This is a genomic window from Candidatus Marimicrobium litorale (assembly GCF_026262645.1).
Lineage (GTDB): Bacteria > Pseudomonadota > Gammaproteobacteria > Pseudomonadales > Halieaceae > Marimicrobium > Marimicrobium litorale.
In genome coordinates, this window is the sequence record NZ_SHNO01000001.1 from 3,338,607 (window position 1) to 3,453,949 (window position 115,343).

Annotated in this window: 86 protein-coding genes (1 of these 86 only partly in view); 52 read left to right on the forward strand and 34 right to left on the reverse strand. The window is 51.1% G+C overall.

What is annotated here, in order from left to right:
- Positions 1 to 28: 28 nt before the first annotated feature.
- The 3 genes from EYC82_RS15065 to EYC82_RS15075 form a co-directional block, all read right to left on the reverse strand.
- The gene (locus EYC82_RS15065) at positions 29 to 1,948 is read right to left on the reverse strand and encodes an acyltransferase family protein (protein WP_279250368.1); all 1,920 of its coding nucleotides are present in this window, start codon (positions 1,946 to 1,948) and stop codon (positions 29 to 31) included.
- A gap of 742 nt (positions 1,949 to 2,690) precedes the next feature.
- Positions 2,691 to 2,909 carry a hypothetical protein gene (locus EYC82_RS15070; RefSeq protein ID WP_279250369.1) on the reverse strand — a complete coding sequence of 73 codons (219 nt, stop codon included), beginning with the start codon at positions 2,907 to 2,909 and terminating at the stop codon, positions 2,691 to 2,693.
- Positions 2,894 to 3,682, reverse strand: coding sequence for a class I SAM-dependent methyltransferase (locus EYC82_RS15075; protein ID WP_279250370.1), 789 nt, complete (start codon positions 3,680 to 3,682; stop codon positions 2,894 to 2,896). Before EYC82_RS15075 ends, EYC82_RS15070 begins: the two co-directional genes overlap by 16 nt.
- Before the next feature lie 944 nt (positions 3,683 to 4,626).
- Here EYC82_RS15075 and EYC82_RS15080 point away from each other — a divergent pair.
- The 6 genes from EYC82_RS15080 to EYC82_RS15105 all read left to right on the forward strand — a co-directional run bounded on the left by EYC82_RS15080 (position 4,627) and on the right by EYC82_RS15105 (position 13,203).
- Entirely contained in the window at positions 4,627 to 6,123 is a 1,497-nt protein-coding gene (locus EYC82_RS15080; protein ID WP_279250371.1) for an alpha/beta hydrolase domain-containing protein, read from the forward strand.
- 48 nt (positions 6,124 to 6,171) lie between these two features.
- On the forward strand, positions 6,172 to 7,221 hold the full coding sequence (locus tag EYC82_RS15085) for a sterol desaturase family protein (protein ID WP_279250372.1): 1,050 nt from the start codon (positions 6,172 to 6,174) through the stop codon (positions 7,219 to 7,221).
- Positions 7,222 to 7,497: 276 nt separating this feature from the next.
- Positions 7,498 to 8,661: a pyridoxal phosphate-dependent aminotransferase gene (locus tag EYC82_RS15090; RefSeq protein WP_279250373.1), complete on the forward strand. Its 1,164-nt coding sequence runs from the start codon at positions 7,498 to 7,500 to the stop codon at positions 8,659 to 8,661.
- Between the two features lie 506 nt (positions 8,662 to 9,167).
- Entirely contained in the window at positions 9,168 to 10,274 is a 1,107-nt protein-coding gene (locus EYC82_RS15095; RefSeq protein ID WP_279250374.1) for a zinc-binding dehydrogenase, read from the forward strand.
- 635 nt (positions 10,275 to 10,909) lie between these two features.
- Positions 10,910 to 11,710: a Coq4 family protein gene (locus EYC82_RS15100; RefSeq protein WP_279250375.1), complete on the forward strand. Its 801-nt coding sequence runs from the start codon at positions 10,910 to 10,912 to the stop codon at positions 11,708 to 11,710.
- Positions 11,711 to 12,027: 317 nt separating this feature from the next.
- The gene (locus tag EYC82_RS15105) at positions 12,028 to 13,203 is read left to right on the forward strand and encodes an alpha/beta hydrolase (RefSeq protein WP_279250376.1); all 1,176 of its coding nucleotides are present in this window, start codon (positions 12,028 to 12,030) and stop codon (positions 13,201 to 13,203) included.
- 263 nt (positions 13,204 to 13,466) lie between these two features.
- Here the strand turns inward: EYC82_RS15105 and EYC82_RS15110 are convergent, their stop codons facing one another.
- Both EYC82_RS15110 and EYC82_RS15115 read right to left on the reverse strand, forming a co-directional pair.
- Positions 13,467 to 15,110, reverse strand: coding sequence for a lytic polysaccharide monooxygenase (locus EYC82_RS15110; RefSeq protein WP_279250377.1), 1,644 nt, complete (start codon positions 15,108 to 15,110; stop codon positions 13,467 to 13,469).
- Between the two features lie 564 nt (positions 15,111 to 15,674).
- Positions 15,675 to 16,229, reverse strand: a complete 555-nt coding sequence (locus tag EYC82_RS15115; protein ID WP_279250378.1) for a DedA family protein — start codon at positions 16,227 to 16,229, stop codon at positions 15,675 to 15,677.
- 514 nt (positions 16,230 to 16,743) lie between these two features.
- Here EYC82_RS15115 and EYC82_RS15120 point away from each other — a divergent pair.
- The 10 genes from EYC82_RS15120 (at position 16,744) to EYC82_RS15165 (ending at position 28,941) form a co-directional block, all read left to right on the forward strand.
- Complete coding sequence (locus tag EYC82_RS15120) at positions 16,744 to 17,298, forward strand: hypothetical protein (RefSeq protein WP_279250379.1); 555 nt, start codon at positions 16,744 to 16,746, stop codon at positions 17,296 to 17,298.
- Positions 17,299 to 17,432: 134 nt separating this feature from the next.
- Positions 17,433 to 18,359: a cyclase family protein gene (locus EYC82_RS15125; RefSeq protein ID WP_279250380.1), complete on the forward strand. Its 927-nt coding sequence runs from the start codon at positions 17,433 to 17,435 to the stop codon at positions 18,357 to 18,359.
- A 212-nt stretch (positions 18,360 to 18,571) separates the two neighbouring features.
- On the forward strand, positions 18,572 to 20,296 hold the full coding sequence (locus EYC82_RS15130) for a chloride channel protein (protein WP_279250381.1): 1,725 nt from the start codon (positions 18,572 to 18,574) through the stop codon (positions 20,294 to 20,296).
- Positions 20,297 to 20,796: 500 nt separating this feature from the next.
- The gene (locus tag EYC82_RS15135; protein ID WP_279250382.1) at positions 20,797 to 21,372 is read left to right on the forward strand and encodes a hypothetical protein; all 576 of its coding nucleotides are present in this window, start codon (positions 20,797 to 20,799) and stop codon (positions 21,370 to 21,372) included.
- Positions 21,369 to 21,992: a hypothetical protein gene (locus EYC82_RS15140; protein WP_279250383.1), complete on the forward strand. Its 624-nt coding sequence runs from the start codon at positions 21,369 to 21,371 to the stop codon at positions 21,990 to 21,992. Before EYC82_RS15135 ends, EYC82_RS15140 begins: the two co-directional genes overlap by 4 nt.
- Positions 21,993 to 22,548: 556 nt before the next feature.
- Positions 22,549 to 22,887 (forward strand): FKBP-type peptidyl-prolyl cis-trans isomerase, encoded by a 339-nt coding sequence (locus tag EYC82_RS15145; RefSeq protein WP_279250384.1) that lies wholly within the window; start codon positions 22,549 to 22,551, stop codon positions 22,885 to 22,887.
- 329 nt (positions 22,888 to 23,216) lie between these two features.
- Complete coding sequence (locus EYC82_RS15150) at positions 23,217 to 25,325, forward strand: molybdopterin oxidoreductase family protein (protein ID WP_279250385.1); 2,109 nt, start codon at positions 23,217 to 23,219, stop codon at positions 25,323 to 25,325.
- Positions 25,326 to 26,107: 782 nt separating this feature from the next.
- Positions 26,108 to 26,569: a hypothetical protein gene (locus EYC82_RS15155; RefSeq protein WP_279250386.1), complete on the forward strand. Its 462-nt coding sequence runs from the start codon at positions 26,108 to 26,110 to the stop codon at positions 26,567 to 26,569.
- A 26-nt stretch (positions 26,570 to 26,595) separates the two neighbouring features.
- Positions 26,596 to 27,264 (forward strand): OmpA family protein, encoded by a 669-nt coding sequence (locus tag EYC82_RS15160; RefSeq protein ID WP_279250387.1) that lies wholly within the window; start codon positions 26,596 to 26,598, stop codon positions 27,262 to 27,264.
- A gap of 402 nt (positions 27,265 to 27,666) precedes the next feature.
- The gene (locus EYC82_RS15165) at positions 27,667 to 28,941 is read left to right on the forward strand and encodes an MFS transporter (protein WP_279250388.1); all 1,275 of its coding nucleotides are present in this window, start codon (positions 27,667 to 27,669) and stop codon (positions 28,939 to 28,941) included.
- Positions 28,942 to 29,104: 163 nt separating this feature from the next.
- On the opposite strand, the gene EYC82_RS15170 is transcribed toward EYC82_RS15165, so the two are convergent.
- The 3 genes from EYC82_RS15170 to EYC82_RS15180 are packed head-to-tail and all read right to left on the reverse strand — an operon-like array spanning position 29,105 to position 34,870.
- Complete coding sequence (locus EYC82_RS15170; protein ID WP_279250389.1) at positions 29,105 to 30,298, reverse strand: EAL domain-containing response regulator; 1,194 nt, start codon at positions 30,296 to 30,298, stop codon at positions 29,105 to 29,107.
- Positions 30,299 to 30,314: 16 nt separating this feature from the next.
- Positions 30,315 to 31,910, reverse strand: a complete 1,596-nt coding sequence (locus EYC82_RS15175) for an ATP-binding protein (RefSeq protein ID WP_279250390.1) — start codon at positions 31,908 to 31,910, stop codon at positions 30,315 to 30,317.
- A 35-nt stretch (positions 31,911 to 31,945) separates the two neighbouring features.
- Positions 31,946 to 34,870, reverse strand: a complete 2,925-nt coding sequence (locus EYC82_RS15180; protein ID WP_279250391.1) for a PAS domain S-box protein — start codon at positions 34,868 to 34,870, stop codon at positions 31,946 to 31,948.
- A 154-nt stretch (positions 34,871 to 35,024) separates the two neighbouring features.
- Here EYC82_RS15180 and EYC82_RS15185 point away from each other — a divergent pair, with 154 nt between their 5' ends.
- Positions 35,025 to 35,747: a response regulator gene (locus tag EYC82_RS15185; RefSeq protein WP_279250392.1), complete on the forward strand. Its 723-nt coding sequence runs from the start codon at positions 35,025 to 35,027 to the stop codon at positions 35,745 to 35,747.
- A gap of 30 nt (positions 35,748 to 35,777) precedes the next feature.
- Here EYC82_RS15185 and EYC82_RS15190 read toward each other — a convergent pair whose 3' ends face one another.
- The gene (locus EYC82_RS15190; RefSeq protein ID WP_279250393.1) at positions 35,778 to 36,494 is read right to left on the reverse strand and encodes a phosphotransferase-like protein; all 717 of its coding nucleotides are present in this window, start codon (positions 36,492 to 36,494) and stop codon (positions 35,778 to 35,780) included.
- Between the two features lie 209 nt (positions 36,495 to 36,703).
- Here EYC82_RS15190 and EYC82_RS15195 point away from each other — a divergent pair, with 209 nt between their 5' ends.
- The 6 genes from EYC82_RS15195 to EYC82_RS15220 all read left to right on the forward strand — a co-directional run bounded on the left by EYC82_RS15195 (position 36,704) and on the right by EYC82_RS15220 (position 46,879).
- Complete coding sequence (locus EYC82_RS15195) at positions 36,704 to 38,164, forward strand: flavin-containing monooxygenase (protein ID WP_279250394.1); 1,461 nt, start codon at positions 36,704 to 36,706, stop codon at positions 38,162 to 38,164.
- 214 nt (positions 38,165 to 38,378) lie between these two features.
- A complete protein-coding gene (locus EYC82_RS15200) occupies positions 38,379 to 39,386 on the forward strand; it encodes a zinc-dependent alcohol dehydrogenase family protein (protein WP_279250395.1) in 1,008 nt (335 codons plus the stop codon).
- Between the two features lie 270 nt (positions 39,387 to 39,656).
- Complete coding sequence (locus EYC82_RS15205; protein ID WP_279250396.1) at positions 39,657 to 41,522, forward strand: hybrid sensor histidine kinase/response regulator; 1,866 nt, start codon at positions 39,657 to 39,659, stop codon at positions 41,520 to 41,522.
- 384 nt (positions 41,523 to 41,906) lie between these two features.
- Positions 41,907 to 44,498 carry an ATP-binding protein gene (locus EYC82_RS15210; protein WP_279250397.1) on the forward strand — a complete coding sequence of 864 codons (2,592 nt, stop codon included), beginning with the start codon at positions 41,907 to 41,909 and terminating at the stop codon, positions 44,496 to 44,498.
- A 199-nt stretch (positions 44,499 to 44,697) separates the two neighbouring features.
- Complete coding sequence (locus EYC82_RS15215) at positions 44,698 to 44,991, forward strand: hypothetical protein (RefSeq protein ID WP_279250398.1); 294 nt, start codon at positions 44,698 to 44,700, stop codon at positions 44,989 to 44,991.
- A 631-nt stretch (positions 44,992 to 45,622) separates the two neighbouring features.
- Positions 45,623 to 46,879, forward strand: coding sequence for an MFS transporter (locus tag EYC82_RS15220; protein WP_279250399.1), 1,257 nt, complete (start codon positions 45,623 to 45,625; stop codon positions 46,877 to 46,879).
- A gap of 482 nt (positions 46,880 to 47,361) precedes the next feature.
- On the opposite strand, the gene EYC82_RS15225 is transcribed toward EYC82_RS15220, so the two are convergent.
- From EYC82_RS15225 to EYC82_RS15240, 4 genes are all read right to left on the reverse strand, one after another.
- Positions 47,362 to 47,904, reverse strand: coding sequence for a hypothetical protein (locus EYC82_RS15225; protein ID WP_279250400.1), 543 nt, complete (start codon positions 47,902 to 47,904; stop codon positions 47,362 to 47,364).
- A 205-nt stretch (positions 47,905 to 48,109) separates the two neighbouring features.
- Positions 48,110 to 48,904 (reverse strand): alpha/beta fold hydrolase, encoded by a 795-nt coding sequence (locus tag EYC82_RS15230; protein ID WP_279250708.1) that lies wholly within the window; start codon positions 48,902 to 48,904, stop codon positions 48,110 to 48,112.
- A 345-nt stretch (positions 48,905 to 49,249) separates the two neighbouring features.
- Positions 49,250 to 49,948 carry a class I SAM-dependent methyltransferase gene (locus tag EYC82_RS15235; RefSeq protein WP_279250401.1) on the reverse strand — a complete coding sequence of 233 codons (699 nt, stop codon included), beginning with the start codon at positions 49,946 to 49,948 and terminating at the stop codon, positions 49,250 to 49,252.
- Between the two features lie 64 nt (positions 49,949 to 50,012).
- Positions 50,013 to 50,333 carry a DUF6482 family protein gene (locus EYC82_RS15240; protein ID WP_279250402.1) on the reverse strand — a complete coding sequence of 107 codons (321 nt, stop codon included), beginning with the start codon at positions 50,331 to 50,333 and terminating at the stop codon, positions 50,013 to 50,015.
- 487 nt (positions 50,334 to 50,820) lie between these two features.
- Here EYC82_RS15240 and EYC82_RS15245 point away from each other — a divergent pair, with 487 nt between their 5' ends.
- From EYC82_RS15245 to EYC82_RS15260, 4 genes are all read left to right on the forward strand, one after another.
- Positions 50,821 to 52,455: a WD40/YVTN/BNR-like repeat-containing protein gene (locus EYC82_RS15245; RefSeq protein WP_279250403.1), complete on the forward strand. Its 1,635-nt coding sequence runs from the start codon at positions 50,821 to 50,823 to the stop codon at positions 52,453 to 52,455.
- A 667-nt stretch (positions 52,456 to 53,122) separates the two neighbouring features.
- Positions 53,123 to 54,649, forward strand: a complete 1,527-nt coding sequence (locus tag EYC82_RS15250; RefSeq protein ID WP_279250404.1) for a carotenoid oxygenase family protein — start codon at positions 53,123 to 53,125, stop codon at positions 54,647 to 54,649.
- A gap of 219 nt (positions 54,650 to 54,868) precedes the next feature.
- Complete coding sequence (locus EYC82_RS15255) at positions 54,869 to 55,552, forward strand: TIGR00153 family protein (protein WP_279250405.1); 684 nt, start codon at positions 54,869 to 54,871, stop codon at positions 55,550 to 55,552.
- Between the two features lie 9 nt (positions 55,553 to 55,561).
- Positions 55,562 to 56,845 carry an inorganic phosphate transporter gene (locus EYC82_RS15260; protein ID WP_279250406.1) on the forward strand — a complete coding sequence of 428 codons (1,284 nt, stop codon included), beginning with the start codon at positions 55,562 to 55,564 and terminating at the stop codon, positions 56,843 to 56,845.
- Positions 56,846 to 57,091: 246 nt separating this feature from the next.
- Here EYC82_RS15260 and EYC82_RS15265 read toward each other — a convergent pair whose 3' ends face one another.
- The 5 genes from EYC82_RS15265 to EYC82_RS15285 all read right to left on the reverse strand — a co-directional run bounded on the left by EYC82_RS15265 (position 57,092) and on the right by EYC82_RS15285 (position 61,558).
- A complete protein-coding gene (locus EYC82_RS15265) occupies positions 57,092 to 57,619 on the reverse strand; it encodes a DUF1254 domain-containing protein (RefSeq protein ID WP_279250407.1) in 528 nt (175 codons plus the stop codon).
- The gene (locus EYC82_RS15270; protein WP_279250408.1) at positions 57,616 to 58,221 is read right to left on the reverse strand and encodes a DUF1214 domain-containing protein; all 606 of its coding nucleotides are present in this window, start codon (positions 58,219 to 58,221) and stop codon (positions 57,616 to 57,618) included. The genes EYC82_RS15265 and EYC82_RS15270 overlap by 4 nt, the downstream gene beginning before the upstream one ends.
- 293 nt (positions 58,222 to 58,514) lie before the next feature.
- Positions 58,515 to 59,462 (reverse strand): TIGR03915 family putative DNA repair protein, encoded by a 948-nt coding sequence (locus EYC82_RS15275; protein WP_279250409.1) that lies wholly within the window; start codon positions 59,460 to 59,462, stop codon positions 58,515 to 58,517.
- Positions 59,463 to 59,471: 9 nt separating this feature from the next.
- Positions 59,472 to 60,743, reverse strand: coding sequence for a putative DNA modification/repair radical SAM protein (locus EYC82_RS15280; protein WP_279250410.1), 1,272 nt, complete (start codon positions 60,741 to 60,743; stop codon positions 59,472 to 59,474).
- A gap of 275 nt (positions 60,744 to 61,018) precedes the next feature.
- Complete coding sequence (locus EYC82_RS15285) at positions 61,019 to 61,558, reverse strand: PepSY-associated TM helix domain-containing protein (protein ID WP_279250411.1); 540 nt, start codon at positions 61,556 to 61,558, stop codon at positions 61,019 to 61,021.
- Between the two features lie 454 nt (positions 61,559 to 62,012).
- Between EYC82_RS15285 and EYC82_RS15290 the strand changes: the two genes are divergently transcribed.
- A complete protein-coding gene (locus EYC82_RS15290) occupies positions 62,013 to 63,200 on the forward strand; it encodes a pectin acetylesterase-family hydrolase (protein ID WP_279250412.1) in 1,188 nt (395 codons plus the stop codon).
- Positions 63,201 to 63,447: 247 nt separating this feature from the next.
- On the opposite strand, the gene EYC82_RS15295 is transcribed toward EYC82_RS15290, so the two are convergent.
- From EYC82_RS15295 to EYC82_RS15305, 3 genes are all read right to left on the reverse strand, one after another.
- Entirely contained in the window at positions 63,448 to 63,975 is a 528-nt protein-coding gene (locus tag EYC82_RS15295; RefSeq protein WP_279250413.1) for an MOSC domain-containing protein, read from the reverse strand.
- A 4-nt stretch (positions 63,976 to 63,979) separates the two neighbouring features.
- On the reverse strand, positions 63,980 to 64,825 hold the full coding sequence (locus EYC82_RS15300; protein WP_479723000.1) for a DMT family transporter: 846 nt from the start codon (positions 64,823 to 64,825) through the stop codon (positions 63,980 to 63,982).
- A gap of 181 nt (positions 64,826 to 65,006) precedes the next feature.
- Complete coding sequence (locus EYC82_RS15305; protein WP_279250415.1) at positions 65,007 to 65,555, reverse strand: DoxX family protein; 549 nt, start codon at positions 65,553 to 65,555, stop codon at positions 65,007 to 65,009.
- 542 nt (positions 65,556 to 66,097) lie between these two features.
- Between EYC82_RS15305 and EYC82_RS15310 the strand changes: the two genes are divergently transcribed.
- From EYC82_RS15310 to EYC82_RS15320, 3 genes are all read left to right on the forward strand, one after another.
- Positions 66,098 to 66,871, forward strand: a complete 774-nt coding sequence (locus EYC82_RS15310; protein ID WP_279250416.1) for a 3-keto-disaccharide hydrolase — start codon at positions 66,098 to 66,100, stop codon at positions 66,869 to 66,871.
- Positions 66,872 to 67,127: 256 nt separating this feature from the next.
- A complete protein-coding gene (locus tag EYC82_RS15315) occupies positions 67,128 to 68,876 on the forward strand; it encodes a thiamine pyrophosphate-dependent enzyme (RefSeq protein ID WP_279250417.1) in 1,749 nt (582 codons plus the stop codon).
- A gap of 59 nt (positions 68,877 to 68,935) precedes the next feature.
- Positions 68,936 to 70,528: an FMN-binding glutamate synthase family protein gene (locus EYC82_RS15320; RefSeq protein WP_279250418.1), complete on the forward strand. Its 1,593-nt coding sequence runs from the start codon at positions 68,936 to 68,938 to the stop codon at positions 70,526 to 70,528.
- A 412-nt stretch (positions 70,529 to 70,940) separates the two neighbouring features.
- Here EYC82_RS15320 and EYC82_RS15325 read toward each other — a convergent pair whose 3' ends face one another.
- From EYC82_RS15325 to EYC82_RS15335, 3 genes are all read right to left on the reverse strand, one after another.
- Positions 70,941 to 72,503: a pyridoxal-dependent decarboxylase gene (locus tag EYC82_RS15325; protein WP_279250419.1), complete on the reverse strand. Its 1,563-nt coding sequence runs from the start codon at positions 72,501 to 72,503 to the stop codon at positions 70,941 to 70,943.
- A gap of 366 nt (positions 72,504 to 72,869) precedes the next feature.
- Positions 72,870 to 74,225, reverse strand: coding sequence for a hypothetical protein (locus EYC82_RS15330; protein ID WP_279250420.1), 1,356 nt, complete (start codon positions 74,223 to 74,225; stop codon positions 72,870 to 72,872).
- Between the two features lie 164 nt (positions 74,226 to 74,389).
- Positions 74,390 to 76,087: an amidohydrolase gene (locus tag EYC82_RS15335; RefSeq protein WP_279250421.1), complete on the reverse strand. Its 1,698-nt coding sequence runs from the start codon at positions 76,085 to 76,087 to the stop codon at positions 74,390 to 74,392.
- A 521-nt stretch (positions 76,088 to 76,608) separates the two neighbouring features.
- Between EYC82_RS15335 and EYC82_RS15340 the strand changes: the two genes are divergently transcribed.
- A complete protein-coding gene (locus tag EYC82_RS15340; RefSeq protein WP_279250422.1) occupies positions 76,609 to 77,082 on the forward strand; it encodes a hypothetical protein in 474 nt (157 codons plus the stop codon).
- A 220-nt stretch (positions 77,083 to 77,302) separates the two neighbouring features.
- Complete coding sequence (locus tag EYC82_RS15345) at positions 77,303 to 78,367, forward strand: ligand-gated ion channel (RefSeq protein ID WP_279250423.1); 1,065 nt, start codon at positions 77,303 to 77,305, stop codon at positions 78,365 to 78,367.
- 618 nt (positions 78,368 to 78,985) lie between these two features.
- Here EYC82_RS15345 and EYC82_RS15350 read toward each other — a convergent pair.
- The 4 genes from EYC82_RS15350 to EYC82_RS15365 all read right to left on the reverse strand — a co-directional run bounded on the left by EYC82_RS15350 (position 78,986) and on the right by EYC82_RS15365 (position 83,821).
- Positions 78,986 to 80,389, reverse strand: a complete 1,404-nt coding sequence (locus EYC82_RS15350) for a hypothetical protein (RefSeq protein WP_279250424.1) — start codon at positions 80,387 to 80,389, stop codon at positions 78,986 to 78,988.
- The gene (locus EYC82_RS15355) at positions 80,390 to 81,538 is read right to left on the reverse strand and encodes a hypothetical protein (RefSeq protein ID WP_279250425.1); all 1,149 of its coding nucleotides are present in this window, start codon (positions 81,536 to 81,538) and stop codon (positions 80,390 to 80,392) included.
- Between the two features lie 501 nt (positions 81,539 to 82,039).
- Complete coding sequence (locus EYC82_RS15360) at positions 82,040 to 82,729, reverse strand: VIT1/CCC1 transporter family protein (RefSeq protein ID WP_279250426.1); 690 nt, start codon at positions 82,727 to 82,729, stop codon at positions 82,040 to 82,042.
- A 234-nt stretch (positions 82,730 to 82,963) separates the two neighbouring features.
- Positions 82,964 to 83,821, reverse strand: a complete 858-nt coding sequence (locus EYC82_RS15365) for an SDR family NAD(P)-dependent oxidoreductase (RefSeq protein ID WP_279250427.1) — start codon at positions 83,819 to 83,821, stop codon at positions 82,964 to 82,966.
- 296 nt (positions 83,822 to 84,117) lie between these two features.
- Between EYC82_RS15365 and EYC82_RS15370 the strand changes: the two genes are divergently transcribed.
- From EYC82_RS15370 to EYC82_RS15400, 7 genes are all read left to right on the forward strand, one after another.
- On the forward strand, positions 84,118 to 85,275 hold the full coding sequence (locus EYC82_RS15370) for a saccharopine dehydrogenase family protein (RefSeq protein WP_279250428.1): 1,158 nt from the start codon (positions 84,118 to 84,120) through the stop codon (positions 85,273 to 85,275).
- Between the two features lie 372 nt (positions 85,276 to 85,647).
- Entirely contained in the window at positions 85,648 to 86,169 is a 522-nt protein-coding gene (locus EYC82_RS15375) for a fasciclin domain-containing protein (protein WP_279250429.1), read from the forward strand.
- Positions 86,170 to 86,420: 251 nt separating this feature from the next.
- The gene (locus EYC82_RS15380; RefSeq protein WP_279250430.1) at positions 86,421 to 86,984 is read left to right on the forward strand and encodes an HdeD family acid-resistance protein; all 564 of its coding nucleotides are present in this window, start codon (positions 86,421 to 86,423) and stop codon (positions 86,982 to 86,984) included.
- A 619-nt stretch (positions 86,985 to 87,603) separates the two neighbouring features.
- Complete coding sequence (locus tag EYC82_RS15385) at positions 87,604 to 88,764, forward strand: mechanosensitive ion channel family protein (RefSeq protein WP_279250431.1); 1,161 nt, start codon at positions 87,604 to 87,606, stop codon at positions 88,762 to 88,764.
- 114 nt (positions 88,765 to 88,878) lie between these two features.
- Positions 88,879 to 89,439: a lipocalin family protein gene (locus EYC82_RS15390; protein WP_279250432.1), complete on the forward strand. Its 561-nt coding sequence runs from the start codon at positions 88,879 to 88,881 to the stop codon at positions 89,437 to 89,439.
- Positions 89,440 to 89,937: 498 nt separating this feature from the next.
- The gene (locus tag EYC82_RS15395; RefSeq protein WP_279250433.1) at positions 89,938 to 90,618 is read left to right on the forward strand and encodes a type 1 glutamine amidotransferase domain-containing protein; all 681 of its coding nucleotides are present in this window, start codon (positions 89,938 to 89,940) and stop codon (positions 90,616 to 90,618) included.
- A gap of 426 nt (positions 90,619 to 91,044) precedes the next feature.
- Positions 91,045 to 92,160, forward strand: coding sequence for a hypothetical protein (locus EYC82_RS15400; RefSeq protein WP_279250434.1), 1,116 nt, complete (start codon positions 91,045 to 91,047; stop codon positions 92,158 to 92,160).
- A 189-nt stretch (positions 92,161 to 92,349) separates the two neighbouring features.
- Here EYC82_RS15400 and EYC82_RS15405 read toward each other — a convergent pair whose 3' ends face one another.
- Positions 92,350 to 93,270, reverse strand: a complete 921-nt coding sequence (locus EYC82_RS15405; RefSeq protein WP_279250435.1) for a metal-dependent hydrolase — start codon at positions 93,268 to 93,270, stop codon at positions 92,350 to 92,352.
- A 182-nt stretch (positions 93,271 to 93,452) separates the two neighbouring features.
- On the opposite strand from EYC82_RS15405, the gene EYC82_RS15410 reads away from it, so the two are divergent.
- A complete protein-coding gene (locus EYC82_RS15410) occupies positions 93,453 to 94,439 on the forward strand; it encodes an AraC family transcriptional regulator (protein ID WP_279250436.1) in 987 nt (328 codons plus the stop codon).
- Positions 94,440 to 94,699: 260 nt separating this feature from the next.
- On the opposite strand, the gene EYC82_RS15415 is transcribed toward EYC82_RS15410, so the two are convergent.
- On the reverse strand, positions 94,700 to 95,539 hold the full coding sequence (locus EYC82_RS15415; RefSeq protein ID WP_279250437.1) for an isocitrate lyase/PEP mutase family protein: 840 nt from the start codon (positions 95,537 to 95,539) through the stop codon (positions 94,700 to 94,702).
- Between the two features lie 131 nt (positions 95,540 to 95,670).
- Between EYC82_RS15415 and EYC82_RS15420 the strand changes: the two genes are divergently transcribed.
- The 8 genes from EYC82_RS15420 to EYC82_RS15455 all read left to right on the forward strand — a co-directional run bounded on the left by EYC82_RS15420 (position 95,671) and on the right by EYC82_RS15455 (position 108,474).
- Positions 95,671 to 96,312 (forward strand): carboxymuconolactone decarboxylase family protein, encoded by a 642-nt coding sequence (locus EYC82_RS15420; RefSeq protein WP_279250438.1) that lies wholly within the window; start codon positions 95,671 to 95,673, stop codon positions 96,310 to 96,312.
- Positions 96,309 to 96,839, forward strand: coding sequence for a VOC family protein (locus tag EYC82_RS15425; protein WP_279250439.1), 531 nt, complete (start codon positions 96,309 to 96,311; stop codon positions 96,837 to 96,839). The genes EYC82_RS15420 and EYC82_RS15425 overlap by 4 nt, the downstream gene beginning before the upstream one ends.
- Before the next feature lie 470 nt (positions 96,840 to 97,309).
- On the forward strand, positions 97,310 to 99,508 hold the full coding sequence (locus tag EYC82_RS15430; RefSeq protein WP_279250440.1) for a sulfatase-like hydrolase/transferase: 2,199 nt from the start codon (positions 97,310 to 97,312) through the stop codon (positions 99,506 to 99,508).
- Between the two features lie 576 nt (positions 99,509 to 100,084).
- Entirely contained in the window at positions 100,085 to 101,320 is a 1,236-nt protein-coding gene (locus EYC82_RS15435; RefSeq protein WP_279250441.1) for a sulfotransferase family protein, read from the forward strand.
- A 154-nt stretch (positions 101,321 to 101,474) separates the two neighbouring features.
- Positions 101,475 to 103,634: a molybdopterin-containing oxidoreductase family protein gene (locus EYC82_RS15440; protein WP_279250442.1), complete on the forward strand. Its 2,160-nt coding sequence runs from the start codon at positions 101,475 to 101,477 to the stop codon at positions 103,632 to 103,634.
- A 605-nt stretch (positions 103,635 to 104,239) separates the two neighbouring features.
- Complete coding sequence (locus tag EYC82_RS15445) at positions 104,240 to 105,361, forward strand: MipA/OmpV family protein (RefSeq protein WP_279250443.1); 1,122 nt, start codon at positions 104,240 to 104,242, stop codon at positions 105,359 to 105,361.
- A 564-nt stretch (positions 105,362 to 105,925) separates the two neighbouring features.
- A complete protein-coding gene (locus EYC82_RS15450) occupies positions 105,926 to 107,239 on the forward strand; it encodes an MFS transporter (RefSeq protein WP_341475064.1) in 1,314 nt (437 codons plus the stop codon).
- Positions 107,240 to 107,559: 320 nt separating this feature from the next.
- Complete coding sequence (locus tag EYC82_RS15455; protein WP_279250444.1) at positions 107,560 to 108,474, forward strand: CorA family divalent cation transporter; 915 nt, start codon at positions 107,560 to 107,562, stop codon at positions 108,472 to 108,474.
- Positions 108,475 to 108,638: 164 nt separating this feature from the next.
- On the opposite strand, the gene EYC82_RS15460 is transcribed toward EYC82_RS15455, so the two are convergent.
- Both EYC82_RS15460 and katG read right to left on the reverse strand, forming a co-directional pair.
- Positions 108,639 to 108,989: a hypothetical protein gene (locus EYC82_RS15460; protein WP_279250445.1), complete on the reverse strand. Its 351-nt coding sequence runs from the start codon at positions 108,987 to 108,989 to the stop codon at positions 108,639 to 108,641.
- Positions 108,990 to 109,059: 70 nt separating this feature from the next.
- Positions 109,060 to 111,252 (reverse strand): catalase/peroxidase HPI, encoded by a 2,193-nt coding sequence (katG, locus tag EYC82_RS15465; protein WP_279250446.1) that lies wholly within the window; start codon positions 111,250 to 111,252, stop codon positions 109,060 to 109,062.
- Positions 111,253 to 111,861: 609 nt separating this feature from the next.
- Between katG and EYC82_RS15470 the strand changes: the two genes are divergently transcribed.
- From EYC82_RS15470 to EYC82_RS15480, 3 genes are all read left to right on the forward strand, one after another.
- Entirely contained in the window at positions 111,862 to 112,140 is a 279-nt protein-coding gene (locus EYC82_RS15470; RefSeq protein ID WP_279250447.1) for a TIGR03643 family protein, read from the forward strand.
- A gap of 112 nt (positions 112,141 to 112,252) precedes the next feature.
- Entirely contained in the window at positions 112,253 to 112,624 is a 372-nt protein-coding gene (locus tag EYC82_RS15475) for a DoxX-like family protein (protein WP_279250448.1), read from the forward strand.
- Positions 112,625 to 112,713: 89 nt separating this feature from the next.
- Entirely contained in the window at positions 112,714 to 113,100 is a 387-nt protein-coding gene (locus tag EYC82_RS15480) for a thiol-disulfide oxidoreductase DCC family protein (protein ID WP_279250709.1), read from the forward strand.
- Between the two features lie 221 nt (positions 113,101 to 113,321).
- On the opposite strand, the gene EYC82_RS15485 is transcribed toward EYC82_RS15480, so the two are convergent.
- Both EYC82_RS15485 and EYC82_RS15490 read right to left on the reverse strand, forming a co-directional pair.
- Positions 113,322 to 114,116, reverse strand: a complete 795-nt coding sequence (locus EYC82_RS15485) for a phytanoyl-CoA dioxygenase family protein (protein WP_279250449.1) — start codon at positions 114,114 to 114,116, stop codon at positions 113,322 to 113,324.
- 302 nt (positions 114,117 to 114,418) lie between these two features.
- A protein-coding gene (locus EYC82_RS15490; RefSeq protein WP_279250450.1) for a hypothetical protein crosses the window boundary here: on the reverse strand, positions 114,419 to 115,343 show its 3' portion. The gene runs 350 nt beyond the window's last position; the window shows 925 of its 1,275 coding nt (coding positions 351-1,275); its start codon lies off the right edge, out of view; it ends in the stop codon at positions 114,419 to 114,421.

Sequence of the window (115,343 nt, forward strand, 5' to 3'; positions counted from 1 at the left end):
TTCCCGCACAACAAAGGCGGTGGCTCGCCTACTGGGCTTCATTTTTCGTAGAGTTGACGAACTTCGTTAGGTCAAAGGTCTGCCGCATCCGTTCACCGACGCGTTTGGCGCCCAGCTTAGTCATGTGCATTTGGTCATAATACAGGAGCTCGTCTCCTTCCAGTATCTCACAGGCCGGCGAGCATTGGAGATTTCCGATATCCAATATGGTCACGTCAGGCATGGCGGCGCGCATTTTCTCCAGCAATGAGTTTTTCACAACGGCCTTTTCACGTAACGCAGCATTTGCCGCCTCTGGTGTTGCATGCTGAGAGACCAATATCGGTATAGATGCTTTGAATACTGTACGAGGCCCAAATACCAGTACGCGCTGGCCGCGAGACTGCAGGTACTCAACCGTTTTTCTAAGTGGCTCAATCCTGTCTTCAGTCCACACTGACGCGAGTAATACTGCATCGGCTCGGTTATCTATCAAGTCGCTAAACCGGTAGGCGTTCAGGTCTTCACAAGCGGCATAGCGACCGCCAACAGCCTCCAGATTAAGAAGCGCAGTGCAGGCAGCGGCCGTCGCCTGCATAATATGTATTTCTGGATAGGTTTGTTGGAGGAGCATATAGGTGTCGGCCGCCATGCTGTCGCCCAACAAGAGGACGCTAGGTTTCTCCGAGTGTGGAGTTGCACAGGTCTCCGGATCGTAGTCTGCAAACACATGTTGCTTATGCAAATTACATTTACCATAACGAATAGCTTTATCTTTCCTTCTCTTCTCTTGCTTGACGCTGTCGACCACCCGCTGTAAGCGCTCATCGACTCTCCCCTGGAGGCCCTCCAGATGCCATAGCGTTAGCGCCAGACCTAGCGTTAGCACGAGGCTTAAAACGATAGCGGGAAGGGCTAACTTTTGCATGGGGGTTGTATCTTCACCGCGCTTGCGAAGCGGTTTTTCCACCCATTCGTGCATGAGTACTGCTGCAGCCAGGCTTAGGAAAAAAAGCGCAATACGATCCCAGTTATCAAGCTCAAAACTGGCTGCGAAATTGTATAAAACAATAATTGGCCAGTGCACGAGATAGATCGCGTATGAACGTCGACCTACCCACTGTAGGAGTGCGTGACCATAAAATACTCGGGCGAAGGGAGCCTGCCTCCCCAGTAACAACAGAAAACCTAGTCCGGTAACTAGAGCCGCTGCAGCGGCAGGTGACAAGCTCTCGACTGATAGACTCGATAACGCGATCAAACCAGCACTCGCCAGCAGCACGGCCAGATTTCCACTCGCGCCGACCAGTCGCATTGAAAGCACTGCTATGAGTGCGCCTGCCATCAACTGCGGTAAGCGAAACGGTAGCAAATAAAATACCGCATCTGGATATTCCCTGCGCAACATCAGCCCTAAAATCATGGGAACGGCAAGCAATATAACGATCACTACTGCGCGCTGGCGCGTGTTTGCCAGCACTAATAGCAGGGCGGGCCAGAAAAGATAGAACTGTTCCTCAACACTCAGCGACCAGGTGTGAAGCAAAGGCTGGGATTCCGCGGCGGCCTCGAAATATCCAGAGGACAGCCAGAAATGAATATTGGCGAGCGAGAACACAGCATAGATAGAGGATACTGCTGTCGCGACTAATTCGGCCGGAGGTAGCACAATCGTGCCCACAAGTAATGTAAGTAGAACGGTCGCGAGGAGAGCGGGAAACAGCCGGCGAAAGCGGCGCACGTAAAACTCGCGAAGAGAAAAACGGTTTCGCTCCTGATCAGCAAGAATATTACGTGTAATGATAAATCCTGATATTACGAAAAAGAGGTCGACACCGAGATAGCCACCGTCAAGAAAAGGCACGTCTAGGTGAAAGAGTAAAACCATCAGGACCGCGAGCGCGCGCATTCCCTCAATGCTTGGAATGAATCCGCCGTGATCCTGCATGTTATTTGAATATGAGCTCAAAAGTTTCCGGTGCCAGCCAAGGATATTATTATGCTATGTTTGTCGTTTAGCAGTGCGTGTAAGCGGCCACCGCCTGTCTAACCTCTGAGTATATGATATCGAGACGGCCAGCTGAAAAAAATGTTCGTTGATACGGATACCGGGAAGAATCGCCTATGCCAGCAACGTGTCAAACGGACTGCCCGGCGATTGGAGGCTTACTTTGCGGCTGCAGCGCTGCAGTGTTTGTCCGCTTACTTTGTTCTGCTTTTCCAGCTAAAATATCCTATGTATCTCAGACTCACTGAAATACCGATTTAGGTGGCAGTTGGTTGTTTAGACGGTTCACCGAAAAGTACTGCTTCCGCCGCGGTGTAGCGCCCGTTTGGATATCCCGTGATGATATCGCAGTCAAAAATACGTCGAGAGTAATAGGTGTTTGCATCGAGAGCGGAGCACAGTATTGTTTGCGTTTTTATCAGGGTCTCCGGCAATACCCTAACGGGTCGCAATGCCATTGACCAAAGTCGATTGTGATCAAGATAACCGCAGGGAATGGCCTGTTGCGCTCTTACGAAAGTCAGGGTTGTAGCCAGTCTGCGTTTAGTTTGATCCGGATGCCGATGATTTCACTGGTAGACGATGAACCAAAGATTAGTGAAGGCAAGACAACTAACGTATGCCAGTGTTCGACATTGAATCAGGCATGCGGCAAAGCTGAACTCATTTGTACAGGTCGGGTTCTCGCGCTCAAATCGCCCGGTCAGTAACCATCAATGGCATCTGCGACAATCCCGATTAGCTGGACCCTTGCGCCCCCGCTGCCCTTAGAGGCTTCCTGCATGGTGTATTCCTCGAAGAAAACAATGCCTGCATAATTGCGCTCGGTATCGATCCACGATATCGCCCCCCGGCCATAAAAATGAGGAACGCTTGCCGCTCTCGATTGCTGTTTCTGGGCGAGCGCTATACCGGTCGGCAAATCATATAATGCTGAATTGCGTCCTCGGGATCGTTAAGGCTCTCCACTTCCCAGCCCGTACCCTGAACGAGTTCGAGGGCGTGTTCTCTTGAATAGATGGCCCACTTTAAAGGTTGCGTTGGATCAAAATCTACAAATGGCGGCGCCGTGGCGTATTCGTGATTATAGGTCTCGGAAAACTTATCCATGAAAATTTTGGTATTTTCTTTCGCCTGCTCTTCAAACTTCTTATTTACACTACTGATGAAGCCAAGACCCGAAGGCGTGACTTCGTTTACGAATAGACTGAATACCAGGCGTCCTCCCGGACGAACGTAAGGCCGCAGAAGTTTTAACATTTCCGAGTAATCATGCGGTGCAAGGTGGGTAAAGACGGAAAACAACCAGATGATATCGAATGATTCCTTCGAAATCGGCAAAGCGCCGAGCTCCGCGAGTGGTTTTCCCTGCGGATTATACATTTCATTATGGATGTCAAGAGAATGGAAATTGAATCGCGGATCATTAACTTCCTCGCGAAGAAATTCGATCATGTCCCGAAATACGTCAAGGCCAACGTACTTTTTGATCAGGATATCCTGCTCGATAATAGACTTCGCCATGCGATAACCACAGCCCATGTCGAGTATGCGAGACTCAGCGAGATTATCGATCCCGAGGTTACGGCAGACCAATGCTATGATCTTCAGCGTATCTCTGACAGATCTTTCACTTTCTTCGAGCCTGCCCCCGCGACGCAGAGAGCGCGGGACCTTTAGCATCTGATCTGACATATTGTCTCCAGTAGCGTCTGTTCTGGCGACCGATAATAACACGCGAAACGGACTCGCCGATAACCCATTCTGACGAACCCTTATGCGATCCGCTGATGGAGATATCGTTAGTATAGCGAGGCACAAGCGCCCTCAGCTCGCAGATCGACAAACACACATCTCTCTGGCAATCATTCATTGATTCTTGCATTATTTCGCTGTCGCAGATGCCCTCGGCGTTTCTGCCAAATCTGATTGCGCAGTGATCCGGCGTATGCAAATATTTACCCTCATCATGCAGGCTAACCGCCTTGCAGTTGTTGCAGCACGCGCCTTGCCCCAGAGCGGGGCTCGTCCATTGTCGCTTTCGCGGCAATTGTCCAGCTCAGGTATATCCATTCCGAGCCAGTGAAACGGATTGATGTCGGCCCAGGTTGATTCGTTATCTCTAAAGCCATTTTGCGCCTCAGGCTTTTCTTCACGACCGCCCCAATACGTGGCGCTTAGCACGTGCAGCATTATTTTTTTTCAAACGGCGCGGCAAGATTGACCTATCAAAAGTGACAGATGTAGTGGGTATTGTCGCAAACGGTAAAAGGAATACGTCGGCCCTGATCAACGAACACTGCACATGTTATAGAACAGGGGAAATCGAGGGTTTTGAAATCACTCCTGCTCTAAGACGCTGCCGGTAAAAGCGGGGTGATTCAGGATCGAAATTGGGCGATGCGTAAGGCGTGGAGTAGGTTTTTCGCTTAACTTGTCACCATGGCGGATATGGCTTACGCTTTCATGCGTGAGAAGCATGGCGGGTGGCGATGCAATACGAGAGAGCACCCCAACATGTTTGTGTGCGAAGCCCACATCGCAAGCACTGAGTCCTGTCCGGCCTGTATTTGGCAGTCGTAGCTAGCTGCTTTATCAGTTGGCCCTCAAAAAAAAAGCAACAGATTAGGAAGAACACGATGCATTTTTCGATACCGATTACCAGAGCTTCCATAGCACTATTACTTGCGATCTTCCTTTTCGCTTGCTCTGACAGCAGTGACAATAAACCCGACCAGACCATGCGGTCTATTTCCAACCCGTTGGTCACGCTGCCGCCTGAGACAGGTGCGATTAGCTTATTGGCACAAAATTTTGACCTTGGCGAAGTGGGGTATGAGCAGTTTGAGTTTTTTCTGGAGGGCACCGCTACCGCATTCTCTAACACGGGTGAACTGGGGCGTGATGGCTTCTGGGCCGTCGAGCCTGCGCAACAGGCCGACTACCGAACACGTATTGTGGTTTATCGTCCCATCGACTCGAGCGCTTTTAATGGCAACGTGTTAGTGGAATGGTTAAACGTAACCGCGGGCTTCGAGACACCGCCGAGTTGGGGTACCGGTCAGCTGGAAATGCGCAGGGGGGGGTCTGTTTGGGTCGGCGTATCGGCTCAACTTACCGGTATCGAGGGTTCAGATCGCGGTCTGCCGCTGCCGCTGTATTTGAAGGCAGTAGACCCAGATCGCTACGGCTCACTGAATCATCCCGGCGATAGTTTTTCCTACGATATGTTTTCTCAGGTGGCGCAGGCCCTGCGTAACCCGGATGGCATTGCTCCGCTTGCGGGTCTTGATGTTGAGCATCTGATCGCCTATGGCGAATCGCAATCGGCAGGGCGCCTCGTTACGTATATCAACGCTGTGCATCCACTGTATCGGCCTTACGATGGGTATATGGTGCACAGTCGCGGAGATGGCGCCTCCGCTCTGGCGCAGGAGCCACTTGTGGAGATAGCCACTCCTAGCGGCGCGTGGATCCGTACTGACATCAATGTGCCAGTACTGAGCTTTGAGACGGAGACAGATGTAGTCCTGTTGGAATTTCAGAAGGCTCGCCAACCTGATACCGATATGATTCGTGCATGGGAAGTGGCGGCCACTGCTCACGGTGATCTTTACACGTTTGTTACCGGTCGAGACGATACCAAAGGCGACCCTGTTTTTGCTTCGGTCGTTGAGGAAACATCCGTTTTGGGTTTTATCAGCTGTGATCGCCCTTTGAACAACGGCCCTCAGCATTACGTGTTTAACCGGGGCGTGCGCGCTCTGAACGACTGGGTCAACGATGGTACTCTGCCTCCAAAATCGCCACAATTGATTCTCAACGACGACGGCACTGATTATCTCTATGACGATCTCGGTAATGCGCTTGGTGGTATTCGTACACCTTACTCCGATGCTCCCTCTGCAGTACTCCTCGGCGACGCGAACTCCGGGAATGGCTTTTGCTTCCTGTTTGGTTCAACCAGCTTGTTCAGCGCTGAGCAGATGGCGTCGCTATACGTCGATAAGGCAGGTTTTGTGCAGGCGGTAACTGAAGCAACTGAAGCCGCCTTGGCCGCGGACTTTTTGCTGAGGGAAGATGCCGATGCCATCATCGAGTGGGCGCCCCGACAGTGGGACTTGCAAGTTCCTTGATCCACAGCCTGATTATTCAGCAGCGCTTGGACTCTCGTGAGTTATGAGATGAGTACAACCGACGTTGAGCCGCAGGTACAAGGGCCACTGAGCGACGCTCTCACGCAACTCGACAGCCTGATTCAGCACACGTTTATGGTGGAATTGCCGCCGGACCTGCGCTGGGACGCCCTACTGCTGACATTTACCATCGCGGTCGTTTTGTTTTTTGTTCGTACCGGTCATGGTTCGCGAGGCGCGGATGGGCATGAGCGCAGAGTGGGGCTTTGGCAGTTCCTTTTTCCCAGGGAGATCTATACGCACGTTTCCGCCAGAGTCGATATCTGGTTATGGTTGTTGGAACAGCTACTGCGGCCGCTGTGGGTGGTTTCTCTGCTGGCAACGGTTGGTCCTGGCGTAGAGACTATTGCCATTAGTGCATTGGAGCAGCTGTTCGGCGCGACACCCGCACTGCCAGTCACGTTGCCATGGATGCTGTTTTACAGTCTCTTCACGTTGCTCTGCTATGATTTCGTATTTTTCTGCATCCACTACACGATGCATCGCGTCCCGCTATTTTGGTCGCTGCACAAAATACACCATTCGGCGGAAGTACTTACACCGTTAACCCGATACCGTGAGCATTTTCTGGTCGGCCCGCTGTGGGCGGGCGGGGCTGCGTTGGCGTATGGCTTTAGCGGTGGCGTGTTCGGGTACATTTTTGACGGCAATATCACCGAGGCAACACTGCTGAATATCAGTTTCTTCGCCCTGTTATTTGGGTTCAACGGCGCGTTTCGGCATTATCACGTGCAATTCAACTACCCCAAATGGTTGTGCCAATGGCTACAAAGTCCGGCTATGCATCATGTACACCACAGCTATCTGCCGCAACACTGGGACAAGAACATGGCGGCTATTACCAGCATATGGGATCGCCTCTTCGGAACGCTGTATATACCCGAGGTAGATGAATATACTCCCTGGGGGCTCGGCCCGGAAAGCCAGGCTGCGCAGCGGACTTTTTTGCAAAATACGTTAGCCCCCTTCAAGGAATGGAGGCAAATGCTACATCAGAAAAGGGCGCCATCGAAGCGTCAGGTAACGCCAGACGGATGAAAAGTTAGCAGATGAACGGCTACTGGTACGTGATCTAACCAACCCAACGCCTTCACTTCGGTAGGGGATTGCTCCACATCAAAAAGATGAGGCTCGGTTCAACACGATCAAATGTCTTAAAATCAGTAGCGGGCTAACAATCAGTATTATTGCTTAACGCGTTATACCACTATCGACACCCTTCGAGACGGAGTGACGCACGCATTACTTTGCCGCGGTCTCGCTATCAGTGCGATGAACGCACCAATGAGGGCAGCAGCGCCCGAGGAAGCGAGAATGAGTCGTCACCCTAAGTTTCATCCCTCTCAGCGCGGTGCTGCACCGAGCATTGCAGAGCAACTGTACCAGCGCGCACGGGTAATAGAGGCGACGGGCAAAGACATGCTCTACTTGCAGCTGGGTCAGCCCAGCACAGGTGCTCCGGCGGGTACGATGGAGGCAGTTTTATCGGCGGGCGAACAGAACATCTTTGGTTACACAAGCGCTGCCGGCAACGAGGACCTGCGCGAACGTATCGCCCGACAATATGATGAGATCTATGGGGCGAGTGTCAATCCTCAGAATGTCATCATCACGTTTGGAGCATCGGGCGCGATGATTCTTGCGGTGGTTGGCTGTTTTGATGTGGGGCAGCGTATCGGTATGCCTGCCCCGTTCTATTACGGTTACCGTTACGCTCTCGAAACACTTGGCGTCGAATGCGTCATTTTTGAAACCACGATCGAAAACGACTTCCAGCCAACGGTTGCGGAGATCGAAGCGATTGAAGGTGGAATTGACGGCCTGATTGTGACAAGCCCCGGTAATCCTACAGGGTCGATGATTCAGCCCGCTGAATTGAAAGCGTTGTCACTTTACTGTGAGAAGACCGGTATACGTTTTATTTCAGACGAGATTTATCACGGTATTGTCTTTGATGACGAAACACCGCAGGCGACCGCCTGTTCTTTTTCAAACGAGGCAATCGTTATCAATAGCTTCTCAAAGTATTACTCGATGCCGGGATGGCGCTTAGGGTGGATGGTCGTGCCGGACTATCTAGCTGAGTCTATTGCGAATCTGGCGCATAATCTCTATCTGTGTCCCCCTGCGCCTTCACAGGTTGGGGCTCTGCATGCGCTCGATTGCCGAGCAGAACTCGATCAGCACGTGGTGCGTTATAAGCGCAATCGCGACATTCTGCTCGCCGGGCTACCGTCGTTGGGCTTCGATCGTTTTGCCGAACCGCACGGCGCCTTTTATTTTTACTGTCACGTACAGCATATGAACGAGGATAGCGTGGAGTTCTGCATAGAGATGATGGAGCACGCCAACGTGCTCGTCGCTCCAGGATCGGATTTCTGTCCTCAAAGTGGCAAGCATTTCATTCGCTTTTCTTATGCTGGAGCAACCGAAGTAGTGGAGGCTGCAGTTGACCGTTTGGCCGCCTGGCGCGGGTAGTCATAGTCACAACGTCGCATCTGTCAGTCGTGGGCTTTTTCGAAGGTGGGAATTCGAATGAGCGAGTCGCACATCGGGTTCGTTAACGACGAATGAGCGAGATCACCTCGCTGCTGTCCAAGAGAGCTTATTGCGGTCTGAATTACTCGGATGGAAAAAGCTTGCAGGTAACACCAATCGAGCATTCCAAATTAATAACATTCAGTTTTTTTAGCGCGCCGGGTCGGCACCAGTCTCCACTACTAAGGACGACTTGAAGACGCAGATTGGAGTTTTTGGTGTGGTATCAGGGCCGAGGTATATCGCTAGACAGGCCGAATTTCCATTACAGCCTGTATCGGCGAGCCGTCGGCTACAGTAGTACCAGCGTCTAATGATCGTGAGATATGTCTGACCTGCCGAAGACTTGATGCAGGTCGTCATTTCGATTTGATGCTAGCGCAGACATTGCCAGTTAAAAGGTATTACAATATGTGCCCTCACTTCCCGGCTCAGGAGCACATGTTATGACCACCGGTAAACAGCTATTCAGCACGCTTGCAGATGGCAAGCTGACAGTAGAGATCGCGGAGACCGAGTTTCCAGATCCCACGGGCAACCAGATATTGGTCAAGATGGAGGCTGCACCAATCAATCCATCAGATCTTGCCATCCTCACCGGGGCGGCGGATCTTGAAAATGCGGAGTACGCGCCTGGAAAATTTGTAGCGGCTATGCCCGAACCGTTTAATAGCGCGCAGAAGGGTCGTCATGGACTGCGCCTGCCGGCGGGCAATGAAGGCGCAGGAGTCGTGGTGGCGGCGGGTGAGGATGAATTCGCGCAATCGCTTATGGGTCAGCGCGTCGCCTGTGTACCCGGGAATGCCTATTCGCAGTATTGCATCGCTGATGCGGGCATGAGTCTGCCGCTGGGTGATATTTCATCGGTAGACGGGGCCTCCGCATTCGTCAATCCAATGACTGCGCTCGGGTTTGTTGAAACAGCGAGAATGGAAAAGCAGGGCGCTATTATTCACACTGCTTCGGCCTCTAATCTTGGACAAATGCTGGTCAAGATCTGTCAGCAGGATGACATCCCGCTAGTCAATATCGTACGCAAGGCAGAGCATGTTGAGCTGCTGTCAAAACTGGGTGCAACCCATATCGTAAATTCAGCCGATGCAAATTTTTCTGATCAGCTGTGCGACGCGATCGACGCCACCGACGCATACCTCGGGTTCGATCCGATAGGCGGCGGGCATCCAGTCGACAATTGTTTCAAGGCGATGGAGCGGGTCGCGACGAAGAAAATGACTGAGTTTTCCCGCTATGGCTCGGATCAGGCAAAAAAAATGTACATTTATGGCAGGCTGGATATGGGCCCCACGCTACTGACGCCAGCATACGGCTTTGGCTGGACGCTATCGGGTTGGTTGTTGACACCGTTCCTGCAAACGGCAGGTTTGGAAACGCTTCTGCGCATGCGCGATCGTGTGCTGCAGGGGCTCACCTCAACGTTTGCCAGTTCCTACAAGCGGCAGGTAACACTTGAGGAAATGCTCACCAAAGAAGCCGTGCTGGATTATCGCGCGATGAAGACGGGCGAGAAATATCTGGTGACGCCCCACGGATAATACCCGGCAGCAAGGGGAGTCTTTAAGTGGCTTGTAAAACCCAGGCTTTCGATCGCAGGTTAGCGCTATCCATCGGCATAATAGTTTAACGGCAGAAGTGTAATCGGCCCCGCGCAGTAGCCGGTGTATGCTGCTATCGGAGCGAGACGTGCGATCCGTATCAAGTCTTATAAGGGCTACTTTTAAAGGGCATTGCCACAAATCAGGCCGATCGTCGGCGAGGTGATTGAGCGTGGCAGCGGCTGTGCGCCAATCGCCCAGCGCTCCTCCCGGATGGTCAAGAAATCGTTACCGCGGCACGTCAGTGCCGAGACCACGCTGGGGCAATCCAGTACGACATCACGCTGCAGGATGCGGGCTGAATAGATTGAGGCAGAGAAAACAGCACATAGACATCCCTGCCCGGGTTGGAGAGTTCGTGTACGTGTCGGCCCGGTGGGGGTGTTGGCGCTACCACTGACGCCCGCTGACAAAGATTGCGTTGATTGTCATCTTTGCGCCCCCTCATGTATTCCTCACCCAAATAGGCAATAGATCGCTCGAGGGAAATATTCCTATATTCCGCCGGCGGGAGATATTTGGCGCGAAAAGCTGCAACGCCTGTTTTCGCACTGCCGAGGGGCCAGGATTTTGGTATGATGCGCGTCACAGTCAAGGGAGGGCTTCCGGTGTTAGCGTCGGCTTATCAATGGTTTCAGCGTAATCGCATTTATCCTGTAAAAGCGGGCCTTGCAGTATCACGGCTACTCAGGGATCCGGATGACACCGGGCAGGTGTTCAAAGTACTGGAAGCACTGAGAGGGGACTCACTGGGGCGTGCGCACCGGCGCTTGCTGGCCTGCGAGCAGGGTGAGAAGCTATTGAGCGATAAGCCTGCCATAGTTCGGGCGCTGAACGATCGAGAAAGTTTGTTAGGGATGCCTGAAGGCAGTATTGGTCGCGCATATTATGATTTTGTCCATGCTGAGGGATTATCCGCAGATGGTTTGATTGCGTCGAGTGAAGAGGCCCCCTTCGTCGAGAACGTTGATGTGGATATGCGTTGGTTAGGAGATCGGCTGAGGGATATTCACGATCTGCAGCACGTTATGACAGGCTATGGGCGTGACCCCGTGGGCGAGTTGAGTTTACTTTCCTTTATGACGACACAGACGCCCGGTCGAGGCATTGATTTTATTATTTTTATGGGGCGTCAAAAATTCAAGAAGGATCACCCGGAAATTGATATTAACGCTTTAATCCATGAGGGTCGGCAAATCGGTCAGCAAGCCGACTGGATGCTGTTGACGCAATGGGAAAATCGATTGCACGAGCCAATAGCCGATGTGCGTGAAGAATTAGGCTTCTCCTTGCCGCAAAAATATTACGCAGTGAAACGTGATTTTTTAGAGGCCGGATCGCTGGAGACCTCTCTTCCGAGCCATCAGGCCGCTTAGAGGCCGCAATTCCTACCGTGCAAGGAGATAGTTCGGTAGCGCTCTGCACTCAAACCGGCCTCAGGAAAGTGGTGTTGGTACCAAAGAAATAGCCCCTCTCACATAAACAAGATTGCACCCGACAAGAAAAAATAGTCTACACTTCCCGCAGTGACCAAACAGAGATCGCAGCCGGAGGCGTATGGCGACCTAGACACCGTATCGGCATCCATTTGCACGATCAATTTTCGCGGGCAGCTCCTGATCGCTGACAGGATTACCTTTACTACCGCTCATTTATCTTAAACGTGGTTTCCATGACAAGACTCGGACAAAAAATGAAGTGGTCTCTTGCGCTATTGTTGCTCGTTTTAGCAGCGATGGTTGCCTATGGGTATTTCATTGGAACGCAGATTATCCTTGCCCAGGCAGAAGCTTTCGCCTTTCGGCGCATGACCGTCCCGCAGCTTGCCGAGCAGGGAACCTTTCGTTTTTTTTATGCGAATAACCGAACTCCGGCGGATTTGAACGGTGCGCTGAGTCGGCGATTCGATTCCACGCGACAGTCTGAGCTAAATTTTGGAACATTCGATACCCGCATTGAGCCGAGCCTTGGGCTGGGTATGATTTTAGATGCCAGTGACTGGTTTCTGAATGAAGAGATCCGTTTGCAGGAGGTTGATACTCTGGAGCGTGCCGCTTTCGTCAAGCGCTTGCGCGAGCAAGTGGAACAATCACCGAATCGCTCGTTGCTCTTGGTCGTTCATGGTTTTAGAGAAGCGTTTCCATCGGCTTTGCGCAAGACGGCGTTTTTGGCGCACGTGCTGGATATTAACACGCCTGTTTTGGTATTTGACTGGCCGGGTGACCAGGGTGCGTCTCTCTCTGGATATCGCAGAGCACGGTCAGCAGCTCAGGCGTCTGGACCAGAGTTGGCGACATTACTCAGGCTTATCGTAGAGGAAGTGCGCCCTGAGCGGCTCTGGATGGTGGCGAACAGTATGGGCGGACAGGTCGTTGTTGATGCCTTCCATGTTCTGGACAACGATCCAGCCTTTGCAGATGCTCAAACTGAAATAGAGAACGTGGTGCTCACAGCACCCGACGTTGACCATGCCGAATTCAATAACCGGTTCAAAAAGGAAATCACCGGGCTGGCAGAAAATGTAACGGTTTATGTGTCATCCAATGACCGCGCTCTGCTGGTCAGTCGCCTGCTGAACCGAGGCCAACGCCTTGGAGAGAGTACCTTGAACCCGGGAAATCCTGGCCAGGTGCGCCAGTCAGAGAACATTGCCGGGTTGCTGGAGGCGGGGAATGATGGCCTGGTGCTGGTTGACGTTACACCGGTGAACCGCACGCGTAATTTTCATAACTTCAGTTTGGAAACGCCTGAATTTTTTGATGATCTCTTTTTGCGTCTCACAGATAACACCATACCTAAAACCCGTGAGCTCTACTCTCTCGAGACGCCCGATGGAGTGCGTTATTTCGTGCTGACAAAGGGTCGCTAGAGTCTCCTGAAGGTAAATTAAGCCTTCATAAAAAGCGATAACAAGAACCACTGTCCCAGCTTAGATAGAGGCACGGGTGATCGCGCTGATTACCCAACGCACCTATGCTGATCGTGGTTTTACAAATTGACCTGCCGGCAACTTATTTCAGTATCAGGTAATCGATCGCGGCCACAGGATTTAGGAATCGTGTGGCCGCGGGAATCAGGGTCGCCCACGGATGGTTTGACACCTGCGCCAGCAGAACCGGCAAGCATGAGTCTCTAGCACGAGGGCGCAGGCCCAATGAGTGACCATATCTCTGGGCTGGCAAGTGGGGACGATCCGCGTGTCCACCAGTTGGATCGATAAATGCTGCCCTGAAAGAGTATCTCTGTATCAGCCGGGTACACGGTAGTGTCCGAGTATTCGAGACGTACAGCGGAGAGTAATTCAAATGCGTCTGTTGCATCAGGCGCGTCATCAACCGTCCACCACTTTGCTCTATAAATTAGCCCGTCGTAACTGACCATTTCGCCACCGTTGTAGACAGTTGATGCATCGAATGCAGGATGCATTGACGTCATTGCATCCGACGCGCTGCATGAATCGATACCGCTGCCGTCGGGTATGCCCGGGTTGGAGTCAGTCAGGATTACTGTAGCGCTATTCTGGATTGTTGCATTGCCCATTATAGCGTTCGCAACGACTACCAGCGTGAACTCGCCCGCAGCGGCCTCGTGCACATGAAGTTTGAGGCTAATCGGTTGCATAGAGAGGCTCGTATCAGGCGGATTACAAGAATCTGAGTCATCCGGTACGGACATAGAATTGTCGAGAGTGAACGTATCACTGCTTATCGTTTTACCATCGGCGTCGAACAGGGTAGCCACGATATTTGAAGCTTCGTTAGTAGCAACGGCGAATTGAACGTCGGCCATGCCCGTGGCGCCGATTTCTACCGGCGATCCAACACCAGACAGTATCGCCTGGTATTCAGATTGCACGTCAGCAAATTCAACTGCGACCTGAATAGATTGAATGGTACTATTTTCTAGAGCGTATATCTTATTCGCTCCGGCGATGGGGGTGAAGGTGTCACCTGACTTTTCGCCGGCGTAGAAATATCCCTGTGCGTTAATGATGCGTGCTAACTCAAGGCTTGCCGCTGCGCCCGAAGTGGCCACGGTTGCCGTGTATGCAGCAGACATGGACGTATTTTCTCCATCTTGATCCATAATTCGCGTGTAGATAACGTCGCCTGCGTTAAGCGGGATAGCTCCCGAAATACTGCCGACCTCAATGAAAGGATTATCCTCTATTGGCGCTGTGCCTTGTTCGCCAAACTCAACGTCAATAGCGTTGTAGAACGATGCCGCTGTATCGCCGACATCCCATACGGCCAGTATCACTTGATAACCATCACGCAATGGCACTTCGCAGGTATGCTGAATTGTCATTGGGGGGCGCACCATTCCGCCGTCGTGTTCGCAAAAGGGCGTCGACTCGAAGGCAGCGCGTGACAGCGGCTGTGACTGATCCCAGTCAGGCGTGGTAATAAAATATCGCCAATCGCGAGCAATATGATTTGCCGTAAACGTCCACGTAAAACTATTGAGACCAGCGGAAATCCCGTTCTTTGCCCAGCGTGTTGGTGTTTGCACGTTCAGCTCAGACCACGCTGGACTGCCCGCTGCCGCGATTGTGCCATCAGGCGGTCCGCCAATTGGAAAGCGTGGACTGCCATCCAAACCCTCGACAGACTGCGGTTCATACTGTATCGCGCCACAATTTGTATTGTCTCCCAATTTGCAGAGATAAGATCGACTCGCTGGTTGGGACACGTAGCCGTGAGAAAACGATTCAATCGACATTCCCAACGCAGCGAGGCCAGCTATTATTGCCCACTTTTCTTTTGATATTTTCATCGAAAAACCTCTCAAAACTGTAGCGGTAGTGTAAATAGTCACAGTAATAGTCTGTGACGTTTTAGTGTCCTGTGCGCTGAGGAAACAAGAGAAACGCCCAGGCTATTTGCAATCCAAAGTGCTGCTGTCTGAAAATAAGACACAGTTTCAAGAGCAGAGTTCAAACTATTTAAAGTGATGGTAATATGACGCAAAAAAAGAATGGCGAGAACACTAACGGTATCAACTCCTCAGCCCTCAAACGCGGTTGCTGGCTGCCACGAACAGCCCGCAGTCGACGCGCTTGTTTAATTTCTATCATCCAAATAGATTAGCTCCTTCGGTTCTGGCGACAATCATTTGCAGCATAGAAACTGCAACTACTGATTGACTCATAACGCGTGCGAGTAATTAAAGCCTAACGTTCGTCGAACCATGCACAAAATGAGCAGTTCTTTAGTCTTCGGACTCCCTGCGAGATGAGTGTCCCTCCGACGGATCACGACGGGCTAGTATCAGAGGACGGTGGTTTTCTGCTGGGGACGCATTGCGGAGTATGTGGCTTATTTCGTGCCTGCCGCGGTTTTATCTGCGGTGCGTAAGGTAGCGAATCAACCAAAAAGCAACGGCGACACCGGCCAACGTCACAAAAATGGCAGCCTCGTACTGTTTAATATTTCCGAACATTGACGTCAGTGCATAGCCAAAAAAATAGCCCAAGCTGCCAACTATAGAGGCCCATGCAAACGTGCCAATCATGCTCAGCAGAAAGAATTTGACGGCCGATATTTTCGCGACACCGAGCAAAAAAGGTGTCACCGTTCGCAATCCGTAAGTGAAACTAAAACCCAGAATCAGGAGATTTTGGTGTTTTTCTGCGATGGCAAATATTTTCTCAGACTTCTTCTGCCAGACCGGTCGGTTGGCCAGGAAGCTTGCACCCTTGTGGCGACCAATATGGAAATACAATTGGTTACCACAAAATGCACCCAGGAATGCGCAGGCAACCACCAAAGGTAACAGCAAAAAACCTCGATGCGCGGCTAACCCGCCGAGAATGAGGACGGTCTCGCCCTCTAAGAACGTACCGACAGTTATCGTGAGATAACCATAATTGGATATCAATTCCTGTAATGACATGGTTCGTGCTGCTGTCCAGTGATCCGTTGGTTTTGATGATGTTAAACCCTTTAGCGCACCGTCTCAAATACAGTCGATGTTACTGGCTCATATTCCTCCTTGAACAGCTGCCTTTGACGGAAACCTATTAAAATGATCAGCATGTGGAGTGTTTCGGTACGAGCTTGTTTGTAGAGCGGAGCGAGACGTTGCAGTGATGTGCCTTTAGCGTTGCTCTCAGTCATCATTCCAGGGGAGCGCCCATGGCTGTCACTTTTCACCCCATAGGATCAGCGCTTCTGAGTGCTGACGGCGCCAAACGAGAGTAGAATTTTATGCTCTTTCTTGCATCAGCGGGTTGTGGCGGCAGCTTTTCATCACCGGGTGGTTTGGTTTGACGGGCAAAAGTAACTTGTCAGGCGCGTATACTTGGGTTCAAGATATACACCCAAGTACAGAGGGTTCGTTATAACGCATCGTTCGTTACGTGATGGGTTCTATCTCGACAGTGATATAACCGTCGGAGCTAACTGAAATGTCCCACTTTGAGTTCGTTATCATTAGCTTTGCGTTAATTTATTCACACTCGGCTGTTCGTTTATACAGCGCACTTCCTCATCTCAACCGCAGATCCTCGCGCTATCCTCCGATGATTTTTTATATAATGTTTATTCTCTTTGGAACAGCCATTACATTCTGGTCATTGTGGAGCTACCGGGATGTCCAGTGGGATTTTTTAGCTTATATTCGACACCTGGCAACACCTGCTTGCCTATTTTATCTTGCGGTAACACTGGTACCTGACAATCCGGCAAAGGTAGCTTCATGGGAGAAGCATTTTTTTGAGATCAGAACCAGGTTTTTCGGTGGCCTTATCGTATTTGCTTCGATCTTATCAATAAACGTTACACTGACAGCTGCAATGCCTCTTTACCATCCCATGAGAGTGGTGCACCTGTGCGTTGCTCTGTTGGGAGTGGCAGGACTATTGGCGACAAGCCAGGGGGCTCATAAAAAAATTATGTGGTTCGCAATTCTTTCGCTGCTGACTGCGATAGTCGTGAACATGGCACCATCTAGTTTGAACTAGAGCGAGGTACCGTGCAGTATGATCAAAAGCGTAACTGTTCAGACAAGCCAGAGACATCCGCTTTCCCCGATTGCTGATTGTCGCAAGGTCACAGTAAAAATAATGCTAATTTTATGAAAATCTGGAGAGGCACTATGCAATGTCAACGGGAAAGCAGCGGTCAAGGCTTTATAAAATTGTATGCGCGCATGCTGGCTCTTTTGTGCGTGGGTATCGGTCTCAACCACCAGATCGCACTAGCCGATGATGACCTGATTCAGTTATTGAAGGCGGCAACTGTCATCGAGTTGAATTTTATTTGGGACCATAATTCGCCTCTTATGAGTCTTAATCCGCCCTATGCGTTGGCTCTGGTCAACTCCCATAAACAAACCAAAGGCATGATAAAGGATATCTCATTCGCTGCTGACATGATGTACTTCAGTGGCCAGCACGGCGCACCTAATCTTGATGCACTGGGCCATATTGGCCACAACGGCGAGCTATACGGCGGTCTGGACGCAGCGGCAAGCGAAGGTTCGGGCGGACTGCTTGAATTGGGTATAGAGCATTACCCAAAAGAGCGCTTTGTTAACCGTGGTGTGCTGCTTGATGTGGCCAGGTTTAAAAACATAGATGCATTGGCGCCGGGTCAGGAAATCTCTGCTGAGATCCTTGAAGCAACGGCGCGGGCGCAGGGCGTAGAGATACGCGCTGGCGATTCGGTGCTGATCCGCACTGGTTACGGCCAATACTTCGATAGTGATAAAGCGAAGTATATGGGGCCACGGCCGGGACCGGGAGCGAGCGCTGCGCAATGGTTGGCGGAAAAGAGCGTCTTTTTAACTGGAGACGATCAGCTCACCTATGAAGTATACCCAGACGAGGGCACAATTTTTCCGGCGCACCGAATTCTCTTGGCTGACAACGGCATCTACATTGTCGAAAATATGAACCTCGAAGAACTGGCAAAAGTACTCGCCGAACGCAATACGTATGAGTTTGCGCTGGTGTTGAACCCACCCAGAATACGCGGTGCTACGGGGGCAGCTATCAATGCCTTCGCTGTGGTTCCACCATAACGCGTTGCCTTATGTTCTTTATTCCAGCGATGTTATGCTTAGGAACATCATCGATATCAGATTTAAATTGATGGGGTGGCACTGCATCAATCGCTAATTGCCGCTGGCGTCGCCGCTTTTGACAAATTACGATGTAAAGCTAAGCCGGCGCGCTGAGGAATTCATCACCCCTTAACTATGCAAGCTTTATTCATTCGCAGAAGACACTACCTATGACATCCGCTACTGAAGCACCGCTCCAACCGAGAAGCATGCCGGCTATTTTGACTATGGCCGCAGCGATCGGAGTAATAGCCGGTATTGGTGCGTGGGGATTCCGGATGCTGATTGGCTTTGTTCACAACACGCTTTTTCTAGGCTCCCTGTCTGCAGATTACGACGCCAATGTACATACGGTTGCAAGCCCCTGGGGACTGGGAGTGATACTTGTCCCGGTGATTGGCGCACTTGTTGTTGCCTGGCTCGTTAAAAACTTCGCACCGGAAGCAAAAGGACATGGCGTCCCGGAGGTCATGGATGCAATTTACTATAACAAGGGATACATCCGGCCTCGCGTTGCGATAGTGAAATCGTTGGCTTCCGCTATTTCTATTGGCAGTGGTGGTTCTGTGGGGCGAGAGGGCCCTATTGTGCAGATTGGCTCCGCTTTTGGTTCCACGCTGGGAACCATCTTTCCGATGTTAGTCAGGGACCGGGTAGCCCTAATTGCCGCTGGTGCTGGCGCGGGTATCGCCGCGACTTTCAATGCACCGCTGGGCGGTATTTTGTTTGCAATGGAATTACTTCTGGTTTCGGTTAATGCTCGAAATTTTCTGGTGGTTGCGATCGCGGTAGTCGTCGCCACACATATTAGCCATTTGCTACTAGGGACTCAGCCCTCCTTTTATGTGCCTCAATTAGAGATTCCTTTTTATCCGATGTTTTCTCCAGTGCTACTTTTTTCGTTTCTGCTCTTGGGTTGCGTAATGGGACTGGTATCCGTGGCTTTCATTCGGGGCTTGTACAAACTGGAGGATATATTTGATGCGATGCCGGGTAACTACTACTCGCGCCACGCACTCGGAATGCTCTGTGTTGGCATAATTATGTACCTGTTGATGAAGCAGGTAGGCCACTACTATGTCGAAGGCGTTGGCTACGCGACGATAATGGATATTTTGAGCGGTGCTGTTATGTCCCCTTGGTTCCTTCTCATGTTGGCAGCGTTGAAGCTGCTGGCAACCTGTTTGTCCCTCGGTTCCGGCGCCTCTGGCGGTGTCTTTTCACCAGCGCTTTTTATGGGTGCCACCGTGGGCGCTGCTGCAGGTTATTTATGCCAATGGCTCATGCCGGAAGCCGATATCGCCGTCACTACTTTTGCGATCGCCGGCATGGCTGCGGCGATCGCTGGAACCACCGGCGCTGTGCTCACAGGCATCATCATGCTGGCTGAAATGACTCGAGACTACCCCAGTATGCTTCCGATGATAATCACCTGTACGGCGGCCTATGGATTGCGTAAAGCTATCATGGACGAAAGTATTTACACGATGAAACTCCTTGCACGACACCACACGGTGCCCGAGGGTTTGCATGCTGCAATACTAACCACAGAGCGTATCGTCGATTTAATGGACACCAATTTCGAGGTCCGTTTGCCGGGGAGCGACATAACAACCGCTGCAGCAGTTGTTGTGCAAGACAGTAAGGGCCAGATTGTGTCGGTATCGACCAGCAGCAGGGAAAACGCCGGCAATCCCTCAGTGGCGGATCTCAAGTTTATCGTCGTCCCAGCGAAGACAACGCCGCTCGCCGCTTTAGCGTCTCTCTGTGAGACTGGCGCAGATGTGATCCTGGTCACGAAGGAGGCCGACAGCGGTCTAGCCGCGGATATAGTTGGTTTGCTAACACCGGCTATTCTTGCAGACCTCCTTAGAGCAGACGACACCCTTTCGTAATCACTAGTCAGTTTAAACTTGCCTCAGGAAATCGAGGGCTCGCTGTAAGGGACGGTGATAGAGGCAACGCTCGGGGGAATTGCAAACGGCATCGCGAAGGCCTATGTGTCGTTTATTGCTGATAATTATGGCACGCACTAGGCCGCTTATTTACAGCGCCGCCCGCAGGGTTCCACGAACGCATAACATCTTTTTTAGGCAGATGCTCGCGGTGTACCGCGTTCTGCTGTTGAGCGGGATGTCTTACACGGTCAAATATAGTTGAGGAATTGCACCCAGTTGAATAGCCAGCACACTGGTAAGACTGCGACGGTCCCGGTTGAAAATGTCCATAGGCCGCAAGATAACGCAAGGAAATGCTATAGTGATAAGAGCAACGGTCGGTGAACAACCTGGTATCAGTTTTTATCAGGCTTGTGAGTCGACTAGGCGGCTACCGAAGTGTTTGACCCGTGTCGGTGTAACCGGAGTGAGGTGATATGAGGTATTTGACGTGTTTTTTGGCGTTCGCGCTGGTCGGTTCGCTGGTTGCCGGAAATAATGTGTCTGCGCAAAGTGCAGAAAATATTGTCAAAGACTATCGCAATGACGTGAATGGAGACCTCGATCAACCCACCCGCGTTCGATTGGAGGCGCAGGCAGGCGTCGACATGGGTCGGATGGCTGGTGTGTGGGGTACCCTGGGGGAAAAGGACGTATCGGATGTTTTTTTTCTGGGCAAAACACCCGATTTTGCACGAATGCAGTTTGATTTAACGGCGCTTAAAGGCAGCGGCGCTACCGCAATTGTGACGGCCAAAAATGGCAAGGAGATCGTGCGCCATCAAATTGCAGCGGATGTCGGTGAGACCAAGACTGTCTGGCTTCGGCTGAAGGGGAAGATTCTGGTTCAGGTAATTCCATCAGAAGTGAGTTCCAGTTTCTCCCCGTCGGCGCAGCTGACGTATGCACTGTATTTTTGGTATCCAGGCGATACGATTGATGCATTGTCGGAGACCGAATTTGATAATGTCGAAGATTATGAAGGTAGTGAAAAACCGCGCGTGTTGCATGCAGTGAAGGGAGTAGGGAAATGAATAGGCCTTTCCAAATTGTTTGCGCCATGTTTTTGATTGCGAGCTGCTTTCAAACCGCACACGCAAACCCCGGCAGTGAGGTCTTCGATCCAAGCTTTGGAAACATGACTGCCGGGGCGAGCGCCTTCGCGACTGCATTTTACAACTACAGCGTTTTTCAGGAATGTGTTTCTGACCCGGACTGTGGAATGCCGGACGATCCCGGCTCGGGATTTGAGATAGGTGCTGGAAGCTGTTGCGACGAAAATAATGATTGCTTTAACGATTTTGAAACGCATGTGGATCGAATAGACCGTGCGCTAGCTACGCTTTACAAAAATGAACGCACTTACGCTTTGATCATGAAAATACAGAGCGCGCGAATGACAGCGATGAGGGGCGCCGGCGGTATGAGTGCCCCAGCGGCGGCCGTCGTCGCGCGGCAGGAAATTGATATCGCGAAAGCGCAGAGAGATTTCACCGATAAGTTTAACAACAAGACCCTGTCTAATATCAGCAAATTGAATGATTTCATGCTGGAGCTTGACTTGATCATTGAAGACTATTGCGCTGATACTGACTGGTACCAGCGCAATGGCTTGCCCCTGTATTTGCATGCCAGGATGAAATTTCCTAAATAAAAAGGATATCGGAGTTCGCTCAAAACGTGACTCAATAGACGCATATAAAATAATGCTGTCGAGACGAGTCCCAGGAAAAAGTGAGAGATCAGCAGTCGTGAATGAATTATCGCGCCTGACGTCGGCCAAAGGCAGCAAATTGTCGGGATGACGCGGCCACGAAAAGAAAAACAGGACAAGCGAGAGTGTGTAGTTAGATCTCGTATCGACCGATTGTTCATAAGCTGAGGTGTTTTTCGATAGAGTGTTTTGGTGTGGAATGGTCGTAGCTTGTAGATGTTTTCTGGGAAAAATTGATTATTTTTTTCGAAGTTTCGAACGCTGATTCCCTGCGATAGCACTTACGCTGGTTTTTGATGAGGTGCCTGGGGGCGCGCCAGGTTCGCATCCGCTGCGCTAGTCTCTGCCCCACTCTGATTTCCCAAGACTGCGCATTTGAATAGGGGGTAGTCAACCCGACGTCAGCGGAGAGATTCGCTGATGAAAGATGGCAGGTTGTTCTCCTAATTTAAGCTCTTATGTTATGGTGTTTCTTTTCAATTTCGGGAGTTAGTAGATGAGCGATGTTATCACCACAGCCTCAGGTTTAAAGTATGAAATTCTGGAGAGCGGGAGCGGCGCTACTCCTGGGCCAAGAGACACTGTGAGCGCGCATTATCATGGTACATTTGAAGATGGCCGGGTTTTTGACAGTTCTGTTGAGCGTGGCCAGCCCATTGATCTGCCTGTGAACGGTGTTATTGCTGGCTGGACCGAAGCCTTGCAGATGATGAAGGAAGGAGACAAATGGCGACTCACTGTAAGCCCAGAGCTCGGTTATGGAGCGAACGGTGCAGGACCGATTCCGGGCAATACAACGCTGATATTCGAGGTTGAGTTAATCGCCGTTCGTTAAGGACGGTGCTGTTTTCTGGCAGACAAGCCAAATCACAGCGGAGGCCGTTTATGGTCTGTTCTCTGACGGCGAACGATGGAAACGTCAGGAAGATAGCAGCCGGGCGGTTGCTTAAGGAATCTATAACGCCCCGAGCACGCAGGCCAGCAGAGAGCAGTGGCGTCAATTAGGCCTCTAATAGTTGCGTTGAGCGAGTGATTGGTACAACGGCAGCAGTGTCTCCAGCAGGGAGGCGCCCCCGGAGGGGCGGATCGTAGCCATAGTGAGGTTTTAATGTAGCGTTACGGCAGCCCAAAGTGTGACGGTTTTCAGTGTAGAGGAGCTAAGAGATGAATCGTAAAACGCATCACCGTGCGTGTCATCTGTGCGAGGCTATTTGTGGACTCGTGATAGAGACTGACGGCGCCGATATTGTCTCTATCAAGGGCGACAAGTCTGACCCTCTGAGCCGTGGTCATATTTGCCCCAAGGCCATTGCCCTGAAGGATCTGCACACCGATCCAGACCGTCTGCGCACGCCCATAAAAAAAGTACGCAGTGAAAATGGCGAGGATTACTGGGAAGACATTAGCTGGGATGAAGCACTGGACACCACTGCGGCACAATTGGCGCGGGTGATTGCGGAGCACGGGGTAAACGCCGTAGGCATTTACATGGGAAACCCTTCGGTGCACAACTACGGCATGATGACGCACCAAGGCAATCTGTTTCAGCATATTCGCAGCGACAACCGCTTTTCTGCGACCAGCGTCGATCAGCTGCCCCATCACCTCACTTCTTTATGGCTTTACGGGCACAAGCTACTCATTCCTGTGCCCGATGTGGATAACACTGACTACCTGTTGATGCTCGGGGCTAACCCATTGGCCTCCAATGGGAGTATCTGGACAGTACCGGGTGTTAAAAAACGTCTTAAAGCTTTGACTGCGCGTGATGGCAAACTGGTCGTTATAGACCCGCGCAGAACCGAGACAGCTGGCATCGCGAGTGAGCATCAATTTATCCGGCCGGGTACAGATGCATTATTTTTACTTGCCTTACTTAACACGCTTTTTAGCGAACACCTTACAGAGCCCGGTGCCTTGGCTGGATTTACCAGCGGATTGGATGCTGTATCTACTGCCATCGAGGTCTTTACGCCCGACTTTGCAGCTGCCCATACAGGTATCGCCGCCGACACCATACGCCGTATTGCCAGGGAGTTTGCCGCCGCTGACAAGGCCGTGTGTTATGGCCGCATGGGGGTTTCGACCCAGGCTTACGGCGCGCTATGTCAGTGGACGATTCAACTGATCAACATCGCGACTGGGAATCTGGACAGGCCCGGAGGCAGTCTGTTCGCCACGCCGGCTGTAGATACGCTGATGACGAGTAGCCCGGGGGGCCACAACCGACATCAAAGTCGCGTGCGTAATCTGCCAGAGTTTGATCGGGAGCTGCCTGCCGCGTGTCTGGCCGAAGAAATCACTACGCCCGGAGAGGGTCAGATTCGTGCGTTGTTCACCGGTGCGGGCAATCCGGTGCTGTCCACTCCCAACGGGCAACAGCTCGATACTGCCATGGAGGGACTGGAATTCATGGTTTCACTGGATCCCTACATCAACGAAACTACCAGGCACGCCGATATTATTTTGCCGCCCACTTCGCCGTTGGAGCACGACCATTACGATATAAGCTTTCACCTGTTTGCGGTGCGCAATACGACGCGCCACAACGAGCCAGTCTTTGATAAACCGGAGGGCAGCCTGCACGATTGGGAAATTTTCAACCAGCTGGGTAATCGTCTCGCGCTACTGCTGGACAAGCCAGAGCAGCCAGCCATGGCGCCCCATGAAATTATTGATCTTGGTCTACAGGTTGGCCCGCACAATGAAAAGGGGCTTTCTTTAGAGAAACTACGCCAGCAGCCCTCGGGCATTGACCTGGGTCCACTCCAGTCACAGCTACCCCAACGACTGGCAACGCCACAGAAGAGAATTTGTTGTGACACTCCAGAGGCAATAGCCGATCTCGGCAGACTGCAAGAGGACTTTCAGAAGCCAGACTCCACCGAATTTCGAATGATAGGCCGTCGCCATGTGCGCTCCAACAATTCCTGGATGCATAACTATCATCGCTTGATGAAAGGTCGCGATCGTTGCACATTAATGATGCATCCACACGACATGGACAGACTGGGTATAGAAACTGGCGCAAGGGCGACACTGTCCTCCAGAGTGGGGTCGGTTGACGTTACGGTGGAGGGCACAGACGAGATAATGCCTGGTGTAGTCAGCTTGCCTCATGGGTTCGGTCACGACAGGCAGGGTGTTCGGATGCAGACGGCTGTTAGCCACGCGGGCGTGAGCTGCAACGACATTACCGATGATCAGTACCTGGATCAACTTTCTGGAAACGCCGCAGTTAACGGCGTGCCTGTCACTGTGTGTCCTTCTTGATGAAAAAGTGCTGACTGGGACAACTGCAAAAACGTTCCGCTTCCTAACTGAACGGGAAAATACTGATAAGAGAAAAATATGCCGGCTTCACGCTACGGTAGACGGGCGAGGATGCTTCATTCGTGCCGCTTTTTTTCTGTAAACTCACGCTTATTGAAAGTGGCCGGGCTAGTCGGCTTGCGAGAGCGATTTTAGTGCGCCAGTGATTCTCGTGCTCGATAGGCTATGCGCTTTTAGCGTTTGCTACAGATCGCTAAAAAGCGATATTTGTACTGTGAAAGAGGTCCAAGAGGTGTGGTGCCGCAACTGCACAACGCGATTGAAATACCAAAGCTCATACTCGGCGTTACCACGTTTCGCAGCTCGTCGCGTTTAGCGCGTGGAGCACGGGGTTTGCTTTGGCTTTCAGAATAAGCTGAGTCGCTTCCGCAACGAAAATCGTTGACGGATGGCAGAGTGGCTGTTTGATAGGCAGGCACTAACGCTTATAGCTCTACATCAATAAGACGAAGGTATCTGAATCAGTTGTGAGTTGTAGATAATCCTCTGAAATCGGACAAGATGGCTATCTTGGTCTAAACTTAAAAGACAGAGGTGTTGGCGTGGCGCAATCTTTGGTCGCACCTATTAAGAAAGCGCGGCCGCTAGAAAAGCAGAGAGAATGGCCCGCCATAAATATCACGTCAACCGATGAATAGTATGGGTTTTTAATTCCTGATCCGAGTTGCATCAACTGTTATCGAGATAGAGAATGCAGGTCACTCCACAAGGAGAAAAATAAAATGAAAATCAAGGAAAATTATATTCCTACTCTATTATTTATTTGTCTAAGCCTGTGGCTGACTTCCGCTCAGGCGGCTGAGCCCCTTCAAACACAATACGGCATCAACGGCGAAGTGGAAGTCGACTTGCTGAGCGTTAGCGAGAGCGGTGGAATTCTTACCGCTGTTTTCGCCTATCGCAATACCGGCAGCGATAAATCTGCGGTGAGGTATTCTGTGTCGGACGTGTACTTTTTAGAAAAATCGGAGGGTAAAAAATATCATGTACTATCGGACTCAACCGGAAAATCACTAGCGGCCCCAGTGAACGGCAATTTCATAAGTATACGAGAGCTGGAATTTAAGCCGGGGTCGAGAAAACTGGTGTGGTTTAAGTTTCCTGCGCCCGCTGAGGCCAGTGAGGTCATTGACTTTGTGCTGCCAGATGCAGTGCCCTTTGAGAATATCGCCTTAAGCCGATGAAGGGTATTCAGTCGCGAGTCATATTGATGATCTCGTGTTTTTTCGGTCTGCCGCAAATTGCAATAGCTTGGGATGCTGCCAAATCAGACGATCCCAAGGCGCATGCCGCAGCGCAGAAAGCGCTTACCGAAGTTGCCCAACCGCGCTCACTACTCACTGACATTCGCACGTTTTCTGGTGATATTCGCGAGCTTCCCGGCCTGAGGGGCTCGGGTTTGGTATTGCAAAAAGATATTCAAGATCTTCAGCAAGCACTGACGACGCTGAACGCAGAAATTCTGGATCAAGAGATTCGTATTTCTCTGTCGGCCGACCTTCTGTTTGATTTTGATCAGTATCAGGTCAAGCCCGACGCTGATGCTGAGCTGCGCACACTGACAACGGTGTTGCGTGAGACTGATAGCCCCCGGGTGCGTATTGTCGGGCATACGGACGCCATAGGCGATGACGCCTATAATCAGCGACTTTCTGAGCAACGCGCTGAGTCGATCAAGCGCTGGCTGTTGGGGCCAGGCGAGCTTGGAACAGATGTTGTTATTGAGACGAGCGGGCAGGGCGAGCGCGAGCCTGTAGCGCCCAATTCAAATATCGACGGAAGCGACAATGTCGCCGGACGAGCACTAAATCGGCGGGTCGAACTGGTGATCCAGGCACAGAAACCCTTGACTCATCCAGCGATCACTCCTACGCATTGAGGACGTCCGCATTACCATTTGCTTCAGCCAGAGCGCATTGTGGAATAAGTTGTACTGCTGCGTGAAAAGAGACTGACGAAGCCGGCAGAGAAGCATTTAGTGTGAGCGTGTCATGATAGAACCTCTGCTGCCTTTTCCGAGTGATTTATTTCGCGAACGCTAGTAGCCGCAGTGATCGGAAAAAACGTTTTACAAAAAATGCCTGAGTATTGCGGGCCAATATTGTTTGCTCAAGTCAGCGGCTTAGCCGTAACCTTGGTTGTGAAAAAAACGGCTTTTCTGTAGTGTTGAGGCGGTACTTTAACGATTCAGCAGATATGTATCCGAGCTGCAGTGCCATTTAAAATCGCTGCCCGGGATAAACACCAACGTTTGAAGGCGTACTGTACTCCAGGAGACACTATGACTAATTCCGCCTCTAGTATGGGATCGTTTTCCGAAAAAGATAATCGCTTTCGGTTTGTTATCGCCGGCTTTTGTTTCCTATTGGTTCTTGTTAACTATCTCGACAGGGTAGTGATTTCATTTGCGATAAAGCCGATTGAATTGGGTTTCGATATTCAGGATGGCGCTTTTGGAATGTTGATGTCGGCCTTTGCGGTGGGTACTCTGGCAACTAACGGCGTTTCCGGGTTCCTGCTCGATCGATATGGAGTAAAAGTCGTATGGTCTTTTGCTCTGTTCCTCTGGTCTTTATTTATGATTCTGCAGGGTCTCGTCGAAGTTTTTTGGACGTTTATCCTGTTGCGTGTGCTGATGGGTATGGGTGAGGGAGCGAACTTCCCGGCAATGAATAGGGCGCTTGTTGACTGGGTGCATCCCAAAGAACTCGGCAGAGTGACGTCGCTGGTATTGTTAGGTGTCCCGCTAGCACTCCTGCTAGGTGGTCTCATCCTCGCGCCTGCCATAATTTCTATAGGCTGGAGAGCCAGTTTTATTTGTCTTGGCATTATGGGCGCAATTCTGGGGGTGATATTCCTCATTATCTACAGGCAGCCTTCTAATAAAGTGCTCTCGAACTCATCGCAGGAAGACGTGCGTGGCAAGGTCGCTTTGCGTGACATGTTTCTTAATCCCACACTCTTGGCTACTGCGTGGTCATTCTTTGCGTTTGGCTGGGTGTTGTTTTTTGGACTTACGTGGTTGCCAGGCTACCTGGAGGAAACGTTTGACATGAAGCTGGAGTCTATCGGCTACTTCAGCACCCTTCCCTGGGCTGTGTCTCTTCTTTTTATGCCTCTGGCGGGTTGGTGTTCGGATTGGATTATGCGTCGTACTGGAAGTATGCGTTCTGCGCGAGTCCACCTCATTTGGATTTGTCAGTTAGTGGCGGTAATGTTTTTCATTCCTGTCATGTTCGTTAACACTGCAACGTCTGCGGTGGCATTTGTGTCCATTGCTATTGGATTCTCCATGGCGCCCAACAGCCCTTATTACTCTATTTGTGCTGATCTTTTTCCTGGTCGAACAGGTGTAGCAACGGGCTTCATCGTTACATTCTTTTCTTTATCGGGCGTAGTTTGCCCGACCATTACCGGCTGGCTTGCCGAAGGCGAAGGGGGTTTCACAATGGCATTCACAGCGCTCTGCGTTGTGGTCGGCTCAGCCGCAATGGGCATGTTATTTTTCGCGAGAGACGAAGCTGCCCCTACACGTGCGGTTACGAATGCGAGTTAGGGTTAAGCTCAAGGGTGTGTTCAGGGCGAATAAATGGCCATCAGTGGACTTGTCTTCACTGTGTTAGCCGCTGCAGGACGATTTTAGAGCAACTGCAGCGCATGCGGCGCTGCGTGCACGCCAGATCCTGACGATCGACTTGCTGTTGTCCACCGAAAGTACGTTAACCCGCATGCGCCGCAAGACCAGTATTGTGCTGTCCTACCCATTCCGAGAATGTATTTGGGTCTGCCGGCTTGCCGATAAACGTTCCCTGACACATTTCACACCCCATTAATCTCAACCAATCATATGTGTGCTCATCCGCAACCCCTTCGGCCACAACCTCTAGCCCAAGGCTGTGTCCCAAGCCAATGGTTACACGAGAGAGTTCAGCGGCTTCCCTATGATTGCCCGCGCTCATAGAAAACGATTTCCCCACGCGAATTTCATTAAATGGCATACCATGAATCTGAATTAGTGATGAAAAACCGGTTCCAAAGTCATCGAGCGAAAGTCCTATATTTTTTAACCTCAAGCGGGCCAGTATGTCCATCGTTTGCGAGGGGTTCGTCATTGCCGCTCTTTCTGTAATTTCCAAAATGAGACGGCTTGGGTCAAACGAGTGCGCATCAAGGATTCGTATTATTTTGTCTGGTAAGGCTAGGTCACTCAATAGATTTGTTGACAAGCCAATTGAAAGTCTAAGCTCTATATTTTGTTGTCGTCGCCTTTCATCGTCGCGCACAGCTATTTCCAGCACTTTATACGTTAACCGTTCTATCAGCTCCTGGTGTGCTTCCGCGATTGGGATAAAACTCGCTGGCAATAGAACCCCGCGCTCCGGATGATTCCAGCGCACCACGGCGGCTGCCCCGCTAACAGCGCCCGTGTCTAGACGGATCTGGGGTTCGTAATAAACGACAAACTCGTCACGGTCTATCGCCCTGCGTAGGTCTGAGCCAGTGAGCGCTGCCGTGGCCGGTTTCTTGGACTGTTGCGCTTCTAAATCAAAATGCTGGACGAGTAGTTTCTCGATGCTGTCGATACAGATAGGTTTACTGAGGGTTTCACTCATGCTCAAACCCAGTGATTTTCCAACTTCTGATGCTGTTGCGATTATGCATTTGTCTACGCCGCTCATTAAAACGACCGACGCCGTGGAGTTATTTTGAGCGAGCTTCCGCAAAAGTTCGATCCCGTCACATCTAGGCATCTGAAGATCCATAAATATGAGATCGGGCTGATGCGTCAAATACTCTGATTCAAAGACGTCAGGGTTGTCAATTACGGACGCTTCTAGTCGTAACTTGGTCGCTATGCGTTTTATGATTCGACCGATCCTGGCATCATCGTCAACAATAAGCACACGATTCATTCCCATAGTACTGTCCTTAGCATTTTTTCAAAAACGAAGCGCTGATTAACTTTGAAAGCGCTTCTATCGTATAAGGCTTTTTTATCACCTGATACGAACTGTGTTTTTCCATCAATGAATCCAAACCTTTGGTAGAACCTGATGAAAGAATAATATGCATGTCAGGATGATTTTCCTCTACCCAAGAAACGAGCTGTTTCGCATCGAAGGCGCCACGCATTTGGACGTCACCGTAGAGCAGGTCTATGTTCTCTTGTGAGCGAATAAGCTCTATTGCCTTGTCGGAACCGTCCGCTGCAAGTGTTTTGTATCCCAGGTTTCGTAAATCGCGTACTGTAACCCTTCGCACTCGGGGATCGCCCTCCACTACCACGATGGTTTTTGAGCTATCTGGCAAAACGGCCTCTCTGTCGGGGCGATGATCCACGTCCTTCAGAGGTTCGGCCTCAGGAAAGTACATTGAAACCGTCGTTCCTCTGCCGTGTTCGCTGTCAACAGTACATTTTCCACCCGAGTTTTTAGTGAAGCCGTAGACCATACTTAATCCGAGCCCACTGCCTTTTCCAATACCTTTCGTTGTAAAAAATGGTTCAAAAATCTTGCTTAACTGTTCCTTTTTGATTCCTTCTCCTGTATCGGAGACTGAGATCTTAATGTAATCACCCACATGCTGGCGGCCCTCGTCAGAATCACTGGCTGGCGGTGGTGAATCGCCTTGGTTATGCCTCTCTACCGTTACCACGATATCTCCGCCATTGGGCATCGCTTCGCGTGCGTTCATTGCGAGATTTACCAGCGCGTTCTCGAGTTGCGCGGTGTCTATATCAACGTAGCAGCTCGTTGGGCTGAGTTCAGACCGCAGAGTGACCGATGAGCAAATGTTTTTTGAAATAAAATGTATTGTCGGCGTGAGCACAGAGCTCAATTCTATCACTTCTGAATTCAAGGTCTCGCTGCTCGAGAAAGCGAGTAAGCGCTCTGTTAAATTAGCAACGTCTTGCGCAGCGGACAGTGCATCTTCTAAAAATTCGGCAACCTCATGGCTTTCGTCTGCGATTTCTTCTCGAATGAAATGCAGATTTCCCATAACCACACTGAGCAAGTTATTAAAATCGTGAGCGACTCCGCCACTTAGTTGCTCGACGACTTCCAATCTGTGTGCATGTAACAAACCACGCTCTTTTTTTCTCCTATGGCTAATATCCCGCAGCGCAGCAGTGAATATCTTATGCTGCCCGAAATCGTTTTCACGGATAAGGAGTTCTACCGGAAACGTTGTATTGTTTGCATGAAGCCCTTCCAGCTCGATCCTTTTGTTCAATACTTTAGGATTGCCACTGGTCAAGTATCGAGCCATTCCCGCTACATGAGCGTCACGGTATGATTCGGGCATGAGTTCGACTAAGCTCATACCCTGTAATTCATCGATGTGATGTCCCCACATATCTGCGGCTGCCTGGTTGGCCATGATGATAGAACCAGAGTTGTCAGCCGCGATAATGGCCTCGCCTACTGTATCAAGGACGCTTTTAAGCAGTAATTCAGAATAATTATCGGAATGCTTAAGCTGATTCCATGAATCCGGCGGCGCACCAGAATCGTCATTTTGCATTGTGATTCTCAAGCATAAGAGCTGCTAGGCTAGTTTTAATTTTCATAGAGCGTTGTGTTCAGTTGATCAGCAAGGGCATCTATTTTGTAGGGTTTCCTCACAATCGGAAAAATATCACTCATTGTTTCTTTAGATTCACGACGTTTTGTGTAGCCTGATGTCAGGACGACCTTTATTCGTGGATGAGTGTTTTCTATCCATAAACCCAACATCTGGCCATCCATTTCTCCCGGCATTAATACGTCGGTAAAGACTAAATCTATTTTTTCGCCGGACTTAATGATGTCTTGGGCTGTTATCGCGTCAGGAGCTTCAATTGTTTTGTATCCCAGCTTTTCGATGTCGCGGACAGTTATCTTTCTGACGCGAGGCTCATCTTCTACCACGAGTATCACTTCAGACCCTGCTGATTCCATCGGTTTAATGTCAGATTTAGTGCTCGTTTCTTCCAAATTTCTAGCTTCAGGAAAATACATAGAGATGGTAGTACCTTTTCCGACCTTACTTCTAATAATGCATTGTCCATTCGATTGCTGGATGAAGCCATAAACCATGCTAAGGCCGAGCCCGCTTCCTTTTCCTACATCTTTGGTTGTGAAAAACGGTTCATATACATGTGCTAAATGCTCATCACTGATGCCTACGCCGCTATCCTCCACAGAAACAACCACATATTTTCCTGCTTGAAGAGCAAGTTCCATATTATTTTCTGTTTGTCTTTTTGCAATTCCGCCTACAACGTATGGTGCAGCTTTTATAACGATATTACCGCCTTCAGGCATAGCGTCACGCGCGTTGATCGCAAGGTTCAGCAGAGCATTTTCTAACTGTGAAGTATCAACATTGATAAAAAGTTGATCGTCTGGGAGCTCAGTTTTGAGATCGATAGTTTTTCCTAGTGTTCTGGAAAGAAATCGTGAGAAGTTTTCTATCGCATCATTTACGTTTTTCAGTTCCGGTTTTAAGATGCGATTGCGTGAGAAAGCGAGTAAACGAGCCGTTAGGTCAGCGCCATCGTTGGTTGCTGACATGGCGTCCTCTATTAGTTCTTCTACCTCTTGATCTATTTCTCCAAGGTCTTGCCGAAGGAAGCGTAAATTTCCGCCAATAATACTCAGAAGGTTGTTAAAGTCGTGTGCGATTCCGCCAGTCAACTGTCCGACGGTTTCCATTTTTTGAGACTGGTTGAGTGCCCGTTCTTTTTGTCTAAGCTCTGTAATATCCTGCCCCACGCCAATGACACCGGTGATCAGGCCGTCTACATCGCGGCGCGTAGTGGCGTTAAGCAGCACGTCAACCCGCTGGCCGACCGTGGTGTAGAGTGGAAACTCATAGTTCGCGGTTTCTTGGCCACGCAATGCGTTATCGAGTACCTGCTTTACCGGCGCCTTGTACTCGTCCGTAATGAAGTCGGCGACCAGATCTTTGCCGAGTACCTCTGCTTTGTTATACCCGGTGATTTTCGCAGCGGTCTGGTTCCACTCATTGACCAGGCCTTTTGAGTCGATGCCAAAGATGGGTGCGTTCGCCGTATCGACAAACTGGGTTAACTCATCAGCGACCCGAACTGACTCCGCCTGAGCCAGCTTCGCCTCAGTAATGTCCTGTCCGACGCCAATGACACCGATAATATTGCCGTCTACATCGCGGCGCGTAGTGGCGTTGAGCAGCACGTCAACCCGCTGGCCGCCCGTGGTGTAGAGTGGAAACTCATAGTTCGCGGTTTCTTGGCCACGCAATGCGTTATCGAGTACCTGCTTTACCGGCGCCTTGTACTCGTCCGTAATGAATTCGGCGACCAGATCTTTGCCGAGTACCTCTGCTTTGTTATACCCGGTGATTTTCGCAGCGGTCTGGTTCCATTCATTGACCAGGCCTTTTGAGTCGATGCCGAAGATGGGTGCGTTCGCCGTATCGACAAACTGGGTTAACTCATCAGCGACCCGAACTGACTCCGCCTGAGCCAGCTTCGCCTCAGTAATGTCCTGTCCGACGCCAATGACACCGATAATATTGCCGTCTACATCGCGGCGCGTAGTGGCGTTGAGCAGCACGTCAACCCGCTGGCCGCCCGTGGTGTAGAGTGGAAACTCATAGTTCGCGGTTTCTTGGCCGCGCAATGCGTTATCGAGTACCTGTTTTACCGGCGCCTTGTACTCGTCCGTAATGAATTCGGCGACCAGATCTTTGCCGAGTACCTCTGCTTTGTTATACCCGGTGATTTTCGCAGCGGTCTGGTTCCATTCATCGACCAGGCCTTTTGAGTCGATGCCAAAGATGGGTGCGTTCGCCGTATCGACAAGCTGGGTTAACTCATCAGCGACTCGGACTGACTCCGCCTGAGCCAGTTTAACGTCAGTAATATCACGTAAAACGCCAACAAATCTGCGCTCATTTCCTATGAAGATCTCACTGATAGTCACTGTGAGGGGAAAAAGACTGCCGTCCTTTCTTTTAGCTTGAACCTCTTTTCCGGATATTCCTGCTATATGACTCACACCGGTTTGCTTAGAATTTACAAGATACTGATCATATTCCTTCAAGTCAGTGTTAGTCATGAATACTCTGATATTTTTTCCACGTATCTCCTTTTCGGTGTAACCGAAGATATCTTCAGCACCGCGGTTATATGACAAAACGGCGCCATGATCGTCGACGGTAATGAATCCATCAACCATTGTTTCCAGTATTGTATTGAGCAATAAAGCGCTGGACGAGGAATAGTTTTTGTTTGCCGCTTGCGAATAGAAGATGCCAACAATGAAGAAGGTCACTCCCAGTATCAGCGGTGCGGTATCGAAAATGTAATGTATAGCGTTATTTTGATGAATCGCAGTTATACTCGCGAGCGTCAGAGGTAAACCCATCACATAGAGATCGACCGCCCATGCGATAGCAGGGAATGCCAGTCCGAATACGAAACCAACCAATACAAATCGAGTTATCAGATATTTATTCATCAATGGCACGTTAGACGTTCTCTATTTCCAAAATATTTCTATTTGTAATGTTTTGTAATCAGACTAATAATGGCGAGCAAGTCAATGGGGCACCAACAGGGTGTTCAAAAACCCTCATAGGTAAGCGTATGATTCGCCTGAATATAATCAGAAAATGAGTGAAGACGCGAACATTTTAGTCGTCGATGACGATATGAGGATATGCAGGATACTGCTCCGGTACCTATCATCGGCAGGGTATACCGTTGCAGTGGCGGCAAATGGCGACGAAATGCGCGAGTGCATGCAAAGCTTTGCGGCAGATCTGGTCCTGCTTGACCTCAATATGCCTGGCGAGCATGGCCTCGATATTTGCCGCAATCTTCGACACACATCAGATGTTGGGATCATTATCTTGACAGGGTCATCAGATAAAGTAGATGAAATCGTCGGACTCGAGGGAGGTGCAGATGACTACCTTGTAAAGCCCGTCGAGGAGCGTGAGTTATTAGCGAGAGTTCGTAGCGTGCTACGACGCATCCTAACTAAACCAGCCAACGATAGTAGTGAAAAGAAATCGGTACTCTTATTTTCTGATTGGATACTGGATTTGGCGTCTCATGAGTTGAGGTCAACCGCCGGAGAGGATGTTCGTTTAACGAGTTATGAGTTTCAAATTCTTGCTGCTCTTGTTTCGAATGCCAACAAAATATTGAGTAGAGACCAGATTATGAACCATGTTAAGGGACGTGACTGGATAGCAAGCGATAGAAGTGTAGATGTTTTAATTGGAAAAATTCGTAAAAAAATTGAGAAAGACCCAAAGAACCCAGCGCTCGTTAAAACTATGCGAGGAATAGGATATACGTTTACGGCCCGTGTAACCTACGGTACGTGACGGCGGTGCTCAATACATGTAGAGCGCTGCTTAGATCCAATTCTTTTCCTGAAGTGTTTTGACGATCATACCTGCCGCTTCAGCTGTAGTTTGCTGATCGCTCCAGACTGAAATATCGTAGTTTAAATGAGGCCCATGGCATAGTTCATCACTACGGCGAGCGAGGCCCAGCGGCCGTCCCTCAACGCCGCCGTCTGCTCTCGAGGCTTCACGTCTTTCCATCTCAGTGATCGAACAATGCACTCCAACCTTCAACAAATGGGCACCTGTTGCTTGAAGTAACTGCAGCACCTCCTCACACCAATCCGCGTCTTGTAAGAAGTGATCGATGATCAGATTCGTGCCCAGTTCAAGGTGGTTACTCCAGCTTTTATGAATCCCGCTGAGAAGACGTCTACTGCCCGCGTTCAGAGAGAGCCTTACACGTGGCGCACCGCCGTTTTTGCCTTTTTTGTGACTTTCATCGATATATTCCCAGCCTGCGCGGCCATCATGTTGCGCGCGAGATATCAGCCTTGTTGTATCCCCCCCCTGCAGCTTTACAAAGCTGATCGGATACAGTTTGTCCGACATCATTAACAAGAAGTCGTCGAATGCTACGAGTGCAAAAAAGGCGTCGGAAGCGCCGCCCGAAAGCTCTGTTAAGCGATCCTGCAAAGCCAAGCACAGGGTTGATTTTCCAGAAGAACTAGCGCCGTTGACCAAAATAGCAAGCGGTGCTCGAGACTTTTCGTTACGCGTAGCCATACTCGTCGTTGTTTGCTCTGTGTAAACACTTTAGTTCGAGTATAGATGAAATCTGGATATCTGCAGATCGTACAGTGGCGGGGAAGGCTCCACCCCCTCGGAGCTTGACTACCCGTATAGTCGCTAGAGTATGCCGTCTCTGTTTTTATCTGTGCTTTAATGTCATCAAATGGTCACGCGAGTCGAACGCGGGTCGGAGAGTTCAAAACATGGTAAAAGACAACTTTCGTGTGATCGTCATTGGGGCCGGTATGGCCGGCATACTGGCGGGAATTAAACTGAAAGAGGCGGGCTACAGTAATGTGGTGATTTATGAAAAAGCTGATCGTGTCGGCGGAACGTGGAGAGAAAACACCTATCCGGGATTGACGTGTGACGTTCCTTCGCATCATTACACTTACACTTTTGCTCGAAATCCTGATTGGTCTCGTCACCTATCGAGTGGCGGTGAAATACAAGCTTACTTTGAGCGCACCATCCAAAAGTATCAGATCGAGCAACATATACAATTTAATATGGAAGTGTTGCAGGCCAGGTTCGACAGTGGCTGTTGGCATGTCCAGATGAGTGATGGGAGCAGCGACCAGGCCAATGTTGTAATCGCTGCTACAGGTGTATTGCATCATCCCGCCTATCCAAATATAGAGGGAGTAGAGGCATTTGAGGGTGACCTTTTTCACACCGCGCGATGGGATCATGGTGTAACTCTGGAGGGCAAGCGAGTTGGCGTAATCGGCATGGGTTCAACAGGTGTTCAGATTATCTCTGAGCTATCCGCGGGTGGTATTGATGTTAGCCATTTCGTGCGTAACCCCCAATGGATAATGCCGGTCGAAAATGGTTATTTCTCCCAAGAGGAAAGGTCAGCGTTTCGTACAGATCCGAAAATACTCAGTGACTCTATGGATTTTGAAGGTTATACCGCCGCTGTGGAGCGGTACACCGAAGCGCTTATTTCTGCGGATTCTGAGGGCGGTAGAGCGATGGCGCAGGCCTGCCTGGACAATTTGGAGAAAAACGTAGCTGAACAAGGGCTTAAAGAGCAATTACGTCCAGATCACCAGGCGCTATGCAAAAGGCTGATATTTTCTCCAGACTACTATATGGCCATCCAGCGTGTTAACGCGCATTTAGTGCGGTCAGACATCACCCGAATTGAAACCACCGGCATTCGCACCAACGACGGTGTCCTGCACGAACTGGATATTATCGCGCTCGCTACCGGCTTCAAAAGCGATCAGTTTATGCGACCAATGAGGGTGATTGGGCGTGATGGCGCAGATATTGAAACGCTTTGGTCTGTTCGGCCCGTTGCATACCTTGCCATCAGCATGCCGGATTTTCCTAACTTTTTTATGCTCAACGGCCCTAATGGCCCGGTAGGTAATTTTTCTCTTATAGATATTGCCGAGCATCAATGGGGTTATATCGAGCAATTGTTGGAGCAGCTCACTAGTGGCAAGTATAACGAAATCAGTGCCAGCGAAGAGGCGATGCGTACGTTTGATGCTGATCGAATTGCGGCGGCAAAAAGTACTGTCTGGTACACCGGGGGCTGCAAGAGCTGGTATCTCGATGCGTCGGGAATCCCTGCTAGCTGGCCCTGGACTTACTCCAGATTTGTCGATGATATGCGGAGGCCGCAGTGGGCAGATTTCGATTTAATTTAGTACGTTAGCCATGGTTCAGAAGCGATATCGTTTTCGAAAAGAGAGGTTCAATTAAGGCTCTGCTTGATCGAAGAGTCTGTTTTACGGGAGCTGACCGTGAGAGATAGGTCGCATGCGCAGAGTGATGTATGCGGTGGATTCAGATATTTTTGGATAAAAATGCGTTAACTTACACGTTTGATTGTGTAAACGACAATAGAGAGAGGAATAGGTAATGCGAGCAGTGAAGTTGAAGTCGCCGGGTGGGCTGGATAATTTAGAGTTGGTAGAAGTGGAAAACACAGAACCGCAGAGCACGGAAATTCGGGTGCGTAATCATGCTAGCTCGCTCAATTTTCATGATTATGTGGTGGCCTGCGGTTTGCTGCCAGTGGACGATGGTCGAATACCGATGTCTGATGGTGCCGGAGTAGTTGAGGCTGTGGGGGCGGGTGTGACTGATTTTCAGGTTGGCGACAGAGTAATGAGCTGCTTTTTTCCTCATTGGCCAGACGGCCCAGCAGATACTCTGGCAAAGATCGGCGGTATTCCCGGTGATAACGTGGATGGTTTTGCTGCCGAGATTGTCACTATGAGTGCCGCGGCCTTCACGCATATGCCCGAGGGCTATACATTTGAAGAAGCGGCTACACTACCTTGTGCCGCGGCCACCGCTTGGCGTGCATTGATGGTGGAGGCCAGAGTGAAATCGGGAGATACCGTTTTGGTACAGGGCAGTGGAGGGGTATCGGTATTCGCGCTGCAATTTGCCAAGGCGGCGGGATGCCACGTGATCGCTACGTCATCCTCGGATGTAAAGCTGGAAAAACTCGAAGCACTAGGTGCTGATCAGCTGATTAACTACCGGGAGCACGAGAATTGGGGTGATCGCACGCTTGAAATGACAGAAGGAAAGGGAGTCGATGTGATTGTTGAGGTTGGGGGCTCCGGTACCCTTGCCCAGTCTGTACGCGGCATCGCTATGAGCGGGCATATCTCTATGATTGGCGTACTGACCGGGTTCGAGGGTTCCTTGCCCACCGCGGAGCTGTTCCAGAAAAACGCCGTGATCAGTGGCATTACAGTTGGATCAAGGGCAAACCAGCAAGACATGGTGAAGGCGATCAATACCATAGGCCTAAAACCCGTGATTGATCGGAGTTTTGGTCTCGAGGCGTTAGCTGACGCGTTCCGCGTGCAGGAGTCGCAGCAGCACTTCGGTAAGATTTGCCTGAAATTTTAGTGATTGTTGAGAACGCGAGAAAAGCGATTTCAGTTCTATTTTTATTACGGTAGGCTCTGTATGTGGCGGTGATTGAAAAGGAGCACGATGTTTTAACGACCCGCGCGATGTTTAAGTTGTGACAGGCAGAAAATGCCTAGCGGCGCGCATTTTGCTGACATGCCAATGAGCTACGTCCGTTAAAATAGCTGACGATATATTCGAAAAGCGCTGAGCACGCGAATTAACTCAAAAGGTCTTGCGATTGTTTTCAGGCCGCAGGAGGCAGGGATGGCTGATGAACGAAATGCGACTCTCATAACCAGAATATTTCCAAAAATTCAGTCTCTCTTTGCCGATTCTGACGAGATCCGAGATCTACAGTACTGGCGTGAAAAGCAGCTGGATTTTATGTATGCAATTTTTTCGGTATTCGGTTTAATCGCATATATCCCCAGTGTTTTTATGGCAGCTGCCGAAGGCTTCTGGATTATCGTGCTAGTTGACACGATCATTTACGGTTCTATTGTTTGCATTCACTTTTCAAAAAATGTCTCGTTTCTGTTCAAAACAGGATTTCTGATGGCCGCCTGCTACCTCCTCGGCCTAGCCTTACTCATTTTCATTGACGCGGACTACTCGATTAACTGGTTTTTTTCGGTACCGATTCTCGCCGCCGTACTTCTTGGCTTTGAAGCTGCGGCCATAACGCTGGCTATCAATTTACTAATAATGATTTTGGCAGGTTACGCAATACAAATTGGAGTCGCCAACTGGACTAACACAGAAGATAATCTCGTGATCGGGTGGGCGATTCTTTCGGTCAATTTTATGGTGTTAAACCTTGTAACTGCGACATCCATCTCGATTGTATTTGAACAACTAAAGCGTACGCTGGATAACCTCATATTCACGAATATTAGTCTGGACGAGGAGCGAAAAAGTCTGGTGTATGAAATACAACAGCGTATTGCAGCGGAAGCAGAAAAGGATTTGATAAACAAGCAGTTGCAGCAAGCACAAAAAATGGAGGCTATAGGCATGATGGCCGGTGGCGTTGCCCACGACCTCAATAATATCCTCTCAGGAGTTATCAATTACCCGGAGCTGATGTTGATAAAGCTGTCGAAGGACAGTGAGTTTCGAAAGCCGTTGGAGGCAGTGATAAGATCAGGAAACAGAGCGGCGGACGTGGTGGCAGATCTGCTCACTGTTGCTCGGGGTGTTGCCAGTACAAAGCATTCCTGCAGTTTAAACAGCATAGTAGATGAGTACCTTGAGTCGCCAGAAGCCTCCTCGCTGAGAACCCGTTATCCTCAAGTCACGATTGAGAAAGAACTCGACCCAAATATAGAAAATATATCTTGTTCGCGTACTCATATATTTAAAAGTGTTATGAATCTTGTAACAAATAGTGCGGAGAGCATAGGCGGTGAAGGCATTATACTGATAAGAACTGCAGGAAATGTGTTTCATAATATCCCAGAGGGAGATGCGCCGGACCAGAGTGAATTCTCAATGCTTGAGGTACGTGATTCCGGGGGAGGTATTGCTGAACATGACCTGAAGCGAATTTTCGAGCCGTTTTATACTCGTAAAGTGATGGGTGTGAGTGGCACGGGTTTGGGGCTTACCATTGTTTGGAACACTGTGCAGGAGCACGGCGGGCACATCGACGTAACCAGTGATGCTACCTCTGGCACGTGCTTTACTATGAGTTTTCCCGTGTGCAGCGATGATTTTAAGGAAAAAAAATTGCCTGAGAACCCGGTCGATTTAACGGGCTCAGGTGAGGTGGTCCTCGTTGTAGACGACGAAGAGGAGCAGCGTGAGATAGCGTCATCTATTCTTCGATCGTTGAACTATACAGTGGTAACGGCTAACTCCGGCGAAGCCGCCATAGAGTTTCTTAAGCGCTCGCGTGCTGATCTCGTGCTACTCGATATGCTGATGCCGCCGCATATGAACGGTCTCGAGGCATATAAGCAGTTCGCTAAAATCTGTCCTGGGCAGAAAGCGGTTATTGTTAGTGGGTTCTCTGAAAGTAGCGACGTAAAAAACGCTCTGGATGCAGGCGTCAGCGAGTTTCTTGGTAAGCCCTATGCGGGAGAACAGTTAGCCTTGGCTGTGAAAAGGACGCTCAATTTGCCGGTTTGACGTGGTTGATGTGCCCTTCATCAATTCTCGTTCAATCAGTCTTAACGTAATTTCGTTGACGTGTCGGTGGTACAGAGACGTATTGCCCGGGCATGTCAGTCAAATAGAGAAAATATAAAACAAGAAATCGTCGGTAATGATCGGTTGGAGACGGCTTAGAGGTCTAATACGTTCGCAGTGAGCCCTTTGGCCGCATACTGCGGTTCCCTCTCTGCACCTGTATTCTCCCTGTAATTCGAAGGTTTGCATCTGAGAGTTCGAGCTATTGCCTATCGCCTTGATCTTGAAAAGCACCCGTAAAACTACTGATATTGTCAAAATTAGGTCTGTGAGATACTCAGACTAAGTGCCTTCTAAAAGGCAGGTGCATAATTGGATTAAAGTATGTCCGAAGCTCAGATTGCCACGTCGCTCGGTATTTTGCTGCTAGTGGCGCTTTCGACGCACATTTTTTATCGGCGCCCACCCGCGGCGTTATGGCCAGCCCTTCCCTTGGTGTTCTTTTCGGCTTTAATTTTTGCCTTTGGCGATCTTTTGTCCTCGATTCATCATGGCTATGATTCACTCCACTGGTTTGGAATGCTCATGGTCTATACGGGGCTGCTCACCATTGCCCCGGGCTGGTGGTTGTTTACCACAGGCTTTTCAAGGATGGTTGGCTACCGCAAAGTCTATTTTCACAAAGCGTTACCCGTACTTGTTACGATAAACGCGATCCTTTGGGTCGCGTTGATAACAAACCCCTGGCACCACCAGTTTATAGAGATAAGGCCGTTCATGAGAAGCGAGTACGGGCCTCTCTGGTATGTCACGGCCGCGGTGAATTATTTCGCGCTTCTTGCTGCGGTTTTTGTTCACGCATCTGAAGGCTTTGCTGCGGAGGATCCAACTATACGCGCGCAGTGCCGTTTTCTGGTGGCTGCCGTAGCGGTTCCAATGTCTATGAACATGGTCTACGTGTTCAGTCCGGTGCCGCTATCGTACGATCCTACGGCGTTAGGATATGCGTTCAGCTGCCTACTCTTTCTCTTTGCCGTAGAGCGCCGCGATCTTTTTGTCCTTGAGCGGGTCTCTCTTCCCAGTGTACTCGACCATGACGCCGATCCGATCGTAATTATCACGCAGCATCGACAGATTCTTTATGCCAATAAAAATGCTCATAAACTGTTTGGTGTCGGAACACTAACTCCGGGTGCGCCGATTGATGACGTACTTTCCAGTGTGGTCCCCTCTTTTTCGCTCGAAAGAGCTGGCAAAATGCAGTCGACCTTAAAGGAGCATGAATTCACTTCACCGGCAGGTGTGAAAAGTATTGTTGCTATCGAAGTCTCCACTGTCGAGAAAAGTCGTGGACATGAAGCTGGAAAGTGTTTGCGCCTTAGAGATCGAACGGCTCTCCGGGCTGCGTTAGACGAATCGGAGGAGCATTTCGCTCTATTAGAGGCGCTTGATCTGGCGATGGGAGAAGGGCTTTTATTTAAAGATCAGAACGGTGATATTCGTTATCTCAATGAAGCATTTGCAAGACTGTGGGGCATGTCAACACGAGAGATACGTGGTCTTGGTAAAAATCTTCATCAGTGTTTGGAGGAGAAGCTTCGTGAGCCGCAGCCCAGAACAATGCAACGGATGTGGGTGCCTGGGAGCGGCGAATTTGAATCTACAAAAACGGAGGTGTGTGATTTTCACTTGAATGATGGAAGGATTCTGGAAGTAATCACTCTGTCTGTTCAAACGGAGCGAGGAACTCAGGGTCGCGCTTGGCGGATGTCTGATGTGACCAAGGCTCGGCAAGAGTCCCAGGCTATGATTCAAGCGCAGAAGCTCGAAGGACTCGGCCTGTTAGCAGGCGGAATCGCGCATGACTTCAATAATCTTTTGATGACTGTTTTGGGAAATACAGAGATCGTTCGTAAAAGCATCAACGCAGGGTCACCAATGCAGTCAACACTCGGTGACATCGAAGTCGCCGCGACGAACGCCGCCGAGCTTACAAGCCAGTTACTCGCCTACGCCGGCGAGACGACCTATATGACTGAGGCTCTCAATTTATCGTCGCTTATTCGTGAGGTGAGCGGTTTGATCTCAGTTACGATACCGAAAAGTATTGAGATTGATTTTGACCTGACGGACGATCTCCCACTGGTGCGTGGCGGATCAGCGCAAATTCGCCAGGTCTTGATGAACCTGATTACCAATGCTGTTGATGCCATAGCCGATGAGCCAGGCAAGATAAGAATCAGCACGGGTGTCGGGTTCCCGGGCACAAGGAGCGACCGAGGTGCACGCGTCCAACACGGGGAAGTTAGGGGAAAAATGGTTCACGTCACGGTCAGTGACAACGGCGCAGGAATGGCGCCGGAAACATTAGCGAAAATATTTGATCCTTTCTTCACGACGAAATTCACCGGACGTGGGCTTGGGCTGGCTGCAACTCGCGGTATCCTTGATAGCCATGAAGGGCAACTTAAGATCGAGACGGAGGAAGGAAAGGGCACTACGTTCACGTTTTTGCTTCCGGTAGAAAGCGAGTCAATCTGTAGCGATATGAAAGGTGAGGTATCCGACCCCGCCGGCGATTTTTCTAACAATGACGTATTGGTAGTTGATGATGAAGAAGGAATTCGCTCTATTCTTGAGAAGCATCTTGTCTCTGCAGGATTCAATGTCCACCTTGCAGAAAGCGGGGAAGAAGCGCTTATTACTCTCGACAATATGGGTGACTCCCTGCGTCTAGTGATTTTGGACATTACCATGCCAGGACTTAGCGGAGTCCAGACATGGGGCAAGATCAGAGAGAATTACAGCGAGTTGCCAGTCATTATGTCGAGCGGTCACCCGGAAGAAGCCCTACATAAATTAGACGGCTGGAACACAGATTACGACAGTTTCATCCAGAAGCCTTATCGCAGAAAGTTGCTAATAGAGTCGATTGAGGTGCTTTTGCAACCGAGCAGGGCAACACTGGTAAGTTAGGATAAAGCGTCCGACCTTTGAAATATGGCGGTGACTCTTGTTTAGCCATAGCGGCACGCTTTTTCCGCTACCATCTAGGAGCTGACCTGAGTCTGCCATCGCAGAATTGAATTGAAACTCTGCAATAATCCGTTATCGCGCCCGGGATGATAGTGCACTACCGGCTGATCTGGCTGATGTATGCCCGCGTATGTGTCGTATGGATGATATCGATACAGTAGTAAAAGATATGTCAGCGGTGATCGCTGATTTGGTCATTTATCTGGAAAGCTCTGGTCAGTCTGAAGCGTATGCTTTTTTTACGCAGGTGCAGGGTCAGCTAAAGCAGGTGGATGGCGAGGATCAGTTGCTAGAGGTTTTTTTATTGCTGTCCATGACCGCTTTCCAGGGCTTTTGTATGGACCCGTTCGCTACCATGATGGCTGATCGAGTTTTGGATCACGCCCAGCAGGTAGCGCACACGTTTTCTGCCGACGATGACATTGTCCACTAATCAGTCGAGCACTATTTCGATGCGGAGGCGGCGCAGGGCAACGGTGGGTTTGTGTCCCTGCTGTTCCCGTCAGCTCGCTCTCAGCTTTCATCACCTCATTCCAAGGAAGGTCCATCGACGTGGTCGTTTCACACGTCTTTATTCGAAACATGAACTGGCGATGGGAGTCTACATTTGCCGCGATTGTCATACGGCCATCCACTCTACTTATTCAGAGATGGAGCTGGCAAAAAGTTTCGGTAGTCTGGATCTCTTGGTGAGCGACGAAAAACTCGCCAGAGCATTTTCTTGGCTGGGGCGCCAGCGTCGCCAATGCGACGTCCCATTGTCCAGAAAATAGCGCAGTGCGTTTTTGTCGCAGAACACTCCCGTATCTATTCAACGCATTCCCTCGCGCAGCGCTGACCAAATTTCTCTTGACGCACCCATCGACGGTGCTGAAGCGAATATAGCCTTGCACGCAGCTAGGGGGGTGGCGAGCATCACGCTCGACGTTGAAGCGTGTTACCCGGGGCAGATAGCGCGATGGCGATACAATAAAGACAAGATAATGCGCTTCGAGCAGTTTATAATCATGTCGCACGGTGGTTTATTGATACCTATCCTAAAATAAATGCTATAGGAGACTATTGTGTATTTATCCCAGAGTTCTAGCCTACGCTACAGTACTTGTGGTCTGCTTTACTTTGCCCAAGGTATCCCAAAAGGCTTGCTCAACATAGCGATGCCAGCATGGCTGGCGAGTCAGGGCATGTCGGCATCGGCTATCGCATCCTATCTGGCGATCATCGTATTGCCTTGGGTCTTTAAGCTGACAACCGGCCCCTTGATGGATCGCTTTCAATTTCCTGCTATGGGATTGCGACGGCCCTGGATTTTAGCTGCACAGCTCGGTATGACACTCGCAATGTGTTCACTGGTGATTATCGACGATCCCCTGACACAATTCACTCTGCTAACGATTCTAGCCGCCGTTGTTCAAGGATTTGCCGCGACTCAAGATGTAGCTGTCGACGGCATGGCCATCGACCTTGTACCGGAACAAGAGCAGGGAAAAGTGAATGCGTTTATGAGCTTTGGCAAAGCTATTGGCTGGGCATCCGCAGCTGCGGCTAGTGGCGTGATGCTTTCATCATTCGGCCTTGGTTTGACGGCGGTGGTGGGCGCTTCGGTTTGCTCGATTATTTTTTTGGGATTTTTCTTTGTTACTGAAAGGAAGGGTGAAAAGCGATTCCCATGGAGCGCTGGCGAGCATGCGGGTTCGATTCCCGAAAAAAGCTCGATTGCCTCGCTGGTCACGTCCTTAAACGATGTGCTCTGGAGTCGGACAAGCCTAACGGTTTTTCTGATTCTTTTTTTTCACGGACTGGTTAACGGCTATGGCGACGCGCTCATGCCAATTGCCGCAGTGCGCTTGTTTGGTCTGTCTACGGCTGAGTGGTCGAATCTTGTTGCGACTATGGGCTTACTCGGTGCATTTGTGGCATTGGGGTTGGGCCCTTTTATTGACAAATTTGGCGTAAAAAAAATGTCGATTATAACGACTGCGGTCGTTTTCGCGCATGCTCTGATTCTGGCTCAAACCGAACACCTCTGGCGTGAAGAAACCTATGTTCTCGTAATGCTGTCTATTTGGGTTTTACTTGACCCCGTGGCAATGGTCTGCGTGATTTCCATCGCCATGAGCATTTGCGCCAAGCGTGTGTCTGCGACGCAGTTTGCCGTGTATATGTCAGCAGCGAATTTGGGCCTGTCTCTCGGCTCTAAATTATTTGGCATGGTGTCGGAGCGCTGGGGTTATTCCGAAAGTTATCTTCTTCTAGCCTTGTTGCTATTTTTCACGCTTGGAATTCTTTTCCTATTTAACAAAATTCCAAAAGGGTTTTGATGACCGTCTAAATGTTATGAGGTACCACGCGCCGATACTTAGTGGCTCACAGGATAATGCGTTAAAAAGTTCCGCAACGGCAATCGTTATTGTTTACTGTTATGACTCGAGCAAGCGACGCGCAATGGTGGCTGGCACGTCGACAGTAGCGTGTAATATTAGCGCGCCTGCCTCTAGTCAGCTAAATTAACGATCAGATGCACAAGGATTGTGGTGTGGCTTAGTTTGTTTGAGCAACGTTATCTGCAGTGGCATGGCGGGTATTTGTTGAGAAGCCATAACAGGGTCGTTTACACATCTTATCTGAATGCAAAGTCTGGAAATGAAAAAGGTATCTCGAACAGACGCTCTATTTAATAATGGCAATTCAATGGTAAAGAGTGTGTCCGAACAGGCCGTACGATTCCGGATCTGCCTGTGCCCGCGAGACCGCAACCCCTATTGCGGGCAAGACTGAGAGCTCAGGCAGGTTCGCCGAGTCGCTAGTCAGCTGTGTGCTCTAGCGATGAATGGTGGACTACAATGCGGAGTTGTCCTTCGTCATCCTTTACGAACTGCCAGGTTTTGTCCACCGTTGTAACGTTGCCTTTACTATCGGTGAAGTGAACCTTACCCATGGTGCTCGCAGTATTTCCCGAGATAAAAATAGCGGCATTATCGTCTTCGCATGCCGTCCAGTCATTCAACGCGAAACCGGTGTCGTTAGGGTACGCTGGATCACCGCCGACGAAGTATGCGAGTGCGCCCTCACGCGTGGTGCGGAAAGTTTGCGGATTGACAGTGAGGGTCGGTTTGAACAGAACGGGTCCCATTTGATAGGCGTAAGCGGAGTCGATGACAGATTCGGCAAGCGCCTTGGCCGCCGCTTGGCCGCTTTTTGCGTTGGTAGCGCTGATCTCGACGAGTGCGTTACACCAGCCTTCCTGAGCTGTGGTTATTTCAGCCTCAGTGATGGAGTCGTCTGCCGTAGCAGGGTTCATTGCAATCAACAGAGCTGCTGCAGTTGTAATATAACGTATCTTCATGATCTTCTCCGAAGTTTTGCCCATCGAGAAAAACGCGTGGCCTCGGGCGATTGGCCATACGTGTCAGGTCATGTTTTCAAGTATAGAACAAATGTGCGCGCTGTCGTGTTTATCTCCGGTCAAATTAATCAATACGGCTTTTTACCCCTCACTGGCTGATAATACGCCGTCTACTGCCATGCTGTGTCGCTGCATTGTTCGCCGCTCAACGGATGTGCTGCATAAATTGGTGTATCGCCTCATTCGTCTGCTCAGGTGCTTCAAGCATCGGAAAATGACCGACCCCTTCGATGATTTGAACGGTTACATCACCCACCGCTTTTGATACCTCGTCTACCCATGTTGACGATTGTCCCGGCGATAGTGAAATTCGCTTTAGGTCGGAGTTAAGAAACGTTGACTGTATCACTAATGCGGGTACATCAATGGTAGCCAGCACTGACCTCGATTGTGAGGCGTCCCAGCGAACCATATTGAGCCAGAGCTCTTTTGCAAAGTTTAGATCGATTGAAGCAAAATGTGCCCAGACCGACTCCCTGATGGCTGGGGGTGTATTCTCGGTGAAAAAACCGTGATAGAACCTATCGAGAAATTGAGGCATGCCGAGACGCTCAACTGTCTCAATAGAGCGACTTACTGCAGCGTCGACGTCTCCGTCTGCGACAATGCTGCCATCGATGTAAACGAGGCCACGAACGCGGTGGCGTGATTGGTTCGTCATCTCCGAGATTATGCGGCAGCCCATGCTGTGTCCTGCAAGCACTACTGTATCTAATCCGAGATCATCAAGCATATGATTAACAGAGTGTGCCAGCGTTTCGATAGTCGCTTGTCGCGGAGGAGGCGATCTACCATGGCCAGGTAGATCGACGGCCATGCAGCGGTAACGGGTCGACAGGCTGGACACCTGATGGCTCCAGTCAGAAAGGCTGCACGTAAAGCCGTGAATAAGAATTATCGGTACCGCGCCACTGCCGTGCTCTGCGATATTGATCTGCATATTGTTCACGCTATATGCCCTTTTAATGTGTATGGCTGGCATACTGGCCGCGCAAGAATAGACGTTAAGGTCTCTCCTCGCCTGAATGTGCCGCAATACTGTCAGGACACGGTGACAGTGTAAGCGGTACTGGAGGAGAAATGGGCGCGAAGCAGGCGTATTTTAATCGGATACGTTTACGAGCAACGCAGACTGGCATGCGTTTTAGTGCTTTCAGTTACAGCGTTCTGCTTTATTGTTGCCTGAAAATATGTTCACAGAGATTATGACGGACACTATCCCAAAATTCTGCCAGCGACGTTACGTGTTATACACACGCACCCAGTATGTTGCTGGCGCGGCAATTTACTGATGACGAAATACCATTATATGTTGCCACGGCAGAGGATCGTATATTTTATCTAGTACGAGGCCGACAGCGGACATCTCTCGTCTGGCTTGAGCGATGCTCATCTTGTGCAAGCGTTTGATCGGAACGGTGTCATCTTCCGCTCGATATTCTACCAGTATAATTCGCCCGTTCTCGGTCAGAGCGCTTACGGCGCGTATCATGACCTCGCGCGGATACGAAAACTCATGGTAAGCATCGACCATGAGCACAACGTCAACCGTATTGTCAGGAAGCATTGGATCGAGCTCGCTCGCAAGCACTGGAACAATATTGTCTACATTCTCTGCCTGTGCCCTCTCTTTGATGATGGCAAGCATTTCGGGTTGTATATCTACAGCCAATACCTGCCCGGTCGGGCCTACAATTGCGGCCATAGGGAGTGTGAAGTACCCGGTTCCTGCTCCGATGTCGGCAACGATGTCGCCGCGCCTTAGTTCTAACAGGCTAAGAAGGAGATCTGTCCTTTCCTTCTTCTCTCGCTCAGGTCTTTGCAGCCAGCTGGCGCCGCGGTGCCCCATCACCTGCGCGATTTCCCTGCCCATGTAAAATTTCCCGGTTCCATCGCGACTGTGCTGGCTATAAACATAGATGTCGCTACCTGCTTCCTGTGCGATAACATCCAGTATCGCGGTAATCAACAGCACAGCGAGCATACAGAACCGTGCAGTGAATTTAAGAATGGGCAGGTGGTAAATCATATAAGAAAACAGTGGTCATTCAGTGAACGATTGGCTCCGGATAGAGATCATGAGACAGTTTGACTTCCAGCGCGTTACTGGATTCTCTGATGGGCTGCCCGATCATCTCGTCGTAAGCCGACTCATGCCGCAGGGTAATCGAGCGAACCGGCAGTGTCTGGAGCATCTCTCGCATGCCTTGTAGATTTCGACTGCGGATGGTTTTACCCTTTTTGTCCACTACTAGATGAGGTCCGGAGGGCAGGGCGACTGTTACCTGGTAAAGCGCTTGCTCAAGGGAGTGAATAGTGACGTCAGCAGCGTCTGTTAATGCGGCGAATTGAGTAATGGTGAGTTTCATGAGGTTGCTCCAGATTTGGCCGCTATCATTGCTTGAGTAAATCTAAACTACGGCAAAGGTATCACAAGATTACGGTAGTCATTCACTTTTGGATTTGACGACGTTCGTTGCCTGAGCGAACACAAGTCTACAGAGGGGCCCACGCAGTTAAGGAGTGACGTACAAGCGCAAGCGTTACGCAGAGTGAACGTGGTGCATTCTCCTCCGCGTGCTAGATTCTAAAGTCAATTTGTGGCTTTAAGGTTGGCCATGCAGTTGCTAGAATCGGGCACGAAAGTCTGTGCTATCTGCATCATTGTGGCTATCATCAGTTCTTTATGATTGCGTCGATACGCTCGGTAGTTTTTTGTTTTGCATTGAAGCGACGAGAGCGATGACTCGCAACAACAGATCAGTCGTGCGGGAATGCCGGTCGCGTAATGAATGAGGTGATGGGTATGCTGGCGAGCGGAAATCTGAGTAAGAGGCCTTATTAGGACATGTATTTATGCCCGTATTAAAACAGAGACTGCTTAAAATTGCCGTTTTCGCTTTCGCTGTGATGATTGTGGCAGCGAGTCCGGCGTCCTTCGCTAATGGCTGGGTAGCGGTTGGCGAGAGAGGTACCATTCTTAATAGCCAAGATGGTATCAATTGGGTCGAAGTGGACAGCCCCACGGAAGAAACGCTGCGAGGCCTCGCGTTCGACGGGCAGGGTTCCTGGGTCGGTTCCGGTCAGGCTGGCACCGTCATCCTGAGCGCGGATGCGCAGAACTGGTCGGTCCAATCGAGCGGTAACACTGACGCTCTGTGGGGAACCGGATACGCGGATGGTCAATGGATAGTGACCGGAGGCCAAGGGCGTATCATCACAAGTCCAGATGGCGCTGAGTGGACATCTGTGAACGGCAGGTTCTCATTCACTCTATTTGACGTCGCCTATGACCGGTCTGCGTTATTCGCGATCTCAGGCGACTCTGGTCTCGCAGCGAGGATACTGACTAGTCCTGACGCCGTCGCATGGACACAAGAGCCACCAACCCCCCTAAATCCTGAGGGGCTCTATGGAATCACCTACGGTGATTCCCAATGGGTGGCCGTTGGAGATAAGGGCACCATCCTAACCAGTGCGGACCCGGTGTCGCGTGTGTGGGACTCGCAATCAGGTCAGACTGCCGTTGATTTGCGCGGCATTGTTTACAACGGATCTGATTTGTATGTCGCAGTGGGCAGGGAGGGCACCATTTTATCCAGCATCGATGGGGTTACCTGGGCGCCAAGATCAAGTGGAACGACCTATGATCTTTGGGGGGTCGCCTATGATGGGTCGGGCCAGTACGTGGCGGTGGGCGACGAAGGAGTCATTCTGTCCAGTGCTGATGGTCTGAGCTGGGTCGTTGAGAGCAGCCCAACGTTCCGCCTGTTGTATGACGTCGCACCAGGAACGCTGGCGCAAGTGATTGATTTCCCGGCACAGAATCCTTTATTCCAAGACTTCGTATCCGGGGGAAACTATCCACTGTCCCCGGAGGCTACGGCAACATCGGGCTTGCCAGTCACTTACATGTCGTTAACACCCGATGTCTGCACCATTTCGGACACAAGCATTACCATGGTCAAAGTCGGGGTCTGTCAAATTGAGGCATCACAGGCTGGCAATAGCGCCTATCTCCCGGCAGAGCCAGTGACGCAATCGATTTTGCAACTGGCCGTCATCGGCCCGGGGGTGCCACTGAATCCCGGACTGTCTTTCGATCCTCAGGATCAGGAGCTTTTAGTTCAGGGGGGGACGTTTTCGTTGTCTCCTCCGGCGACCACTACGCGCACACCGGAGGATCCGCAGCCGCTGATATTGTACGCATCGAGTACACCCGCTGTCTGTACAATACCCGTGCAGGGCACAATAGAAGTGACGATGCTGGAGGAGGGTGATTGCATTATTGGTGCTGTCTCACTGCCCAACAGCAAGTATTCGGTAGGCGGCCCAGTCGGCGCTACCATTCAGATCATACGGTCAACTCCACCAACCCCTCCGCCAACGCCACCCACTGCGGTGCCAGTGGCAATGTGGCAATTTTATGGATCTTTGGCCGCGCTTATGTCTGCTTTGGTGTTCTACCGTTCTTGGTCGGATTCACAGTAGCAGGGGACGGAGTAGATACCGCATCTCCCGACTGCGTCAGTCCCCTCTGCAGGTCTGTGCACCTGCGTCGTCGCTGGGCTCCATGGGAATGTCCGTCCAGTGCGCCACTGGAAGAGACAGTGCCGGTAGCCTGATAATCACCGGTCATGGGGTATCGAATGTACTCACCCGCTGCCTAGCGTGTTGTCCCCCAAAATGTGAGCACTCGAGGGTTTTGAGAGACTAAAAAAGTTGCACACCGGCAGAACAAATCAAACCCAAAAGTCGAACAAGAAAACGGGGCCGCGTGGCCCCGGTCGTTGTGATTGCTTTATGTGCTTGTTTCTACGCCACCTCAAGAATATTATTTATGTCTTCCTGGGCATCGCCAGTTGGTTTCAAGTCGAAATTTTCGACTTGAAAAGCAACCAAATTGGGTGTCAGAAATTGGGGCAGCGAAGGGCCCAGCTGGATACCTATGATAATACGCCCCTGGTTTCATCGGCCGATACGATACAACGCTGAAGTTGTTGACCAGAAAGGTCCCATCAGACACTGCGTTCGCACCTCACCCGGTGTTTTTCTGTCTGCAAATCCGACGTTCCAGTCAAAATAAGGTTGCTTGTCAGTATCCGGTAGAGGTTACACTGAATGCTGGGCAATCAGGCTAAGGTGAGACCAGTCCCCCATGAAAGCAGCAAAGGGTCCCGTTAATTTTGACAGTACCGAACGCTGTCTCGGTGGCGTGACGGAATTTGATGATACCCCCCCCTGGATTTATCAACTGGACAACCCCTATCTGCATGGTGTCTATGCGCCTGCTCGCCACGAGATAGCTGCGGAAAATCTCCCTATCGAGGGTGAGCTCCCCCTCGATCTGGAGGGTGCTTATCTGCGCAATGGCCCTAATCCCGTATTCCAGCCCAAAAACCGTTACCACCCCTTCGACGGAGATGGCATGGTACACGCTGTCTATTTTAGAGATGGCAAGGCCTCCTATCGCAACCGACTGGTCAGAACAGATGCGCTGTTAGCGGAGCAGCAGCAGGGTCATTCCGTTTCTCCCGGCGTGATGGGCCCGTTTGATTACGGCGTGTCTGAATTTGGTATAAAGGATACCTCTAACACCGATGTGTTCTGTTACAAGGGCGATTTGGTAACGCTCTGGTACAACGCGGGCAATCCTTTTTTGCTCGACGGTCGCACTCTGGAGAGTAAGGGGTCTTTTACCTTGGAGGGGCGCCGCCGGCGTCGCCTCTCGGCGCACTCTAAAGTTGATTGGGCAACAGGTGAATTGCTGTTTTTTGACTACGGCGACGAGTTGCCTTATCTCACCTTCGGTGTGGCCGACGCCGCCGGAAATGTGTTACACGAGGTACCGATAGAATTACCGGGCCCTCGATTGCCCCATGACATCGGGTTTACTACCCACTACGCGATTTTGCATGACCTCCCATTTTTTCATGATCTTGAAGTGCTGCGCCGTCACAAGCTGAGGGTGCTTACATTTCATCAGGACATACCCACTCGATTCGGTATTATCCCGCGCTGCGGTAACACCGGAGATGTGCGCTGGTTCGAGTGTGAACCTTGCTACATATTGCACGTGAGTAATTGTTGGGAAGCAGGCGATTGGGTAGTGATGGACGGATGCCGGTCTACTAATCCGATGCCCGATGCTCAGGCAGGCGATGGCGAGTTAGCTCACATGCTTGCCTATATGCGCCTCGAGGCTAATAACTATCGCTGGCGCTTTAATCGGGTAACCGGTGAAGTACGTGAGGGCGACATTGATGATCTCAACACCGAGTTCAACAAGACCAACCCGGTATTCCACGGTGTGAAATCAAAATATGCGTATCACCAACGCATACCCTTGCTCAGTGAGGGTGGCCACACGCTGCGTTTCACCGGCCTCGTTAAGTACAACAACGAAACCGGGCAGAGCACTCAGTGGGACTATGGCACGGGTGTATTTGGCAGTGAAACAGTTTACGCGCCCAAACCCGGCGCGAACCGCAGCAGCGAAGAAGATGATGGCTACCTGACCACCATTGTTACCGATTCAAACACCTGGCAATCAGAATGCCTAGTGTTCGATGCGCGCGATATTACCGTGGGGCCCATTTGCAGGGTGCAGTTGCCACAGAGGGTTCCCTCGGGCTTTCATGCAAGCTGGGCACGTGGTGAGGATTTGTGGGGAATAGCGGGTTAGGCATCACTAACCGGTGAACCTTTTTTCGCAAAAGTGGGAATGAGCCGCAGGCGTTGTAGAAGAATAAGGCAAGAAGTGGCGTATTGAGGCGAATTTCAGGCGTATAAAACCCAATCTGTGTCGAATTAGACCACTAGCGTGAGTTAACGTATCAGCACCGTGACAATGGCAGTATTTGTCCCTACACTTGCGACAATCTGAGAAGCGAGATCAAATTTTATGGCAATTTTAAGCCCTCTTGGCAACCTGTTTGGACGGTCACCGATCGGCCCCATTCAGGAACATATGGCGCTGGCAGACGAGGCGGCACAACTATTGCCAGCGCTGTTTCGGGCCATGGCTGCCGATGACTGGGACTCCGCCAAGCAGGTGCACAAAGACATTGTCTCCGCGGAATCTGCGGCAGATAAAATGAAGCGCTCCGTGCGAAAGCATTTACCGAATAACCTGTTCCTGCCAGTACCCCGTTCCGATTTATTGACGCTGGTCGGCATTCAGGACCATGTTGCCAATACCGCCAAGGATATCGCGGGATTGGTGATCGGCCGTAGCATTCGATTTCCCGAGAAGCTTCAGGATGCGGCCATCGAGCTGGCCGAGGCTTCTGCGGCAACCTCTGCTCAGGCACTCAGCGCGATTCAGGAACTGGATGAATTACTGGCGGTTGGATTTACCGGGCAGGAAGAAGTGCGCCGTGTAGAGGACATGCTCAAGACACTCGATAAACTCGAACGGGCGTCTGACAAAATGGCGATCAAGATGCGCTCGGCGCTGTTCAAATTGGAAAAAGATCTTCCGCCGGTGGAAGTGATGTTTCTCTACCAGATCATATCTTTGGTTTGCACGGTAGCAGACGATGCTGAAGCTGCCGGCGATCGACTGCAAATACTCATGGCCAAGTAGGGAGCCAGTATGGAGATCATCGCCCAATACGGGACTATTTTCTTGATCATGGCCTGCCTTTTTGGTTTTTTTATGGCCTGGGGGATTGGCGCCAACGACGTGGCGAATGCGATGGGCACGTCGGTGGGTTCGGGTGCACTGACGCTAAAACAGGCCATTCTGGTGGCTATGCTGTTCGAATTTTTGGGGGCATATCTCGCCGGTGGCGAGGTCACCTCGACGATTCGGAAGGGCATCATCGACCCGTCAATCATGGACGACAACCCGGAGCTCATGGTCTACGGAATGCTCTCCGCACTTCTCGCGGCGGGCACCTGGCTGATGATAGCGAGTATCAAGGGGTGGCCGGTTTCCACTACCCACTCTATTGTCGGCGCCATCGTTGGTTTTTCCGCTGTGGGCATATCTGCCGATGCGGTGAATTGGGGTAAGGTCGGTACCATTGTGGCGAGCTGGATCGTGTCTCCACTGCTGGCCGGCACTATTTCCTTCGGCCTTTTTATGAGCGTTAAGGCCCTCATCCTCGATACTGAAGACCCCTTCCGTCGGGCCAAGAAGTATATCCCCGTCTACATGTGGATGGTGGGATTTATGATTTCCATGGTCACTCTGCTGAAGGGGCTCAAACACGTCGGCCTGGATCTGGATCTGGGCCTCGGTAGTACCTTTGCGAACGCGATACCCATCTCTGCCGGTGTGGGGCTGCTGGTGGCCGCCCTCGGTACCTTAATGATACGCAACATCAAGGAGGTCACCGGTGGCACACAGCGGTTTGCCTCGGTAGAAAAGGTGTTCGGCGTATTGATGATCTTCACCGCCTGCGCCATGGCCTTTGCTCATGGCTCCAATGATGTGGCCAATGCGGTAGGCCCCCTCGCTGCGGTTGCAAGCACTGTGCAATCTGGCGGAGAAATCGCGGCCAAGTCCGCGGTACCCTGGTGGATCTTACTGGTCGGCGCGGTTGGCATCGTGGTGGGCCTGGCCACCTACGGCTGGCGCGTGATTGTGACGGTGGGTAAGAAAATCACTGAACTGACGCCCAGTCGGGGTTTTGCCGCTGAATTGGGTGCCTCTGCTACGGTGGTGATTGCGTCGGGCACGGGGCTGCCTATATCGACTACCCATACGCTGGTGGGAGCGGTGCTGGGCGTTGGCTTCGCCCGGGGTATCGGTGCGCTGAATATCGGCGTCATCGGTAATATCTTCGCCTCCTGGGTGATTACGTTACCGGCTGGCGCAGGTCTGGCGATTTTATTTTTCTTCCTGTTCAAGGGTATTTTCGGCGTGCAGTAGGTGGCGATCACGTGTCAGCCTACATTGTCTGAATGGGTGTGCGGGTAGAGAACAACGCGGCCGGTTGCCACAGGCATCGACAGACATCTCGTGTGATTGCAATCATTCCTGCCGAGTGGCAAAGCATAATCCGAGAGAATACGGAATTACCGTCAGTGATGAAAAGCCGTATCGTTGGTCGACCAAACTAGCCACTGGGTAAATGCCCAGCTGCCGTAAAAAGCAGCCCGTTGATGCGTTGGCTTTTTAGGGGTCGGCCGGTCGGCAGATGCTGGCGTCCAGGGCGGCTTGCTGTTGTGATCGATCTCCCATCGCCGATGCGCGCAATAGCACCACGCCCCGTGACGTGGGTGACTGTATGACGTCACCTTCATAGTTCTCAGGTGATTGATCGGCGCTTATCAGGGTCACATTGGCTATGCTTCCGACCCGGTCTCGCTCGGCGCGCTGGTTGGTGATTCCGGCATAGTTGTCCGTGTTCATCTGGTAGAACTGCATGGACCAGTAGCGCGCAGGGACTGGCGCCTCTATCGTCAGCGCACCTTCTTTTAGATTATAGATGCAGCTGGCATAGAGCAGGTCAGGGCTGGGACGCACCACGTGGCGGGAGTTCTCGTCGGGCACCGCTGCTACCACCAGCTGGTTGTGTCCCTGTCGCTTATCACCAAGGAAGTAGAGTGCTTCCATCGCCAGGTAAGGCAATAGCAGCGCCAGCACGTATTGGCCTGCCCACGCGCAGACGACAATACCGAGCAACCATTGCAACAGTTTCATTGGCAGTCCTCCCGGGTCACCCTGGGCAGTGGCGCGGACCTTGGTGTGTTCAGATACGCCTCCCCTGGCGTATACAGGCGCAACAATAAGTCGAAGTCGTGACTGGTAGACTTACGCCATGCGGGTGCTCCGGCGGGCCCAATTGGCAACCAGTTGCCCGGCTGTTCGGTTGCCGCAACCGTAATTACCCAGCTGCCATCGACCTTGCGTATCAGATTTTCATTGTTGAAAGAATAGCGTCTCTGTGAATTGGGCATCAGGTAATTGTCCCAGCCGTAGGCGGTGACGCTCCACCAGTTTGCGTCATAGTCCCTGCCTTCGATGCGGTAGCGACAATTCAGGCGCAACGGTTCACCGTTTATTGCACTGAGACGGTAATACATCGAGTCTTCTTGAGCCGATGCCAGCAAACCACCCAGCGCTACCCCTGCTTTTAACAGGATGTTGGCGTCTTTCGTGCCTGTAGCGGTGCTGGTCACCCAATCCCCGTTCTGCAGGTTCATGCCATTCAAGCCTGCACCGATGGTGCGCGCCAGCAAGACGGCCGACAGCACCAGGGTGATGATTGCGGCAGCAGTCAGCTTGGACAGATTTTTCAGCACAGCGACTCCTTTTTTGGCGACGTCATGAAAAATTGCATGGGGGCAGTATGACATCCAGAAAAACGCAAGACTAATCAGATTCGTCCTGAATGAGCAGACAACAAGCGCTAATGTGTGTCGAAAAGCTTGCGATGAGTCTGGTTTGGTAGCAGCGGGCAGCGGGCAGCCGGGGTATATTGGTGCAGTGTCAGCTCATGGCTGTGGGTTCACGTATCAATAATCGGGGGGAGGCAGGGTAACTCAATACCCAAGCGGAGCTGGCTTGTGCGAGCCGATAAACAACATACCGTTGTTTATCGCGGTTTGTCAGTGGAGGTGCCCGTAGTCTGGTCGATGCGATTGTTTAGCCGCAGCGTGTCTTGAAACTGAGCGACCGCTTGGGATTTGTCACGGGCGCGATTGCTATTGGTCGCTGGCGCATCAATCATTTGCGCAGTAATTGCGGCTGCGCCTCTGGTCAAGTTTTTAATACAGGTCGCCTCCGGCAGGTATTGCCAATATTTTTTGGGCATTTCGCTTCTCATCGCCTGTTCTTTCAAGCGTGCAGGGTTGAAGATATTGCGATAGTAAGCCTTCCAAAAAATGTCAAACGCATCAGTATCGATGTCAGGCTTCACTACTCCTTCCGATAGGGTGAGTTGTGCCGTATCCCAATGGGCGCAACCACCGGGGGTCAGAATTGACCAGCTCATCCCGGTGAAACGCTTAACGAAAAACGGCGCAACCGATTCGATTATGGCGTGCGAGGGTTCGAACCATGCCACGTAATATTCAGCATTACCCTCTGCGGATTCTGGACTGACAACCTCAACGTCGTGGTTCACTACCTGCTGAAAGCGCACGAACGCTTTCATTTTGTGCTTGTCACGACTGACCGCTTTACACATGCTGTCCAGGTAACGCACTTCCGGGTCAGAGGTCAAAAGTAGCGTTTCTTTCCCATCGTTCACGATGCGCCACAGCAAGGAATACAGGATTGACCATTTTCTTGCGGAGTCTTTTATGTCTGAAAAGCAGGCTGCCTGTTTAGCGCGCTGCAGGAACTCTCGCGGTATCGTGTGGGTGCCACTGCTGCTCACTGGTTTTGCAGGATCAATGATGGCCTCCAGAGAGCTTGGCGAAAAGAGGCCCTGTTGTTCCGGAGGCTGCCAGCTCACGTTTGAAGGCGCTACGTTGGCCTGTAACAATGTCCGGGCGATTGTTCGCCAGCCATCGAAGTCAGTGACAGAAAAGGAATACATAGGCCTTGCTCATTCAAAAAGGTTCATTTGCTGACTTTTTTGCGCAATAAACAAGCTCGAAAAATTGGCCGCGTCTAATTGGGTGGGTTTAGGGTGATGGTCTATTGTTGTAACAAAATATTTCAGTTTTTCGATGGGCAAGCGAAGTTTACTCAGATCTTGATAGCGAAGTGCCGCTACCTTGCGTTGCGCGACCAGCCGACGAGCGTTGATGACGCCTATGCCGGGAACGCGCAATATTGTCTCGAAATCGGCGCGGTTGAGATCGACCGGAAACGCATCTCGATGGCGAATGGCCCAGGCCAGCTTGGGGTCGACATCAAGAGATAGCATTCCAGGTGAGGGGCTGTCATTGGTCACGTCAGTCAGCTCATCAATACCATAACCGTAGAAGCGAAGCAGCCAGTCGGCTTGATACAGGCGGTGCTCCCTGACTAATGGCGGAGACTTTAACGGCAGTTCTGATGATGCATCGGGTATCGGGCTAAACGCCGAATAATAAACCCGTTTCATCTTAAACGATTGGTACAGCTGGCTTGCCTTGCGCAGAATAATCGCATCATTGGATGTATCCGCACCTACGATCATTTGCGTGCTCTGGCCACTGGGGGAAAATTTAGGCGCAATGAGTTTCTTGTTTGCCTTCTTGCGGGCCAGTTTTTTGGATTCTTTGTATTCTTCAATTCCGCTGCTCAGATTAGCCATTGATCGCACGATAGACTGTGCGTTTTTCTCGGGCGCGAGGCGTTTTAGAGAGGTCTCGGAGGGCAGTTCCACGTTTATACTCAGTCGATCAGCATAGAGGCCGGCTTCGGCGAGCAATTCGGGTGAGGCTTCAGGTATGGTTTTAAGATGTATGTATCCACCAAAGCGATGCTCGAGCCTGAGCTTTCGCGCAACTGCCACCACCTGCTCCATTGTGTAGTCGGCGCTTTTTATGATGCCTGAGCTGAGGAACAAGCCTTCGATGTAGTTTCGTTTGTAGAACTCCATGGTCAGGTTAACCACCTCATCAATAGAGAAACGCGCCCTCGGGACGTTGCTGGATGTGCGATTAACGCAGTACGCGCATTCATACAGACAGAAGTTGGTGAGTAAAATTTTTAGTAGAGAAATGCATCTTCCATCAGGGGTGTAACTGTGGCAGATACCCATGCCGGGGCTTGTTGACCCGATACCTTGATTTTTGAGGGAATTACGAGACTCTGTTCCGCTGCTGGCGCACGACGCATCATACTTTGCGGCATCCGCCAGAATCTCTAATTTTTGGAGAACGTCCAATGTGTGAGCCTGTACCGATTACTGTATGTACATACAGTAATTAAAAGAGAGACTCGATTCAAGGGATTTCGGCGCTGGCAAGTCAGCGCAGAACAGCGGGCAGGGTCAGTGCAGGTATGGCGATCAATCACAACGCATTGTTCGATGCACCCCCGGCGTGCCTAGCTGATTCGGCGAGTGTGCTGCTGTGAGTCGGCGCGGTGACGATCGCTTTTTTGACTCGATTGGCCCCTCTAAGGTTGAGAGATGCGGGCCCGCGCAGTGACCGGCTTGGCTTAAAGTAACAGCAGCCCGAAAACTACAGCCCCCGCACTGAGTGTCATCAGGGTAGACCTCCGAAGACGTGCGGCGGATAGTCCGAGCCACAGTCCGGACAGGATAATAATCACCAGCCCAAGGGCAAAAACTTGCTGAAACGTTTTGAACGCCGCGGGACCATGGCCCTTATGTAACTCGATCAATCGGCTCTGAAGATCGGGTTGTGCGTGTATAACGTCAAGGTGGCCTGGCTTGATTTTAATGACGTAGTGGTCGGAAGAGGTTGGGCGAGTGTAAAGGCTGGTCCCTTTCACCTTTACATAGTCGAAATCGTATGATGTTACTCCGGCGATGGATAGCAGGTTCGCTACCTCCGCCCCAAGCGCGGCTGAGTCGCTATCGATCGTGATTTCATCACTCTGAAAAATGACGGCTTGCGTCACCTCGCCTTTGATGCCCAGTAAATAAAGACCGCCTGAGATCGCGACAAGCAACACTGCGGGTGCAAAGAACGCGGCAAGATACATGTGAACAGTAATGAGTAGTTTGCGATTCATGGATGAGTTCCGCCGAAAGGGGTTGGATAAAAAGTAACCAGTACAAAGCGTGACGTGGCTACCGTGTACGGGCCGCAAAGGCCTCTGTGCGATTAACACTCGTGGTGTCGCTGTGCGCACGCATCGAGGTGGAGTATAGCTAGTGCTCGCGCGCGATTCATAGGCAGCATTGCTTCGATAGTGATAATATTTGCGCTCGTTGGATAACAGCCAATGGGGGCGGTGATGGGCCCGCCTCTGGGCACTCCAAGGCTGGATTGCGACGGGGGCAGCAAAGCGCTGAACGCATGGTTATGCCCGAAGCACTGCAGCACTGGAGGCTTTAAGTGAATATTTACCCCTTTTTGGGGTGATCCACGGAACTATTCAGAGCGTAAGGGTCCTATTCTCCCAGTGATTGTGCGTCATCCATCGCTTCTTTTAACCGTATATTTTCGAAAAGGGCCTCTGCACTATGAAAAAAACTACCAAAATGGTGCGCAAGGCCTCTCACGTTGCGTGGGTGCGCCTCGCATCGACCCTGTGCCTCGCAGCGTTAGTGGGGGCTTGCTCTGACAGCAGTAATAACTCGAACAGCGGAGATAGCGGCTCAGGCGGTGTCGACGGCGGTGGGGAGCCCTTCGCTGAGCTGATCGACAGTGGCATCGCGCGCTACCTCGGGCTGTACACGCCCATGACCTCCGAGACATTGGAGAGCGGGGTGGTCGCCCATACCTTTGGTGCCGGCGATGGGCCCCTGTGCCTGGATGGCTCTGAGTATCGCATGGGCACGTTTAACCAAGGGTCAGACGAGTTGGTGATTTTTTTGCAAGGGGGAGGCGCGTGCTGGTCAACTCTCTGCTCGGCGACGGAGTCAGCCGAGTCGGGTATTCCGCAGGTCGGAATTCTTGACCCCGCTCGCGAGGATAACCCGGTTAAAAGCTGGAATCAGGTCTATTTGCCCTATTGCGATGGCGGCCTGCATGCCAGTGACGCGGACAACGACTATGATGGCGATGGCACGCCCGAGACTCGTCAAAGGGGTCTGCATAACCTCTCCGCTTCGTTGGATGTGGCCGTCAATGCGTTTCCGTCCCCCAGCCGCATCCTGCTGACAGGGGCTAGCGCTGGAGCCTATGGCACGACATTCGCGCTCCCCTTGGTGCGGCACCTGTACCCAGACGTCCCCATCGAACTGGTCAATGATTCCGGCGTCGGGATCGGTATTCCAGACGATCAGAGCTACCTGATGTTGTTGATGAGTGATTGGAACCAAAGCGCTTTTATCCCGGAGGATTGCTCTGGCTTGCCATGCTTGGGTGAAGACGGCCATCTCAGTGACTACCAAAGCTGGCAGCTAGACGTCGATACTCTGACAAGGCGTTCTTACCTTTCTTCCAAGCAGGATTCAGTTATTGCTTTGGGTTTTCTGCAAATCGGCGGGCCGGCTCATGAGGCCGCTTTGATTCCTGAGCTGGCAGATATGGAAGTGCGTCATCCCGACAGGGTCCGCAGCTGGGTAGTTGACGGCAGCACACACACTTACGTTCAGCGAGACCCCGAGGCCACGTCTGGCGTTGGCATTAATGGCGGTGTATCCGTGTTCGATTTCATCCGCGCTCAACTGGACGATTCACCCGACTGGGTTTCGGTCAGCGACTAGCGCCACTGATGCGCCCACGTGCTGTTCAGCATAAGGCGGGTGCACGCGTGTTATGGCTCGATGCCAGTGGGGGAAAGTGTTGCACATAGGGGACGGCGCTGTTCTGTCACGGGGAAGTGCTGGTGGCGGTGGCTGACAAACCCACGGCTGGTCGAAACAGGTTAGGCAGGAACACCTTATCTCTAGAAGGGCGGTGCTCTCTCGGTCTTTGGCGTTCAAAAACGAGACGCCGTCTCCGTAACCCGCATCATTCCGTATCGAATAAATCCAGATTATCACCCTGATGCCTCACGCTAACGGTATCTCCCAGTGCAATGGTACCGCCTCGCAGGATTTTACAGCACAGGCCGCCGTGTCCGATCATGGCAGCCACGCCACCCTTGCCCAGTGCGGTTTCCATGCGGGAGCAGGGGTGGCACAACGCCCCTGCCTCGAACAAGGCGTCGCCGATTTCGAAGCGCTGGTGGCGCAGGGCGTTGAGGTTGATGCCGGATACGACCAGATTGCGACGTAACAAACCGGGGTGCAGCTCCGCAATGCCGGTGAAGTGAATGATCTGCTCAATGAATTCGCGAGAAATGACGGTGACCTGACGCGCGGACCCGTTGGCTTTAGCTGTGCGGTGGTCCCCCTCTAGCCCCGCGCCTTCAATGGCGACAACCTGATTCACTTCGGCGAGTTGACCGCGTCGCTCAGTTCGAAGGCCTATCCATTCGAGAACGCCGGGAGACAGGTCGCGGGCGAAACGATCCAGTGGGTTGGTGCGTTTTTTCATGAGTCTATGCTGGCCTCGCCGGCGGACGGTTTTGGGTCAGTGCTATGCCTGCCAGAATCAGCAGTAATCCGGCGAACTGACTGGGCTGAGCACTCTCATTAAGAAACAGCACGCCGGCAGCGAAGGCAATGGCGGGTATAATATAGTTAATGATGGATAGGAATGACGGCCCACAATCGGTGACCACGCGAAAGTACATCCATGTAGCCAGTCCGGTTGAAACGATTCCAAGAGTCAAGGTAGCGCCGAGTGCATCCAGAGAGGGCATTATTGCGGCGGGTGGTTCCAGGTAGAGAGTAAACGGCAGCAGCATCAGCGCACCCACGCCCAATGAGCCGGTGGAGACTACGATCGTATCGATCGGCGGTAGGCGTTTGGCGTGCACTGCATTGCTGGCATACGCCAGCGTGGCCAGCAATACCGCCAGCTGTGCCAGCAGCGCGCTGCCGCCCATTCCTTCCAGGGCTTCGCCGCCAACAAGTACGACCACTCCGCCAAAACCGAGAAAAACGCCAAACAGCCGGCGCGGCGTCAATGTATCCCCGTGCACGAAAAAGTGCGACAGAACCATGGTACTGATTGGCATCAGCGCCATGAGCAGGCCCGCCTGTGAACTACTGATCTCGGTCTCCGCCCAGGTTATCAGTGAAAACGGAATCAGATTACCCAACAGGGTGAGCAGCGCAAACCTGCCCCACCAGTGGCCTTCTCGGGGGAAGCGATGCCCCTTCCAGCGCATGACCCAATACAGAGTCGTCGCACCTACAGCGAGGCGGATATTGACGATTGTGAGCGGCTGGAAGGACTCAAGAGCAACTGCAATCAGGTAAAAGGCGAATCCCCAGGCCAAACTCAGCGTACCAAGCAGGAGCCAATGTTTTGTTTGTGGTGCCTGCATTTACAGCCTTGTCAGTCGTCCCGTGTGCGGCGCTCAAAAAACCGATTTTTTACTGCGGAAAATACGTGGGCCGCGCCTGTTCAATACGATACAGCGGCGCACAAAAACCGGAAAGCGTGATCTCGAAACATGATCAACGAACAGTGCGGCGCAGCGTATCATCCAATGAAAAACGGGACGCACCGATGACCGAAAATAAGAGAAAAATAGCGATCATCAATGCCGGGTATTCCCATCCACCCCCTTCAGACGCCCAGATGAACCCATTGCTGAAATGACCGCCAAGATAGGTCGCTATGAAGTAATAGAGTGCCGCGCAGAATCCAGCGAGGCGGGTAAGGAAGCCCAGGCCGATTCCGATAGCGATGCCCAATTCACAAAGGCCTGCAACCAATACAAAATAAAACGCTCCGGACAGCCCCATAGACTGAAAACTGTTGATATCGTCCAAGCGCGTTACAGGGCCTGCAAAAAGCTTTTCTGTGAAGTGGGGAACAAGATCAAACCCGACATAAATGCGCAGGAACGTAAGACCCCAGCCGGTTCCGTCCATCACCGGCATTGTGCGCCGCAGGTCTTCCCGTCTTACAATAAAAAAAACAACGACTGCACATAAAAAGGCAGGTAAGAGCGCCCATGCAACCAGATCGACCTCTAACAGGCCTGCTATGCGCCAACCCATTAGCATTGCTAACAAACCAATTAAATATCCAGGTACAAAGAACCGTGGCACAACGAAGAGCCACACTGCCGTCGAAATGGTCAAAAACGATATTGTGAACAGCCCGGCACTTAACGGCAAAACATCCCGCGATACAGTGAAAATAGCAATACAGGCTGCAATCAGTCCGAGGCCGGTCAAACTTCCCATTATCAGGTAATGAGTTTTCGCCGGGGCCAATGCATTAGTGAGCCTTATCGACATGCCGCATCACTCTCTCAAAGCTAGTCCAGTTGCAGATCAGTATAGGAAATAGACGCTGGATGTGTCGAACTAATTACTTTTTCTTAGCAATAAGGTTTCTAGCATCGTAAAAGTATCAATCTGGAGCGCGGTAAACCGGCGTTTGGTACCGACAGGGTAGAGAGTGAGCCCAGAATTATCTGGCAGGGCCGGGATAGAGCGATTAGAGCGAGCTGGCCAGGCAAGCAGAGCCGTTGGTCACTCGCTGAGTGTAGTTTTTTCTCGCTTCTGCTGCTCTACTCGCCCTATACTGCGTGGCGATGCGAGCAATCCCTTTTCTGATTTTCCTACTCACGCTGAGCCTTTCAGGGCATACCCTTGCGGATTCTGAGGGGAAAGGCGCCAACAACAGGCTGAGTGCCGCTGAAAAATCGCAGGGCTGGAAGTTACTCTGGGACGGGGAAACGTCTCGAGGCTGGCGCAGTGCCAGATCTGATTCGTTCCCCAAGGCCGGCTGGGTGATGAATGATGGCGTTCTCACTGTGCTCGAAAGCGGCGGTGGGGAATCTGCCGAGGGCGGCGACATCGTGACTGAAGAGCGCTACGCGGATTTCGAGCTAAAGTTGGACTTCAAGATCACGCCTGGGGCCAACAGCGGCATCAAGTATTTTTGCCAGCCAAATCTTGATCCGATCACCGGCGATGGCTCGAAGACACAGACCGGATCAGCAATCGGACTGGAATTTCAAATACTCGATGACGAGAAGCACCCCGATGCCCAAAAAGGTCGTAGTGGTAATCGCACGATGGGATCACTTTACGACTTGATTGCAGCTAATGCCGAGAAACACTCTAACCCTGTGGGACAATGGAACTCGGCCCACATCATAGCCAAGGGACAGCACGTTGAGCACTGGCTTAATGGCCAGCAGCTTCTCGAGTATGAGCGAAGCTCCCCTGAATTTAGCGCTACCGTGGCGCGTAGCAAGTACAGTAAGATTCCCGGATTCGGCGAGTGGAAAGACGGCCATATTCTGCTGCAGGACCACGGTAACGCGGTCTCCTTTCGTAATATCAAGATTCTTGCCAGATAGTCATTACGACAATGCTGGAATAGTAGCCTGACCGGTGATTGCTTCACGGTCTTGTTGGTGTCAACAGGCTAGAGCGAGACAGTTGATCGCCTGGCCGCCTTGCGCCAAATAGCATTGTTAATTGCGTTGACTCGGATGTGAGGTAATGCTGTCGGGATCGGGAGAAACTGGCGATTGCGTGCATCACCCACCCTTGATTTGTCCTATACTTCTGAGTTCGTTTATTCTGATTATCAAGATAATTAGGGGGTTTCAAATGGCGCGCAGTATTTCTCAGGCGATTCTCGATGTGCTGGCAGAAGCCGGAGCGCGGGATGTATTCGGTGTCGTGGGTGACGTTATAAATCCATTTGTGCTGGAGACAATAAACGACCCTCGCTTTAACTGGATTACGGTCAGGCATGAGGAGCATGCGGGCTATGCCGCTGCCGCACAGTCAGAACTTTCCGGTGCCATCGGTGTCTGCGCTGGCACCGCCGGGCCCGGTGCGCTGCACCTGATTAACGGCCTTTATAACGCCCAAAAAGAGGGCGGTGCCGTGGTAGCGATTACGGGACAGGTTCCCACAGCCCAGCGAGGGAGCGATTTTCACAAGGAAATGGACCTGACGAAGGTGTTTGATGATGTCTGTGCGTATCAGGCGGTGATCGAGACGCCTGCGCAGGTGCCTCGCATGATCCAGATTGCTGTTCAGAAAGCGTTGGCGGAACGCGCGGTCGTTCGCATTGAAGTTGCGGCTGATATTTTTCCGAAAGATATTCTCGGAGAGCATTACACTCACCCTATGGTCCATCAGATGCCACGGGTCACGCCGCCGTTGGAGGAATTGGAAAAAGCAGCGGAAATTCTCCGCAGCGGTAAACGCGTGACCGTATACTGCGGTATCGGATGTCGCGATTCAAAGAGTGATGTCCTGGCGCTCGCGTCAAAGCTTGGTGCGCCGATTGGACATACATTGCGCGCGAAAGACATATTTGATTACTCGGATGGTCCGGTGGTGGGGCTAACCGGGAACATAGGTAGTCCTGCAGGGTTTCATGCGGTAAACGACTGCGATGTTTTGCTTATGCTGGGTACCGATTTTCCGTATTCAGAATTTTTGCCGGATGGCAGGCCGATAATTCAAGTCGACCAGAGAATCGACCATATCGGTAGACGAGGCCCGGTTAGTTTGGGTCTGGTAGGTGATGCGGGCGAAACAGTGCGGGCTCTGCTGCCGCTGATTGAGGCTGAAAAAAAATCTAGCGAGTTCAGAGACCGTTTACTCTCCATGAGAGATAAGTGGCTCAAGCATGTCGATAGTCAGGCGAGCCTATCGCGCGAAGACGAGCCTTTGCATCCCCAGTTATTTGCGAAGGCAGTCAGTGATTCGGCGGATGACGACGCAATTTTTGCCGTTGACGTCGGCGAATGTACCGTCTGGACAGCACGAAACATGTCTATGGCGCAAGACCGGCGGATGGTCGGTGGTTTTAATCATGGTTCGCTGGGGCCTGGTTTGCCCACAGCACTCGGTGCGGCGGCACTGTTTCCCTCGCGTCAGGTGTGGGCACTTTGTGGGGACGGAGGTTTCTGTATGTCCATGAACGATTTTGTAACCGCCGTCAGATATAACTGGCCGATAAAGGTTCTCGTGTTTAACAACAGTGAGCTCGGGTTTGTGGCAATGGAGATGCAGGTGGCTGGCATGCCCAAAAATGATGAGGCTACGGGCCTTACTAACCCGGATTTTGCGGCTTATGCAAAAGCGTGTGGAGGTGATGGTGTCCGTGTAGAGCATGCGGCAGACATCGTGCCAGCGATTGAGCAAGCGATTGCATCTGACAAGCCCTTTATTATTGATGCGATTGTGAGCTCTGGAGAATTGGTTATGCCCCCTCACATTAAAATCGACGAGGTGTGGGGTTTTGGGTTGTCGAAGATAAAAGAAGCTGTGCTTGGAGTGAAAGGCGATCACGAGGTGTGGAAAGAGTGGCGTGATGAGTTCATGGGATTTAGGTCGTGAAGGAAAGTTCCTGAATAGAAATTCGACAAAATAATGTTGTGTAAGCGAAGGTATTCACTATGACACTGATGCAAAAAGTATTATGGATAAGCGCTTTAGTCGTATTGCCCGTGATGCTGTTCCTGTCCTACCACTACTGGCCAGCAGGGTACTATCTCTCAGCGCTTATCGGGCTCTACGTTGCGGTCGGTCTCTACGACGTTTTTTTCAGTCGCCACACCCTGAACAGGCTCTATCCTGTCGCGGCTTATGTGCGTTATGGGTTGGAGTTTATTCGCCCTGAAATCCACCAATACTTTGTTGCCAGCGATACCGATGAGCTTCCTTTCAGCCGCGAACAACGCGATTTGGTATACCGGCGGGCTCAAAATCTCGACGATACACAACCGTTTGGAACGGCACACGATATCACTGAAACGGGTTGGCTTGGCGCGGCTCACTCCATCGCCCCGACCCGAGTAAAGGAAGAGCACAAACGCGTAATGATCGGCGGTGACGAATGCACGCGGCCCTATAGTGCAGCGCGCCTCAATTGCTCTGCCATGAGTTTTGGTGCGTTGAGCGCCAATGCCGTTGCCGCGATAAACAAGGGCGCCAAGCTAGAAGACTTTTATCATAATACGGGAGAGGGCGGCTTTAGTCCTCACCATAAGCAAGGTGGCGACATCGTCTGGCAAATTGGCACGGGCTATTTTGGCTGCAGGACTGCTGAGGGAAATTTTGATCCGCAGGCATTCAAAAATGCGCTCACCGACGAAGTAAAAATGATCGAGATTAAAATATCACAGGGAGCCAAGCCCTCGCATGGTGGCGTGCTACCCGCCGCGAAAGTTACTGAAGAGATCGCAAAAATTCGCTTGGTGGACGTCGGCAAAGATGTGCTTTCTCCTCCAGGACATACGGCGTACAGTGACCCCAAAGGTCTGTTGAGGTTTGTCGATGAACTGCGCCAATTGAGCGATGGGCGGCCGGTCGGGTTTAAGCTGTGTATCGGCCGAAAGTATGAGTTCATGGCGATCTGCAAAGCAATGCTTGAGACAGGAACAAGACCGGACTTTATTACGGTCGACGGTGCCGAGGGCGGCACGGGCGCTGCACCGGTGGAATACAGCAATCGCTTCGGGTTGCCTTGTCTCGAAGGTGTCAACTTTGTGCATAACTGCCTGGTTGGAACAGGACTTCGTGACAAAATCAAAATCATCGCGTCCGGTAAAACTGCTACGGGTTTTGATATCGTTACAAAGCTGGCTATCGGTGCGGACCTGGTCGCAGCGGCACGTACGATGATGCTGTCGCTGGGCTGTATTCAATCGCAGGCCTGTAATACGAATAAATGTCCCACGGGAATCGCAACGCAGGACCCGAAGCGAGGCAAGGCGCTGGATGTGGAACAACGCTATAAGCGGGTAGCGAACTTCCAGCGACATACGCTTAACTCAGCCTTTGAAATGATAGGCGCCATGGGCTTAAGCGATCCTGACTTACTGTTTCCGCACTTGATTTGGCGCCGGGGTGCTGAAGAAACCAACCGCAGCTTCGATGATATCTATGTGATGGTCGAAGAGAATGCATTGCTCGGAGATAGCCTGCCGGCAGACTATGTAAGAGATTGGAAGCTGGCCAGCGCAGACACCTTCATGCCGCAGCTTTAGTGCGGTCAAGACGGTTCTCTCTGCCGTCGCAAAGCGCAGGGAGCATGCTGGGGTGGTCGGTAGTCGCCAGTCATGCGGTGGGCTGTGAGGAAGCGCATAAACGGCTGTGCTCTGGCGCACGTGAGCGGTTGTCATGTGCGTGAAATAAGTGGCAGCCTGCGCATCGCACAGAGCTAGCTTTGATCTCCGTATTCTCGCAATCCATAGCAGTAAATGATTAGCGAGTGCTTATGTTGGCTCATGCAGCGACGCTATCGATAATGTCCGTACGTCTCCCTCGAGGTTGTTTAGCCCACTTTGATACCCGCTGTTTTTAGCTGCACGTGTAGGTGCGCACCCGATGGATGCTGCACCATCTGCGTGATTTATCTGCCCCGGAGCTGGGGCAGTGTCGCAATGCGCTCGCGCCTCGCTAGCAGTGGTTGGTGACGACGCGCTGGTCTTTGTGGCGCATCTTCTTCGTAGTCACCCCGTGTAGGCTTGAGAAGTCCACGGCGTCCAGAAATTCCAACGCGGCGCAGAACGACTCCATCAGATCTTTGGCCATGGTGCGCGTAAGGTTTCCCTTAACCACGATACGAAACATGGTTTGGTCGGTCTTTTTGTCATGGAAAAGCGACAGTGTCTCTTCGGTGATGGGGTGCTGGTAGTTCATTTTATAGCCGCTGACATACCAGTGGTGCTGCGACAGTACATGTTGTAGATCGATGTCGTCATAGGTGAAACCAGCATCCGGATTAAGCATTGCGGTTACTACCGGAAGACAGTGCTTATTGCCATCGTCGAGTAGAACGAACCGAGGCTTGTCCTCGTAGCGCATGGCGCTTAGTTCAGTCCTCAGGAAGTCGGCATTTTGCATCATGTTTTCCTCGGACTGGCGGTAGCCAGCGAGACCAAAACGCAGCAGCTTGTAAAACTGAACGTAAACACCACTGGCCGGTCGGGAAAAGTTGAGGGTGTAGGAGTCAGCCTTGCCGCCAAGATAGGTCACAGAGATCGCCACGTGTTCGCTGAGGTCCTCACGCTCCCGCCAAACGACCCATCCGGTGCCACAGCATGATTCGCCGTACTTGTGTCCACTCGAGGAAATCGAGAGTACGTTGGGGAGGCGGAAGTCCCAGTCGGGTAGATCTTTCTGGAAGGGGGCGATGAATCCGCCGGAGGCGGCATCCACGTGAATGCCAACCTGCCAATCGTTGGCTTCGTTCAGCTCACCGATTACCTTGTCAACGTCCCACACTGGATCGTACTGACCTCCATAGTGGTTCCCCATAATGCAGACCACAGCCATAGTTTTTTCATCGATGGACTCGCGGACCCCGTCTGGGTCGATCTTAAACGTGTGGCTCGATGGCTGTACAAGACGTGGCTCGATGTCGAGATACTTGAAAAGCTTCTCCCACGCCGCCTGATAGCAAGTGGAGATGACCACGTTGGGACGCATCGCGCGCACCACGTCGTCGCTCAGCCCGTGGCGTTTTTTGTACCACGCCCGCCAGCGAAACTTGAGGGCGAGACCCGCCAACAGGCAAGCCTCGGTGGAGCCGACAGTTCCCGCGCCAGGGTAGACGCCGTACTCCTCGAAGTCGTCAGGTCGCGGGCAATGCCACATATCTGCGATCATATTCACAACAGAATCGTGCATGGCATACGATTTCGGATAGACCGTTTGGTCTGCAAGATTGACCGAGAGGCCCATGAGTGCCACTTCCTCTTCCTCTGGCTCGAAGCTCACGTTGACGTAAGAGGACGTATTGAGCTTCTGGTCGAAGTCGAGCGCGTGGGCGTTCTCAATAATCGTCTTGACCGTTTTGGCCGGCAGGCCTGTATCTGGCAAATGGGTCTCTCTAGTCAGGTCTTGTTTGGCCTCGGCTGAGAAGTAGTAGCTCGAGTCTGATTGCTGTCGTGCGCGTTGAAGCTCGCTGCGGAGAGAAACGATCTCCTGCTTGAGGTCGTCGATTTCTGAATGACTCATTGAAGTGTTCCCTCTTTCGGTATCTGGGTGAAGTATAGGATAAATCTCTGGGGTGGGCGGACGTAAATTTTTTCGAATGCGTTCTATCCATAGCAGATTTCGTGCATCGCGCAGCACTAGAAGTGCTGAACGGATGATGTATGGGACAGACTGCCAGACTCGCCCGGTGTCCGCCATAAAAAGTTCGCCCTACTTTTCCATGGCGCTATGTCGAGTAAGACTCGAAGTTTCCTTGCCTGTCAAAATCAACACCCCAATGCACGGCTGAGGTCTAGTTCAGCTCGCACGGCCCGGGCCGGAAGCGCAGACGGATAATGATCGAACGAATGGATGCCGCGATCTCAGTGCGCAGTCACGGTGCAAAAATTACTTCGGTCCGTTAACATACGGGGCAATATGACTCAGGTTAGGCACAGATTGTTGCGCGGGATAACCCGTGCTCGAATTGTGACAAACAAAGCAATTCAGGTTACCAGCCGAGCTAGTAGTCCCGTCCACGCCCGGCGTGAAGGTACCCTGAAATGTTGTTTCCATGACGCTATTAGCCAACCCTATAGACCCACGTTGCTCATCGGGCTCCAGAGTGCCGTCATTGTTAAACCAGATTCCGCCCACCATCTGGTAGTTTCGCCAAACCGTCTGAGGATCCGACGCATCTAGCTGAGCAAGATAGCCGTTGTCACCGATAATTTGTTCATTGAGAGCGCGAATATTGGCGCGATTCTGCTGAGCCTGATTGTCCCCGTCTCGGGTGCCCTGAGGAAATACTCGACATACATTGGTAGAGTCGGCCAAATAGGGTGGGCTGCCGGTTAGGTCTGTTCTTCCTTGATTAATATAAACATCTTCAGAATTAGTACACTGCGCCGTGCAGTCTAAATCAGTGTCTGAACCAATACACTCGGCACAGGCGTTTGTCATCATGGTCCAACCATCAGCGGGCCGCTTTGGCGATAAGTCAGAGGGAACGCAGTCGGGTGCATTGGCAACGTGCTCCCAGGTCGTCCAGATCATTTCAGGGTGCAGAGGTGTTGTTTGCGCTAGGTGAAAACCAATTAAACCTAATTTCCTTTTCGCGCCAGTGGTTAAGGTAACATCAATAGAGTAATAATCCGCCGCGTTTGTCTCAGGCGTCATATATCTCCAAGCCGTTTTAATCTCAACGAGATTGTCAGGCAAAGTTGCACCAGCGGCTGTGTTACCACATACGTTGCGGCTGAATCGAATATTGTAAAGTACGATATCACCTTCAGTCGTGCCTTCGGGCCCAACCGAGTAAACTTCGACATTCGTGCCAGCCTGTGGCCCCCCCGGGCCGGTCGTCGCATTGGTAAACAGATTTAGGACAGCGCTATTTGACTGTGGCGCGCAGCTATCTGCCTCCTGTCCGAGATAAATTGGATAATTGTCCGTAACTTCAAAAATTCGTTTGTTATTGCCTTCTGATACTGGCCCCGTCAAATACAGGAAGGATTCCCAAGCCATAACATTGAAGTCACATAGATCTGCCTGTGTACCATTGGGAACCTCTGTCTGTAAGGCTGGCGACAAAACCTGTGACTGCGATATCGAGCAGTCTTTAATTTGAACAAAATCGCCGTTTCCAACCTCTCCAGCAGCGCCAGAAGGACCGGTATTATCGCTGTCACTGCAACCCGCTATTAGACAAACAGCGATGGAAAAAGCCGTGAAGTTAAACGCCCTCGACTTGAGGTTTTTCATTGTCAGCTCCAGAGGTGAAATAAATCAAAACATAAAGAAAGATAGCATTAAAAGCTGTCAGGGCACGTACGATTTTTTCATTTTGAGACCCGGTAGACTGTGAGCCTCTCATATTAAGCGAAAACGAGGCATCAATTGTGGACATGGCAACTTGGGCGTGCGGATCAGTTCTGGGAACGCGCCTGTACGGGTTGCAAGCGTCCCTCCAGCACTGTGCCCCAGATCGCGATATTCTTGATGTCCATCGGGTCGACTGTAATCGGGTTATCCGACAGAATCGTAAAATTAGCTAACTTACCGGATTCGATGCTCCCCATCTCTTTTTCTAATTGCAGTGAATATGCAGCTTCAATCGTCACTGCTCTTAACGCACCTTGTCGACTGATGCGCTGCTCAGGCGCTCGCAGGTTGCCCTCATTGGTTATCCGATTTACTGCCGCCCACATCAGAAACAGTGGTTGGCCTGGTGCCATGGGCATATCGGAGTGGAGTGAATACGGTATTTTCGCCCTTTCCACATCACCCAGTCTTACCATAGAGTCAGCACGCTCGGGCTCCAAGCCATTGGTTCTGTAATTGTCAGCCAGTGCAACAGGATAATACGGATTGACACTAACAATTGCTCCCAGACGTTTTATTCGTTCCACCTGATTTTTCTGTGAAACAGCAAAATGCACTATCACAGTGCGATGGTCTCTGCGGGGATTCCGTTCAAGGTTTTCCTGTAACGTATCAAGCACCATTTCAAGACCTGCATCTCCGTTCACATGAACATGTATTTGATAACCTGCATCCCAGTAAATGCGAAACGAGCGGGTGAAGAAATCGAGGTCCATCATCCATTCTCCGGAATGGCCATCGCTATAGGGCTCCTTCAGTTGCATGGCTTGCGAGTAGATCGCCCCGTCCGCAAATAGTTTTACCTGATCTGGGAGGAAAGCTGTCATTCCCGTGCCCCAATCGAGCAGCTTTTCCGTCTGCCCAATCACCTGGTCATCTTTGTAGGCGGCGGTGATCGACTTGCCGTCTGCGATAAAGTAAAAACGAAAGGGACTGTCAGCCTGTCCCAGCACAGCATTCTGCGCAGCTTGTATTGGTTTCGATAGCAAGCCACCCGGTTCTGCGCCAGTCGTAACGCCATTGGTATGAAAATAGGTCTGTACAAATTCCATCGCCGATTCAATGCGAGCAGGATTAAACATCTCACCCATAAGAAGAGGGCCAACTGCGAACCAGCCTTGTTCCCAGTAATGCCCATTTTCGAAATCTGATTGTGCTTTTGCGCTGTCGCTCAGCGTCGCGTACCACTCGGCATTAACGCCAAATCGCTTTTCGGCGGCGCTATTCAGATAGAATTCGTGCGCCGACCGATGCCAGATTATAATGGGGCGTGTCGCGCTGATTTCATCTAACTCAGACTGCTTAAGTGGCCCGTGGAAATACTGATGATAACCCCAGCTGAGGAGCAACTCGCTGGGATCTGTCATATTGGATTCAGCCGACTTAAGCCGCCGAAGGTAGTCGGCGTGATTATTGGCAGCGGGAAATGTCTTGTTGGGTAGAACCCAGTCTTCGATCGCAATAATCTCGGAGTTCATCGTGATGCCTGCGAGCAGAGGATGATCGTGCTGCGCGATAAAACCGGGCACGATAACGTTATTCTGAAAGACAGGGTCTACTGCAAATGGTATATCGCCCAATGCGGCCTTCACTTCTGCTAGTGACCCTGTAGCGACAATACGATCGTCTTGTACCGCAACGGCATACGCAAGAGGCTTTTCTGGATCAAGAGTGACTATTTCTTTAGCCGTAAAAACGGTGATCAGAGATGAGGCACTGCCGCTTTGATCTACGCTTTGCACAATTTCAGCAGCGTCACCACAGCCATTGATAAGCAAAACAAAAAATAAGATTGACGAGAAAGAACGTTTTCTGAAAGTGGTTAACACTCGCTTATGCCCCGTGTATGTTTGCTATATTCAGCGTGGCTGAATTAGAGAGAATGGACTGATGCAGAGCAGAGTATACAAAAAATAGCGGAGGTGAGTACTCTACTGTTAGGACTCTGACCGCACTTAATCTGACCGAAGGCCAAATATAGACGGCATTGCTATCCGATCAATAGCTATTTCCGCATCCCCGGCCCCTAGCCTGTCTTTTTCATTTAGCGATATAGGAAAAATTCGCTCGTCTAACACCGTATGATGTCTGGTTTTGACGCAAGCCAGTGGTCGTACAACGCGTTCGTTGCTTTGAATGCCAGCAGCGTGGAAGCAAGACTATTGCCTGCCAACGTGAAGGGCGCAGGTCAGTTTACTTGCGATCGCGGTCGAGATGACCTGACAAGACTGTGCTAAGCTCTAAGCTGATCACGGGGTAGAACATGGCAGTAACTAATAGAACGTTATACTCAGGGTGTCTTCTGGGGCGCCTGCACCTGCGGAAGGCGCGACTTTTGCGAGTCGTGTTGTTAGTGCTTACGGTAGGACTTGTGGCCTGCGAGCAGGAGGGTGCAGTGGTGCTCGAACCCCAATATGCAACCGAATTGCTGGGGTCATGGGAGGGCACGGTTGAGGGACAGGTAGAAACGATCCGCTTTGATGCAGATGGCGGATTCACTGCTCGGACAGATCAGACGGGGTTTATCAACACGACGCTGGGCCAGGGTGTCGCTGGGTCAATCGATGGTCGCTGGGAGCTCGACGGTAGTGTCATCAAGCTGGTCATTGAAGGGGCAGAAAATGTGCAGCCACTGAACTTGGCAACAGCGAGTAATATCGTGTCTTTTCATCAAAATAAACTCGTTATGAATAGTGCTGGAGTTGGAAACGCAATCTTCTTGCGCGTACTAAAATAGCGAGTGCAAAACACGTAAGCGTCCTGCTGTCAGAAAATCTCCGGTTAATCCAAGTAAAGACTTATGCGCGAGCGTATTTTTCCTGTCGAATGTGAGTCCAACTTAAAGTAGGCAGATCACTTTCTGGACCGCATGTTAGTGTAAAGAGCTGGCCAGAAAGTGCCGTTATGAGTAATCTTCGCGTGCATCAAGTGGTTGAGCGTAAGGAGTTCCAGCAATAATGTTATTCATAGCCCGCAGCGCCCTGCTACTTCTATTTTTTTCACTCTGTGCTACCGCGTACTCAAAAAATAGTGCGTTTGGTCCGCCTGATGAAGATGGCCCTGTCGTTGTCGATATCGGATTTTTTCTCAGTAATGTGAATTTCATCAGCGAAGAAAGTGAAACCTTTCATTTTGAGGGGGTTCTCAGTATGCACTGGAGAGACTCAAGATTGTCGTTTGACCCGTCGGTGACGGGTTATGATGACCTCTACTATCAAGGCTATTTCCAGTTCAACGAGGTGTTCTCCGGATGGTGGCCCCAGGTCATTTTAACTAATGAATCTGGAGGATTCGACCAGCAGGGTATCGTACTGCGTGTAACCTCGGACGGTGACGTTTACTACACCGAAGAAATTGAAGCAGTGGCAAAGTCACGTTTTAATTTATCGCGGTACCCATTTGACCGACAGGAGCTTTCCGCCATTTTTGAAGTGCTCGGATTTGAGAGTGGACAAGTGGTTTTGCGGGCGGACCCAGCTAGCAGCGGGATATGGCAGAGTAGTCAGCACGAGGTCAAAATACCCCAGTGGCGATTGCCGCGGTTGTCCAACTCGATTGTTGAGTACCAGTCCAGTTATGTAGATGGACGAAAAGCGCAAGTAAATGCCTTTAAAATCCAACTCGATGTTGAGCGTAATCCCTGGTACACGCTCAGACTGGTGGGGCTGCCAGTCGCAATCTTTGTCTTATTGTCCTGGTCGGTATTCTGGATGGATCGATCCTCAGTGGGTGATCGCATGGACATTACTTTTTTGGGTATTCTTACTGTAGTTGCATATCAGATTATGTTCAGCGGAACATTGCCCAAGATATCTTATGTAACGGTATTGGGTGTATTCATGATTATAAGTTTCGTTACGATGTGCGCCAGCGTTGCCATAAATTTGCGTGTTTGGGTGCTGGATAATCGAGGTTTGGTCTCGGAGGGCGATAGACTGGATAAACGCTCTCGCTATTTATTTCCGATGGTTTATGTGTCTTCGGTTCTGATCGTTGGAGGGAGCGTTTATTTAGCGGGATAGTTTTCTGATTATGTGGGATTAGTTATTTGAATCGGCTCGGCGCTTACTTAGAGGAAAGGAGGCTAAACCTGTTCTGGACTGTAGCGGTAAGGATACAAGCGGAGAGCCGGAGTAGAGTTTTGCTAGTTCCTGACAAAGCGATGTGCCAGGGTTGTCATTGATAGCGATGGGGCCCTTCAATCCGTCGCTTACCCGGCATGTGTGCTGTCGGGTAAAGGGAGGCGATAACTGGCTTACCCCCCCCGCCATATTTGCCGACTCAATACCGGTGTTGCTGTTCATGGTGACGACGTCCCCTGTGATACGGGCAAGCAGAGTAATGAATGCTCTGACGCTGACGACAACTATTTATTGCCAATTAAACGGTAGCCGAGGACTTTGACGACGATGGCGCCGGTAACTACCGTGGCAACGTCTTTATTATGTGCAATCCCGGTCAAGGCGAAATCAATGAGTAGGGTATTGGCGATTGACGAGCAGTTGATAAGAGGTTTTTCTGCACTAGTCCATTATTCTGCAGTCTTGCCACTGTAACTGGTTTGCTGCTAGGTGTGCGACTGTCGGCCGAAAAGTCTGGTTACATCTGAGCGGACGCTCCTGCCAACACAATCATTCAGTTTAGTCATTCGGTTCGTTGTGATTTTTTTGCGCGTCCGGTAGCAATTTTGCGTATACCAGTAAAGTAAAAAACGCCGCTGCAGGCATCAATTGCAAAGCCACTCTGTTGAGTGAGCTGAAACGCACGGCGCCGAACGAGTATCGGGTAAATAAATAGAGGAAAAAATACAGGGCAAACGCGGATACCAGAACAGAGGCTACTGGTGCAAGGGAAGGGCTTAGTCTGCGGGAGTGCCAAAGCAGAAGAAAAAGAGCCGCGATAAAAAGATAGGTCAAAAAATGCCAGTTATCGTGCAGTAAAAAACTATGGTAAAGGGCGGACAAGCCTGCTGGTCGATAGCGCAAAGAAAGTTCTTCCAAGCTGTGTCCAGCTATAACCCAGAGGTCAGGCATCAGGGCAACCGCTATAAACAAGGCGAGCGCCGCCGCCGCGACGGCCCAAATACCGAACCTGATTCCGCAGATCACCAGAATTACCCCAGGCAAGAGGGCCAAAAGCCAGAAGAAGCCTTCGTTTTTGATCAGCAGACCCGAGAAAGAGCACAGCAGTAAAAGAGTCGCCTGCCAGTACTGCCTGCGCTGGCTCCAGTTGTAAAACGCGCAAACAGAGGCCAGGAAGCACAGGGCCAATAAAAGATCCGCGTATCCCGCCAGCGCTACATGTGTATTCAGGAAGGGGAGTGACAGCACAACGTAGGCACCTGCCGCAGAAATGACACTATCTATGCCTGCATTTCTCGCTTGCGCATAAAATATTAGCCCGATTGAAATCCAGGTCATCAGCCAGGGTAGATTCATTAGGCTATCGTGCCATTCACCAAGAGCTACGTTGGTCCAGGCCTGCAACAGTGGAGTAGTAATCGGGTAATCGGGGTGCATGTTGGTGTATACATCTTGTGTGCTCAGTGCTAACCATTGATCCAATGGCACGTAGGTGGCAACTTTACCGAGTTCGAAAAAAACTTTCGCTTGCTTCGTCCAGTGTTGTTTACCGTCCCATGAAAATTGTGGTCGCGTACCTACCTCAATTCCGAGCGCTATAAGCCTACTAAAAATGAGGGCGAGACAGATACCGATTAATATTCGCTGTGCCCATGTAAGTTGCTCGGATATGCACCGATCCGATAACGTCACGACATCCGATGTCCGCCACTTTCGTGGCGCTATAATCCCGGAAAGAAAAATAAAGCTGGCAACCGAAGCAATACTGGTCAACGAAAAAGGTATGCCCAGAAAACTGAGCAACCGCATCATCAATGTGACCCCTATCATACCCAGCAAAAGAGCGTAGCCGCTGACTAATAGATATCGGGATTGGGTCCCCACGGGGACAAGTCGGTCAAGCCAGACCCACATCGGAAAGAAAGTGAGGGCTAGTGCCAGCAGCAGCTGTAATCCATACATCTACATCACCCTCAGCAGCACGCCATCGTCACTGCGGTATTCTTCGCGTACTTTCAGTCCGGCGTTTCCAGGCCGGCGCACAATACCCGACTCATTGTCGTATTCTACCTCTGAGGGCTGAGCCATTAAGATGTAATCGCCATCGATAAAAACGTCTCCGCTGGGCAGCTCGGGTCCTCCTCTGTGCCAAAAGGTATTAAGTGGGGACATGTAGTACGCCGTTAGCATACCGACGGTATCGGAAGAACTTGCTATGAATATTCGAGCGTTTAATCGTGAAATACGTTGCCGCGCATTTTGCGTCAGCGCAACAATAGGGGCATCGTCGGAGGCTTGTAGTTTCTCGTGGGCTGTTTTTCCTCCAAAGATGCTCCAAGTCTCGAAAGCCTGTTGCCATAGTCGACCATGCCAAAATGAATCCGAAATTATCCATACACAGAGGACGATGAAACCAAGACTTTTCCAATGCAATAGGTGAGCACGGCGCCATAGTAGGTGAGCAACTGCTAATACAGCCAGTGTAATCGCGACCAACCCGACAGAATACGGCACCATGTGGGGAGTCTGGCCAAACGCGCGAGTGCCAGTAATCAAATTGATGTCAGAAGCCAGCCATCCACGGTGTCCTTTCCAGTTATGAAAGTACTCCGTGAGCGTATCGAGCCAGGAGGGACTCCACAGAGACACCTTGCTGATATTAAACCGCTGATGCGGCTCTCCTCGCAGAGCAATCCCTAGCGTGCCGACTGCGCCTTGCCATCCAGGGACATCGCTCAAGCTGTATGTAGTACTGCCAGCTACGGGAGGAGCAACCTCTATCTGTGATAACTCAGTTCCAGCATCTTGCGCGCGCCAGTAAATTATAACACGCTGCGGCATTTGCCCATCCAGCGTCAGGGTGATGTAAGGATTAGTTTGGAGTAACTCCCCGCTGGTGGGTAAGATAAACGCGACAACCCCGCTCGAATCGGCGAGTAAAGTCGATACATCGCTATCTGCAACAACGGTACCTTGTTCAAGAGTAAATTTCCCAGTGGGCCACTCACTGTCTGCCTCAGCAAGAGTCACATGTATTGCAGAAATAAATACAGCAACAAGCAGTTGGTTCAAGTAAAGCCGGGCTGATCTGACTGATATCATTTTTGGCATTGACGTCGCTCCGCGATCGCAGCTTAGCGAAAACACAAAAAATTCTCACGAAAACGAGGATACAGTTGGCTGGGGCTGCGAGTAAAGGCTGAATTGTCGCTAGCGGAGATAAAAGATCCGGATCGGATATAACTTATCATTTCACAGCGTATCTAACCGCTCGTGGATATCCTACCGGCGACTCATTTTGACTTGCGGGAGTGAGAACGTTTGAAAAATATCGCTGTGGGTTGAAAATACTATAACGGTGCGAGGGTGATAGATCGCATGCTGACTAGAAGACCGTTCAAACACGGCGTTTGTCGTGCTGTTTACAGTTGCACAAGTTAGTACTGGGAAGAGGATTGACGCGGCCGAAATACGACCAGGCTAATTGTGAGCGTATATTTTAGCGAAAAATATGATCGGCATTCCTGATGAAGTAGCTTGGCGTATCCACTTTCTTTTGCGAAGAAAATTCGCATGTTAATCTTGCTGTGGTGTAGCTTACGTGGTTTTCCGTTACGCTATCACATTAAAGAGCGTGCCCACGCCTGCAGTAAGCGCCATTGCAAGGGTACCCCAAAAGGTAACCCGAGCTGCGCCGGTCAGAATCGCGGCGCCGCCCGCTCGGGCAGCGACTCCACCCAGTGCCGCCAGGAAAAGAAGTGATGCAATCGCGACAGAAACGATAGTGTATGGCCCTGATATATACCAAGCTACGATTAACGGCATAGCGGCGCCGACGATAAAGGTGGCCGCCGATGAAAACGCCGCCTGTAAGGGCTGTGCTCGGACAGATTTAGATATGCCAATTTCATCTCTAGCATGAGCTGCCAGTGCATCATGCGCCATCAGCCCCTCAGCGACCTGTCGTGCGAGTGCAGGTTCAAGTCCGCGGCTTTCGTAGATGATAGCCAGTTCTTCTGTCTCCACCTCTGTATTCTGTTCCAGTGCACGTTGTTCCATAGCCAGGTCGGCCTTCTCCGTATCCGACTGTGAGCTCACAGAGACATATTCGCCGGCAGCCATAGACATGGTTCCGGCCACCAGACCGGCAACGCCAGATAGCAAGATACTGTCGTGAGAGGCACCGGCTGATGCGACGCCGATAATCAGACTTGCAGTCGAAACGATACCGTCGTTGGCGCCCAGTACCGCAGCCCGTAACCACCCGACACGATGCGACCTATGCTCTTCAGGATGACTCATATAAGCTCTCTGCTGGCACCTCTGCGCTCTGGTATGTCAGCACGCTCATCCAAAAACTGTTCTTGTGGCACAAAGTTAAAAGCCCGCGAAAAAACCAGTGCATTCAAATTGGATACGCCGTCGAAATCTTCGTCGATCATTGGTCGCGACCAAACCCCGTTTGTGCTCTCCGCGTATCGCTTCTTAATGAGTGTGCGTTTCAAAGCCTTTGGAACCACTGCATATGAAAAGTTTTTAAGGCGTTTCCGACAGGCATTGACTACTCGAAACGCCTGCGAAGGCTGTATCGATCGCAGAAAACCGTTTTTGCACAGCCTCTCGAAATCCCTCGCTATGCGTGAAAATATAAAGCTCTTTGGCGGCGATGGCCTCCACCACTCGGTTGCCGACAAGCTCTACCGGCATGCCGCTTTCCACATACCGTTTTATCTGTAGTTCCTGCGATTCTGTGGCACTTTTTGGCATATTTTCTGAGGTATACCGCTTTGGCCTGTTGCGCTGCGACTCGTGAATGCGGGTTTTTACGAAGCCTGGACATAACACGCTGACATGAATGTCTGCCCCAGCAAACTCTTCTGCCCAACTTTCCGACAACCCGACGACTGCGAATTTCGTAGCGGTATAGGCACCACCCATTGGAAGCCCTAAATGTCCCGCCATTGAAGCAACGTTTATTATCCAGCCGCCCTCGCCATGTGCTTTGATCAGCGGCACTATTGCCATACCTCCGTAAACAACACCCATAAGGTTCACGTCGACGGCCCAGCGCCAGCCGTCAATACCCTGCTGCTCAAAGGGGCCACTTTCACCCCCAACACCAGCGTTATTGACGAGCATATGTACAGAACCAAATCGATCAATAGCTTGTTGGGCAACTGCTTGCCATTGATCCGGCTGAGCGACATCCAGCTTTGCTGTGAGCACTGAGGCGCCCAGCGCTTGCAGTTCGGTTGATGCCTCGACCAGGCTTTCCTCGTTAATGTCTGCTAAAACCAGTTGCATGCCTTGTCGAGCAAGAGCTTTTGCAATGGATAGACCAATGCCTTCCGCACCACCGCTAATAACGGCAGTTTTACCTTTGAATACGTTCATTGTTTTCTCCCAGATAACAACCGCCACTATAGCGCCACTCGAATAGAACAGCTATGGATCAAAAAGTTTGCTAATGTTTTTGATCAACGCAGCGGCAAAAGTGTATGGTGCGTAAACGCAGCGCGATACCGAAAAATCGGGTGCGAGCTAACGCGTTTCAGTTAGGATGATAATGACAGTGCGTGGTCTGTTCAAAAAGAAGGCAAAACAGGCGTTGCCGCGTTCTACTCGCTTCCAAAGCTGTGGCTCTGAAACGTCCGACAAGCGATAAGAAAATCCACCAAATCGAGAATATTATGACGAAAGAACGCGAATTAGACATCATTGTATACGGGGCAACCGGCTTCACCGGCCAGCTCGTGTGTGAACATCTTAATGAAACCTACGGTGTAAATGGCGATTATAAATGGGCAATGGCGGGACGCAGCCATGAAAAACTGGAGAAAGTGCGGGATGAGCTGGGTTTTGATAAAAGCGTGCCGCTCATTGTTGCTGATAGCGGCGATACCGGTGCTCTGGAATCCATGGTGGCATCCACCAGGGTTTTGTTGACAACCGTCGGGCCCTATACGTTGTATGGTACGGAGGTCGTAAGAGCGTGTGCTGATTCCGGCACGGACTATGTGGATTTGTGCGGTGAGCCCCTCTGGATGAAAGCGATGATCGACGCCTGCGATGCGACCGCGAGGAAAAATGGCGCGCGCATCGTATTTTCCTGTGGTTTTGATTCCGTTCCCTTTGAAATGGGAGTTTTCTTTGTACAAAACGCGGCACTGGAAAAATTCGGACACACCCTGCCGCGGGTGAAAGGCCGAGTGCGGTCACTGCAGGGCTCCGCATCGGGGGGCACAGTGGCGAGTTTCGGCGCAACAATGGCAGCGGTGCAGGAGAACCCGGAGCAGATCGAAAATCTTACCAATCCGCACCTACTGGCAAGCGGTAGCGGTGCGGGGCAGCCCGCTGGCGATGCGAATATCTACGAAGACGACCTGGGCAACTGGTCCGGCCCGTTCTTCATGGCCACTATCAACACCAAGAATGTGCATCGATCCAATATGCTTCTGGAGCACGCCTATGGTGATGATTTTGTCTATGATGAAATGCAATTACTCGGGCCCAAGGAGCCGGTCGCAGGACAGGCTGGCGGTGAAGATTTGGCGTTTGATATGTCTTTGCAGCCGGGAGATGGCCCGAGCAAGGAAGAGCGAGAGGCTGGATATTACAACGTCGCATTTTTTGCTCAGGGAAATTCGGGTGAATCCATTACAGCTACAGTGACGGGTGACAAGGATCCGGGCTACGGGTCAACGTCAAAAATCATTGCGGAAGCGGCCATCAGCCTGCTGCAGAACACGTCGACGAAAGGCGGGATTTTGACGCCGGCACCCGCCATGGGTATGGCGCTTGTTGAGCGGCTAACCGCTAATGCGGGGATGGTCTTCTCCATAGATTAGGTTCCGTAGGAAAAAGCAGGGGCGAGCGGACTGGCCACAACGCGTTTTTTTGCTCCTCGCAGTAAAAAAGTAACGAAAGGGTCTGCGTCCGTGTTACGGCCCGATTAATAGCGGGCCCGACCGTAGGCTCGCTACTCACTGCTATTCGCTAGGCCGCGCGCACGCGGACGTTATCATTTGCGCGCAAACATGGTTGAGTACTGCCAGCACCGCCCAGATGCGTGATAGAGCGATCGGCTAGATAGAAGCTGCAGATAGATAGCGACACAGAGATAAAACGACGCAGTAATCCGAGTGGGTTAAGCGGGCGTAACTACCCTAACTACACGAATTGTGTGGCACGACGAGTCAGATAACCCAAAGGACATTAAAATGAGAATTGCTACGAAGTTATTTACGTCAATCGCCCTCTTTAGCTTGCTGTCGGGTATAGGAATAGTGAACGCGGCGCACCACGAGGAAGCAGCCGCACCGGCCCCGCCGAATATCGTGGAGCTAGCAGCAGGCAATGCAGACTTTTCGACTCTGGTAGCGGCCGTCCAGGCGGCTGGCTTGGTTGAGACACTCTCGAGCGAAGGGCCCTTCACTGTCTTTGCTCCCACCAATGCAGCTTTCGCCGAGCTCCCGGATGGCACTGTTGAGGCACTTTTGCTGCCTGAGAATAAAGATCAGCTAATTGCGATTCTTACTTACCATGTGGTCCCCGGCAACGTATCTGCTGCGGAGGTGGTAACGCTCACGGAAGTGACGACTGTGCAAGGCGATATTGCAGCTATCAGCGTGACTGACGAAGGTGCGACCATTGACGGCGCCACCATCGTAGCGACCGATCTCGAGGCTTCCAACGGTGTTGTTCACGTTATTGATACGGTGATGATGCCTCCCTCCGAGTAGGTGGCAGCTCACATTTTACCCGCGGCTGCACCTAAAGTGCAGCCGCACGTCCCTGCGAGCAAGCCGTTCGCAGAACCAATTCCCCTGTGCTGTGCAAGTGTTTATTGCTACTGATTAGTGAATCCGGAGCGATCACCAGGATTGCGTATTAGTAGCGCTTAAGGAGTGCGGGCAACAACGATGGTTCAAGCGCCCACTGGCACGCTAATTGCGTTATAGTTTAGCGACATTCACTCTGCGGGATTGCGAATATGAGCTCTGTAACGATTAACGACGAAGTGTTTGGTGCGCTCCATAAAAACTGGGGGTGGATGCTGTCGCTGGGCATCTTTATGGTGATTCTTGGCACGATTGGCCTAGGCATGACCGCGCTTTTTAGCGAAGTAGTTGTAATGTACTTCGGTTTTTTGCTGCTGTTTGGCAGTGGTGTACAGCTGTTACAGGCCTTCCGTGCCCAAGCGTGGAAGGGGCGTCTTTGGCATGTTCTCATTGCTCTGGTGTATCTTGCCGGTGGTATTGTGGCAGTGACTGAGCCGGCAGTGGCGGGCATAACACTCGCTCTATTGATGGCTTGGGTCTTTATTGCGATTGGTGCATTACGCCTGGTCATGGCTTGGCAAATGCGGGGCGCTGCCGGGTGGCTCTGGACTCTCTTGGGTGGCGTATTAAGTGTGGCGCTGGGTGTCATGATTATCAACGAATGGCCGCAGTCTGGTCTTTGGGTGATAGGTCTGTTTGTTGCCATCGAAATGTTATTCGCCGGCTGGTCGCAGATTATGATTGCGATTGCAGCGAAAAACTATATACCGAAATAGACCGCCGCAACAGCAAGCGATGCTTAGCTATCAGGCAGCGCGATCGACTATCGTCGCGATCAGGGTAAAATGTGGTCCACACTCGAAAACGACAAATGCTTTGCGTTTGCAGTTTGAGCACATGACCCGATGCTGAATACTGAAATCCTGCCGAGGCTCCGAAGTGGCAAATAGGGGAGACGTCGCAGGCTGAGTCTCGCGAGCTGCCTTCGGATGGCGACTCACGATGGCACAAAGTGAAGCGATTCGAGTGCGTGCTTTTACTGCCACCCCTGAAAACTGAGGAAACGCTGAGTATTCTGTAGCATCGTGCTCGGATATTTGTCGGCACGCAATACCTACGTCTCTGCCCGGATGGCGCCCTCGGCGGATTCGGTGATGATTTCAAGAACACAGGCTCGCGCGCGCTGGATTTGACTATTTCGACGACATGGAATCAGGTGGCAGTACCTTGTCAAGCAAAGCCGATGGTCAATACCTTGATCATCACCTTATGAAGTATAGTAGTCTTATGTCGCTCATTGTGTCGTCGTTCGGCACTCGACTGCGTACACCATGTTCAGTACTTAAATCTGCAAAGGGAACGAATACTATTGTGCAGAAAGGAAAATGATGAGTTATGGACACACTAATAAATTTTCTTAAAAGCTACGAAATATCATTGTCGCAAGTGGGCACCGTGGCAGCAATTCTATTATTAACCGCCGCAGTCGACTTTGTAATTCGTTTATCTTTCCAACGCTGGGAAAAAGCAGCGCACCCTGAATCCAGCGTTAAGACGTTGTTCTATTTGTCTCTTAATAAGCCAATGCAACTGGTTACGCTCATTGTTGGGTTCTATTTCAGCGCGTTGCAGATTCTAACTTGGTTTAAGCTGACAGATATTTTTAACCAGTTTGTAATTCCTGGCGTTGAGCTTGGCCTGGCGTTTGCTTTTTTTATTTTGATGGACGCTTTTTTATTACGCATGAAAAAGTATTTTATAAGAAAGAAAACTCGGACCGATGGTGGATATAATAATTTTGCAAAAATCGAGCAAATGCATAAGCTCGGTCAAACGTTCACGATTGTTATTTTAGCCTTTATCGTTGCTAGAATTTTCGGATTACAGGTTGGACAGGGTATCGCTTACTTTGGCGGTGGGATGGCAATCATTGCCCTGGTCTTCAAGGACACTATTTCCAGTATTTTTGGTGGTGTCATCATTTATCTGGATGCACCCTATGCGGTAGGAGACTGGATTTATACGGTCGATGGTAAAATGGAGGGAACCGTCGAGAAAATCAGTTGGCGACTGACTCACATCAGGACATTTGATAAAAGACTGATTTTCGTACCGAACAACCTTTTAATCACGCAGGCGGTTGTAAACGCCTCAAGGATGTCAAATCGAAGAATACTGCAATACATTGGCTTGCGGTATGACGATTTTGATAAGTTTGAAGCCATTCAAAAAGACATTTATAGCTACCTCGCAGAACATCCCGAAATAGATTCCAAGTGCCTGACGCTGGTTAATGTAGTTAACGGGAACACCAGCATGGGATCGGTGACGGAAGGATTCTTTGGAAGCTCATCGCTAAACTTTCAGGTGTATACATTTACAAGAGTAACCAACTGGCTAAAGTTCCAAGCTATTCAAGACAAAATCATGATGGACATAGGGCAGATTATTTATCGGCATGGTGCTGAGATTGCCTTCTCTACTATGACTTTAGATATTCCAAAGGAGATTGAAGCGCCTCAACTGCAAGACACGCAGAAGAGTACCGACACGTGAATGAGCGGACCCCGATAGATGTGGTGCACGTATCTATGAATAAGCGTGGAGTGATAGCAGCTGATATCCCGGGTTATAGTTTTGATTGCCACTAAACGTTTTAGGTAAGGCTATATGAAATATTTGGTTGTTTTTTTTATCGTTTTTCTGGTCTCTTGTTCTGGAACGCCTGCAGGTATTCCCGCGATAGACGATTTTAATCTTGATCGTTATTTGGGTGATTGGTACGAAATCGCACGACTCGACCATTCTTTTGAAAAAGGCCTGACTAACGTAAAAGCGAATTACTCTCTAAATGCTGATGGTAGTGTGAAGGTAATTAATACGGGATTTTCTGTCGAGGGGGATACGTGGAAAGAGGCGGTCGGAAAGGCCTATTTTGTCGGTGAAAAGAGTAAAGGCCATTTGAAAGTGTCGTTTTTTGGTCCTTTCTATGGCGCGTATGTCATTTTCAAGTTAGACAAAAACTACCAGTATGCATTCATAACCGGCTATAACCGTCACTATTTATGGTTACTGTCGAGAACACCATCCGTAACCGAAGCTGTAAAGGCGGAGTTTATTAACACGGTTGCGGAGCTTGGTTTTGACACTGACGAGATTATCTTTGTACAGCAGGATCTGTCAGACGGGGCAGGGCAGCGGATGTCGAGCGCTGCGCCTTTTCGCCGTTGATAGCGGCATTATATAGCCCCGATGTAATTGAGGTAGACGCACTCAACGAGCGTATTTCTAATCTAATTGAACGGTGCTCACTTGGCGGGCGCCTTTGGCTACTCGGATCTGCGAGAAGTCAGTAGGCTGTGAAAGCGTATCGCATCACGATAGCGCACCCGGTAATCGTCGATATACATAACACGGCAGAAGCGCCACGCGTCGCTCGTGTGATTGCGTTCAATATGTATGAGAAGGTTAAAGAGACAGTACCGACGGTGGCCGCGTCCTTCACAACAGCAGGATAGCCCTATGCCGTCAACCTGGTTGTATGGGCCGCGATCAAGCGTGTAAACTGAATGAGACCAGGCGGGCGTCTGGCTAACGGAGTTAGGTGGGCGGTGCATCCTTTGTTAGCGCGTCGGTGTAGCTATTCCTTTGCGGTCTGCCGCACCCGCTGGCTAGACCCCAGCGCGGCATCACGCGCATAAACGACGATACAGAAAAGAGTTGAAAGATATGCCGAAAATTCTAGTAGTACTAACATCCCATGACAAGCTTGGTGACACAGGTCTTCCCACGGGTTTTTGGCTGGAGGAGCTCGCAGCACCTTACTATGTGTTCAAGGACGCAGGGGTGGAGCTTACGCTTGCATCTCCGCTCGGAGGGCGACCGCCGCTTGATCCCAAGAGCGATGACCCCGAGGCGCAGACTCAAGCAACACAGCGATTTAAAGCCGATAGCGCGGCGAATAGCGATCTCGCATCTACAGTAAGGCTGGATTCGCTTTCTGCTGTCGACTTTGATGCAATTTTTTATCCAGGAGGGCATGGCCCGCTTTGGGATCTCCCCGACAACTCGGCCTCCATCAAGCTGATAGAAGATTTTTGGTCGGCCAATAAGCTCGTTTCCGCGGTTTGCCATGCGCCCATAGCGCTGGTCAACGCGAAAGAGCGCAATGGTGAACATATAGTCAAGGGGCGAGACGTTACGGGTTTCACAAACTCCGAAGAAGAAACCGTAGGCCTTACTCATGTTGTTCCGCATCTGGTGGAAGATACGTTGATTGCACGCGGGGCAAGGTATTCGAAAGCTGATGATTGGCAGGCCTACACTTGCCAGGACGGAAATCTCATCACCGGGCAAAACCCGGCCTCATCAGAGGCCGTGGCTCATCTCGTCATTGCAGCACTAGGTTAATAACGCCTGACATTGAGATCACAGGGTTGCTGTACAGTGTGAGCCGTAGAAGAGTGAGCGCGGTTTACGAATTGAGATCCAGCGTGCGGTTGAACTGTAGGCAGCCACCCCGTCGCTGCATACCCAGTAGCTTGGTGCAGTAGATATTGGGTCAAATGATGTATGGATAACCTCTGCCTGATCGGCCTGAAATGAGGCCTCTTTCGGGTAATACGCCAACACGCGGCGGCGGGCGGTGAAGCATTGGAAATCAGGGCGACGTGCCCGTGTGGCAAGGCATGCGTGGTATGGCTCAACAGGTAAAGTGTGCGCAGGCTTTATCCATCTATTTGCTGCGAGATTCCGCCCGTAGGCGTCCCGTGTTTGAATCCGAGTAAGTAGATTATCGGCGCGAGATAAGATAACGCCGCAGCGACGGAGCAGTCCATGCAGAAAGCGACAGGCATTCAATTGACTATTGCCAATACAATCATCGATTTAGTACAGGGTGATATCAAAGAGCATTTATCAGCGGATAGTATTCCTTTACGTGGCGATGTATTGGGTCTGGGCACCACCACCAGCATCGACAATGGCGAGCTGGCCTTCGCTTACGATGAAAGAGCCTCGGAGACGTCTATTTTCAAATGCCATGCAAACACCGGCGGCATACACAAAGTCTGTACTGGCGATGGCAGTGATCATTTCCCCTATGTGTGCTTTAGTACTGACGCAACTGACAAGGGTAATATAATTAATCTCGCGTTACTGAAACCACAATCTCACTGGCGATTAGCAGACTGGATAGCAGCGGCAATCGATACGCTGGAACAGCCCGCTGAGTTATACGGCGTGAGAGCTCGGTGCCAGTGGCAGGATTTGGTTATTACTGTGGCCTCAAAACTTTGCATGACACAGACGAATCGCAACGCGCCAGCGGACGCTGAAGCGGGCAGTGGTGCTGCGGTTTACGATGCATTACAGCATTATATTCTGTCGCGGGAGGCGCCCGCGCCGGCGGGCAGTAAGATTGAATATTTGGGCGATGCTCTGCACTGGGACTGCTGTGGTTTCTTTGATACGGAACCTGAAAAAGGCCGTGTGACGGTGGCTCAGGCAGGCGCTCACTTGCATATACATGGCGTTAGCACAGACCATCGCTATGGAGGACATTTACATCACGAGCATGCACTCACTCATCTTAAAGGCATCGATGAGCTAGTCATTTACCCTATCGAAGCGGTAGCGCAGTTGGGCTCCGACCTAGCGGTAAATGACATACGCTTTGAGGCGGGTGTTTTGCATTTTGAGGTGACGAATCTGGGTCAAATGGATGTGAGTGATATTGGCATAGATGTGGTACCGAATGATTGCTATAGCCAGCGAGAGTATTTGCGACTGCCCTGGCTGAGCGCTGGAGAGAGCAAAACATTCTGTATTGCTCTGCATTTAGAGAAAGGCGACCACCGTATTCTGGTCGCTGTCGATGCCGTTGGCGATATTATTGAGCCGGAGGGTGATCGCGGCAATAATCGAGCATGGCTAAACACCACGATTGGCTAGCGCGCATAGTCCAGCGGGACCACCCCCGGATAATGTCGTTACCGAAATGAGACGACTGACATGCGAGCGGGCCGAAGGGGACGTGTTGTACCCAATGCTGCCCTGAAAACGCCAACGGGTAGACACGATATCCTGTGAATGCTGACCCCATTGGGGCGTTTGCGATGGCGCCAATGCGTCCTGTGTGACTCATGCAAACTCTATTGCGTCTTCTGAAGCCCACTCCGTCAGTAGATGTTGTGTATCTTGCTGCCACGGGTGAAAGCCCTCTGTATAAAACTCTTTATAGGGTTCAAGGCCTCCACTGAAGGCGCCTTGCTCTCCGAAAAGCGCCGCTAGTCCCGTGCGCCAAATTTTGAAATCGAATAGCTTGCCGTCTTTGCGCAATATATAAATGAGGGCGCGAGTCAATTCCAGACCAATAAAAAATGTCGCACGACGCATGACTGATGTGCGCAATTTCTCAGTACCACCTACGGCAAGGAATACATCGAAGGCGACGGACTTGTGTTCCATTTCCTCTGCCGCGTGCCAGCGCCATAACTCACGCATTGACGGGTGCGCTTTGTTCATAACCGAATCTGAACTTAACAAAAGTTCTGAGAGAACGGCTGTAAAGTGTTCGATTGCAACGGTAATGGCCAGATTCTGGATCGGTGAGAGGTTCTTCTGTGCCCAGGCCAGCCGACGTGTCAGCTTACCCTCGAGTTTTTCGAGGTCATAACCGCGTGCCGCGCAAAGCGTTTCGTTATACATCTGATGTTCTCGACGGTGAAAACCCTCCTGACCACAGAAACCGCGAATGTGCTCCTGCAACACCGGGTCTGTAATGTCTTGTCTGTAGTGACGTACGCTGTCGATGAAAAACTTCTCGCCTGCTGGAAAAGTAATGGACATGCCGTTGAATACGGCCGTGAGAAAAGCATCATCATTAAGCCATTCCCCTTGCAGTGCCGCTGCAATATCGTGCGACCGATTGCGTGGTTTGATGCCGACTCCGGAGGGCGTACTTGCCTGCCTTGCTGTCGACGCAACAGATACTGCATCCGATATGCAGGGGTCTATTGCGGAGGCGGTGTGGCTGTTTGAATGTTTCAGGTTACCGGACATAGGTTTACTCCTGCGGTGTGTTCCAAAAGGTACTGATGGGGCTAAAGATCAAGAATGGCCATGCTAGTTGACAGACCGTGCCTGAAAGGGGTTATATGCAGTCAATATATGGGTCAATTCCCGTCAACTAACCGGTTATATACGGTCATTAGCCGGGTTAAATACCACCATGGAGAAAGCGAATGCATGCGTATTACATATCGACATTGCTTCAGGTATTGGATTCCCTCGATATATCGCGCGAGCAGTTGATGCGCGATACCGGCGTTGCAGACCAGGAGCCCCAGGCAGCGATAAGCCTGACCGCACGGCAGCTGGACACTGCATGTACCAATGCACTCAAGCTATCGCAGGATCCGCAGCTAGGATTGAGGTTTGGCAGCAGAATCAGTATTGCCTCACAGGGAATATTTGGCTACGCCTTGATGACCAGTGAGACTACCGGTGATGCGCTCAAGCTGTTGGTGCGATACAACCGAGTCATATTGCCGAGCATTGGGATCGAAATACACCGAGGGGAGAGTGGGCTGGAGCTTTGGGTCAAAGCGGCCCATTTGCCGCAGGCGCTGCAGCGTTTCTATACGGAGGTGCTATATGCTGCGATTATCAACAGCGGCAGTATTTTGCTGGGGCGTCAAACTGCGACAATCAATCTGCAGCTCAACTATGCCCCCCCATCAGACCTGCAGCTCTACCATACAATCTTTGGTCCTGACGTCTGTTTTAACGCAGTGCGCAGCGCAATGTTTTTCGATAACGAAAGTCTTGATTCTGCAATTTCCACATCCAACCCTATAGCGCGCGATATCTTTCGGCGAGAGTGTGATCGACTTATCTCGCGAGGAACAGATGGCGGCATGGTTGGCGAGCGTGTACAGCAGATATTACTGCAGGCCGGTTCGGAGTTTCCAACTAGTGCAAAGGTCGCGGCATTACTGCACATGAGTGAAAGTACATTGCAGCGTCATTTGGCCAAGGAGGGCTATCGTTATCAGCAGCTGCTAGATCAGGTCCGATATCGACTTGCACTGGAGTATCTAAACGGTACCAACCTGCCCGTCGCGGAAATCGCAAGTCTCCTTGGCTTCAGTGATGCAACAAACTTTCGTCGTTCTTTTAAGCGCTGGTCGAATTCTACACCGTCTGCGGTACGTACTTCGGCGAGCTGAGCGCTATGATGACTGCGCCACTGGCGATCTGGCTTGTTAAACACGTTTAGGAGATGACTTTATTTCAGACCTTAGGTTAGTCCGCTAGAAAAGCCTTCTGCAGCAATCAAGCCGAAAGCCAGAGCTTTCGACCTGAAATATCCCAAGAAATTCATTTTTTTGCTCAGAGTGCCAAGCGGCTTTGGGACCTTTTGCGCGACACTTTCAGTCGGAAAATATTCATTTCGGTCGCGCTAGAACGCCGCCTTACCTGCGGTTTATCAATGCTTCTTGGCCGCTTCGAATCCGACGAGTTGACTTAATTTGTCAAAACTAACGCGTTCTTCCTGTACATCGCCGGCGGCCAACTGAGCATACGCTTTTTGTAAACTGGCAGCTGTCGTCGCCATAACGGCAACGGGATAAATGATAAAACGAAAACCCATCTCAGCCAATTGTGCTCGCGCTAAAAGGGGGCTGCGTCCGCCCTCCACCATATTAGCTAACAGCGTTACTCCCGATAACGCTGCGCCAATAGCTGCAAACTCTGCCTCACTCTCAGGTGACTCGATAAAAATAATATCGGCGCCGGCCGCGTGAAATTGTCGACCACGCTCAATCGCCTCGTCAAGGCCGTGCTGTTCGCGTGCATCGGTGCGCGCGACGATCAGAAAATCGCTATCCTCGCGAGCAGCAACGGCGGCAGAAATTTTGTCGACGGCGGCCTCTCTAGAAATTACCTCGCGGCCGGGAATATGACCGCAAATCTTCGGTATTTTTTGATCTTCAATCTGTATTCCCGCTGCCCCGGCCTTCTCATAGATGTTTACTGTCGAGATGGTCTCTGCGATATCGCCAAAGCCTGTATCTGCATCGGCAATCAGAGGCGTCTGTAATACGTCACACAGCGTGCTGATTCGAAACTGCATATCATCAGCGCTAAGATATCCATTATCAGGTCGAGCCAGCAGACTAGCGGACACACCGTAGCCAGACAAATACAGCGCATCAAAATTCGCTTTATCGGCGATACGGGCTGATAAGCCGTCATAAACACCGGGTGCGATAATGGGTTCAGCTTGCAACAAACGTTGTTTTAAATGGGCGCGATCGCGTGTCATCAAGGTTTCCTCTAACAGAGCCTATTATTTACTGTCTACAATATAGGCGCCAGCACGAATTCTACAAAACTTGCGCTTGCCGGACGTTGTTACATGCGCTTAAGCTTGTCGTAATGAAGGGAGGAGCAATTATGCCGCGTTTAAAGCAGGCGGGCCGCGAGGCCAAAAATCCATATGCCGACCAGATTTTTAACATGCTGTTTGGTGATCGTGATCCGGTAGAGGAGCCCGGAACGGCGACCGGAACCCCGGGTAATTGGTGGACGGTGTTCAATATTGTGCCCGATGCCTTTGAGCATACGACTGAAGGTTTTAAATTCTATCGGTCTGATAAGCGTGTGCTCGGCGCTAAACTTCGCGAGTTAGGGCAAACCCGAGCTGGTTTTTCGGTTGGCTCTCAATTTGTCTTTTCGCAACACTGTAAAGCGAGTCGCGAAGCAGGTCTGAGCGAAGCCCAAATTGAAGCTATACCGCATTGGCAAGTCGCGGATTGTTATTCTGATATCGAACGCGCTGTTCTCGCCTACACCGATGCATTGGTGTTGCAGCGCGGACGGGTTTCAGACGGCGTCTTCGAGGTTCTGAAGATGCATTTGTCGGACGAAGAAATTCTGGAATTTACCTACGTCACCTGCACCTACATGATGCACGCCGTCATGAGTCGCGCCCTGCGCTTGGAGTATGATGATGTTGAAGAGCGCGTTGTCGAAATGGCGGCCCCGGAACAAGATAGCATCGACATAATGTCGATGGTTGATCAGGAGGATGCATGATGCCTTACCACCACTTGGCATTAGCTGCACGCGATATAAAGAAAACGCACGATTTTTACGAACGCGTCATGGGCTTTGAATTGGTCAAGGTTGAGGTCGCACCCGTACTAACCGGTGGGTGGGGAAAGCACTTCTTTTATAGAATGGACGGAGATGATACGCGCTTTATCGCCTTTTGGGATTTACACGATGTCCCCGGGCAGGAGCACTTTGACTACGATTTGAATGCGGCCGGCAATTTTCCGCCGATGACAAACCACTTCTCCTTCAGCGTTGCAAACAAAACCGAGTTGCAGGTGAAGCGGCGGGATTGGCTTGATGAAGGATTAAATGTTTTGGAAATTGACCATAATTGGTGCCATTCGATTTACACCAGCGACCCCGACGGTAACGCGATTGAGTTCTGTACGACCACAGGTGAGTTCACCGCCCAGGATCGCAAGCATGCACTGGCTACTTTGGATCTGGAGGAATTTCAGCCAAGTCCGGAACCGGCGATGATGAAGCTTTGGGAGGCCGATAAGTAATCCGCGCCGTGCGATCTTGGTAGCAAGCAATTCAGCGGTGCGATACCACTTTCACAACCTGTTTGCCGTCTTTGTGCAGAAGACGGGGCGTAACCGACCAGCTTCGCCACTGCGTTCGATTCTCTCGCGGGACGACACGGTTACCAACAGGGTGCCGGTCGCTGATTGTCCTGTCAGGCTGCAAGAGTATTATCAGTCGCGTTGATTCGCTGGCGTAAAGGCACTGATGCTTGCAAATGTATAAACCTTCAGCAATTTCCCATCCTGCGCTTTTATGATGGCAGCGTGGGGCGACTACGGAGTAAGCGACACAGTGCTACCCGGTCAATGGATAAATACAGGACACGGTCAAGCACGACGTTTCCATATCGACATTGTTTATACCGCTGAAACGATCGATGACAACTGGAGTAATTCAGTGCATTGTTAAGTCTCTTTACAGGACGTGCTGTTGCAGGGAAGGAATAGCTATGCTCACCATAAGAAAAATCGTTGCTATTGTCGTTAGTTTCGGCGTACTTTTTGGCTGCAGCAGCAATAGCGATAATGAGGATCCTGGTCCACAAGGCAATACACCCAATATTCTCTTTTTCATTCTTGATGATGTCGGTATCGACCAAATGCACTCTTTTGGTTTTGGGGGGGAAACGCCGCCACAGACCCCGACTATCGATGCCATAGCGAATGCCGGAGTTAGCTTCCGCAATATGTGGGCGATGCCGGAATGTTCACCCAGCAGGGCACTGTTGTTTGAGGGGCGCTACCCGCTTCGTACAAATGTGACGGATGCGATTCTGTCCGTCGATTTGGCTAATTCACAGGTCTCACCCTACGAAAGTACAATTCCCGTTATCCTAAGAACAAGTGGTTATCAAAGCGCGCTGTTTGGTAAGTTTCATTTGACCGGGTCGAATGTCAGCGATACTGCCGAGGATAACAATCCGCTGGGCTATACAGCAATGCATCAGCTGGGATGGAATTTTTTTAAAGGCTGGCAAGAGGGAGCGCCATTCCCCATCGACACGACAGCGGGTGGCGTAGCCGCTGACGGTGTTAGCTACGCTTGTGGTTTTGTGACAAACAGTCAATCGCAGAACGGCTCTGATGCTGGTGCTTGCTATTTCACTAATGATCACTGCGAAGAGATTGTGGCGAAAGTTGAGGCCCCAACACCGGGGCGTACATGCCTTGAGCTCGGTGGAGTTTTCATCCCGGACGCGTTATGCAGTGGTACAGGGAAGTCGAGTGATGTAGATTTTACGTTGCAAAATGGTTATTACGTCGGCGATCTGTTGGTGAATCAACCTGACGGATCTTACGAGCTGTATCCTCCCGAGGACGAGTCAGGTGCTGCCCGGGGTTATCGTTCAATTCTCGAAAGCGATTGGGCTATCGACTGGATCAAAAGTCAATCATCGGAAGTGCCGTGGATGGCGACGGTCTCGTTTTCCTCCGCACATTCGCCATTTCAGCAACCGCCAACGTCGCTCCTCGGCCCAGGTTCGGTACCAACCGGAGATTTTGATTGTGCCGAGGGCGGGGATCAGCGTGTTCTCAGTAACCAAATGATCGAATCAATGGACACCGAGATCGGTCGGGTACTGGTTGAGACAGGGATAGCAACAATTAATAACGGCAAACTGGAGCTTACGGCGGAACATGCCAATACAATGATCGTCGTGCTCGGTGACAATGGCACCTACGCTCCAGTGGTAAAAAGCCCCTTTAATCCGGCGCGTTCGAAGGGGTTCGTCTACCAAACCGGTGTATGGACACCACTCATCGTTACGGGTGCGTTGGTCAAGGATCCCGGGCGCGATGTTGAGGCGATGATTAATATCGCAGATGTTTTCCAGTTATTCGGTGAAATAGCGGGCATTGACGTGCATGAAGTAGTTCCCCCTTCTCGGCAACTCGATTCAGTTACCATGCTCCCATATCTTGAAAACCCGGAACAACCGGCGATCCGCGAGTTCAATTTCGCACAGCTACAGGAAAACCTGCAGCCTGTGGGTCTCGAAGTGCCACCCTGCGCGTTGCCATTGGGCGGATCAGTAAACATCTGTGTACAGTTGTTTGCAGAGCAAAGTTTGTGCAATTCCGAGGGTGGCATCTGGTGGGGTGAGCCTGATGGAACCAACCCTGCAGGCGTGGGCGTCGGAGCACCCCAGACCAGCTGCTGCGCGGTAAATGAATATCTAACGGCTAACGATTTGAGTACCTACGGCGTACAGCCCTCTGCGCAAATGGCAATCAGGAATGTCGATTATAAAATCGTCGAGGCAACAGCGACGGATTGGGATGTGCAAGCTGACGCATGCAGTACAAAAACCGTTACCGAATTTTATCGTATTGATGAAAATGTACCTCCCAAGCTTGATAATGAAGAATCAGATCTGCTCGCTTCAGGTCAGAGACTTACGCCTTCAGAGGAGGAAAGCTTCTTAAGCCTGTCGATGGCGCTTGAAGATTTACAGGCGTCTAATGTGCCATGTGTTGGAGACGGTAACCTAGACGGTGTTATTGACGAAATGGATATAGAACAGCTGGATTATTGGCAGGCGCTGTCCGGCCTGTCCAGTTGGTATGACTTTGATCTTAATGGTTTAACTAATGAAGAGGATTTGGCTTTTATTACAGCGGATTCCTTGCCGCGGGATTGCCCCTGACTGACGCACGATTTAATGTGCGTCTACGAATACACTAGCTGACACTTGGCGATAAAGCGCATGAATACTGCTGATCGACATCGAGTGTAATCAGATACTGCGTTTTGTGTTTTTTGAATCGGCTTCGGAGTCACTATGTTATCGGGTTTCATCCAGCCAAGTACGGAATGACCGAGAGCTGAGGAGAACTCGCGCTCAAAATATCAAAGCGGAAGGCCTTCGCGGTCGGCGCAGAAACCAGGAGCAGACGCGGTGAGCGGATTTTTCCAGTAAACAGGCTCGGACCCTATATTGCTTTTGTCGATCTATGCAGGTCTATCGCGCACTCGGTTAAACTCTAGCATCAATTTAATCTGAGCCTGTTTTTATCTGATAAGCGGAGTGAGGGAGGTGCTACAATCGCGCAATAACCAGAGATGCTCAGCCAGTGACTTGAGAAGCTGTCATAATGAAAACGTACTGATTTGATTACACGGTCGTGAGTTACACGTTCAAATTCAGGCACCACGGTCAATACACACAGACCAGCTGGTGTCTTCTCAAAATGGAAGGAAGTTCTTTAGGCAGTAATTTTATATGGCATATCCCTCAGCCCGCCAGCCCAAAACCATAAAGTTTGTCAACCTGTTAGGGCGTGGTTTGCAGAAACTGGAGATAGAAAAGCCCTCGATGCTGCCTATCGAGGCGCTGATCAGAAAAGCATTCACGCAAACCGGGCTTGATGACTTCGGGGACGACAGTTTTTTTCCCGCCTTGGAAAAACTCGCAGTATCACTCGAAAGAGAGGCTCGTCTTTCCCAACTGGGTCGAATAGCGGCTCACGCTATGTTGCTTGATAATCTTAAACTTAGATTGAATCTGACTGACTACCGTAAAAAACGCCCCGAGATTGCGCAACAAACCATAAGGCGGCCTCTTTTTGTGCTTGGCCTTCCTCGTACGGGAACGACAATACTGTACGAGCTACTCGCTCAAGATCCGGCTCACCGCGCACCCAGCACATGGGAGGTTGCTCAGCCCATTCCGCCGGCGCAACGCGAGACATTTCAGTCAGATCCTCGAATCGCTGTAGTTGAAAAAACCGTTCAGAAGATGGAATCACTGGCACCGGGATTTCAGGCAATACATGCCATGGGGGCAAAGTTACCTCAAGAGTGTGTGACGCTATTGGCACCTCACTTCATATCGGATCAATTTGGTGTGACCTTCTATATACCGGAGTATCGACACTGGACCCTGGAGCAAGATATGACCGCGGCTTACCGTTGGCATAATGAGTTTCTTCAGCATCTGCAGGTTGATTACATGGAGAAGCGTTGGGTATTAAAGACGCCTCCACATCTAGCTTATCTGGATGTTTTGATAAAGCAGTATCCAGACGCGGCTATTGTGCAAACCCATAGAGCACCAATGGATGTGTTGGGCTCCATATCGAGTTTGTCATGTACGCTACATAGTGCTTTCAGTGACAGCATCGATGTCTCCGCAACTGGTCAGGCCGAGGCGAGATACTTTTCCGAAATGCTGCGGATAGGCATGGCTCAACGATCCGTCATGGACGACGAAGATAGTCGAATATTTGATATACACTTTAAGGACATTATTTCGGATCCGATCACGGTGATCGAGAATCTGTATGCCCATTTCGACTTCGACTTCACAGAATCCGCGCGAACAGCAATGCAGGATTATTTGAAAAGTCGACCACGAGATAAGCACGGGGAACACCAATATTCTCTTGAAAAGTTCGGTTTAAGCGAGCAGCAGCATGCTCCGCTTTTCGCGGAATACTGTGAAAGATTTAATTTATAACCCATAGCAATTGTGAGACCGGTGAAATTGAGCCTATACAGCTTCATAGAAGAGGTTTTTACTGCAGTTGGGGTAGGATGCGAAAAATTCAAAAGCGATTGCGTGTATCAAAACCTATATCGAGATTCATTATGATTTTGGAGGAGACAGCGGCGTGACTGTGACGGTGAAGCACGAAAAAACTATATGTCGCATTTGTGAGGCACAGTGTGGTCTTGTTGTCAGTACTCAGGATAATCGTATCGTCGATATTCAGCCCAACGTAGATCATGTTGCCAGTAAAGGCTATGCCTGTATCAAAGGTCTAAAAATGGGAGACTTTGTGCATAGCCCTGACCGATTGACGCAGCCTCTGAAAAAAGTAGATGGTCAGTTTGTCCCCGTTACCTGGGATCAGGCCATTGCCGAGATCGGCCGAAAAATGAAAGCGATTCATCAAAAAGGTGGTGGAGATTCGATCGCGGCCTACATGGGTAATCCGATTGGCTTCAGTATGTGGCCGACGACCATGATGACATTCTTTCTAAAGGCATTTGATGCTGACAAGTTATTCACACCGGGTACTCAGGATTGCGCTAATAAGTTTGCCGGAGGCGAGCGATTGTTTGGCAGTCCCAACGATCAGGTGTTCCCCGATATTGATCATACAAATTTATTGATTGTTGTCGGCAGCAACCCTGTGATTTCAAAGATGAGCTTCATTACCCTGCCGCACCCGATGAAGAGGCTAGGTGAGATTGAGAGCAGGGGAGGGAAGGTCTACTGGATCAATCCGCGATATACCGAGTCTGCCAAGCGACTAGGCGTGCATGTGCCGATTCGCGCCGATACCGATGTTTTCTTTTTTTTGGGTTTTCTTCATGAGGTGATCAGGCGTGGCGCGGTAGATATGGCACATGTACAGCGGTATATGAATGGCTATGACAGTCTCGTCGAACTCTCTCAGCCTTGGAGCCCTGAGCGAGTTGCTGAGGTGACCCATATACCGGCGGCCACCTTAAGACAAATCGTAACCGATTATCTGGCTGCTGACGGTGCTGCGATTTACTCATCTACTGGTGTAAATCAGGGCAGCCAGGGGTTAATGGTTTATTGGCTACAGGAGGCGATAAATGCGATTACCGGTAATCTCGACAAAAAGGGTGGAGTTCTGGCAGGTAAGGGAATTTTCCCGGCCCCGCCCTCTGCAGGCAAAGCGCCGAGGTCGCGTATTAGTGATGTTCCCTATGTAAACAGTATTATTCCCGCAGGCATTATGGCGGATGAAATTCTGACGCCTGGCCCCGGTAAGGTTCGCGCCCTGTTTAACATGGCGGGAAACCCATTGCTAACGTGTGCCGGTAGTGACCGGCTAGCAAGCGCATTTGAAGACCTGGAATTGCTCGTCTGTATCGATATAGTGCGTAACGAAACGGCCGAATATGCAGACTATATTCTTCCTGGTTTGCATAGTCTGGAACGTCCTGACGTGCCCTTTTACTTTTTCTCTTTTATGGGCCTCATGCCGGTTCGAAGTTTCACCTACACAGAGCCAATGCTGTTACCGCCGGGTGAATGCAGGGACGAAGGTTTAATTTTTCGTCAGTTGTGTCAAAGCGCAGGTAGGCCAATAGCAGGGTCCAGAATATTTGGGTTACTTAGCGTCGCAGCGGAGAAGATGGCAAAAATGCCAGTACTTGGTAAGAAGACAACACTGGACCGGATATTTTTGTCCCTGTTAACACGTTCAGGAGGGCTTGGTGGCTTGAGAAAATTACGCAGGTTCGCAGATGGCATCTTATTGGAGGAAAATCAGCCTGGCGATTATCTCGGAAAACGTGTTAACACACTCTCTGGTAAAGTCGAGCTGGCACCATCAGATCTAGTAGAGCGTGCGCGAGGCCTCGACAAGTTATTCGCGTGTGAGAAAGGCAACACCGGCAGACTAAAACTTATTCAAAAGCGAGAACGTTTCACGCATAACAGCTGGGCGCATAATGTTCGGGAATTTGTACAAGGTAATCGCCATACGAATTATCTCTTTATTCATCCAAGCGACGCGCAGTCAAGAAGTCTCTCAGAAGGCGACACAGCAAAAGTCAGCGTGGGTAGTAAAGCCATCGAAGTACCCGTGAGATTAGACGAGGATTTACTGCCGGGAACAATCTCAGTGCCTCATGGATGGGGTCATCAGCGTGCACGGGGACTCAGTGTTGCTCGAACTACCGGAGGAGCCAACGTCAATATAATCATGCCGGATGGGCCAGAGTCTATCGAGCAGGGCTCGGGCATGTCGCATATGAACGGTGTAATCGCCGAGGTTGATCGAGCATAAGTGATAGCTCAAAGGGTTGGGAAAAATATTGGCTACAAGTCCCTCAGGCGCTCGCGGTGCGTGACATAGGCGCGGCTCGAACGCTGTAAGCTGCTGCGCCTGTCTCTGGGTTCCTTATGGCATTGCAGCGTGTTGAACCGCGATCTTCTCCGAAGGAAAGGCAGAATCTGTTGAAATTTCGACAGAGTCGCCTGCAGGTCTTAATTGGTGAAGACGAAGTCCTGATCCCATCTGAGATTATGGTCTGACTCCGAAGCAAAATAGGCGGGCCGGCTCAATAATGTTTCAGAAAAGCACCAACCGTTACGGCGCCGGGTCAGAGTGATAGGCTCCATGTGTCCGGACCAGCCACGTGTAATCATGTCCGACGTCGTTCCCTGCCCTATCGGACTGTCTCTCGATGGACAGTACGATCCTGCCGACTTCGATAATTGAGCCGATGTATAGTTGTACTACTCTCTCTTACTGCGGCTTGAGGGCAGGGCCCTGCGAAAAACGTATGCCGGCCGCCGGTGGTTTCGCGGTTACAATAGCCGACTGAGTAAGTCGATTGTCGTTCTCGGCGGCCGGACAGACTTTGAAATCGAAATCTGGATAAGTGAGTTATGAAAATATTATCAAGGGGAATTCTATGTGCAGTCATGTCGACGTTTTGTTGGCTGAGTCCAGGATTTGCTACTGCCGCTGAGCTGACCGTGCAGCTTGAAAATCCCCCTCTATCGGGAGCAGTGGTACTGGTTTTATTCAGCTCAGCGAATACGTTTGGCGATTTTCGTGATCCTGCCAGGCTCGAGACGTATGCGCCGAGTGAGGCTAATCGATACGTCATGCGCGATATCTCTGCCGGCGAATATGCCTTGATGGTCTATCAGGATGAGAACAAAAATCTTGAAATTGATAGAAGCTTCATCGGGATTCCAACAGAGCCATTGGGGTTTTCAAATGGGTATCGACCGAAGGGACCGCCGAGTTACTCGCGGGCCGCGTTTAACCTGGAGGAGGACGAGAAGGTAGAGTTTAGTATCGGACTATACCGTCCGTTGGGCAAGCGCGGCCGCCTCGGTGTCGGTGTGGGTGCCATTAGCCGCAGTAGCCCCTACCGAGGCTACGACGGCGGTGTAACTCAAGTGATTCCCGCCGTAACCTATAATGGTGATCGTCTGCAGATACTTGGACCGAAGATCAGTTTTGGGCTGATTGGTACGGGAGAGCTCAGACTGGCCGCCGCAGGAACTTATCGGCCTGGTGTCTACGATGAGGACGACAGCGACTACCTCTCGGGTATGGGAGATCGAGACAGCACGTTTATGGCGGGCCTTGCGCTGCGGGCAGAACTGCCGATGGGCTTCGACGCCGCGCTGAGTTATCAGCATGATGTGCTCGACAGGATTGGGGGCGGAGAGGCCAGACTTTCGATAGACAAATCGTTTCAGTTCGGCGGTTTCCGATTATCGCCAGAGCTTGGCGTGAATTGGCTGGCACAGGATCTCGCCGATTATGATTTTGGTGTGCCCCGGGACAAGGCCACAGCTGTAAGACCTGCCTACCGTGTCGATTCGGTGTTCACTGCTGATGTGGGTGCGGGTATCCTGTATGAGATAACAACAGATTGGTTACTGGTTGCAAATGTTGCGGTAGAGTTTTTTGATGATGAGATCACGGATAGCCCAATTGTAAACGAAGATTATGTAATTAAGGGTTTCTTTGCCGTCAACTACGTTTTCTAGCGGGGCGTTGTGCTAAATAAGCACGAACATTAGAGCAGGAGGCCAAGTGGAACTCGGCCCATCGATAAAAAACTGCAGCGCCACGCTATCCATAACCTTTGCTGTACCTTAATCGCTATCCCAAAATGACGTGTTAGTGCCGAGCAGATAGAATGAATCCGGTCAGGTTGGCTAGCCATTAATGAGTAGCAGTTTCCACAGCACGCAGTTTATTTGATCTATACTTGAGTCGGTGAGACCATGAGAAACGACCCGATTGCCGCGGTGTCTTGACTATGCTGTCACAGCAGGGCGGCCATAAACGGTGCTTCGTTTCACGGCGCTATCGCTTAAGCGAAGACTCCCCGCTCATGCGAGAAGGATAGGTCTGATGTTATTAGCTTTAAAAAGTTTTATTGCAAACCCAGCTGATGGGTCGCTATGCGGTAACAATGGCGGGAGGGTAAGTGCCCCGCTTGGCTCTGCTGCCAAGATTGACTGGTCAGCAGTGGATAGTGGCCGCAGCGCACTGCGCAGAAAACCCAGTTTTTCACGTCTTATGCATACGGCGAAGTTGGCGCTCTCGTGAGTAATCACCGGGTCAACAATGCGGTCTATAACGAGGCTCAAGAAGCTCGGGCTGGACTTCGTCCCTGGTTCTTTTTTTTGGTGGCAGGGCTTTTTTACTTTTATGAATTTTTTGCGCGTGTTGCACCTGGAGTCCTGAAGGCCGACATTCTCGAGGCCACGGGAGCGAGCGACGGCATTTTCGGCCTTGCCATGAGCATGTACTTCCTTGCTTATGCGCCGGCACAGCTCGTCGTTGGGCGTTTGTTGGACCGCTTTGGCGTTCGACTAGTCGCGGCCCCTGCTGCAGCATTCGTTGCTGTGGGGTGCCTTGTTTTTGCGGCCACCGATAATATCGTCGCTATGGGCCTGGGACGGTTTATGCAAGGACTGGGCAGCTCAGTTGCGTACCTGGGGGTGGTCTATCTGGCGATGGTTTGGTTTCCGCCAAGCCGCCACGGGGTTGTCCCCGGCCTAGCGGTAGCGATGGGTACGTTGGGCGCGTCTACGGCACAGTTTCCTTTAACGATACTCGCTGAATCCTTTGGCTGGCGCGCGCCACTATTTGTCTGCACGCTGGTCGGTTTCGGAATTGCCATCATGCTCTGGTTTTTCGTGCCACGCCGCCCGTCGTGGTTTATAGAATTGATGAAGCAGGACGGTTATAACCCTGATGCACCAGTACCCATTCTCACCACCATCATGCAGGTCGCGAAAGATCGCCAACTTTGGCTGATTGCACTATCTGGAGCGGGGCTATATCTCCCCATCTCTGTCATAGGCGATCTGTGGGGTGACGCCTTTCTGCAAATAGAAACCGGTTTATCGATAAAGGGCGCCAGTCTAGCGACCACGCTGATTTTCATTGGTTTTGCTGCTGGTGGAGTGTGTTTTGGCCATCTCGCCGACCGCCTTGGCCGCAGAAAAATTCTGTACTTGAGTTGCGCCATAGCGTCCACAATAATTGCGTCATTGATTATGCTCGCCAATATTCAGCCGACATGGTTTACCGTTGTTTTGTTGGGAATGCTTGGCTTTACGACGGGGGGGCAAGCGCTTGCGTTTGTAATGACTGCGGACAATGCAGCGCGACATAACCGTGGAATGAAACTCGCTTTTGTAAACTTTGTCGTAATGTTCTTGCCGGTTCTGGCACAACCAAGCGTCGGCTTTATCGCTAATATGGGTGTGGCCAGCAACGGACTACCGTCGGAAGTGCAGGAGCTCAAGGGTTACAGTCTTGTTGTAGCGCTAATGATTATCGGAACAATAATTACCTTCTTTATCCGCGATACCAAGCCAAGAGACGACAGTAGTGCTCTCGGACATTAATGGTCAAACCGTGCGAAGAAAAAACCCGAGGATAATTGAATAAAAAATGTAGGTCTTCTCCTAGACATGTCGCGGGGTCAAGGACAAGGCAGCAAGCTTAGGCAATGGCCTACGGAATGGCTGAAAATGCAGAACCAGCGTGAGTGATCGCCGAATAGTATTCGGCGATAGGGGTGTTCCAGAAACTAGACATGAGGAAGTAGGGGTTATCCCTCCGCAGACGTGAGAAACGATGCTGCGTCTGGGTGACACATCGCCGGTGGACGACGCGCCATACGAATGTCCCCGCCGTTACGAATAATATAAGAGTATCCAAACCTATGAAGAGGCAAACGTTTAGCCATTCACACGACGATACTGACCATTCTGATGAGGTCGAATGGATTGTGATAGACGGAAGCACGCGTGGAGATCTCTCGCAACTGGCGAAAGAAGATGATATTCCGGCCGTAATTTCCTCCTTAATTCAAACGGCACCCTCCCATAGTGAGCGGGTGCACCTGGAGTCAGGAGTTGTACTGCGCATGGTGCGTCGCGATACCGAGAAAGCGGATGTGTTGGTGGGTTTCAATCTACTGATCCAGCCCACTCGTTTAATCACGGTATGTTTTGGCGTTTTTGATGTGGTCGAGGATGTTTTTGATAAATACAGCGGAGCGAACTTTGGCGGCAGTGCGTTCCGTCTGCTGCCGTTACTGGTGACTGCGTTGGTCAAGCCTGTGGAATCTGAGCTGACATCTCTTTCAGATCATATTGATGAACTCGAGGATCATGTCATGGAAGACAAGCATTACGCGGGAGATGATGCCGTAGTAATGGCAGGTAGGGAGGCATTGGCACTGCGTCGCTACTTGTCACCGATGGGCGCCGAATTGACCTTTTTATCGCTAAACCCGCATGAGTTGCCGGGCGTGGCTGATGTGAAATATCTGCGGCGGGAAGCGGAATACATTGGTCGATTAATCGGTTCAATTGAGACTATTCATCATCGTGTAAATCTGTTGCTTAATTATCTACGAAATCGCGACGAGGAAAAAATTGGGCGCTCAATGCACAAGTTGGCGCTCGTAGCGACGGTGTTTTTGCCGCTGACGTTTATTACCGGGCTTCTGGGCATCAATGTTGCGGGTGTTCCTGATGCTCACGACCCACTTGCCTTTTGGCGGGTCTGCGGGTTCCTGCTGTTTATTGGAGTACTGGCGGTTGTGGTTATCAAGTGGAAAAAATGGATGTGAACGACACGTAGTATCCACAAGTGGATGTCTCAACAGCGATAGTTTTGCTAGTCAAGAAGGTCTGAGCCATCTTCTGAAGAATCATAACGCTCACAGACGTAGCCGGATCCGCCGCTGGAGGCTCTATCAATCCAGGTAATATCCGCACTCGTGACGGTGGTCTTTTAGAACACAGTGACCAGATCGTCGAGGTCGCAATTGGTATCATCGAAGCCACCGGGACAGCCGTTAACCATGTTAGCTTTATCATTGTAGACTTTGCGCACCGCTGGTTTTTCCGCAAAATAAATTGCAGCCCATGCCTGCTTTTCCAGATGAAAATCCTCTTCTTTTACGGCTCTGGTGGCTCTGTCATTGCAGCGCTGCTCGACCAACGCTCGCTTGGAAGGCGGCAGTCGTTCTAGCGATGCGGGATCGCCACAGCTACCACTGGTAGCGAAGAGCTGCGCGCTGGCTAGAGAGCAAGCAATCAACGTTATGGTCAATTTAATGTATTTCAATATAGGAAGCTGCATATCATCGAACCCCATCAGTTAACTAAACGAGATAGAAGATAGCTCTGTCACTATCGATCAGGGTGTCAGCTCAGAAACGGTCTAGGTTCATCACTTTAACCCAGGCTTTGATGAAGTCTCGCGTAAACCGCTCTTTCGAATCGCTTTGCGCATAAATCTCAGCAATCGACCGCAGGATCGAGTTTGACCCGAACACCAAGTCTGCGCGAGTGGCCGAGAACTTCACCGCGCCAGACCTGCGATCACGGCCTTCGAACAGCTCGTTAGTCGAGTCCGGCACCCATTTAGTTGCCATGTCGAGAACAGCGACGAAGAAGTCATTGCTCAACGTACCGACATCATCCGTGAATACGCCGTGGGTGCTGCCAGCCGCATTCGCGCCAAGGGTACGGAGACCGCCTATAAGAACAGTCATTTCCGGCGCACTCAATGTTAAGAGGGCGGCGCGGTCAACCAAAAGCTCTTCTGTCGTGCGTGGGTCATCGGTCCTGTTGTAGTTGCGAAAGCCGTCGGTTTTTGGCTCCAGGACGTCGAACGAATCGATATCAGTCCAGTCCTGGGTCGCATCGCCGCGGCCGGGTGTGAAGGGCACTTTCTCGCCAGAGGTCTGCTCTATCGCAGCGCAACCGCCAAGCACGATTAGGTCCGCTACAGAGACACGCGTGCCGCTCACATTAAACTCAGCCTGAATCTCTTCCAGTTTGGCGATCACGGCGGACACCCCGGACGAGACGTTGATATCCCAGTCTTTTTGCGGAGCAAGTCGAATGCGGGCGCCATTAGCGCCGCCACGTTTATCAGAATTGCGGAACGTCGAGGCTGAAGCCCATGCCGTATTGACCAGCTGAGAAACGGACAGGCCAGATTTCAGAATTCTGCTTTTTAAGTCAGCTATCTCTGCATCAGTGATGATCGCACCAGAATGAGCCGGAATCGGATCCTGCCAAATCAGGTCTTCGTCAGGCGCCTCAGGGCCCGCATACCGGGTTTTGGGACCCATGTCGCGGTGGGTGAGCTTGAACCAGGCACGAGCATACGCATCGGCGAACTTGTCTGGATTGGCTAAAAAATCAGCCGAAATTTTTGCATAATCGGGAAACAGCTTCAGCGACATATCAGCTGTGGTCATCATCAGCGGCTGCGTCCCGGATGAGTCATGCGCCATCGGCGCCTCAGGAGCGCCCTGGCCGGCCGCGGGCTGCCACTGGATGTGCCCTGCTGGGCTGGTAACTTTCTCCCAGTCGTACCTCAGCAGGTTCTCGAAATAGGTCATATCCCAAGTGTCTGGGGTCGGCGTCCACGCACCCTCAAAACCTGCGGTGGTGGTGTCATCGCCATTGCCAGTGCCATGGCTGTTTATCCAGCCCAGCCCCATGTTTTCCATTGGGGCGCCCTCTGGCTCTACGCCAACCAGATGTTCTGGTCCCGCACCGTGACCTTTACCAAAGGTATGACCTCCGGCGACCAGCGCCACAGTCTCCTCGTCATTCATTGCCATGCGAGCGAAAGTCACGCGGATATCGTGCGCCTCAGCAAGCGGATCTGGAACCGCATCCGGGCCTTCAGGATTCACATAAATCAAACCCATCATCACAGCGCCGAGGGGCGTATCGAGCTTATTGGCATCTGCATCAGCTGCAGTGTATTCACGTTGCCCCGCATAGCGGCTGTTCGTATTACCAGATGCTGCCAGCCATTCCGCTTCCGGACCCCAGTAAATATCCTCTTCTGGCTCAAACCAATCAGCACGTCCTCCAGAGAAACCAAACGTTTTGAGTCCGCTTTGCTCCATGCCAACGTTCGCCGCTAGGATCATCAGATCTGCCCATGAGATATGATTTCCATACTTCTGTTTGATCGGCCACAGCAGGCGGCGGGCTTTATCGAGATTGCCATTGTCCGGCCAGCTGTTCAGTGGTGCAAATCGCTGTGAACCAGAATTAGCGCCGCCGCGACCATCATAGGTGCGGTAGGTTCCGGCACTGTGCCAAGCCATGCGAACGAAGAATCCGGTGTAGTTGCCATAATCGGCAGGCCACCAGTCCTGGCTGTTCGTCATTAAGCTGGCCAGGTCTTTTTTCAGCGCGCCATAGTCAATAGCATTGAACGCCTCAACATAGTCGAAATCATTTTCAAGTGGGCTGACTTGCGGCGCATTTTGATTCAAAATCTTGAGATTGAGCTGCTCAGGCCACCAGCTCTTGTTTGCGAGATCGCCGGTCTTGAAACCGCCACGAATCGGGCATTTCATTTCATCATTCATACAATTTCCTGTCACCGATTGAGGTTGTGTTGACGGTTGGATAAGCAGCCACTGCGATGAAAACATAGGCTAGATAAAAACACTAGTGGGAACAGACAGGTTCGACAATACGAGTTGCGGAATTTAAAAAATGTGAGAAAAACCTGCCTGCATTTTTGCAAGTCAACAGATGCGAATGAAAGCACAATTTATATGTGGGTATTAGCAATAGGCGGCAACGGGCAGTTCGAGAGCGCTAGTGGCTTCCAGCGCTGAGCCAGGAAGGGAAGTGAAGGCCTGTACCATACCGCACTCAATGTGGAATCGGTTGGCCCCGTCTGCCGCGACTCATTCTGAGTCAGCTGCGCATGGCGGTCTGCCACAGGAATAGGCAAACAGGCACCCATTATAGTGTTTTGACGCACCTCATCGCTGATGCCGACGTGCAGAGTGCTATCGCGGGCGCCGCTTTACAATCCGGGAGGGCTGATCCAGCGGACCTATGGATTGGATCCGGTCAAGCGGTGGTGCCCTTCGAAAACCAGTTTAGCGAGGGCACCTCGTTGATGTAATGACAGCGCCCGGTGCTTTGTATGGCGAATCGTAATCAATTCGTTTACTGTTGCCTCAATGAAAGACCAGCGTAAAAGCCCTGTTCTGTCCGAAGATGTCGTTTCCAGAATAATTGAAATGGCGTGGGAGGATCGCACCCCATTTGAGGCAATTCAGGAAAATTACGGCTTTACTGAAGCAGACGTGATCAAGATTATGAGATCGTCGCTGAAAGCGTCCAGTTTTCGTCTATGGCGTAAAAGAGTCACGGGTAAAAAAACAAAACACGTAAATCTCAGAAGCTCGGACGTTAAACGTGGATACTGCCCCACACAGTACAAGCAAAGGGGCAAGTAATGTACTCGCAGATAGCAGTAATGATCCTCGAGACTGCTATCCAGGCGGCTCATACCGATACGTCGCCGCGTCTATCCTGTTCGCGCCTACGAGCTGGATGCTCTTGCAGCTAATGAGAAATGATGTAGTACAAGTCGCACGCTATATTTTAGGTCTAAGCTGGATTTATCAAGGTTTTTTTCCCAAGCTTTTGACCGTGGCACCACTGGAGAAAGCTCTAACGGCAACCATGGGGTTTTCCGATAATTTGTCTCTGCTTGTCACTAGATCGGCTGGCATTTTGGAGATAGTTTTTGGCATTGCTCTCATTGTGTTTTACAAGACTCGCGTTCTTCCGATGCTAAGTATTGTGGCATTGTTCTTCCTTTTTATATTTGTTGCACTGCAGCTTCCATCATTGCTCACGGAAGCATTCAACCCAGTAACGACAAATTTTTCTCTCATGGCTCTCAGTTATGTGTTGTTTGTTAATGCCCGTGCGTAATACGCCATTGCTGCGATGGAGCGTATCTCAGGAAACGCCGGGCACTGGCCTGTGCGTCGGATGTCATTCTGTCTAGCCAGTCTATTGTTATCTTCGATGGCGTGTGTAACGTGTGTGCGGCTTCTGTGCGATTCATTCTCGCTAATGATAAAACCGAGAGTATTCTCTTTGCGCCATTACAGAGTGAGGTGGGCGATCGACTCATGAGGCAACATGGAATAGATTCCGCTGATACCGATACGTTTTTATATGTCAGCGGTGGTAAAGCGTATATTCGCTCAGACGCTGCGCTAGAGGTCGCGCGAAACTTTGGTTTCTGGCGAGTACTTCGAATTCTTCGTTGGTTTCCCCGAGCGTGGCGCGACGCTTGCTATGCTTCTCTGGCCAGTAATCGATACCGTTGGTTCGGCAAGCGTGACCAGTGTTATTTACCTACAGCAAAAGAGCGTGATCGATTTTTGATTGAGGAAAAATAGCAGGCCAGAGCAGTGCGTGTCAGGCTTGCGGATCGCCTTTATCGACGCGTTACGCGGCTCGTAAAACAGCGGCTAATCGTAGATAGCAGATAGAACGAGGGCTGAAGTTGGTCGGTGATTCGGTCGCGGAGGTATAAGGCGCGGTACTTATTTTCTGCAGAGTACTAAATGACGCCACATCGACTTGGCAACAATCCAATTCATCAGGGCCGAAAATAGACTCAGCAAAGCAGGGGGTTTAGCGGAGTCTGTACGACTTCTCCCACCTTCGCACCCGGACACCATTGCTGCCAGTCTGCTAATTGATTATCGTTTTCCGGCTGTTTCAGTCTGGTGCCATCAGCCATGTAAATAATGGTCATAGCTCGCCGGGGTGAACCAGTCGTATTCCGGCGAGCACTATGAAACGTCCAGCCTGAATGAAAGCTGACATCGCCTGCTTTAAAAGCATTCTCTACCTGTGCCAGCTGCATAGTGGCTAATCGCTCACTAATGATTGACTCGGAATCCTCTCCGATAGGCAAGTGGCGACCAAGGTCGACTAAATGGCTTTTGGCACTGAACGAGAGTGCACCCATTTCCAGCGATGTATCTTGTAGCGGAATCCACACTGTGGTTGTGTTGTCGCCGTCTAACGGCCAATAGTACTGATCACAATGCCAGGGAGTACTGCCTCCTCCTGCACGTTTGTAAAGCGCCTGATCATGGTAGAGCCGCACACCAGTGACGCCCATCAAATCTGCTGCTATTTGCGCCAGCGTCTCATTGAAGACCATCGCGCGCACGGCTTCGCTTCTACGCCAAATATTCATAACTTGCAGGAAGGCTTGCTCGTACGCAGTCGACTCGGAGTTGGGTGGTTTTTCAGCCTGAAGGTTGTTTTTCTCCTCTATCGCGGCGCTAACTGCCCGCTCATACAGGCGCACCTGGTGTGGTGAGAAGACGCCATCGAGCTTCACAAACCCCTCGCCTCGGTAGTTTTCGCACTGTGTACTGTCTACTTGGTATGTGCTCACAGCTACCTCCATCGTATAAAAGATCACTGGTGCCGAAGCTACTAAGTTAACTCAGGGTGACGTGTTGGCACCAGAACACTCTCGGTAGATTGACCGGACACGCGTTGCGGAAGCCACAACGAAACGGTGTATTTTGCGGGTACTTTGGCAAGCTGGCGCCACGTTTTAAGCCAACATGAGTTAACGTCGCATGAGCAGATGCAGTTGCCACGTCTATGAATCGAAGCCCGGTAACGCCGCAGTGCTGCTTGCGGGCTGAATAAAGTAGCAACTTTTCGACATGGCGCCTGGTGCGTGCACGGCTAGAAATTTTCGCGTCGCTGAACGTGTCGCCGGCGCATCGCCAAGTCATCGATGCGCTCCTGTTTTGAAACTACAGGTTCATCAGAGGGCAAACTGGCTTTCAACTCCGACAACTTCACCAGCGTCGCTGTTGGGTGATGTTCGTCAGGAATACCGGCGACATCCAGCCCGTCATAGCGCATCAGTATAACACCACGTGAGAAACCCTCAGTGTCCAGCCAATTGGGCACCCCGGGGTCTGTACGAGATATAACAAAATGGTACGCGCCATCCGAACTCAAATGAGCCTGATCAGCCGTCAGTGAGGTCTGGCGGTTGGCATAGTCCAGAGACTCCCACCAGTGATGCCCTAGCTGAATGCCCTGATATTTGGCGCTACTTGGCCAGGACGTGAGAATTAATGCTTCGTCGTCTTCAATGTCATAATGTCCCCCGGACATCAGGCGGCCGGCCAGTCCTCCCTCCGAGCCCGTGTCACGCGGCGCAAGGAGTGTATTGGCCGGCACCAATCCCGCGATACGCGTTCGACTGAGTTCGGGCCAAAGACGTACCTCCTCGGAAAAAAAATTAGTAGCTGCCGTCAGTCGATCGGCCATGATCTTCGCTGAAAACAGGGGATAGTTGGGGCGGCCACTGTCAATCCTGTCGATATGCACGTCGCCTGGAAGTTCCGTGGCCCAATCAGAATGAATCTGGCGCACCAACAAACGCTGCAGCCCTGGCTGTGCTCGCAGCCAGTTACCCTCTCTGGGCTCACCGCCAATCCAGAGTTCAAAACTACCGTCCTCGGATATCTCCAGATCGTCTGTGGACAAGGTGTCAACCATCGGCGCCATCGAGTCGAGTCCATACACGGCGAAATCCAGCCGCCGGGTGCTCCCTCGCGTCCCCCACACCCGATACTCACCGTCACCGTCAAACAGC

Coding starts and splice junctions, on each gene's coding strand:
- EYC82_RS15075 (WP_279250370.1), bottom strand. CDS start 3,682: ATGTCAGATCAGATGCTAAAGGTCCCGCGCTCTCTGCGTCGCGGGGGC.
- EYC82_RS15080 (WP_279250371.1), top strand. CDS start 4,627: ATGCATTTTTCGATACCGATTACCAGAGCTTCCATAGCACTATTACTT.
- EYC82_RS15085 (WP_279250372.1), top strand. CDS start 6,172: ATGAGTACAACCGACGTTGAGCCGCAGGTACAAGGGCCACTGAGCGAC.
- EYC82_RS15090 (WP_279250373.1), top strand. CDS start 7,498: ATGAGTCGTCACCCTAAGTTTCATCCCTCTCAGCGCGGTGCTGCACCG.
- EYC82_RS15095 (WP_279250374.1), top strand. CDS start 9,168: ATGACCACCGGTAAACAGCTATTCAGCACGCTTGCAGATGGCAAGCTG.
- EYC82_RS15100 (WP_279250375.1), top strand. CDS start 10,910: ATGATGCGCGTCACAGTCAAGGGAGGGCTTCCGGTGTTAGCGTCGGCT.
- EYC82_RS15105 (WP_279250376.1), top strand. CDS start 12,028: ATGAAGTGGTCTCTTGCGCTATTGTTGCTCGTTTTAGCAGCGATGGTT.
- EYC82_RS15110 (WP_279250377.1), bottom strand. CDS start 15,110: ATGAAAATATCAAAAGAAAAGTGGGCAATAATAGCTGGCCTCGCTGCG.
- EYC82_RS15115 (WP_279250378.1), bottom strand. CDS start 16,229: ATGTCATTACAGGAATTGATATCCAATTATGGTTATCTCACGATAACT.
- EYC82_RS15120 (WP_279250379.1), top strand. CDS start 16,744: ATGTCCCACTTTGAGTTCGTTATCATTAGCTTTGCGTTAATTTATTCA.
- EYC82_RS15125 (WP_279250380.1), top strand. CDS start 17,433: ATGCAATGTCAACGGGAAAGCAGCGGTCAAGGCTTTATAAAATTGTAT.
- EYC82_RS15130 (WP_279250381.1), top strand. CDS start 18,572: ATGACATCCGCTACTGAAGCACCGCTCCAACCGAGAAGCATGCCGGCT.
- EYC82_RS15140 (WP_279250383.1), top strand. CDS start 21,369: ATGAATAGGCCTTTCCAAATTGTTTGCGCCATGTTTTTGATTGCGAGC.
- EYC82_RS15145 (WP_279250384.1), top strand. CDS start 22,549: ATGAGCGATGTTATCACCACAGCCTCAGGTTTAAAGTATGAAATTCTG.
- EYC82_RS15150 (WP_279250385.1), top strand. CDS start 23,217: ATGAATCGTAAAACGCATCACCGTGCGTGTCATCTGTGCGAGGCTATT.
- EYC82_RS15155 (WP_279250386.1), top strand. CDS start 26,108: ATGAAAATCAAGGAAAATTATATTCCTACTCTATTATTTATTTGTCTA.
- EYC82_RS15160 (WP_279250387.1), top strand. CDS start 26,596: ATGATCTCGTGTTTTTTCGGTCTGCCGCAAATTGCAATAGCTTGGGAT.
- EYC82_RS15165 (WP_279250388.1), top strand. CDS start 27,667: ATGACTAATTCCGCCTCTAGTATGGGATCGTTTTCCGAAAAAGATAAT.
- EYC82_RS15170 (WP_279250389.1), bottom strand. CDS start 30,298: ATGAATCGTGTGCTTATTGTTGACGATGATGCCAGGATCGGTCGAATC.
- EYC82_RS15175 (WP_279250390.1), bottom strand. CDS start 31,910: ATGCAAAATGACGATTCTGGTGCGCCGCCGGATTCATGGAATCAGCTT.
- EYC82_RS15180 (WP_279250391.1), bottom strand. CDS start 34,870: ATGAATAAATATCTGATAACTCGATTTGTATTGGTTGGTTTCGTATTC.
- EYC82_RS15185 (WP_279250392.1), top strand. CDS start 35,025: ATGAGTGAAGACGCGAACATTTTAGTCGTCGATGACGATATGAGGATA.
- EYC82_RS15190 (WP_279250393.1), bottom strand. CDS start 36,494: ATGGCTACGCGTAACGAAAAGTCTCGAGCACCGCTTGCTATTTTGGTC.
- EYC82_RS15195 (WP_279250394.1), top strand. CDS start 36,704: ATGGTAAAAGACAACTTTCGTGTGATCGTCATTGGGGCCGGTATGGCC.
- EYC82_RS15200 (WP_279250395.1), top strand. CDS start 38,379: ATGCGAGCAGTGAAGTTGAAGTCGCCGGGTGGGCTGGATAATTTAGAG.
- EYC82_RS15205 (WP_279250396.1), top strand. CDS start 39,657: ATGGCTGATGAACGAAATGCGACTCTCATAACCAGAATATTTCCAAAA.
- EYC82_RS15210 (WP_279250397.1), top strand. CDS start 41,907: ATGTCCGAAGCTCAGATTGCCACGTCGCTCGGTATTTTGCTGCTAGTG.
- EYC82_RS15215 (WP_279250398.1), top strand. CDS start 44,698: ATGGATGATATCGATACAGTAGTAAAAGATATGTCAGCGGTGATCGCT.
- EYC82_RS15225 (WP_279250400.1), bottom strand. CDS start 47,904: ATGAAGATACGTTATATTACAACTGCAGCAGCTCTGTTGATTGCAATG.
- EYC82_RS15230 (WP_279250708.1), bottom strand. CDS start 48,904: ATGCAGATCAATATCGCAGAGCACGGCAGTGGCGCGGTACCGATAATT.
- EYC82_RS15235 (WP_279250401.1), bottom strand. CDS start 49,948: ATGCTCGCTGTGCTGTTGATTACCGCGATACTGGATGTTATCGCACAG.
- EYC82_RS15240 (WP_279250402.1), bottom strand. CDS start 50,333: ATGAAACTCACCATTACTCAATTCGCCGCATTAACAGACGCTGCTGAC.
- EYC82_RS15245 (WP_279250403.1), top strand. CDS start 50,821: ATGCCCGTATTAAAACAGAGACTGCTTAAAATTGCCGTTTTCGCTTTC.
- EYC82_RS15250 (WP_279250404.1), top strand. CDS start 53,123: ATGAAAGCAGCAAAGGGTCCCGTTAATTTTGACAGTACCGAACGCTGT.
- EYC82_RS15255 (WP_279250405.1), top strand. CDS start 54,869: ATGGCAATTTTAAGCCCTCTTGGCAACCTGTTTGGACGGTCACCGATC.
- EYC82_RS15260 (WP_279250406.1), top strand. CDS start 55,562: ATGGAGATCATCGCCCAATACGGGACTATTTTCTTGATCATGGCCTGC.
- EYC82_RS15265 (WP_279250407.1), bottom strand. CDS start 57,619: ATGAAACTGTTGCAATGGTTGCTCGGTATTGTCGTCTGCGCGTGGGCA.
- EYC82_RS15275 (WP_279250409.1), bottom strand. CDS start 59,462: ATGTATTCCTTTTCTGTCACTGACTTCGATGGCTGGCGAACAATCGCC.
- EYC82_RS15285 (WP_279250411.1), bottom strand. CDS start 61,558: ATGAATCGCAAACTACTCATTACTGTTCACATGTATCTTGCCGCGTTC.
- EYC82_RS15290 (WP_279250412.1), top strand. CDS start 62,013: ATGAAAAAAACTACCAAAATGGTGCGCAAGGCCTCTCACGTTGCGTGG.
- EYC82_RS15295 (WP_279250413.1), bottom strand. CDS start 63,975: ATGAAAAAACGCACCAACCCACTGGATCGTTTCGCCCGCGACCTGTCT.
- EYC82_RS15305 (WP_279250415.1), bottom strand. CDS start 65,555: ATGGGTTGGCGCATAGCAGGCCTGTTAGAGGTCGATCTGGTTGCATGG.
- EYC82_RS15310 (WP_279250416.1), top strand. CDS start 66,098: ATGCGAGCAATCCCTTTTCTGATTTTCCTACTCACGCTGAGCCTTTCA.
- EYC82_RS15315 (WP_279250417.1), top strand. CDS start 67,128: ATGGCGCGCAGTATTTCTCAGGCGATTCTCGATGTGCTGGCAGAAGCC.
- EYC82_RS15320 (WP_279250418.1), top strand. CDS start 68,936: ATGACACTGATGCAAAAAGTATTATGGATAAGCGCTTTAGTCGTATTG.
- EYC82_RS15325 (WP_279250419.1), bottom strand. CDS start 72,503: ATGAGTCATTCAGAAATCGACGACCTCAAGCAGGAGATCGTTTCTCTC.
- EYC82_RS15330 (WP_279250420.1), bottom strand. CDS start 74,225: ATGAAAAACCTCAAGTCGAGGGCGTTTAACTTCACGGCTTTTTCCATC.
- EYC82_RS15340 (WP_279250422.1), top strand. CDS start 76,609: ATGGCAGTAACTAATAGAACGTTATACTCAGGGTGTCTTCTGGGGCGC.
- EYC82_RS15345 (WP_279250423.1), top strand. CDS start 77,303: ATGTTATTCATAGCCCGCAGCGCCCTGCTACTTCTATTTTTTTCACTC.
- EYC82_RS15350 (WP_279250424.1), bottom strand. CDS start 80,389: ATGTATGGATTACAGCTGCTGCTGGCACTAGCCCTCACTTTCTTTCCG.
- EYC82_RS15355 (WP_279250425.1), bottom strand. CDS start 81,538: ATGCCAAAAATGATATCAGTCAGATCAGCCCGGCTTTACTTGAACCAA.
- EYC82_RS15360 (WP_279250426.1), bottom strand. CDS start 82,729: ATGAGTCATCCTGAAGAGCATAGGTCGCATCGTGTCGGGTGGTTACGG.
- EYC82_RS15365 (WP_279250427.1), bottom strand. CDS start 83,821: ATGAACGTATTCAAAGGTAAAACTGCCGTTATTAGCGGTGGTGCGGAA.
- EYC82_RS15370 (WP_279250428.1), top strand. CDS start 84,118: ATGACGAAAGAACGCGAATTAGACATCATTGTATACGGGGCAACCGGC.
- EYC82_RS15375 (WP_279250429.1), top strand. CDS start 85,648: ATGAGAATTGCTACGAAGTTATTTACGTCAATCGCCCTCTTTAGCTTG.
- EYC82_RS15380 (WP_279250430.1), top strand. CDS start 86,421: ATGAGCTCTGTAACGATTAACGACGAAGTGTTTGGTGCGCTCCATAAA.
- EYC82_RS15385 (WP_279250431.1), top strand. CDS start 87,604: ATGGACACACTAATAAATTTTCTTAAAAGCTACGAAATATCATTGTCG.
- EYC82_RS15390 (WP_279250432.1), top strand. CDS start 88,879: ATGAAATATTTGGTTGTTTTTTTTATCGTTTTTCTGGTCTCTTGTTCT.
- EYC82_RS15395 (WP_279250433.1), top strand. CDS start 89,938: ATGCCGAAAATTCTAGTAGTACTAACATCCCATGACAAGCTTGGTGAC.
- EYC82_RS15400 (WP_279250434.1), top strand. CDS start 91,045: ATGCAGAAAGCGACAGGCATTCAATTGACTATTGCCAATACAATCATC.
- EYC82_RS15405 (WP_279250435.1), bottom strand. CDS start 93,270: ATGTCCGGTAACCTGAAACATTCAAACAGCCACACCGCCTCCGCAATA.
- EYC82_RS15410 (WP_279250436.1), top strand. CDS start 93,453: ATGCATGCGTATTACATATCGACATTGCTTCAGGTATTGGATTCCCTC.
- EYC82_RS15415 (WP_279250437.1), bottom strand. CDS start 95,539: ATGACACGCGATCGCGCCCATTTAAAACAACGTTTGTTGCAAGCTGAA.
- EYC82_RS15420 (WP_279250438.1), top strand. CDS start 95,671: ATGCCGCGTTTAAAGCAGGCGGGCCGCGAGGCCAAAAATCCATATGCC.
- EYC82_RS15425 (WP_279250439.1), top strand. CDS start 96,309: ATGATGCCTTACCACCACTTGGCATTAGCTGCACGCGATATAAAGAAA.
- EYC82_RS15430 (WP_279250440.1), top strand. CDS start 97,310: ATGCTCACCATAAGAAAAATCGTTGCTATTGTCGTTAGTTTCGGCGTA.
- EYC82_RS15435 (WP_279250441.1), top strand. CDS start 100,085: ATGGCATATCCCTCAGCCCGCCAGCCCAAAACCATAAAGTTTGTCAAC.
- EYC82_RS15445 (WP_279250443.1), top strand. CDS start 104,240: ATGAAAATATTATCAAGGGGAATTCTATGTGCAGTCATGTCGACGTTT.
- EYC82_RS15455 (WP_279250444.1), top strand. CDS start 107,560: ATGAAGAGGCAAACGTTTAGCCATTCACACGACGATACTGACCATTCT.
- EYC82_RS15460 (WP_279250445.1), bottom strand. CDS start 108,989: ATGCAGCTTCCTATATTGAAATACATTAAATTGACCATAACGTTGATT.
- katG (WP_279250446.1), bottom strand. CDS start 111,252: ATGAATGATGAAATGAAATGCCCGATTCGTGGCGGTTTCAAGACCGGC.
- EYC82_RS15470 (WP_279250447.1), top strand. CDS start 111,862: ATGAAAGACCAGCGTAAAAGCCCTGTTCTGTCCGAAGATGTCGTTTCC.
- EYC82_RS15475 (WP_279250448.1), top strand. CDS start 112,253: ATGAGAAATGATGTAGTACAAGTCGCACGCTATATTTTAGGTCTAAGC.